This window comes from Haloactinospora alba, assembly GCF_006717075.1.
Lineage (GTDB): Bacteria > Actinomycetota > Actinomycetes > Streptosporangiales > Streptosporangiaceae > Haloactinospora > Haloactinospora alba.
In genome coordinates this window covers 396,783-512,125 of sequence record NZ_VFQC01000002.1, presented here as the reverse complement: position 1 = coordinate 512,125, position 115,343 = coordinate 396,783, and the positions used below count along the sequence as shown (strand labels likewise).

Annotated in this window: 105 protein-coding genes, 3 tRNA genes, 3 rRNA genes, 1 pseudogene and 2 CRISPR repeat arrays (2 of these 114 cut by a window edge); of the genes and pseudogenes, 56 read left to right on the top strand and 56 right to left on the bottom strand. The window is 69.5% G+C overall.

The features are described 5' to 3' along the window. The 4 genes from FHX37_RS19980 to serB form a co-directional block, all read left to right on the top strand. On the top strand, positions 1-229 hold the end of the coding sequence (locus FHX37_RS19980) for a hypothetical protein (RefSeq protein WP_141925734.1). The gene continues 548 nt to the left of window position 1, outside the view; 229 of the gene's 777 nt are visible here — the last part of the coding sequence; its start codon lies beyond the left edge, outside the window; its stop codon occupies positions 227-229. Positions 230-332: 103 nt separating this feature from the next. Continuing rightward, a complete protein-coding gene (locus FHX37_RS19975; protein ID WP_141925733.1) occupies positions 333-965 on the top strand; it encodes a DUF1707 SHOCT-like domain-containing protein in 633 nt (210 codons plus the stop codon). A 21-nt stretch (positions 966-986) separates the two neighbouring features. Further along, positions 987-1,604, top strand: coding sequence for a DUF1707 SHOCT-like domain-containing protein (locus FHX37_RS19970; protein ID WP_141925732.1), 618 nt, complete (start codon positions 987-989; stop codon positions 1,602-1,604). Between the two features lie 216 nt (positions 1,605-1,820). Then, entirely contained in the window at positions 1,821-3,035 is a 1,215-nt protein-coding gene (gene serB / locus FHX37_RS19965) for a phosphoserine phosphatase SerB (protein WP_141925731.1), read from the top strand. Positions 3,036-3,068: 33 nt separating this feature from the next. Here serB and FHX37_RS19960 read toward each other — a convergent pair whose 3' ends face one another. The 3 genes from FHX37_RS19960 to FHX37_RS19950 all read right to left on the bottom strand — a co-directional run bounded on the left by FHX37_RS19960 (position 3,069) and on the right by FHX37_RS19950 (position 5,734). Then, on the bottom strand, positions 3,069-4,349 hold the full coding sequence (locus FHX37_RS19960; RefSeq protein ID WP_246062461.1) for a glycosyltransferase: 1,281 nt from the start codon (positions 4,347-4,349) through the stop codon (positions 3,069-3,071). Between the two features lie 318 nt (positions 4,350-4,667). Then, positions 4,668-5,141: a carboxymuconolactone decarboxylase family protein gene (locus tag FHX37_RS19955; RefSeq protein ID WP_141925729.1), complete on the bottom strand. Its 474-nt coding sequence runs from the start codon at positions 5,139-5,141 to the stop codon at positions 4,668-4,670. Between the two features lie 203 nt (positions 5,142-5,344). Continuing rightward, entirely contained in the window at positions 5,345-5,734 is a 390-nt protein-coding gene (locus tag FHX37_RS19950) for an ArsR/SmtB family transcription factor (RefSeq protein ID WP_246062460.1), read from the bottom strand. An 83-nt stretch (positions 5,735-5,817) separates the two neighbouring features. On the opposite strand from FHX37_RS19950, the gene FHX37_RS19945 reads away from it, so the two are divergent. Further along, positions 5,818-7,074, top strand: a complete 1,257-nt coding sequence (locus FHX37_RS19945) for an MFS transporter (protein WP_211351969.1) — start codon at positions 5,818-5,820, stop codon at positions 7,072-7,074. A gap of 59 nt (positions 7,075-7,133) precedes the next feature. On the opposite strand, the gene rrf is transcribed toward FHX37_RS19945, so the two are convergent. The 5 genes from rrf to FHX37_RS19920 all read right to left on the bottom strand — a co-directional run bounded on the left by rrf (position 7,134) and on the right by FHX37_RS19920 (position 16,111). Next, positions 7,134-7,252 (bottom strand): 5S ribosomal RNA (rrf, locus tag FHX37_RS19940). A gap of 114 nt (positions 7,253-7,366) precedes the next feature. Continuing rightward, positions 7,367-10,447, bottom strand: a 23S ribosomal RNA gene (locus tag FHX37_RS19935). Between the two features lie 438 nt (positions 10,448-10,885). Further along, positions 10,886-12,431 (bottom strand): 16S ribosomal RNA (locus FHX37_RS19930). Together the 16S, 23S and 5S rRNA genes form the textbook arrangement of a ribosomal RNA operon. Before the next feature lie 582 nt (positions 12,432-13,013). After that, complete coding sequence (locus FHX37_RS19925) at positions 13,014-13,490, bottom strand: SixA phosphatase family protein (RefSeq protein ID WP_141925728.1); 477 nt, start codon at positions 13,488-13,490, stop codon at positions 13,014-13,016. A gap of 209 nt (positions 13,491-13,699) precedes the next feature. Then, positions 13,700-16,111, bottom strand: a complete 2,412-nt coding sequence (locus FHX37_RS19920) for a sodium-translocating pyrophosphatase (protein WP_141925727.1) — start codon at positions 16,109-16,111, stop codon at positions 13,700-13,702. 575 nt (positions 16,112-16,686) lie between these two features. Between FHX37_RS19920 and FHX37_RS19915 the strand changes: the two genes are divergently transcribed. After that, positions 16,687-17,115: an ester cyclase gene (locus FHX37_RS19915; protein ID WP_141925726.1), complete on the top strand. Its 429-nt coding sequence runs from the start codon at positions 16,687-16,689 to the stop codon at positions 17,113-17,115. A gap of 187 nt (positions 17,116-17,302) precedes the next feature. On the opposite strand, the gene FHX37_RS19910 is transcribed toward FHX37_RS19915, so the two are convergent. The 4 genes from FHX37_RS19910 to acs all read right to left on the bottom strand — a co-directional run bounded on the left by FHX37_RS19910 (position 17,303) and on the right by acs (position 21,430). Continuing rightward, entirely contained in the window at positions 17,303-17,791 is a 489-nt protein-coding gene (locus FHX37_RS19910) for a DUF309 domain-containing protein (protein WP_141925725.1), read from the bottom strand. Between the two features lie 39 nt (positions 17,792-17,830). Beyond that, complete coding sequence (locus tag FHX37_RS19905; RefSeq protein ID WP_141925724.1) at positions 17,831-18,742, bottom strand: alpha/beta fold hydrolase; 912 nt, start codon at positions 18,740-18,742, stop codon at positions 17,831-17,833. Positions 18,743-18,769: 27 nt separating this feature from the next. Then, positions 18,770-19,204 carry a phage holin family protein gene (locus tag FHX37_RS19900; RefSeq protein ID WP_141925723.1) on the bottom strand — a complete coding sequence of 145 codons (435 nt, stop codon included), beginning with the start codon at positions 19,202-19,204 and terminating at the stop codon, positions 18,770-18,772. Between the two features lie 249 nt (positions 19,205-19,453). Continuing rightward, positions 19,454-21,430: an acetate--CoA ligase gene (acs, locus tag FHX37_RS19895; RefSeq protein ID WP_141925722.1), complete on the bottom strand. Its 1,977-nt coding sequence runs from the start codon at positions 21,428-21,430 to the stop codon at positions 19,454-19,456. Between the two features lie 133 nt (positions 21,431-21,563). On the opposite strand from acs, the gene FHX37_RS19890 reads away from it, so the two are divergent. The 5 genes from FHX37_RS19890 (at position 21,564) to FHX37_RS19870 (ending at position 27,026) form a co-directional block, all read left to right on the top strand. Next, complete coding sequence (locus FHX37_RS19890; protein ID WP_211351967.1) at positions 21,564-22,364, top strand: Fic family protein; 801 nt, start codon at positions 21,564-21,566, stop codon at positions 22,362-22,364. A gap of 836 nt (positions 22,365-23,200) precedes the next feature. Beyond that, positions 23,201-24,292: a septum site-determining protein Ssd gene (gene ssd / locus FHX37_RS23320; RefSeq protein ID WP_141925721.1), complete on the top strand. Its 1,092-nt coding sequence runs from the start codon at positions 23,201-23,203 to the stop codon at positions 24,290-24,292. After that, entirely contained in the window at positions 24,289-25,479 is a 1,191-nt protein-coding gene (locus tag FHX37_RS23315; RefSeq protein ID WP_141925720.1) for a TadA family conjugal transfer-associated ATPase, read from the top strand. The genes ssd and FHX37_RS23315 overlap by 4 nt, the downstream gene beginning before the upstream one ends. Then, positions 25,479-26,279, top strand: a complete 801-nt coding sequence (locus FHX37_RS19875; protein ID WP_141925719.1) for a type II secretion system F family protein — start codon at positions 25,479-25,481, stop codon at positions 26,277-26,279. The genes FHX37_RS23315 and FHX37_RS19875 overlap by 1 nt, the downstream gene beginning before the upstream one ends. A gap of 6 nt (positions 26,280-26,285) precedes the next feature. After that, on the top strand, positions 26,286-27,026 hold the full coding sequence (locus FHX37_RS19870) for a type II secretion system F family protein (RefSeq protein ID WP_141925718.1): 741 nt from the start codon (positions 26,286-26,288) through the stop codon (positions 27,024-27,026). Between the two features lie 3 nt (positions 27,027-27,029). On the opposite strand, the gene FHX37_RS19865 is transcribed toward FHX37_RS19870, so the two are convergent. From FHX37_RS19865 to FHX37_RS19835, 7 genes are all read right to left on the bottom strand, one after another. After that, positions 27,030-27,683, bottom strand: a complete 654-nt coding sequence (locus tag FHX37_RS19865; RefSeq protein WP_141925717.1) for a hypothetical protein — start codon at positions 27,681-27,683, stop codon at positions 27,030-27,032. Between the two features lie 28 nt (positions 27,684-27,711). After that, positions 27,712-28,092: an Rv3654c family TadE-like protein gene (locus tag FHX37_RS19860; RefSeq protein WP_246062459.1), complete on the bottom strand. Its 381-nt coding sequence runs from the start codon at positions 28,090-28,092 to the stop codon at positions 27,712-27,714. A 19-nt stretch (positions 28,093-28,111) separates the two neighbouring features. Next, complete coding sequence (locus FHX37_RS19855) at positions 28,112-28,432, bottom strand: TadE family type IV pilus minor pilin (protein ID WP_246062458.1); 321 nt, start codon at positions 28,430-28,432, stop codon at positions 28,112-28,114. Between the two features lie 7 nt (positions 28,433-28,439). Beyond that, entirely contained in the window at positions 28,440-28,577 is a 138-nt protein-coding gene (locus FHX37_RS19850) for a DUF4244 domain-containing protein (RefSeq protein WP_246062457.1), read from the bottom strand. 296 nt (positions 28,578-28,873) lie between these two features. Next, on the bottom strand, positions 28,874-29,575 hold the full coding sequence (locus tag FHX37_RS19845) for a hypothetical protein (RefSeq protein WP_246062456.1): 702 nt from the start codon (positions 29,573-29,575) through the stop codon (positions 28,874-28,876). Positions 29,576-29,709: 134 nt separating this feature from the next. Then, entirely contained in the window at positions 29,710-29,943 is a 234-nt protein-coding gene (locus tag FHX37_RS19840) for a hypothetical protein (RefSeq protein ID WP_141925714.1), read from the bottom strand. A gap of 434 nt (positions 29,944-30,377) precedes the next feature. After that, positions 30,378-30,957: direct repeats of the CRISPR family, unit length 29 nt; unit sequence GGGTCCATCCCCGCGTGCGCGGGGAGCAT. A 265-nt stretch (positions 30,958-31,222) separates the two neighbouring features. Next, a complete protein-coding gene (locus FHX37_RS19835) occupies positions 31,223-33,442 on the bottom strand; it encodes a DEAD/DEAH box helicase (protein WP_141925713.1) in 2,220 nt (739 codons plus the stop codon). Between the two features lie 275 nt (positions 33,443-33,717). Here FHX37_RS19835 and FHX37_RS19830 point away from each other — a divergent pair, with 275 nt between their 5' ends. Both FHX37_RS19830 and FHX37_RS19825 read left to right on the top strand, forming a co-directional pair. Continuing rightward, positions 33,718-34,065 (top strand): STAS domain-containing protein, encoded by a 348-nt coding sequence (locus FHX37_RS19830; protein WP_141925712.1) that lies wholly within the window; start codon positions 33,718-33,720, stop codon positions 34,063-34,065. Between the two features lie 18 nt (positions 34,066-34,083). Continuing rightward, positions 34,084-34,629: an ATP-binding protein gene (locus FHX37_RS19825; RefSeq protein WP_141925711.1), complete on the top strand. Its 546-nt coding sequence runs from the start codon at positions 34,084-34,086 to the stop codon at positions 34,627-34,629. Positions 34,630-34,823: 194 nt separating this feature from the next. Here the strand turns inward: FHX37_RS19825 and FHX37_RS19820 are convergent, their stop codons facing one another. The 3 genes from FHX37_RS19820 to nth are packed head-to-tail and all read right to left on the bottom strand — an operon-like array spanning position 34,824 to position 37,467. Continuing rightward, entirely contained in the window at positions 34,824-36,014 is a 1,191-nt protein-coding gene (locus FHX37_RS19820) for a MarP family serine protease (protein WP_141925864.1), read from the bottom strand. Positions 36,015-36,019: 5 nt separating this feature from the next. Further along, on the bottom strand, positions 36,020-36,709 hold the full coding sequence (locus FHX37_RS19815) for an NUDIX hydrolase (protein ID WP_246062455.1): 690 nt from the start codon (positions 36,707-36,709) through the stop codon (positions 36,020-36,022). Next, positions 36,706-37,467: an endonuclease III gene (gene nth / locus FHX37_RS19810; protein WP_141925710.1), complete on the bottom strand. Its 762-nt coding sequence runs from the start codon at positions 37,465-37,467 to the stop codon at positions 36,706-36,708. Before nth ends, FHX37_RS19815 begins: the two co-directional genes overlap by 4 nt. Before the next feature lie 267 nt (positions 37,468-37,734). On the opposite strand from nth, the gene FHX37_RS19805 reads away from it, so the two are divergent. Next, entirely contained in the window at positions 37,735-38,418 is a 684-nt protein-coding gene (locus tag FHX37_RS19805; protein WP_141925709.1) for a Crp/Fnr family transcriptional regulator, read from the top strand. A 25-nt stretch (positions 38,419-38,443) separates the two neighbouring features. On the opposite strand, the gene FHX37_RS19800 is transcribed toward FHX37_RS19805, so the two are convergent. The 4 genes from FHX37_RS19800 to FHX37_RS19785 all read right to left on the bottom strand — a co-directional run bounded on the left by FHX37_RS19800 (position 38,444) and on the right by FHX37_RS19785 (position 40,789). Next, positions 38,444-39,244 (bottom strand): MBL fold metallo-hydrolase, encoded by an 801-nt coding sequence (locus FHX37_RS19800; RefSeq protein WP_141925708.1) that lies wholly within the window; start codon positions 39,242-39,244, stop codon positions 38,444-38,446. Between the two features lie 23 nt (positions 39,245-39,267). After that, entirely contained in the window at positions 39,268-40,062 is a 795-nt protein-coding gene (locus FHX37_RS19795) for an NUDIX hydrolase (protein WP_141925707.1), read from the bottom strand. An 81-nt stretch (positions 40,063-40,143) separates the two neighbouring features. Then, entirely contained in the window at positions 40,144-40,614 is a 471-nt protein-coding gene (locus tag FHX37_RS19790) for a RidA family protein (protein WP_141925706.1), read from the bottom strand. Position 40,615: 1 nt separating this feature from the next. Then, the gene (locus FHX37_RS19785; RefSeq protein WP_141925705.1) at positions 40,616-40,789 is read right to left on the bottom strand and encodes a DUF4177 domain-containing protein; all 174 of its coding nucleotides are present in this window, start codon (positions 40,787-40,789) and stop codon (positions 40,616-40,618) included. 68 nt (positions 40,790-40,857) lie between these two features. Here FHX37_RS19785 and FHX37_RS19780 point away from each other — a divergent pair, with 68 nt between their 5' ends. The 4 genes from FHX37_RS19780 (at position 40,858) to FHX37_RS19765 (ending at position 46,235) form a co-directional block, all read left to right on the top strand. Continuing rightward, the gene (locus FHX37_RS19780; RefSeq protein ID WP_246062453.1) at positions 40,858-41,883 is read left to right on the top strand and encodes an ArsA-related P-loop ATPase; all 1,026 of its coding nucleotides are present in this window, start codon (positions 40,858-40,860) and stop codon (positions 41,881-41,883) included. Continuing rightward, a complete protein-coding gene (locus FHX37_RS19775) occupies positions 41,880-43,040 on the top strand; it encodes an ArsA family ATPase (protein WP_246062452.1) in 1,161 nt (386 codons plus the stop codon). Before FHX37_RS19780 ends, FHX37_RS19775 begins: the two co-directional genes overlap by 4 nt. A gap of 227 nt (positions 43,041-43,267) precedes the next feature. Further along, positions 43,268-45,628: a penicillin-binding protein gene (locus FHX37_RS19770; protein ID WP_141925704.1), complete on the top strand. Its 2,361-nt coding sequence runs from the start codon at positions 43,268-43,270 to the stop codon at positions 45,626-45,628. A gap of 232 nt (positions 45,629-45,860) precedes the next feature. Beyond that, a complete protein-coding gene (locus FHX37_RS19765; RefSeq protein WP_141925703.1) occupies positions 45,861-46,235 on the top strand; it encodes a VOC family protein in 375 nt (124 codons plus the stop codon). A 271-nt stretch (positions 46,236-46,506) separates the two neighbouring features. On the opposite strand, the gene FHX37_RS19760 is transcribed toward FHX37_RS19765, so the two are convergent. After that, positions 46,507-46,959, bottom strand: coding sequence for a GatB/YqeY domain-containing protein (locus FHX37_RS19760; protein WP_141925702.1), 453 nt, complete (start codon positions 46,957-46,959; stop codon positions 46,507-46,509). 169 nt (positions 46,960-47,128) lie between these two features. Between FHX37_RS19760 and FHX37_RS19755 the strand changes: the two genes are divergently transcribed. Both FHX37_RS19755 and FHX37_RS19750 read left to right on the top strand, forming a co-directional pair. After that, positions 47,129-48,007, top strand: coding sequence for a metallophosphoesterase (locus tag FHX37_RS19755; protein WP_141925860.1), 879 nt, complete (start codon positions 47,129-47,131; stop codon positions 48,005-48,007). A 100-nt stretch (positions 48,008-48,107) separates the two neighbouring features. Beyond that, positions 48,108-48,791, top strand: a complete 684-nt coding sequence (locus tag FHX37_RS19750) for a helix-turn-helix transcriptional regulator (RefSeq protein ID WP_141925701.1) — start codon at positions 48,108-48,110, stop codon at positions 48,789-48,791. Here the strand turns inward: FHX37_RS19750 and FHX37_RS19745 are convergent. Further along, positions 48,784-49,185, bottom strand: a complete 402-nt coding sequence (locus FHX37_RS19745; RefSeq protein WP_141925700.1) for a VOC family protein — start codon at positions 49,183-49,185, stop codon at positions 48,784-48,786. The genes FHX37_RS19750 and FHX37_RS19745 overlap by 8 nt on opposite strands. A gap of 217 nt (positions 49,186-49,402) precedes the next feature. On the opposite strand from FHX37_RS19745, the gene FHX37_RS19740 reads away from it, so the two are divergent. After that, a complete protein-coding gene (locus FHX37_RS19740) occupies positions 49,403-50,335 on the top strand; it encodes a serine hydrolase (protein WP_170181651.1) in 933 nt (310 codons plus the stop codon). A gap of 191 nt (positions 50,336-50,526) precedes the next feature. On the opposite strand, the gene FHX37_RS19735 is transcribed toward FHX37_RS19740, so the two are convergent. From FHX37_RS19735 to FHX37_RS19725, 3 genes are all read right to left on the bottom strand, one after another. Continuing rightward, positions 50,527-52,242: an ABC-F family ATP-binding cassette domain-containing protein gene (locus tag FHX37_RS19735; RefSeq protein WP_141925698.1), complete on the bottom strand. Its 1,716-nt coding sequence runs from the start codon at positions 52,240-52,242 to the stop codon at positions 50,527-50,529. Positions 52,243-52,578: 336 nt separating this feature from the next. Continuing rightward, on the bottom strand, positions 52,579-53,118 hold the full coding sequence (locus FHX37_RS19730; RefSeq protein WP_141925697.1) for a flavoprotein: 540 nt from the start codon (positions 53,116-53,118) through the stop codon (positions 52,579-52,581). Further along, positions 53,118-54,542 carry a helix-turn-helix domain-containing protein gene (locus FHX37_RS19725; protein WP_141925696.1) on the bottom strand — a complete coding sequence of 475 codons (1,425 nt, stop codon included), beginning with the start codon at positions 54,540-54,542 and terminating at the stop codon, positions 53,118-53,120. Before FHX37_RS19725 ends, FHX37_RS19730 begins: the two co-directional genes overlap by 1 nt. A gap of 183 nt (positions 54,543-54,725) precedes the next feature. Between FHX37_RS19725 and FHX37_RS19720 the strand changes: the two genes are divergently transcribed. The 4 genes from FHX37_RS19720 to FHX37_RS19705 are packed head-to-tail and all read left to right on the top strand — an operon-like array spanning position 54,726 to position 56,066. Further along, positions 54,726-55,232 carry a hypothetical protein gene (locus FHX37_RS19720; RefSeq protein WP_141925695.1) on the top strand — a complete coding sequence of 169 codons (507 nt, stop codon included), beginning with the start codon at positions 54,726-54,728 and terminating at the stop codon, positions 55,230-55,232. Then, entirely contained in the window at positions 55,229-55,444 is a 216-nt protein-coding gene (locus FHX37_RS19715) for a MerR family transcriptional regulator (RefSeq protein WP_170181650.1), read from the top strand. Before FHX37_RS19720 ends, FHX37_RS19715 begins: the two co-directional genes overlap by 4 nt. Further along, positions 55,441-55,677: a hypothetical protein gene (locus tag FHX37_RS19710; RefSeq protein ID WP_141925693.1), complete on the top strand. Its 237-nt coding sequence runs from the start codon at positions 55,441-55,443 to the stop codon at positions 55,675-55,677. The genes FHX37_RS19715 and FHX37_RS19710 overlap by 4 nt, the downstream gene beginning before the upstream one ends. Beyond that, positions 55,665-56,066, top strand: coding sequence for a hypothetical protein (locus FHX37_RS19705; protein WP_141925692.1), 402 nt, complete (start codon positions 55,665-55,667; stop codon positions 56,064-56,066). Before FHX37_RS19710 ends, FHX37_RS19705 begins: the two co-directional genes overlap by 13 nt. Before the next feature lie 747 nt (positions 56,067-56,813). Beyond that, positions 56,814-57,697: direct repeats of the CRISPR family, unit length 29 nt; unit sequence ATGCTCCCCGCGCACGCGGGGATGGACCC. 247 nt (positions 57,698-57,944) lie between these two features. On the opposite strand, the gene FHX37_RS19700 is transcribed toward FHX37_RS19705, so the two are convergent. The 4 genes from FHX37_RS19700 to FHX37_RS19690 form a co-directional block, all read right to left on the bottom strand. Further along, a tRNA-Pro gene (locus FHX37_RS19700) sits at positions 57,945-58,018 on the bottom strand. Positions 58,019-58,100: 82 nt separating this feature from the next. Continuing rightward, positions 58,101-61,154 carry an AfsR/SARP family transcriptional regulator gene (locus tag FHX37_RS19695; protein WP_246062451.1) on the bottom strand — a complete coding sequence of 1,018 codons (3,054 nt, stop codon included), beginning with the start codon at positions 61,152-61,154 and terminating at the stop codon, positions 58,101-58,103. A gap of 109 nt (positions 61,155-61,263) precedes the next feature. Continuing rightward, a complete protein-coding gene (locus tag FHX37_RS23025; RefSeq protein ID WP_170181649.1) occupies positions 61,264-61,422 on the bottom strand; it encodes a hypothetical protein in 159 nt (52 codons plus the stop codon). A gap of 58 nt (positions 61,423-61,480) precedes the next feature. Continuing rightward, a complete protein-coding gene (locus tag FHX37_RS19690; RefSeq protein WP_141925691.1) occupies positions 61,481-61,672 on the bottom strand; it encodes a hypothetical protein in 192 nt (63 codons plus the stop codon). A 309-nt stretch (positions 61,673-61,981) separates the two neighbouring features. Between FHX37_RS19690 and FHX37_RS19685 the strand changes: the two genes are divergently transcribed. From FHX37_RS19685 to FHX37_RS19675, 3 genes are all read left to right on the top strand, one after another. Then, complete coding sequence (locus FHX37_RS19685) at positions 61,982-62,599, top strand: hypothetical protein (protein ID WP_141925690.1); 618 nt, start codon at positions 61,982-61,984, stop codon at positions 62,597-62,599. Positions 62,600-62,604: 5 nt separating this feature from the next. After that, positions 62,605-63,207 carry a hypothetical protein gene (locus FHX37_RS19680; RefSeq protein ID WP_141925689.1) on the top strand — a complete coding sequence of 201 codons (603 nt, stop codon included), beginning with the start codon at positions 62,605-62,607 and terminating at the stop codon, positions 63,205-63,207. Between the two features lie 287 nt (positions 63,208-63,494). Next, complete coding sequence (locus FHX37_RS19675) at positions 63,495-64,034, top strand: hypothetical protein (protein ID WP_394344525.1); 540 nt, start codon at positions 63,495-63,497, stop codon at positions 64,032-64,034. Positions 64,035-64,100: 66 nt separating this feature from the next. Here the strand turns inward: FHX37_RS19675 and FHX37_RS19670 are convergent, their stop codons facing one another. Continuing rightward, on the bottom strand, positions 64,101-65,348 hold the full coding sequence (locus tag FHX37_RS19670; RefSeq protein WP_246062450.1) for a hypothetical protein: 1,248 nt from the start codon (positions 65,346-65,348) through the stop codon (positions 64,101-64,103). Between the two features lie 152 nt (positions 65,349-65,500). Here FHX37_RS19670 and FHX37_RS19665 point away from each other — a divergent pair, with 152 nt between their 5' ends. The 4 genes from FHX37_RS19665 to FHX37_RS19650 all read left to right on the top strand — a co-directional run bounded on the left by FHX37_RS19665 (position 65,501) and on the right by FHX37_RS19650 (position 68,839). After that, positions 65,501-66,358 carry an NUDIX hydrolase gene (locus FHX37_RS19665; protein ID WP_141925686.1) on the top strand — a complete coding sequence of 286 codons (858 nt, stop codon included), beginning with the start codon at positions 65,501-65,503 and terminating at the stop codon, positions 66,356-66,358. Between the two features lie 254 nt (positions 66,359-66,612). After that, positions 66,613-67,071: a hypothetical protein gene (locus tag FHX37_RS19660; protein WP_141925685.1), complete on the top strand. Its 459-nt coding sequence runs from the start codon at positions 66,613-66,615 to the stop codon at positions 67,069-67,071. A gap of 250 nt (positions 67,072-67,321) precedes the next feature. Beyond that, positions 67,322-68,164 (top strand): DUF2786 domain-containing protein, encoded by an 843-nt coding sequence (locus tag FHX37_RS19655; protein ID WP_141925684.1) that lies wholly within the window; start codon positions 67,322-67,324, stop codon positions 68,162-68,164. 252 nt (positions 68,165-68,416) lie between these two features. Next, positions 68,417-68,839 carry a PPOX class F420-dependent oxidoreductase gene (locus FHX37_RS19650; RefSeq protein WP_141925683.1) on the top strand — a complete coding sequence of 141 codons (423 nt, stop codon included), beginning with the start codon at positions 68,417-68,419 and terminating at the stop codon, positions 68,837-68,839. A 143-nt stretch (positions 68,840-68,982) separates the two neighbouring features. Here the strand turns inward: FHX37_RS19650 and dnaN are convergent, their stop codons facing one another. From dnaN to FHX37_RS19630, 4 genes are all read right to left on the bottom strand, one after another. Continuing rightward, positions 68,983-70,137, bottom strand: a complete 1,155-nt coding sequence (dnaN, locus tag FHX37_RS19645; protein ID WP_141925682.1) for a DNA polymerase III subunit beta — start codon at positions 70,135-70,137, stop codon at positions 68,983-68,985. A 135-nt stretch (positions 70,138-70,272) separates the two neighbouring features. Next, positions 70,273-70,740: a DUF4442 domain-containing protein gene (locus tag FHX37_RS19640; protein ID WP_141925681.1), complete on the bottom strand. Its 468-nt coding sequence runs from the start codon at positions 70,738-70,740 to the stop codon at positions 70,273-70,275. A gap of 269 nt (positions 70,741-71,009) precedes the next feature. After that, on the bottom strand, positions 71,010-72,230 hold the full coding sequence (locus FHX37_RS19635; protein ID WP_141925680.1) for a hypothetical protein: 1,221 nt from the start codon (positions 72,228-72,230) through the stop codon (positions 71,010-71,012). 320 nt (positions 72,231-72,550) lie between these two features. Further along, a complete protein-coding gene (locus FHX37_RS19630; RefSeq protein ID WP_141925679.1) occupies positions 72,551-73,762 on the bottom strand; it encodes a hypothetical protein in 1,212 nt (403 codons plus the stop codon). A 278-nt stretch (positions 73,763-74,040) separates the two neighbouring features. On the opposite strand from FHX37_RS19630, the gene FHX37_RS19625 reads away from it, so the two are divergent. Both FHX37_RS19625 and alc read left to right on the top strand, forming a co-directional pair. Then, positions 74,041-74,955, top strand: a complete 915-nt coding sequence (locus FHX37_RS19625; RefSeq protein WP_141925678.1) for a LysR family transcriptional regulator — start codon at positions 74,041-74,043, stop codon at positions 74,953-74,955. Between the two features lie 92 nt (positions 74,956-75,047). Further along, on the top strand, positions 75,048-76,187 hold the full coding sequence (gene alc, locus FHX37_RS19620) for an allantoicase (RefSeq protein WP_141925677.1): 1,140 nt from the start codon (positions 75,048-75,050) through the stop codon (positions 76,185-76,187). A gap of 119 nt (positions 76,188-76,306) precedes the next feature. Here alc and FHX37_RS19615 read toward each other — a convergent pair. Next, positions 76,307-76,392 (bottom strand) — tRNA-Ser (locus FHX37_RS19615). Positions 76,393-76,526: 134 nt separating this feature from the next. Then, positions 76,527-77,432 (bottom strand): annotated as a pseudogene (locus FHX37_RS24245) (nucleotide-binding protein); the annotation flags it as partial. Positions 77,433-79,703: 2,271 nt separating this feature from the next. Between FHX37_RS24245 and FHX37_RS19605 the strand changes: the two are divergent. Further along, positions 79,704-80,696, top strand: coding sequence for an NAD(P)H-quinone oxidoreductase (locus FHX37_RS19605; protein WP_141925676.1), 993 nt, complete (start codon positions 79,704-79,706; stop codon positions 80,694-80,696). Between the two features lie 29 nt (positions 80,697-80,725). Next, positions 80,726-81,247 (top strand): bacterial proteasome activator family protein, encoded by a 522-nt coding sequence (locus tag FHX37_RS19600; protein WP_141925675.1) that lies wholly within the window; start codon positions 80,726-80,728, stop codon positions 81,245-81,247. 36 nt (positions 81,248-81,283) lie between these two features. Here FHX37_RS19600 and serS read toward each other — a convergent pair whose 3' ends face one another. The 7 genes from serS to FHX37_RS19565 form a co-directional block, all read right to left on the bottom strand. Continuing rightward, complete coding sequence (gene serS / locus FHX37_RS19595) at positions 81,284-82,555, bottom strand: serine--tRNA ligase (RefSeq protein ID WP_141925674.1); 1,272 nt, start codon at positions 82,553-82,555, stop codon at positions 81,284-81,286. A gap of 30 nt (positions 82,556-82,585) precedes the next feature. Further along, positions 82,586-83,521 carry a prephenate dehydratase gene (pheA, locus tag FHX37_RS19590; protein WP_141925673.1) on the bottom strand — a complete coding sequence of 312 codons (936 nt, stop codon included), beginning with the start codon at positions 83,519-83,521 and terminating at the stop codon, positions 82,586-82,588. A 213-nt stretch (positions 83,522-83,734) separates the two neighbouring features. Beyond that, positions 83,735-84,196 (bottom strand): DUF4446 family protein, encoded by a 462-nt coding sequence (locus FHX37_RS19585; RefSeq protein ID WP_211351988.1) that lies wholly within the window; start codon positions 84,194-84,196, stop codon positions 83,735-83,737. Between the two features lie 176 nt (positions 84,197-84,372). After that, entirely contained in the window at positions 84,373-84,729 is a 357-nt protein-coding gene (locus FHX37_RS19580) for an STAS domain-containing protein (protein ID WP_141925672.1), read from the bottom strand. Positions 84,730-84,870: 141 nt separating this feature from the next. Beyond that, entirely contained in the window at positions 84,871-85,404 is a 534-nt protein-coding gene (locus FHX37_RS19575) for an ATP-binding protein (RefSeq protein WP_394344521.1), read from the bottom strand. Positions 85,405-85,567: 163 nt separating this feature from the next. Beyond that, positions 85,568-87,088, bottom strand: a complete 1,521-nt coding sequence (locus tag FHX37_RS19570) for a sensor histidine kinase (RefSeq protein WP_246062449.1) — start codon at positions 87,086-87,088, stop codon at positions 85,568-85,570. A 201-nt stretch (positions 87,089-87,289) separates the two neighbouring features. Then, positions 87,290-87,622, bottom strand: coding sequence for a rhodanese-like domain-containing protein (locus tag FHX37_RS19565; protein WP_141925671.1), 333 nt, complete (start codon positions 87,620-87,622; stop codon positions 87,290-87,292). Between the two features lie 83 nt (positions 87,623-87,705). Between FHX37_RS19565 and FHX37_RS19560 the strand changes: the two genes are divergently transcribed. Then, entirely contained in the window at positions 87,706-88,260 is a 555-nt protein-coding gene (locus FHX37_RS19560; protein WP_141925670.1) for an SSI family serine proteinase inhibitor, read from the top strand. 203 nt (positions 88,261-88,463) lie between these two features. Continuing rightward, complete coding sequence (locus FHX37_RS19555) at positions 88,464-89,696, top strand: MFS transporter (protein WP_141925669.1); 1,233 nt, start codon at positions 88,464-88,466, stop codon at positions 89,694-89,696. A gap of 31 nt (positions 89,697-89,727) precedes the next feature. On the opposite strand, the gene FHX37_RS19550 is transcribed toward FHX37_RS19555, so the two are convergent. Next, a complete protein-coding gene (locus FHX37_RS19550; protein ID WP_141925668.1) occupies positions 89,728-90,336 on the bottom strand; it encodes a TenA family protein in 609 nt (202 codons plus the stop codon). A gap of 134 nt (positions 90,337-90,470) precedes the next feature. Continuing rightward, positions 90,471-90,553: transfer RNA gene (locus tag FHX37_RS19545), tRNA-Leu, on the bottom strand. A gap of 268 nt (positions 90,554-90,821) precedes the next feature. Here FHX37_RS19545 and FHX37_RS19540 point away from each other — a divergent pair. The 8 genes from FHX37_RS19540 (at position 90,822) to FHX37_RS19505 (ending at position 100,428) form a co-directional block, all read left to right on the top strand. After that, the gene (locus FHX37_RS19540) at positions 90,822-91,583 is read left to right on the top strand and encodes an FhaA domain-containing protein (protein ID WP_246062448.1); all 762 of its coding nucleotides are present in this window, start codon (positions 90,822-90,824) and stop codon (positions 91,581-91,583) included. A 248-nt stretch (positions 91,584-91,831) separates the two neighbouring features. Then, on the top strand, positions 91,832-92,317 hold the full coding sequence (locus FHX37_RS19535; RefSeq protein WP_141925667.1) for an FHA domain-containing protein FhaB/FipA: 486 nt from the start codon (positions 91,832-91,834) through the stop codon (positions 92,315-92,317). Continuing rightward, positions 92,314-93,705 (top strand): Stp1/IreP family PP2C-type Ser/Thr phosphatase, encoded by a 1,392-nt coding sequence (locus FHX37_RS19530; RefSeq protein WP_141925666.1) that lies wholly within the window; start codon positions 92,314-92,316, stop codon positions 93,703-93,705. Before FHX37_RS19535 ends, FHX37_RS19530 begins: the two co-directional genes overlap by 4 nt. After that, on the top strand, positions 93,702-95,102 hold the full coding sequence (locus FHX37_RS19525) for an FtsW/RodA/SpoVE family cell cycle protein (protein ID WP_141925665.1): 1,401 nt from the start codon (positions 93,702-93,704) through the stop codon (positions 95,100-95,102). Before FHX37_RS19530 ends, FHX37_RS19525 begins: the two co-directional genes overlap by 4 nt. After that, positions 95,099-96,535, top strand: coding sequence for a peptidoglycan D,D-transpeptidase FtsI family protein (locus FHX37_RS19520; RefSeq protein WP_141925664.1), 1,437 nt, complete (start codon positions 95,099-95,101; stop codon positions 96,533-96,535). Before FHX37_RS19525 ends, FHX37_RS19520 begins: the two co-directional genes overlap by 4 nt. Next, complete coding sequence (locus FHX37_RS19515) at positions 96,532-98,115, top strand: serine/threonine-protein kinase (protein WP_246062447.1); 1,584 nt, start codon at positions 96,532-96,534, stop codon at positions 98,113-98,115. Before FHX37_RS19520 ends, FHX37_RS19515 begins: the two co-directional genes overlap by 4 nt. Positions 98,116-98,222: 107 nt before the next feature. Continuing rightward, positions 98,223-100,031 (top strand): Stk1 family PASTA domain-containing Ser/Thr kinase, encoded by a 1,809-nt coding sequence (pknB, locus tag FHX37_RS19510; RefSeq protein ID WP_141925663.1) that lies wholly within the window; start codon positions 98,223-98,225, stop codon positions 100,029-100,031. Between the two features lie 142 nt (positions 100,032-100,173). Continuing rightward, positions 100,174-100,428, top strand: a complete 255-nt coding sequence (locus FHX37_RS19505; protein WP_141925662.1) for a cell division protein CrgA — start codon at positions 100,174-100,176, stop codon at positions 100,426-100,428. Positions 100,429-100,516: 88 nt separating this feature from the next. Here FHX37_RS19505 and FHX37_RS19500 read toward each other — a convergent pair whose 3' ends face one another. Then, on the bottom strand, positions 100,517-101,419 hold the full coding sequence (locus FHX37_RS19500; protein ID WP_211351964.1) for a rhomboid family intramembrane serine protease: 903 nt from the start codon (positions 101,417-101,419) through the stop codon (positions 100,517-100,519). Between the two features lie 11 nt (positions 101,420-101,430). After that, complete coding sequence (locus FHX37_RS19495; protein WP_141925661.1) at positions 101,431-101,958, bottom strand: peptidylprolyl isomerase; 528 nt, start codon at positions 101,956-101,958, stop codon at positions 101,431-101,433. Positions 101,959-102,217: 259 nt separating this feature from the next. Between FHX37_RS19495 and FHX37_RS19490 the strand changes: the two genes are divergently transcribed. After that, entirely contained in the window at positions 102,218-102,790 is a 573-nt protein-coding gene (locus FHX37_RS19490; protein WP_141925660.1) for a hypothetical protein, read from the top strand. Positions 102,791-102,835: 45 nt separating this feature from the next. On the opposite strand, the gene FHX37_RS19485 is transcribed toward FHX37_RS19490, so the two are convergent. Both FHX37_RS19485 and FHX37_RS19480 read right to left on the bottom strand, forming a co-directional pair. Beyond that, positions 102,836-103,465 carry a DUF1707 and DUF4870 domain-containing protein gene (locus FHX37_RS19485; protein WP_141925659.1) on the bottom strand — a complete coding sequence of 210 codons (630 nt, stop codon included), beginning with the start codon at positions 103,463-103,465 and terminating at the stop codon, positions 102,836-102,838. 166 nt (positions 103,466-103,631) lie between these two features. Continuing rightward, positions 103,632-104,372 carry an SDR family NAD(P)-dependent oxidoreductase gene (locus FHX37_RS19480; protein WP_141925658.1) on the bottom strand — a complete coding sequence of 247 codons (741 nt, stop codon included), beginning with the start codon at positions 104,370-104,372 and terminating at the stop codon, positions 103,632-103,634. A gap of 93 nt (positions 104,373-104,465) precedes the next feature. On the opposite strand from FHX37_RS19480, the gene FHX37_RS19475 reads away from it, so the two are divergent. The 9 genes from FHX37_RS19475 to cmr1 all read left to right on the top strand — a co-directional run bounded on the left by FHX37_RS19475 (position 104,466) and on the right by cmr1 (position 114,847). Then, a complete protein-coding gene (locus tag FHX37_RS19475; RefSeq protein WP_141925657.1) occupies positions 104,466-105,125 on the top strand; it encodes a TetR/AcrR family transcriptional regulator in 660 nt (219 codons plus the stop codon). A 498-nt stretch (positions 105,126-105,623) separates the two neighbouring features. Next, positions 105,624-107,453, top strand: coding sequence for a Cas10/Cmr2 second palm domain-containing protein (locus FHX37_RS19470; RefSeq protein WP_170181648.1), 1,830 nt, complete (start codon positions 105,624-105,626; stop codon positions 107,451-107,453). Further along, on the top strand, positions 107,450-108,541 hold the full coding sequence (locus FHX37_RS19465) for a type III-B CRISPR module-associated Cmr3 family protein (RefSeq protein ID WP_141925655.1): 1,092 nt from the start codon (positions 107,450-107,452) through the stop codon (positions 108,539-108,541). The genes FHX37_RS19470 and FHX37_RS19465 overlap by 4 nt, the downstream gene beginning before the upstream one ends. Continuing rightward, the gene (gene cmr4, locus FHX37_RS19460) at positions 108,541-109,542 is read left to right on the top strand and encodes a type III-B CRISPR module RAMP protein Cmr4 (RefSeq protein WP_141925654.1); all 1,002 of its coding nucleotides are present in this window, start codon (positions 108,541-108,543) and stop codon (positions 109,540-109,542) included. The genes FHX37_RS19465 and cmr4 overlap by 1 nt, the downstream gene beginning before the upstream one ends. Next, positions 109,542-110,018, top strand: coding sequence for a type III-B CRISPR module-associated protein Cmr5 (locus FHX37_RS19455; protein WP_141925653.1), 477 nt, complete (start codon positions 109,542-109,544; stop codon positions 110,016-110,018). Before cmr4 ends, FHX37_RS19455 begins: the two co-directional genes overlap by 1 nt. Beyond that, a complete protein-coding gene (gene cmr6, locus FHX37_RS19450; protein ID WP_141925652.1) occupies positions 110,008-111,033 on the top strand; it encodes a type III-B CRISPR module RAMP protein Cmr6 in 1,026 nt (341 codons plus the stop codon). The genes FHX37_RS19455 and cmr6 overlap by 11 nt, the downstream gene beginning before the upstream one ends. Then, positions 111,026-112,000, top strand: coding sequence for a hypothetical protein (locus FHX37_RS19445; RefSeq protein WP_141925651.1), 975 nt, complete (start codon positions 111,026-111,028; stop codon positions 111,998-112,000). The genes cmr6 and FHX37_RS19445 overlap by 8 nt, the downstream gene beginning before the upstream one ends. Positions 112,001-112,008: 8 nt before the next feature. Further along, positions 112,009-113,598 (top strand): NnrS family protein, encoded by a 1,590-nt coding sequence (locus FHX37_RS19440; protein WP_141925650.1) that lies wholly within the window; start codon positions 112,009-112,011, stop codon positions 113,596-113,598. Positions 113,599-113,611: 13 nt separating this feature from the next. Beyond that, the gene (gene cmr1 / locus FHX37_RS19435) at positions 113,612-114,847 is read left to right on the top strand and encodes a type III-B CRISPR module RAMP protein Cmr1 (RefSeq protein WP_141925649.1); all 1,236 of its coding nucleotides are present in this window, start codon (positions 113,612-113,614) and stop codon (positions 114,845-114,847) included. 84 nt (positions 114,848-114,931) lie between these two features. Here the strand turns inward: cmr1 and FHX37_RS19430 are convergent, their stop codons facing one another. Further along, positions 114,932-115,343: the 3' portion of a VOC family protein gene (locus FHX37_RS19430; RefSeq protein ID WP_141925648.1), read on the bottom strand. 380 nt of this gene lie beyond the right edge of the window; only the last 412 of its 792 coding nucleotides appear in the window; the start codon falls outside the window, past its right edge; the stop codon is at positions 114,932-114,934.

Sequence of the window (115,343 nt, the reverse complement as noted above, 5' to 3'; positions counted from 1 at the left end):
GAAAAGCACACCGGAGGCGAGCCTGGCCCCCGGCCACCCGCAGCGGGCGCACCGGCTCGCGGCCCAGGCCGACCGCCTGGCCGCCGTCGTACAGCTCGCCAGCGACGGCACGGGGCGCGGCCTCTCCTCCGCCCAGATGCACACCAGGAACGACGCGCTGCGTGTCCTGGACAGCGCCGTACGCCGCGCCCGCGTCGCCGCCTACGGGGCCGCGGCGGCACCCCGCTGACCCGGGCGGGGTGCGCCGCCTCAGGGAAGCGGGTCCGCGACTCAGGGGAAAACGGGGGAACGTCCCGATCCGCGTACCCGCCCGTACCGGCATACTGGCAGGCATGGCCGAGACACCGATCCCGCCGCCGGACATGCGCGTCTCCGACGCGCAGCGCGACCACACCGTAGGGCTTCTCAGCCGCGCCTACGAGTGGGGCTGCCTCACCCGCGCGGAGCACCACCAGCGGGTGGAAGCCGTCCGTACGGCCCGCAGGGCCCACGACCTCGCCCTGCTCACCCGGGACCTGCCCGACAGCGGAGCCGGTGGGGCCGGTGCGGACGCGGCCAGTACGACACCCGACAACACCGCCTCCGGAACGGAACGCATCACGGCGGTACTGGCGAGCGCCGAGTACACGGGCCGGTGGCTGGTCGAACCCAGCACCAGCGCCACCGCCGTCCTCGGCACGGTGCGGCTGGACCTGCGGGAGGCCGTCCTCGCCCAACGCGACGTCGCCATACGCTGCGTGGCCGTGCTCGGCCGGGTGGAACTGCTCGTCCCCCCGGGCACCACGATCGTGCACCGCCTCGCCGGCGGCACTGCCGCCTCCCGCACGCTCGGCGACCAGGCGGACCCGCCCGCCGCGGCACCGACGGTGACACTCACCGGTTTCCACCTGCTCGGCCGCGTCACCGCACGGCACGTTTCGGGAATGACACGGGACAGCTTTTCCGACCTGGCCGGAACCAGGTAACCGACGAGCCCGGAGGCGAACATGGAATCCGACCACGTGCGCGTGTCCGACGCGGAGCGCGAACGCCTCGCCGAGCAGCTGCGCGAGGCCCACGTGCAGGGGCGGCTCAGCCAGGAGGAGCACGAGCAGCGGCTGTCGGAGCTCTACCTCGCGAAAACCCGGGGCGAGCTGGAACAGCTGCGCCACGACCTTCCCCCGGAGGAGGAAACCGCCGGTCGCGGAACCGGCCAGGAGGAGTTCTCCACGGCGGAGGCCCGACAGCTCGCCTCCGGCAGCAACGGCAGGGAGAACCTCGCCGCGATCCTCGGCGGGATGCAGCGCGGCGGGCGGTGGCTGGTCGAACCCAACACCACGGTGTCGGTCGTTGCCGGCGGGGCGGAACTGGACCTGCGGGAGGCCGTCCTCGCCCAACGCGAGGTCACCATGCAGTGCGCCGTCATCCTGGGAGGGCTGAACATCACCGTCCCGCCCGGCGTGCGTGTGATAAACAACACGAACGCGTTCCTGGGCGGCACCGAGACGAACAGCACCGACATGATCACCGACCCGGGCGCGCCCACGGTCCGGTTGACCGGAACCTGCCTGCTCGGTGGGATCAGCGTCCGAACCAAGGCACGCGTGGGGACGAAACACGACTAGGGCCTGTTTTCGGGCGCTGTTCGTCGCGAGCGGCGTCTCCGGTGCCGCCCCGGCACGGCCGACCGACGGGAACGCCGCCGGGCGGTGTTCTGGGGCGGCGCGCAGCAGGACAAGCGTCCGAAAAACAGGACCGAGCCCAGCGCACGACGCTGTTACCCCGTGTTCACCGCCCTGCCGGTTCGTCCCGAAAGTCGGCCGAGTACCGTAGTGCTCGCCATGAAACACGAATGTACGCTCCTGGTGACCGTGACCGGACACGACCGGCCGGGCGTCAGCGCACGCCTGCTCACCACCCTCTCCGTATTCCCCGTGACCATCGTCGACCTGGAACAGGTCGTCATCGGCAACCAGCTCGTTCTTGGCGCGCTGGTCACCGTCGATGAGAGCGTCGCGCCGGGAGTCCGCCGGGAACGCGTCTTCGAGGAGGTCCGCGGCGCCGTCGAGAAGACCGCGATCGACCTCGGTATGGACGTGGAGTTCTCCACCGGCAGCGACGACCGGGTCGGCGCTGCCGCCACGGACCGGCTGCACGTGACTCTTCTGGCCGACCCGCTCCGCCCGGGCGCGCTCGGGGCGGTGGCCTCGTGTGTCGCGCGGTCCGGCGCGAACATCGACCGGATAGAACGCCTCGCCCAGTACCCCGTGACCTCGATCGAGCTGGAGATCTCCGGCGCCGAACCGGAACAGCTGCGCGCTGACCTGGCGCTGGAGGCCGCCACCCAGTCCATCGACATCGCCGTTCAGCCCAGTGGACTGCACCGCCGGGCGAAACACCTCGTGACCCTGGATGTGGACTCGACGCTCATCCAGGGGGAGGTGATCGACCTCCTCGCGGAACACGCGGGATGCACCGAGGAGATCGCTCGGGTCACCGAGGAGGCGATGCGCGGCAACCTGGACTTCGAGGAGTCGTTGCGGCGGCGTGTGGCCCTGCTGGAGGGACTGGACGCCTCCGCGCTGGACGCGGTCCGCGACCAGCTCGTTCTCACCCCGGGCGCCCGGACACTGATCCGCACCCTGAAGCGGCTCGGCTACGAGTGCGCGATCGTCAGCGGCGGGTTCACCCAGATCACGGACGCCCTCGTGGAGCGCCTCGACCTGGACTACTCCGCGGCGAACACGCTGGAGGTCGTCGACGGGAAACTCACCGGTGGCCTGGTGGGGCCGGTCGTCGACCGGAAGGGGAAAGCGCTGGCGTTGGAACGTTTCGCCGAGGAGGCCGGGGTCCCGCGCGATCGGACCGTGGCCATCGGCGACGGGGCCAACGACCTCGACATGCTGCAGGCGGCCGGCCTGGGTATCGCCTTCAACGCCAAACCCGTCGTGCGGGAGCAGGCCGACACCACGGTCAATGTTCCCTACCTGGACACGGTCATCTTCCTGTTGGGCATCTCCCGCGAGGAGGTCGAAGCAGCCGACCTCATGGAGTGAGTCCCTCCGTCGCGTCGGCGCCACGGACCGGCGTCAAGCGTCGGGGGCGTGGGACTGCAGAAGTGTGACGGCCCGGGTGAGACCGTGCTCGGATCTCACCCGTTGCGCCAGTTCCTCCGCCCCTCGTGTCCAAACGTGGTCGTTCGCGGCCTTCCGGAGGGTGTCGGCCAACCTGTCGGCGTCGAGGTCCCGCGTCGGTGACGGCTCGGGCGCGGCGCCGAGCGCGTGCATCCGCTGTGCCCAGTAGCGCTGTTCCAGGTGGAAAGGGCAGACGACCTGGGGAAGCCCGGCGACGGCAGCTGCACCGGTGGTGCCCGCTCCGCCGGCGTGGATGACGGCGGCCGACCGGGGGAGCATCCAGTCGTGTGGGACCTGGTCGACGGGGAGCACGTCGTCGGTACTGCCCGCCACCCGCAGGCCACCACCGCCGGAGGCGAGCACCGCGCGTAGTCCGGCGCGCCGCACAGCCCGGACGATGAGCTCTCCGACCCGGTCGGGATCGGTGTTGGGCATGCTGCCGAACCCGACGAAGACAGGCGGCTGCCCGGCCGCGAGGAACTCGGTGAGCTCGCGGGGCGGTGCCCAGTCCTCGCCGCTGTCCAGGAACCAGAACCCCGTGGTGTGCACCCACTCGGGGTAGTCGGCCGGTGGTGGAACGACGTGCCGGCTGAAAGCCTGCAGCAGCGTTGCCGGCGTGCCGTCCGGGCGCCGCAAGGGGTTGTGGCGGTACCGGCGTCGGGGCAGTCCCAGAGTGTCGCGCCGCCAGGTATCGACGACACCGGCGAACGAACGCGACGCGAGGGTGCTGAGCCAGTAGGTCGCGCGGTTGCACACCGCCGGAACACGCACCGGCAGCACCGGGTTCGGAAACGCGCGCGTGGGCACCCAGACCGGCTGCAGCCCGACCGGTACCGCGGGCACACCCAGGTATTCGGCGATATGATGGCCCGGAATACCAGCCTGGTGCACCACGAGATCGGCACCGCCCTCGGCCGCGGAGGCCATGTCGGTCAGTACGCGGGCCATGGCCGGTCTGACCTCGCGCATCATGCGCAGCATCATCACGGTCTGCCGCACGCGGCTGTGGCCGCTCTTGCTATCGAGTAGCGGTTCGAGGCGTTCGGGATCGTCCAGCATCCTGTTCGGGCCGTCATCCAGCGGCATGAAGCGCACGCCGCACCGCTCGACGAAGGGGCCCAGCGCCGCGGGCGCCCCTAACCGCGGCTCGTGCCCCGCGGCGAGCAGGCCCTTCGCCAGCGCGACGAAGGGCTGGACATCACCACGCGTGCCGTGGGTGAGAAGAAGAACTCGCACTCTGGCCCCGTTCCGGCCCTCCGCAGGGCCACGACACCTCATCCTGACACTGGCAACAGCCCGTATCCGTACCCGGGTTCGAGGTCCACTCTCGGGGTCGTCGGTAGGGTCGCGCAACGGGCGGAGCTCGTTTGGCGGACTTCCGGTGAGGGCGTGGGGCCTTGGACATTGGTAACGCCGCCAGCACGGGAAACCCCCGCGCGGACGTTCCCGTCACGGGTACGCGGGCCGGAGCAGTGCCCGAGAGGGGGCCTGTCCACAGTCGTGAGCGGTCGGACCGCGCGGGGCGGGTGGGCGCCACGGCCATGGCGCTTCTCATTACCCGAACTGGCCGGGCTGGTAGTCGCCGCCGGGCTGTCGGACGATGACGTTCACGCGGTTGAAGGCGTTGATGAGGGCGATGAGAGACACCAGGGCGGCGATCTGGTTCTCGTCGTAGAACTTGGTCGCGTTCGTCCAGGCCTCGTTCGTGACACCACCGGCCGCGTCGGCGATGCGGGTGCCCTGCTCCGCCAGCTCCAGAGCAGCGCGCTCGGCGTCGGTGAACACCGTGGCCTCCCGCCACGCCGCGACAAGGTTGAGGCGCGTAGCGGTCTCCCCAGCGTGCGCGGCCTCTTTGGTGTGCATGTCGGTGCAGAAACCGCAGCCGTTGATCTGGCTGGCGCGGAGCTTCACCAGCTCCTGCGTCGCGGCCGGCAGCGTCGACTCCGAGATCGCCCCGCCCGCCGACGCGGCATGCCTCAGGAACGTGGACATGACCGGGTTGCCGAACGGGTTCAAGCGAGCATCCATGGTGCGCTCCTGTGTCATTGTCGGTGCTTACACCTCTTCTGACACCACCGTTCGGCGGGTTGTGACAGGAACGAGTGTGGCATACGCCACTACTGAGGAGTGGCAACTGTTCCCAACGCCCCCGGCCCTGGACCCGCTGGATTGCCGGAGCCAGCGTTCCTGCGAGCGGGCCAACAGGTCGGGTCCTCTCGTCGGTTGCGGCCCTATGCCGGTGCGCTCTGGTCGGCGGACCCCTCAGCGGAGGCCGGTTCGGACGGGGGAGGAGCGTTGAGGACGGCGTCCAACAGGCCCGGGAAACGGCGTTCGAGGTCCGCCCTCCGCAGCCGGCTCGGTTTGGCCGTACCCACCAGCCGGGTGGACACGAGGCCGCTCTCCCGCAGGATGCCCATGTGGTGGGAGACCGTGGACACCTTGACCGGCACGTCCAGGGCGGTGCAGGTGGACTCGCCGTGAACGTCCAGCTCCCGCACGATCCGTAGCCGGACCGGGTCCACCAGCGCCTGCAGGATCACCCGGACGTCCAGGGTGTCCAGGTCGGGCTCCGGGAGCCAGGTCTCCGCCAACTCGGTCCACCCCTCCCCGATGGGACGCACTGTCGTGTCTCACGTTACCCATCGGACCTATATTACGATTATCGTCGTAAATTACGAAAGCTGTCGTAATAAGGTGGTGAGTTGTGAGTAGTGAAGTGACCGCTACGGCTCCGAGCCCCGGGGTGAGGCAGCGTTGGGGAGCACAGGTGGGGCTGTTGGCCGCCGGAACGTTCATCATGGGCACGGACGCCTTCGTGATCGCCGGTGTCCTTCCCGGGATCTCGGCGTCGTTCGACATCAGCACCGGTCAGGCGGGGCAGCTGGTTACCGTGTTCTCCCTCTCCTACGCGGCGCTCGCTCCGGTTCTGGCGGCCCTCACCGGAAGCTGGTCCCGCCGGCGGGTCCTCACCACCGCCCTGGTTGTGTTCGCCGTGGGTAACGCCGTAACAGCTCTGGCTCCCAGCTACGGCCTGGTGTTGGGGTCCCGGGTGGTCGCGGCCGGCGGGGCCGCCCTGTACACAGCGAACGCGAGTGCCACGGCCTCCATGCTCGCGGGGGAGCACCAACGCGGCCGGGCTCTCTCGATCGTCATGCTGGGGTTGACGTCCTCCCTCATCCTGGGAGCCCCGTTGGGAACCGCCCTGGGGTCGGTACTGGACTGGCGGGCGACGATGTGGTTCGTCACCGCCATGGCCGTTCTCGTGGCGCCGCTCATCCTCTGGCGGATACCGAAGCTGCACAGTGGTGGTGCCACGGCGCTACGGCGGAGGTTCGTCCCGTTGTCGGACCGGCGTGTGCTGGCCGTGTTGGCGACGACGGTGGTGGTGTTCACCGGGATCTACGTTCCCTACACCTACATCAGCGCTGTCTACCAACCTGCCACCGGGGACCACGGGGGGCGGTTGGCCGTGCTGCTTCTCGTTTTCGGCACGGCGGGAACCGCGGGGAACCTCATGGCGGGCTACCTGGCCGACCGGGTCGGGCCGATGCGGGTCATCACGGTCGGGACCGTGGCGCTTGCCGCTGTGCTCCTCGGGGTTCCGGTTCTGCGCGAAACGTTCGCCACGGCACTGGTCGCCGTGGTGCTTTGCGGAGTTTTCTCGTTCTCGGTGACGACTCCGCAGCAGCACATGATCATCGCGCTGGCTCCGGGGGAACGGGCCGTCGTCACGTCGCTCTACCAGGCGGCCCTGTACTTCGCGGTTTCCCTGTCTGGGGTCGTGGGAGCGTTCGGGCTCGGTACGAACGTGGTGGGAGCTCGCTATCTGAGCGTTCTGGCGGCCGTGTTCGTTCTCGCCGCGACTGTTCTGACCCGGGTGTCAGTGGCGAAACACACGCAACCGGAAGCAGGAAACGACGGTTGGAACCATGGTGCTGATATGAGGAGTACCGAGACATAAAAATGGGGTGGGTGGAAACAAACCCATAGTCTGTTTCCACCCACCCCATCACAACGAATGTCCGGCGGTGACCTACTCTCCCACCCCGCACCATAGGGGCAGTACCATCGGCGCAAGAAAGCTTAACGACCGGGTTCGGAATGGCACCGGGTGTTTCCCTTCCGCTCTCACCGCCGTAACCCACACCCACACACGCACACGCGCGCGTGGGGGGACACTCATGAGGGACCAACCACCACCCACAGGCAGCAGCAATCCGTGAAATAGTGTGCGCGAACAACCATGTATCCATGGTGGACAAGCCCTCGGCCCATTAGTACCGGTCAGCTCCACCCCTCACAGAGCTTCCACCTCCGGCCTATCAACCCCATCATCTCTGGGCGGCCTTACCCCCACACAGGGGCGGGAGACCTCATCTCCAAGCAAGCTTCCCACTTAGATGCTTTCAGCGGTTATCTCTCCCGAACGTAGCCAACCAGCCATGCTCCTGGCGGAACAACTGGCACACCAGAGGTTCGTCCGTCCCGGTCCTCTCGTACTAGGGACAGCCCTTGCCAAGTCTCCAACGCGCGCAGCGGATAGGGACCGAACTGTCTCACGACGTTCTAAACCCAGCTCGCGTGCCGCTTTAATGGGCGAACAGCCCAACCCTTGGGACCAACTCCAGCCCCAGGATGCGACGAGCCGACATCGAGGTGCCAAACCATCCCGTCGATACGAACTCTCGGGGAAGATGAGCCTGTTATCCCCGGGGTACCTTTTAGCCGTTGAGCGACACCCCTTCCACACGGTGGTGCCGGATCACTAGTCCCTGCTTTCGCACCTGCTCGACACGTCCGTCTCGCAGTCAAGCTCCCTTGTGCACTTACACTCACCACCTGATTACCAACCAGGCCGAGGGAACCATTGGGCGCCTCCGTTACCTTTTAGGAGGCAACCGCCCCAGTTAAACTACCCACCAGACACGGTCCCCCACCCGGATCACGGGCGCGGGTTGAGGTGTACGACATGATCAGAGTGGTATTTCACCAACGCCTCCACCAACACTGGCGTGTCAGCTTCCCAGGCTCCCACCTATCCTACACAAACCATCCCACACACCAATGTCAAGCTGTAGTGAAGGTCCCGGGGTCTTTCCGTCCTGCTGCGCGAAACGAGCATCTTTACTCGTAGTGCAATTTCACCGGGCCCATGGTTGAGACAGCGGGGAAGTCGTTACGCCATTCGTGCAGGTCGGAACTTACCCGACAAGGAATTTCGCTACCTTAGGATGGTTATAGTTACCACCGCCGTTTACCGGCGCTTAGATTCCCAGCCTCACCCCGCAGGGCTCACCAGTCCTCTTAACGTTCCGGCACCGGGCAGGCGTCAGTCCGTATACCGCGTCTTACGACTTCGCACGGACCTGTGTTTTTAATAAACAGTCGCTTCCCCCTGGTATCTGCGACCCAGCGCAGCTCCCACCGCACGGGTGTTCACCACACCGGGCTCCCCTTCTCCCAAAGTTACGGGGACAATTTGCCGAGTTCCTTAACCATGGTTCACCCGACCGCCTCGGTATTCTCTACCTGACCACCTGCGTCGGTTTCGGGTACGGGCCGCACGCACACTCACTAGAGGCTTTTCTCGACAGCACGGGGCCACTCACTTCGCCACACCGGCTCGACATCACGCCTCACCCCACTGCAGCACGGATTTGCCTATACTGCGGGCTACACGCTTATCCCGGGACAACCACCGCCCGGTAGAGCTCCCCCTCTGCGTCACCCCATCGCTGACCCACACATGGTCGGATCCCACGCCACAACACCACCACACCCGCAGGTGCGACAGCATCATGGTGGTGGTTAGCATACCCACATGCCGGTCCGGACGCATACGCACGGGTACGGGAATATCAACCCGTTATCCATCGACTACGCCTGTCGGCCTCGCCTTAGGTCCCGACTCACCCTGGGCGGATTAACCTGCCCCAGGAACCCTGAGTCACTCGGCGCCAGGGTTTCTCACCCTGGTCTCGCTACTCATGCCTGCATTCGCACTCGCTACCGCTCCACCCCCGGTCACCCGAAGACTTCACCGCAGGCAGCGACGCTCCCCTACCAACCCCACCAACGGTGGGGCTCCACAGCTTCGGCGGTGTGCTTCAGCCCCGCTACATTATCGGCGCATAATCACTTGACCAGTGAGCTATTACGCACTCTTTCAAGGATGGCTGCTTCTAAGCCAACCTCCTGGTTGTCTCAGCAACTACACAACCTTTCCCACTCAGCACACGCTTAGGGGCCTTAGCTGGCGATCTGGGCTGTTTCCCTCTCGACCACGGAGCTTGTCCCCCGCAGTCTCACTGCTGCACTCCCACGTGACGGCATTCGGAGTTTAGCTGATCTCAGTAACCAATACGGCCCATCGACCAACCAGTCGCTCTACCTCCGCCACGCACCATGCAACGCTGCACCTAAATGCATTTCGGGGAGAACCAGCTATCACAGAGTTTGATTGGCCTTTCACCCCTACCCACAGCTCATCCCCCAGGTTTTCAACCCTGGTGGGTGCGGGCCTCCACGACGTCTTACCGACGCTTCACCCTGGCCATGGGTAGCTCACTCCGCTTCGGGTCTGCAGCATGCGACTCACGCCCCATTAGAACTCGCTTTCGCTACGGCTCCCCCACACGGGTTAACCTCGCCACACACCACAACTCGCAGGCTCATTCTTCAATAGGCACGCCATCACCACCCCAACAAGGCAGCTCTGACGGCTTGACAGCACACGGTTTCAAGACCTCTTTCACCACCCCTCACCGGGGCACTTTTCACCTTTCCCTCACGGTACTCGTCCACTATCGGTCACCAGGACGTATTTAGGCTTGACAGGTGGTCCTGCCAGATTCACACGGAATTTCACGGGCTCCGCGCTACTCGGGACCATGCCCACCGCAACCAGCGCAACTCCACCTACGGGACTCTCACCCTCTTTGGTTCCGGATCCCACCGGATTCGACTCACCACACTGGCCCCAGCGGAAGCCGGCAGACTCCCACAGGCACATCCCACAACCCCACACACGCAACAGCTGCCGCCTTGACACGCGCATGGTTTAGCCACATCCCCGTTCGCTCACCACTACTAAGGGAATCACCGTTGTTTTCTCTTCCTGCGGGTACTGAGATGTTTCACTTCCCCGCGTTACCACCAACTGCCCTATACATTCAGACAGAGGCAACCCGACACAACTCGGGCTAGGTTCCCCCATTCGGACACCCACGGATCACCGCTTGGTTGACAACTCCCCATGGACTATCGCGGTCTCCCACGTCCTTCATCGGCGCCTGGTACCAAGGCATCCACCGTATGCCACTACTACTTGGCCACCACAGATACACGATGCTCGCGCACACTATCCACAAATCAAACACCCAGCCACACACCCAACCACAACCACAACCAGACCCAGCAGACACCGCACCCGCACCAGCAGAACCAGACACCCAGCTTCCCGACACCAGCCGGAAAACCACAGCATCCAACCTGCCACCACAGGCCCACGGCACCCACCAAGACCAGCACAGTCTTCGTTGGGGTGGCCAGAAGCACCCCGCACACAGCGGTTGCTCCCTCAGACACCCAACAGCGCGCAACCACCCACCACAACCCCACAACAGAGGCCACGGCACATGGTTTCGTTCGTCTTCATGCTCCCGTTTCCCGACCGGGCGCCAACGGCACCCATGCCGGGTCCACAAAACACTGAGCCACCCACCCCAAACAACAACAACAAAAACACCACGGGGCAGGCACCAGCTCCTTAGAAAGGAGGTGATCCAGCCGCACCTTCCGGTACGGCTACCTTGTTACGACTTCGTCCCAATCGCCAGCCCCACCTTCACGCACTCCCCCCACAACCGTGGTTGGGCCACACGTTTCGGGTGTTGCCGACTTTCATGACGTGACGGGCGGTGTGTACAAGGCCCGGGAACGTATTCACCGCGGCATTGCTGATCCGCGATTACTAGCGACTCCACCTTCATAGGGTCGAGTTGCAGACCCCAATCCGAACTGAGACCGGCTTTATGGGATTCGCTCCACCTCACGGTATCGCACGCCCACTGTACCGGCCATTGTAGCATGTTTGCAGCCCAAGGCATCAGGGGCATGATGACTTGACGTCGTCCCCACCTTCCTCCGAGTTGACCCCGGCAGTCTCCCATGAGTCCCCACCACCACGTGCTGGCAACATGGAACAAGGGTTGCGCTCGTTGCGGGACTTAACCCAACATCTCACGACACGAGCTGACGACAGCCATGCACCACCTGTCACCGATCCCCAAAAGGACCCACCATCTCTGATGGATTACCGGCGATGTCAAACCTTGGTAAGGTTCTTCGCGTTGCGTCGAATTAAGCAACATGCTCCGCCGCTTGTGCGGGCCCCCGTCAATTCCTTTGAGTTTTAGCCTTGCGGCCGTACTCCCCAGGCGGGGCGCTTAATGCGTTAGCTACGGCACGGAAACCGTGGAAAGTCCCCACACCTAGCGCCCAACGTTTACAGCATGGACTACCAGGGTATCTAATCCTGTTCGCTACCCACGCTTTCGCTCCTCAGCGTCAGGTCAGGCCCAGAGACCCGCCTTCGCCACCGGTGTTCCTCCTGATATCTGCGCATTTCACCGCTACACCAGGAATTCCAGTCTCCCCTACCTGCCTCAAGCATGCCCGTATCCACTGCCAAACCGGAGTTAAGCCCCGGACTTTCACAGCAGACGCGACACGCCGCCTACGAGCTCTTTACGCCCAATAATTCCGGACAACGCTCGGACCCTACGTATTACCGCGGCTGCTGGCACGTAGTTAGCCGGTCCTTATTCCCCACCTACCGTCAACCACACACCACGTGCATGGCCTGCTTCAGTGGTAAAAGAGGTTTACAACCCAAAGGCCGTCATCCCCCACGCGGCGTCGCTGCGTCAGGCTTTCGCCCATTGCGCAAGATTCCCCACTGCTGCCTCCCGTAGGAGTCTGGGCCGTGTCTCAGTCCCAGTGTGGCCGACCGCCCTCTCAGGCCGGCTACCCGTAATCGCCTTGGTAGGCCCTCACCCCACCAACAAGCTGATAGGCCGCGAGCCCATCCCCAACCAGAAAGACACCTTTCCACCACCAACCCATGCGGGCAGTGGTCATATCCGGTATTAGACCGGGTTTCCCCGGCTTATCCCAGAGTCAGGGGCAGGTTACTCACGTGTTACTCACCCGTTCGCCGCTCACCACCCCACCCGAAAGCAGGATGGCGCGCTCGACTTGCATGTGTTAAGCACGCCGCCAGCGTTCGTCCTGAGCCAGGATCAAACTCTCCATTCAGGTCCAACACCCCCACACACCGTGCAGGGGAAAACCCAGATGGCCGAGATCCCGGCCAACCACCCAACCGGGTGGTCATGACCATTCACTAAAACCCGCCCACACCACGTGTGGGCCAGGGGCCAAAACTATCGAAGCACAAGACAAACAAACGCGCTGTTGAGTTCTCAAGAAACAACCGTCCAACCCACACAAACCCCAACGGGCTCTTCCGGGAAAACGGAGTTTTTAACGTTTTTCTGTGTTCTCCACAGTACCACCCGGTGCGTATCCCGGCCAAATCGGTGTGGCGAACACCGTCCGGCCCGCAATTCCGCCACCGTGTGGCTGTGCAGCTTTTCTGAATTCTAGCACCGTTTTCCCCTGAACCATGCACACATCCGTGCGGTTCTGCGGAGGAAAGTAGCGCCTGAATTCCCGCTTCCCACCAAACACTGCGGGAAACGAACGGCCGCCCGGCCAGCATCCCGGCCCAAAGCGACCCAACCCACTGTAGCGGATCACGCGGAACAAGCAAACCGACCCTGTACGGGGCCAACCCGCCCGTCCACACGCCGTGAGCCGCTGGGTTCGTCCACCACTCTACCCGAGAATCTGGGCGGTTCCCGCCTCAGGAGTGACGTAGAGCCAGTCCTGGTCAACGGTGGCCACGGCCACACTGGCGGGGGCGAACGCCACCGGTCCCCCGTTTCCCGTGAAGGCGGCCACCAACTGTGCCATCGCGGGGTTGTGCCCCACCACGGCCAGGGTCGTCACGTCAGCGGGGACCACGCTGACGAGTTCGAGCACCGTCTCCGGAGCAGCCCCGTACAGCGACGAGTCGTAGTCCACGACAGGTGTCCGTGCCATCTGCGGCAGAGCGAGTTCCAACGTCTGGCGAGCGCGTACGGCGGTCGAGCACAACACGTGGTCACAGACGACTCCGGAACGGGCGAGCAGGCTTCCCGCCGCCTGCGCCTGAGCGCGTCCGTTACCGGTCAGCGCGCGCTCCCGGTCCGCCGTTCTGACACCGCCCGCTTCGGCCTCGCCGTGCCGGACGAACACCAGCTGCCTACTCATGGGGACACCACGGAAGCCAGCGCGGCGACCAGCGCCATGAACCCGAGCATCGTTCCCACCACGACGGCGAGCCCTCGCATCCCGGACACCGGCCGGCACCTCCACTCGTCCTCGGTTCGCGTCCCCAGCCTATGCCGTTACGTGTGGTGGCCGCCCAGGGGGCGGTTCCCCCCGGACGGCCACCACGGTTCACATCCCGCCGGTACGGCTCAACTCTGGGGAGAGCCGTTCGTCAGGTGCTCCTCGTCCTCCACGGCGCTCTCCGAAGCGGCAGTGGTGGAGTCACCGGAGTCGCCGGTGGGCTCACCCGCCGGCGACTCCACCTCCCCAGCCGGGACATCGGGCGCCGCGGCACTGCCGGAACGGCGCTTGGACCACACGATCGCTCCCGCCACCACGACGACAGCGACCGTGGTCACCCCCACGCGCAGTGCCACGTTGTCGGCGTAGAGCACCACGGTGGGCGCGATGATCAGCGCCACGAGGTTCATGACCTTCAGCAGGGGGTTGATCGCGGGACCCGCGGTGTCCTTGAACGGGTCGCCGACCGTGTCCCCGATCACTGTCGCCTCGTGTGCCTCCGAGCCCTTGCCGCCGTGGTAACCGTCCTCCACGAGTTTCTTGGCGTTGTCCCACGCGCCACCGGAGTTGGCGAGGAACACCGCCATCAGCACACCGGCCGCGATGGCACCACCCAGGAAGGCCCCCAGCGGTGCGTACCCGAGCGCGAAACCGACCGCGATCGGGGTGAGCACGGCGAGCAGACCCGGTGTGATGAGCTCCCGCAGCGAGTCGCGGGTGCAGATGTCCACCACCCGGGCGTACTTGGGTTTCTCCGTACCGTCCATGATGCCGGGGTAGGTACGGAACTGGTCCCGTACCTCCACCACCACGCGTCCCGCGGCGCGGCCCACCGACATCACGGCGAGGCCGGTGAAGAGGAACACCACCGAGGCGCCGATGATCACACCGACGAGGACGTTGGGTTCGTCGATGGACAGTCCGAACGTGTCGGTGTCCACTCCCCTCTCCGCCAGAGCGCCCTCGACCGAGGTGCGGAACGCCCCGAACAGCGCCGTCGCCGCCAGCACCGCCGTCGCGATGGCGATGCCCTTCGTGATCGCCTTGGTCGTGTTCCCGACCGCGTCCAGACTGGTCAGGACGTCCGCGCCGCTTCCTTCCACGTCACCGGACATCTCGGCGATGCCCTGGGCGTTGTCGGCCACCGGACCGAACGTGTCCATCGCCACGATCACACCGACGGTGGTGAGCAGCCCCGTGCCGGCCAGTGCCACCGCGAACAGGCTGACGGTGACGTTCTGCCCGCCGATGAGGAAGGCGGCGTAGACCGCGCCCGCCAGCAGCAGGGCGGAGTAGACGGCCGACTCCAGACCGACCGACACACCCGAGAGGATGACCGTGGCGGGTCCCGTCTCGGAGCTCTCCCCGATGTCCCGCACGGGGCGCCGGTTGGTCTCGGTGAAGTAACCGGTGAGCAGCTGGATCGCGGCGGCGAGCACGAGGCCGACCAGTACCGCGCCGATCGCCACGATTCGCGGGTTGCCGTCCAGAGCGGCGATCTCGGCGTCCTCGACCCCGCTCAGCCCGGCGAAGCTGGTGGGCAGGTAGGCCACCGCCGCGCCGGCGACGAGTACGGCGGAGATCAGCGCTGAGAGGAAGAAACCCCGGTTGATGGCGGCCATGCCGCTCTTGTCCCGCGGGCGGGGCGTCACGACGAAGATGCCGATGATGGCGGTGATCACACCGATCATCGGCACCAGGAGCGGGAACACGAGGCCCTCCACGCCGAAGGCCACCCGGCCGAGGATGAGCGAGGCCACCAGGACCACGGCGTAGGACTCGAACAGGTCCGCCGCCATGCCCGCGCAGTCCCCGACGTTGTCCCCGACGTTGTCGGCGATGGTGGCGGCGTTGCGGGGGTCGTCCTCGGGGATGCCCTGTTCGACCTTGCCGACGAGGTCGGCACCGACGTCGGCCGCCTTGGTGAAGATGCCACCGCCGACACGCATGAACATGGCCAGCAGGGCGGCGCCGAAGCCGAAGCCCTCCAGAACCGCGGGAGCGTTCCCCTGGTAGAGGAGGACCACGAGGGCCGCGCCCAGCAGTCCCAGGCCGACAGTGAACATTCCGGCGACGCCGCCGGTGCGGAACGCGATCCGCATCGCCGAGCGTTCACTGTCCGGACCGCCGGCACGCGCCGCGGCGGCGACCCGGGCGTTCCCGCGCACGGCGAGCCACATTCCTATGAAACCGGTGAGCGCGGAGAATACCGCCCCAAGAGCGAAGAACAGGGACCGGCCGTACCTTACGGCCTCCGTGTCCGCGGGTAGCAATAGCAGAAGTAACGGAATAGCGATAACGAAAATGACCAAAGTGCGAAACTGGCGTTTCAGATAAGCAGCCGCACCTTCTTGGACAGCGAGCGAGATGTCACGCATCCGCTCTGTTCCCTGGCCGCCGGCGAGGACCTCCCGCACCAGCCATCCGGCGACGGCGAGCGCGAGCAGCGCCACCGCGGACACCACGATGACCAGTGTGACGTCCATGCCGCCCAGGGTCAGGTCCTGGCCGCCTTCAGCGGCGAGACTGAGCCCAGACAAACCGTCCTCCTTGACGGGAACGTTGTGGAGCCGCGCTCCTGGATCCCGGAAACACCCGAATGGAACATTCTCCCGGAAACCCGTACCGACCGAGCGCGCACTGCCGTTCAGTATTCAACTCTCCGGCCCCACAGGTCGCAGTGGGAACGATGCTCCGGAATTCTACGCACCATTGCGTCGAAAAGCGCGAGGCGGGGATGCGCCTTCCCCCAAGGAGCACGACTCATGCCAACAGCGGAATAACAATAGCGGCATACCGCCACACAAAGGAATAAAATACATAATTCGCAATACTGACTATTGGAATTTTTGAGAAAAAATTCGCTTAACCGTATTTAAACGGCATGAGCCACAGGAGTAACAGCACTCCCAACGCGCTGGGCCGCGTCGCCGCGCAGGCAGCTCGCTCCCGAAAGGCGGGTCCGCCGCGCGGGCCGCCACGAGCCGGACGTTCCCGCCGGACGCGTCCCAGGGTGTGGATCCACCGCGAGTTCCCGTTTCTCCAAGACACCGGGAGCACCGTGCTGGAAAGCTCGGGCGGTGTCGGACCGAGAACCGTGACTCGAGGGGGAACCGTGGACGCCACGGCGACACGCGAACTGTACCGACGCTGGCTCCCCGGGATGTGGAACGCGGCTCCGGAGGAGATGGACAGCCTCGCACGGCGACTGTTCGCTCCCGGGGCCGTCGCGCACTGGGACCAGGGACGCGACCACGTGGGGCCGGAGGAGATCGCCGAACAGGTACGCACGGCGGTGACCATGTTCCGCGACGTCCGGGTCGCGCTGCTGACCGAGCCCATCGTGGACGGCGCGTGGGTGGTCGGGCGCTGGGAGTTCGCGGCGAACTATCCGGGAGGCGTTCCCGGTTTCGACGCTCCGCCGGGCACGAGTGTGCGCTACCGGGGCGTCGACGTGATGCGGGTCGACGGCGACCGGTTCGTGGAGTACTGGCCGCACGGCGACAACCTGGAACTGATGCGCCAGCTACGGGCGCTCGGGTGAGCCCGCCGCGCAGCCGTGGACTCCTCCGGGACCACCGGGCCAGTGCTGCCCCGCGCCCGGCACCACACGGGTAACCGCGGCAACTGCTCACCAGGGGAAACGCGCGGCGGCGCTCCGGGGGCCGAGCCCCGGCCCGGTCGGGGCGGGGAGGGGAACCGTCCCCGGTCCCCTTCCGCCACCCCAGGGGTCAACGGCGCAGCCGCAACGCCGAGGTGTCGATCGGGCCGTCGTCGCCCGCCTCCAACCGCTCGGCGACGCTGTTCCCGTACCGGGCCACGCCCACGGCGTCGACCCCGTCCGGGGCCGCGCTGCCGTACTCGGCGACCCGTTGCGCGCCCCGGCGCAGCAGACGCGCGGCACCGAGGCGGTTGCCCCGCTGGGCGTGGGTGAGCCCGACAGCGAGCTGGGCCAGTCCCCGCCACAGCTCCCTGTCCGGGGCGGACGCGGACTTCCACACCGCTTCCAGAACCTCATGCGCGTGGAAGGCGTAACCACCCTCCAGCAACCGTTGCGCCTCGGTCAGTCCCTCCTCCGGGGTGAACACGGCGTCCTCGGGAATCCGTGGCACCCCCTGTGAACCGTGGGGAAGCGGACGCCCGTACCCGTCCCGGGGGCGCTGGTTCTGCGCGCGCCCCTCCGGATCGCGGTCCCGGGCCGCTGACGTGTTCTCCTGCATGGTTCCTCACTTCGGTTCCGACGGGTTCGGCCTACGGGGTCACATGTCGGGTTCGCTGTCCTCGAGCCAGCTGAGCAGGGAGGCGTTGACTCGTTCGGGACGCTCCTGGTGCGGGAAGTGCCCCGCACCCTCCACCATCCGCCATCGGTAGGGCGCGTCGACGTAGCGCCCCGACCCGCGTGCGGTACCGGCGAGCAGGAACGGATCCAACCCGCCGTGCATGTGCAGGGTGGGAGCACCGATCGGCCGACGCATGCGGCGCATGTACCTGCGGCCGTCCGGGCGGACCTGGGAACGGACCAGCCAGCGGTGGCACTCCACCGAGCAGTGCGCCACACCGGGGATCTGGAACGCGTCCCGGCAGAGACGCTCGGTCGTTTGGTCGGGCCATCCCGGACGGGACCACTCGCGCAGCAGGGTTCCCACCCTGGTCGCGTCCCGGGCCAGCAACCGCCGTTCCGGCAGGACCGGAAGCTGGAACCCCAGAAGCGGCCGCGCCGCCCATCCCTGCTCCGCCGCCAGCATCGCCCACGGCAGCCGGAGCGGATGCGGCATGGCCAGCACCGCCAGCCGTCGCACCACGGACGGGAAGTGGGTGGCCATGGTCCAGCCGAGCAGCCCGCCGGTGGCGTGGCCGACGACGACCGCCTCCGCCTCGCCCAGCGCCCGGATCAGTCCGGCGGCATCCGACGCCAGCGTGACGAGGTCATAGCCACGGGGCGGTTTGTCACTGGCCCCGTACCCGCGCAGGTCCACCGCCACCGCCCGGTAGCCGGCGGCGGCGAGAGCGGGGAGCTGCTCGTGCCACGACCACCAGAACTGGGGAAAACCGTGCAGGAGCAGCACCAGTGGCCCGTCGCCGGCGTCCACCACGTGGAAACGCGTGCCGGCGGCGCTCACCGTCCGGTGGGTCCACGGTCCGTCGATCATGACGGCCGACTCGTCAGTCATCGTTCAACCGACCGTACGGGCCCGTGGTCACGCTTCGTCCGGGTGTTCCCGCCGCAGCACCGCCATCGTGTCCGCCATGGTGGCACTGGTGCGGGACAGGCCCTGGAGCCGTTTGAGTTGGCGCACGCCCACGAACACCAGAACCGCGGCGAGTACCACGTAGAACAGCGTCACGATGAGGAACGCCAGCCACGGGGCGAGGCCGAGAGCCCACAGCCCCAGGCCGATCGTCACCGAGGCCAGGATCAGCACCATGTGCCCGAGTACGGCGGCTACGACGAACAGCCCCGAACCCTTGGCGACGTGCCGGGCGTCTCGCGCGAGTTCCAGCTTCGCCAGTTCCAGTTCCAGGCGTACGAGACGCGATATGTTGCCGCTGGCCTCCGAGGCGAGCTGGCCCAACGAACGCTCGGTGGGGTTGGGCGTTTCGGATTCCTGGCCACCCGACCGGGTCGCAGACATCGAGGTGGCTCCCTTCGTTCGGACGTGTTTCTCTCGAATCCTTGCACACACCCGTTCCCACGCACCGTGGCGCCGCACCCGCACCCGCGGGGCCGGCACCGGGTGGCCGCGCGGCGGCGGGAGAACGGCACCCGGGGACCATTGAGCTGTTGGTGCAGGAGATCAGCATAACGCGCGCCGCCGCGCCCACTGCGGGTTCCACAGGGGTACGGCGGCGCTGGCGGGTGCCGTGGCGGGTGCGGAAGGGTGCTACTCGTCGCTGTTGGCGTTGGGCAGCTTGGCCGAGATCACGTCCATCACCGTGCTGTCGGTGAGGGTGGAGACGTCGCCGAGCTGGCGGTTCTCCGCCACGTCACGCAGCAGCCGACGCATGATCTTTCCGGAGCGCGTCTTCGGCAGCTCCGGAACCACCATGATCTGGCGCGGTTTGGCGATGGGCCCCAGGGAGGCGCCGACGTGGGACCGGAGTTCGCTGACCAGGTCGTCACCGCCGTTGCCGACCTCGCCCCGCAGGATCACGAAGGACACGATCGCCTGCCCGCTCACCGGGTCGGCCGCGCCCACGACCGCCGCCTCGGCGACGGAGGGGTGGGAGACCAGGGCCGACTCCACCTCGGTGGTGGAGATGTTGTGGCCGGAGACGAGCATGACGTCGTCCACCCGGCCGAGCAGCCAGAAGTCGCCGTCCTCGTCGCGTTTCGCTCCGTCCCCGGGGAAGTACAGGCCCTCGAACCGGGACCAGTAGGTCTCCCTGTACCGCTGGGGGTCGCCCCAGATCCCGCGCAGCATGGCGGGCCAGGGCTCGCGCACCACGATGTAGCCGCCCTCCCCGTTGGGGACGGAGGCTCCCGTCTCGTCCACGACGTCGGCCGCGATACCGGGAAGGGGCTGCATGGCGGCCCCGGGTTTGCCCGAGTGCACACCCGGCAGCGGGGAGACCATGATCGCCCCGGTCTCGGTCTGCCACCAGGTGTCCACGACGGGGGTACGGTCGCCGCCGATGTTCTTCCGGTACCACATGTAGGCCTCGGGGTTGATCGGCTCGCCGACCGAACCCAGCACCCGCAGGCGGGACAGGTCGTATCCGGCCGGGATGTCCTCGCCCCACTTCATGAACGTGCGGATCGCCGTGGGGGCCATGTACAGCAGTGAGACCCCGTACTTCTCGGCGATCTCCCAGAAGCGCCCCTTGTGCGGGGTGTCCGGGGTGCCCTCGTACATCACCGAGGTGGCGCCGTTGGAGAGCGGACCGTAGACGATGTAGGAGTGGCCGGTCACCCACCCGATGTCGGCGGCGGTCCAGAAGACGTCGCTCTCGGGTTTGAGGTCGAACACCGCCCAGTGGGTGTAGGAGACCTGGGTCAGGTACCCGCCGGTGGTGTGCAGGATGCCCTTGGGTTTGGCGGTGGTGCCGCTGGTGTACATGATGTACAGCGGGTGCTCGGCGTCGTGCGCCTCGGCGTGGTGGCGGGTGTCCTGGCGGTCGACGATGTCGTGCCACCAGACGTCGCGCCCCTCGGACCAGTCGATCTCCTGGCCGGTGCGCCGTACGACGAGGACGTTCTCCACCGCGGGACGGTCGCGCACCGCCTCGTCGACGGCGGGTTTGAGGGAGCTCGGCGCGCCGCGGCGGTAACCGCCGTCGGCGGTGACGACGAGTTTCGCCTCGCTGTCGTCCAGGCGGGTGCCGAGCGCGTCCACCGAGAAACCACCGAAGACCACCATGTGGATAGCGCCGAGTCGGGCGCACGCCAGCATGGCGACGACCGTCTCCGGGATCATCGGCATGTAGATGGCGACCCGGTCGCCCTTGGACACGCCGAGTTCCGTCATGGCGTTGGCGGCCTGGCACACCATCCCGGTGAGCTGGGCGTAGGTGATGGCCCGGCTGTCGCCGGGTTCACCCTCCCAGTGGATGGCGACCCGGTCCCCCAGTCCCGCCTCGACGTGGCGGTCCAGACAGTTGACCGCGGCGTTGAGCTTGCCGCCGCCGAACCATTCCGCGAACGGCGGGTTCCACTCCAGGACCTTGTCCCAGGACCGTTCCCAGGTCAGGCGACGGGCCTGCTCCTCCCAGAAGCTGAGGGGATCGGCGGACGCAGCCGCGAAGGCGTCGCTCGTGACGTTCGCGTGGGCGGCGAGCTCCGGAGGCGGTGGGAACCGGCGCGTCTCCTGCAGCAGGTTGGACAGCGTCTCGCTGCCCTGTTCCTGGGGGGTCTGAGCCACGGTTACTCCTCCTCGGTCGGTTGTGATGCGCCCGATAGGCACAAGTGGTCCATACCACTTCATCAACCGAACAGTGGTAGCCACAAGTGGGGCCTGGCCACAACCTCTGTTACTGACGCGTAGGCTTTGTGGTGTGAATTCGGTTTCAGATGACCCGCTACAGCGGATAGCGGAGCTTCCCGGTGTTGACGAGGCCGTCCAGGAGACGCGTTCGGTGGTCGACCGCCTGCTGGGCCACCGCATCCTGCGACGGCGCAGTACGGACGTGTCGCTGGAGTCCGCGTTGCGCGGAGCCCGCGCCTCCGCGGCCCTGGAAGGAGCCGAGGCGCCGCTGGAGCACGTGCGCTCGGGCGAGAGTGACGACCCCCGGGTCACGGGTGCGCTGCGCGTCTCCGGTGAGCTGGGGACGCTGGTCGACACATGGTCCAAAGCCCCGCACCAGGTACTGGCACGGTTGCACACCCTCGCGGCGGCCGACAGTGTTCCCACCGGCGCTCTCGGGCGCCCGCGGACGCGCGAGCAGACCTCTGAGGACGTTCTCGGTGTCGGACCCGCTCCGGGCGCCGAACAGGTCCCCGCGCGGCTGAGGGCGTTGAACACGCTGCTCAACACCCCGGGGACGGTCCCCGCGCTCGTGGTCAGCGCCGTCGTCCACGGGGAGCTGGCGACGCTGCGCCCGTTCGGATGGGGGGACGGCCTGGTCGCGCGTGCCGCGGAGCGGCTGACACTGGTCGAACGCGGCCTGGACCCCAAGTCGCTGGTCCCTCCGGAAGTGGGCCACGCGGAGTCGGCCGAGGAGTACGCGAGGGCGCTCCACGACTACACCACGGGCACCCCCGAGGGGATGGCCGCGTGGGTGACGCACTGCTGCCGGGCGGTCGCGGCGGGCGCGCGGGACTCGCTGGCGACCTGTGAGGCGTTGAAGCGCGGGTGAGCTGGCACATTCTTCCCGTGTGAATCCCAGGCAGCGAGAATTTGAATATTGAACCTCGCCGAGCCGTCCGCCCCGTCATTCCGTGCCCCCGAGGGCTTTCCCGCCGGCGGGAATGACGGGAGAGGCTCCGGAAGAGGGGTCACACAGAACGGTGCCCCGCGCGGTCTTTCCGAACCGCTCGAGGCACCGTCAGCAGCACGTGTCACCGGGCTATCATGCGTGCGAGTCATATTATCCCGACCGGGTTCGCCCCTGCTGGCATTGCCCGGATGCGGGCTAGCCCATTACGGCTTGGTAACGCGTGGGTACCCGGATACCGTGTGCGGTGGGCATATCCACCCTCTGGTTTCTTTCTACCCCAGAGACCCGGTGCGGAAAAGGGCGCGGCAGGGCGCCGAAACAGGATTTCACCTTCGCCCGGGCAAGGCTTTATGGTAACATTACGTATCGAATATGTTACTTCCGCTCCGGCGCCTTCGGTGGTCGTTATGACAGCTTCCTTTTCCCCGTTCACCCTCTCCGGATCCGGATAGGGAATGTCCCGCGCGGACGCCCCCGTCCGAATCCCGAGCACGGTTCGGGACACACGTCGCTCCGAGGATGGAGCGTGTTCCGACCTCCCGTACGACGGCCCGGCACACCCACACGATCTTTCCCGGAAAGCGGAACCGGCTCTACCCCCCCGGAGCCGGACCGCGCGACGGCCCCCGCTATCCCCCCGGCGGGGGCCGTCGCCTTTTCCGTGACGTGACCGTCCACAACCAGCGAACCCGGCTTCCCCCAGAGGCCCGAGCCTCCGACCATGGAGACACCGACGCCACGCGCTGGGAGGCTCCATGGACGCACCGCGCCCGCTGCTCGTCACCGACGACGCCGAACTCCTCGACGACCTGCTCCGGTTGGCCGCGACCGCCGCCGTCGACGTCACGGTCGCGCACACGACGCCGCACGCCGCACGCGACTGGACACAGGCCCCGCTCGTCATCGCGGGAACGGACCTCCTGCCCGAGCTCGCCGAGCTCCGCCCCGACCCGCACCCGAACATCATCACCGTCAGCAGGGAAACCGACCACCAACCGCAACACGACCAGGCGCTGGCCAACGCGGCGCTCCGGATCGGGGCCCGCACCCTCCTCGCGCTGCCCGACGACGAGGGCACCCTGGTCGACCTCCTCGCCGACGCCACCCAACCCCGTTCCCGCTCCTCCCTGACGGTGGCGGTCCTCGGCGGCCGCGGCGGAGCGGGAGCGAGCCTGCTCTCGGTCGCCCTGGCCCATGCCGGCCAACGCGCCGGAGCACGCACCGCGCTCATCGACGCCGACCCGCTCGGCGGCGGGCTGGACCTGCTGCTCGGCCACGAGAGGACACCGGGAACGCGCTGGAACGACCTCACGTCCCGGGAGGGTCGGATGAGCTGGCCCGCCCTGCGCGACACCCTTCCCGCTCCTGGCGGCATCACCCTGCTCACGTGGGAGCACGGCCCCGCAACCCCCGTCCCGGTGCCAGCGATGCGCGCCGTCCTCTCCTCGGCCAGCCGGGGCTCGGACCTGGTGGTGCTGGACCTCCCCCGCGACCCGGACGCCGCGGCGGAGGAGGCACTGCGGCGCAGCACCGTCGCACTCCTCGTCGTCCCCGCGGAGCTGCACGCGGTGATGGCAGCGCGGCGCGCCGCGGCGCGGGCGCGGAAGCACGCCCGCGACCTGCGCGTCGCCTGCCGGTCCAGTTCCTGCGACTTCCCCGCGGATACCGTGCGCCACGCCCTCGGACTCCCGTTGGCGGGAGACATACCAGCCGAACCCGGGCTGGCGCGCACTCTGGACCGCGGCGACCCGCCGGCCTGCGGAGGGAGAACCCCGCTCTCCCGGTTCGCCGACACGTTCGTGTCCCGGATACGTGCCGAACACGGCGACAGCGAGGTGCCGCAGTGAACGGGGCCGCTCCTCCCTCCCCCGAACTGCTGGAGGCGGTGCGCGCGCGGCTGGCGCGGGACGGTGCCGAACCGACACCGGCCCGGGTGGCGGCGGCACTGCGCGCCGAGGGGGATGTGCTCGGGGACGCCGAGGTCCTCGCGATCGTCCGCTCGCTGCGCGCCGAACTCGCCGGAACCGGACCGCTCGACCCCCTCCTCGGCGATCCCGGGACCACCGACGTCCTCGTCAACGGTCCCTCGGAGGTGTGGGTCGAGGACGCACACGGACTGCGCCGCAGCGAGGTCAGTTTCCCCGGCGAGGACGCGGTGCGCAGGCTCGCCCAGCGGCTGGCCGCCCAGGCGGGGCGCCGGCTCGACGCCGCGGCCCCGTGGGTGGACGCTCGGCTGCCGTCCGGGGCGCGGTTCCACGCCGTGCTGCCTCCCGTCGCACCGGAGGGGACGTGCCTGTCGCTGCGCCTGGGGCGACGGCGCGTGTTCTCCCTCGCCGAACTCGTGGACGGCGGCGGGCTCCCGGCCAGCGGCGCCCGGTTGTTGCGGGCGCTCGTGGCTTCCCGGTCGGCGTTCCTGATCTGCGGCGGCACCGGGACGGGAAAGAGCACCCTCCTTTCCGCGCTGCTGTCCCTGGTGGACCAGCGCGAACGGATCCTGCTCGTGGAGGACTCCGCGGAGCTGCGCCCGGAACACCCGCACGTCGTCCGGTTGCAGGCGCGACCGCCCAACATCGAGGGAACCGGCGAGGTGAGCATGGGCCAGCTGGTGCGGCAGGCGTTGCGGATGCGCCCCGACCGTCTGGTGGTGGGAGAGGCGCGCGGAGCCGAGGTGTCGGAACTGCTGGGGGCCCTGAACACCGGGCACGAGGGCGGAGCCGGAACGGTGCACGCCAACACGGCCCAGGACCTGCCGGCCCGGGTCGAGGCTCTGGCGTGCGCCGCCGGGCTCAGCCGCACGGCGGCGCACAGCCAGCTCGCCGCCACCCGGGTGCTCGTGGTGCACCTGGTGCGGGATGCCGGTGGTGTCCGGAGGGTAGCCGAGGTGTGCGTCCTGCGGCAGGACGGTTCCGGGATGGTGCGGGTGGTGCCCGCCGTCAGCTTCCATCCCGACGGGGGCGTCACCGAGCGGGAGGGGGCCGAGGAGCTCGCCGCCCGGTTGGGCCGCGCGTGGCACCCGTCCCCCGGGGAGGTGTGATGCCTTTCCCGGACCTCCTTCCCGGGGAGACGCACTGGCTCGCCGCGCGCGCCGGGTGGCTGGTGGCGGTCGGGCTCCTCGGGTGGGCGCTGTCCGGCGCGGTGCCGCCCCCGTCGGTGTGGCGGTTGCGGACACTGGCACCGGGGAGGGGAACGGTGCGGTGGCGCACGGCGGCGCGCCACCGTGCGGGAGAGCTCCGGGAACGCGCCGGCGCGTGGTTCGACGCCGTCTCCGGCCGCGGCCGCGGGCGCCGGCAGCGCGCGGTCGTCGAACTGTGCCGGATCCTCGCCGCCGAGCTGCGCGCCGGCCGTACTCCCGCGGAGGCGCTCGCGTCGAGTGTTTCCCGCATCGACCCGGTGGTGGCCGCCGAGTTCGCGCCGTTGGCCAACGTCGCCTGGCCGGGTGAGGACCTCACCCTGACGCTGGGAACGATGGCGCACCGGTCCGGCAGCGCGGGACTGGGTTACCTGGCCGCCTGTTGGCGGGTCTCCTCCGACACCGGAGCGGGGCTCGCCGGGGTGGTCGAACGGTTGGCCGACAGTCTCGCGCGCGACGAGGCGCAGCGCCGGGAGTTCTCCGCCCAGTTGGCCGGGCCGCGCAGCACCGCTCTGCTGCTGAGTGTGCTGCCCGGCGCCGGGGTCGTGATGGCGGCCCTCGTGGGGGCCTCCCCCGTGGCGTTCCTGTTCACTACCCCGGCGGGGTGGGGGTGCCTCCTCGGTGGGGCCGCCCTGAACGTGGCGGGGGTGTGCTGGATCAACCGGATGGCACGCCGCGCTCTGACCGCTGTCGACCCGGGGTGAGTCCCGATGACCGTGCTGGAGATCGCTGTCGTCGCGCTGGGTACGGCGGCGGTGTGGTTGCTCACCGCCGCCGGTGGGCCTACCGGCCGTGCCCGGCTCGCCGCGCTGTTGGACCGGAGGCGGCCGGGACTACGGCGGTTCCGTTCGGCGGGCACGGTCCGTGTGGTCGTGGCGTGTGTCCCTCCCGTTGCGCTCGCTGTGCTCCTCGGTCCGCTGCCGGGCGCCGTGGCGGGTGCCCTCCCGGGGTTCGTGCTGTGGTGGTGGGCGGGGCGACGGAACCGGGGGAACGGCCGGCGCGGACACGCCCGGATCGCCGCGGGGGTTCCGCTCGTCGTGGACCTGCTCGTCGCGGGGTTGCGGGCGGGCGGGACGACGCTCGGGGTGGTGGCCGCGGTAGGGGAGGCGGTGGAGGGGCCGCTCGGTTCCGCCCTGGAGGGTGTGGCCCGGCGCCTGCGGTTGGGGGAGGAACCGGCCGCGGCGTGGGAACAGGTGGACGGCCCGGCGGAGCTGGCCGCGGTCGGCCGGGCGTTCGCCCGGGCGGCGGAGACGGGGGCTCCGGCCGCCGACGTTCTGGAACGCTACTCCGCGGAGCTGCGCAGCGACGCGCGGACGCGGGCGCACGCCCACACCCAGCGGGTCGGTGTGTGGGTGGTGGCCCCGTTGGGGGTGTGTTTCCTTCCCGCGTTCGTCCTCATCGGTGTCGTCCCGCTCGCCGCGGGTCTGCTGGTCGGGGTCGCGCCGGGGTGAGGGTCACCGTGCGGACCTGCGGCGTCCCCGGTACCGCGGCGGGAAACGCGGCCAGCCGACGCTGAGACGCAACGCCAGGGTCCCCGCCGCCAGCACCGCCAGTACCACCGTCGCCGCGGTTCCCACGGCGCGTTGGGTGGGTGAGGAGGGCCGCCGCGGTTCGGAGCCGCCCGCTTTCCGGGCGTCGGACGCGTGGGAGGGGGAGGGTACCGGAGGTTGTTCCGGTACCTGGGGCCGTGGCGGCGACGGGGCCGCGCCGCCCGAGGCGGAGGCACTCGGGGCGGTGCGGGTAGGGCCCGTCGGGGAGGGCGAGGGGGCGGCGTCGTGGGAGGGAGTGGCGGAGGGTGCTGTTTCCCGTTCCTCCCGTGGCGGTTGGGGAGGAGCCGGCGGCGGGGGTTCCCGTTCCACCAGCGTCCGCACCGGCTCCTCCCCAGGCTGTGGAAGGGGGGCGGGGGGCTCCTGCGGTCCGGTGCCGGGGGAGGTTTGCGGAGCGGGCGTCGGCTCGGACGGAGCGGCAGCGGAGGGGGTGGCCGCGGGCGCGGACGGTTCCGGTCCGGGCGGGACGGTGCCGGCCTCCTGGGGCGCGGCCCGGAGGGCGAGGACAGCGCAGAACACGACGAGGGTGAGGGGGACAGGGGAAAAGCACGGGGTCAGCATCGGCACTCCAACCTCGCGGGGACGCGCGCTACTCCAGTCGGCTGGGACCAGCACGGGAGCGGGCCCGCACCTCGCCCGGCCACACCGGGGTCGGCATGCGGGTTTCCACGGTGACGGTGCGTCCGCGGCGGGTGCACTCCGCCAGTCGGGCACCGTTGGCCTCGGCCGTGTCGCGGGCGGTGGAGCAGACGCCCTGAGGGCCGCCGTCGACGCGGTGGGCGGCCGCCAGCGCCGCCAGGTCGGCCGCGGCAGCGGCCTGGTGCCGGTCGGCGCGGACGCTGGTCACGACCAGCACGGCGGCGGCGCAGCACCAGAGCACGAGGCACAGGGCCAGTACCCACACGGTTCCGGACCCGGAATCCGCTCCGCCGCCGGATGCCGCTGTGGCTCGGTTCAGCGGTCCGGTCACGGGTATCTCCTCCCGGCTCTCACGGTTCGACCCGGGTGGTGGCGGTGTCGCTGACTCTGAGGGGAAGCGCCCCCGCAGGGCCCAACCGGACGGACGCGCGCACGGCCACCCGGACGAACCCGTCGGTTTCGGAGAGCGCGATCCCGGCGTTGTCCGGGGCGGCGTCGGCGGCGACGGCACGGGCCGCACGGTCGCTGTCCCCCCGCGCCAGCGCTCGCGCGCCCAGACGCGCGGCGTCCACGCACGCGATGTGGGTGGAGGCGGCGGTCAAGGCGGCGAGAGCGATACCCAGCACCAGCATCAGGGACGGCAGCGCAACGGCGGTCTCGGCGGTGACCATGGCGCGGTCACTCCGCGGTGCGCAGCGCATCGATGATGATCCGGGTGAGCTCCGCCCGGATGTCGTCGCTGGTCAGGATCGTGAACAGTACGGCGGCGAAGGCGACGGCGGCAGCCGTGCCGACGGCGTACTCGGCGGTGCTCATACCGTCGTCGCGGCGACGGGAAGGGGCGGGCGCACACGGCCCGCCGCGAGCGGGGGTGCGGGGCGGTGTCATGGCAACCTCCGGCGGAGTGGGTGGCGTCGCGTCCCGGTAACCGGGCACTGTGCCCTCAGACTCTCCGCACCGCCCCGGAACCGGAAGAGTCCACCCACACCCTGTGGACGCACCGCACGGCGAGTCCGCCACCACGCCCCTGGCCGGAACGGCCCCGCTGCGTTCCGGAGGCGTGGTGGTTCCGCGCGACGAGCGCACAGCGCTGCGGTACGTCCGGACGCGGACTACACCGGCTCGTCGGAGTTCGCGGCCCGAGGGCCGCGGTGTGTCCGGAACGCCACGGCCACCGTCCCGACGACCACCGCGATCCCCACCGCGGCCAGCAGCGCGTTCGGAAGGCCGTTGGCGACGCTCAGCCAGGGGGTGTCCGCGCGCCGCCGCAGGTCCACCACGGCCGCGGCGGCCAGCACCAGCAGCATCGGCGGACGCCACCGGGCGTGGTAGCCGGCGATGGCAACGAGAACGGCCCCGACCACGGCCGTCGGGAGCATCGGGGACAGAACTATCCACATCGCGGTGTCCAGCATGCTGGGATCGGGAACCGGCGGATCGTCCGGCCCGGGGTAACGAGTCGCCCGCTCCCCGGAATCGAACACCTGCGTGAGGTACTCCCCGAGGGCGTAGACGGTGAGCGCCACCAGCGCGAACGCCGCGCCGATCCCCGCTGCCCCCTTCGCCGAGCGCGCGGACCAGTAGCTCAGCAGGACCGGGACCGTGCACCATCCGAGGTAGGTGTCGACCAGCGTGACCAGCGCGAAGTAGAGCAGGGCGAGCAGCGTATGGTGTTGTGTCCCGGACTCCCGCGCCGTGTACGGAACCCGGTCAGCGCCCACCGACGCCAGGCCGACAGCGGCACCGCCGACGAGCAGAACCAGAGCGACGAGCACCACGCGACGGCGCCCCACGAACACCTCCACGAGGTTCACGACCGGACTGGGCGGGTGCTCACCGTGTCATGCTCTCGGCGGTGCCGAACAGGCCCGGCGACGGCCGTTTCCCGTCAGCGGATCGTTCCGCCCATGGCCGGCCGGAACGATCCGCGGCCGTCGCGCTAAAGAGACTACTGTCCCAGGCTCGTCAGGAGCGCGAGATTGTTGTCGTCAGCTTGGACGCCGAGGACGTTGGTGCTGATGTTGTTGAGCGTGTCATCAACATCAACGAGGTCGTCGTCATTAACCACAACGAGGTCGTTGGGATCGACCACGGCGGCGGCGGGCGCGGCCAGTGGGCCGACCAGGACAGCAGCCCCCAGGGCCACGGTGACGACGGACGCGCGCGTGAGCTCGTTTCGCATGATCTCCCCTTTTCTCGTTCGCCTGCATTTCCGACCCCACCCTGGCCGCGCCACCACACGAACACGGAGCAGACACTCTGAGTAATGGGATGATTTTTATCCAAGGATCACGAAACCGGACATTTCCTGGAAAGAACTACCAGCATTCCTTCAAAACGAAGCACTCGCCAACTACTCTGAGTAGTTATAGTGACGGGATTCCCCGCTGAATCCGCGCGGATACCTTCACTCCCGGCCTGCCTTCGGGGCTGCTGTGGGGACGGCGCGGCGCCCATGCAGCAGGCAGACACACAGCGCCCGAAACAGAGGCGGGCAGCGTGTGTCGGGGGTTTCCCTCGGGGAGGAGCGCGACCATGACGCGATCAGCGGCGGGTGGACACAGCAGGCGCGCGGAAGGGTAGGGAGCCGTAAGCATCCCCGACCTATGGCCAACCCGGATCATCCCCGCGTGCGCGGGGAGCATCGGCGAACTACGCCTACGACAACTGGGCCTGGGGGCCCATCCCCGCGTGCGCGGGGAGTCATGAGGAGGGAGGCAGCGCCGCGAGCGCGCCCCGGGGTCCATCCCCGCGTGCGCGGGGAGCATGGAGTGGGGTTTCACGATGCCGTTGATGGACCGGGTCCATCCCCGCGTGCGCGGGGAGCATCATGAGTACCGTTCCCATGATGGTGGCAAACTCGGGTCCATCCCCGCGTGCGCGGGGAGCATTTGTGCAGGGACCAGTCGGCCGGGTCGCCCCAGGGTCCATCCCCGCGTGCGCGGGGAGCATATGTGGTCGGTGTTGCTCCCGTTCTCGTCAGAGGGTCCATCCCCGCGTGCGCGGGGAGCATGAGGTCGACGCCATGCCGACCTTGGAGGAGCCGGGTCCATCCCCGCGTGCGCGGGGAGCATTCGGTGGAACCATCGCTATCGATTTCGATGGAGGGTCCATCCCCGCGTGCGCGGGGAGCATGCGCTGGGTCGCGCGGTCGCGGCGCTCATGCAGGGTCCATCCCCGCGTGCGCGGGGAGCATCCTCATCGACCTGGGACTTTACTCGACGCGCACCCCTGTGTGTGCAACTTCTTGATATACGGGCATTACGGACAAAACCCTTGACCACACCGCGATAACCCCTCCCACGACATGGCCCGATCCGGACCACCTCCCTCTCCAGCCGGCGCCGCACTCCTCCAGCCTGCCACCCCTCCCCTTCCCAACCGTGTTCCGGAACGAGCGGGACCAGGGCACCCGACCCGGACGGAGACGGCCCGCTCCGCGGCGTTCCGGAAGGCACCGCCTAGCCGAGCAGTGTGTCCAGCAGCCGCAACGCACCGGCCTTGCTCAGCGGTTCGTTGCCGTTCCCGCACTTCGGCGACTGGACGCAGGAGGGGCAGCCCGTGGGGCAGGCGCACTCGGCCACGGCGTCGCGCGTGGCACGCAGCCAGTCCGCCGCGGCGTTGTAGCCACGTTCGGCGAACCCGGCTCCGCCCTGGTGCCCGTCGTAGACGAACACGGTCAGCAGACCGGTGTCCGGGTGCAACGCCGTGGACACCCCGCCGATGTCCCACCGGTCGCACGTGGCGAACAGCGGGAGCAGACCGATCGCGGCGTGCTCGGCCGCGTGCGCCGCCCCCCGAAGCTCCACCCCCTCGGCGCGCAGCCGCTCGGTCGCCTCGGCGTCCAGCGTCCACCACACCGCGCGCGACACCAGGGTGCGCTGGGGCAGGTCGAGGCGCTGCTCGCCCAGCACCGCACCGGTCCGGACATCGCGTTTGAGGAAACCCACCACCTGCCGGGCGACCTCCACATCGCCCACGTGGACCGTGGCGCTGTCCCACCGCTGCTGGTGGCTGGTGCCGCGGATACTGATCTCGGTCGTCTCCCGCGACCAGGTGGTGTACTCGGGAGCCGCCGGGCGCACCAGGGCGACCCCGTCGTCCACGTCGAGGCGGTCCACCACGTAGGTGGCCTCCTGGTGCAGGTAGACCGCGCCGTCGTGCACACTCCCGTGCGCGGCGGCCTCGTCCACCGTCCCGAGGAGCTGTCCGGTGGCGGCGTCCACGATCTGCACCTGCGACCCACCGGTGCCCCGGATATCGGTCATGCCACTGGCGCGTTCGTTGTGTGTCCAGAACCAGCCGCGTGGTCGACGACGGAGCCATTTCCGGTCCACCAGATCCGCGACCACGGTCTCGGCCTGGGGACCGAACAGGGTGAGGTCCGCGTCGGTCAGCGGAAGCTCGGAGGCCGCGGCGCACAGGTGCGGCGCCAGGACGTAGGGGTTGTCCGGGTCGAGTACCGTCGCTTCGACACAACGGCCGAGGGTCGCCTCCGGGTTGTGGACCAGGTAGGTGTCCAGCGGGTCGTCGCGCGCGATGAACACGGCGAGCGCGTCCCCGCCGCCGCGTCCGGCGCGGCCCGCCTGCTGCCACAGGGAGGCCCGGGTTCCGGGCCAGCCGGCGATCAGGACGGCGTCCAGCCCCGTGACGTCCACGCCGAGTTCCAGCGCGCTGGTGGTGGCCAGGCCCACCAGTTCCCCGCTGCGCAGCTCCTCCTCCAGCTCTCGTCGGTCCTCGGCGAGGTATCCGGCCCGGTAGGCGGCCACCTTCCGGGCCGGATCGGCGACGCCGGTGTTGGCCAGGAGACGCTGGGAGGTGCGGGCCGTCACCTCGGCGGACTGGCGCGACCGGACGAAGGCCAGGGTGTGGACACCGTCACCCACCAGCCCGGCGAGGATGTCCGCGGCCTCCGCGGTGGCGGCGCGCCGCAGTGGCGCCCCGTTCTCGCCGGTCTGTCCGGTGAGTTCCGGTTCCACCAGGGCGAAGCTCAGCGCGGGGCGCGGGGAGGTGTCCGCGCTGACAGCGCGCACGGGCAGGCCGACGAGGTCGGCCGCGCTCTCCTCCGGCGTGCCGGTGGTGGCCGAGGCCAGGACGAAGGTGGGTTCGGAGCGGTAGCGCGCGCAGAGTCGGCGCAGCCGTCGGATGATCTGTGCCACGTGGGAGCCGAACACGCCCCGGTAGTAGTGGGCCTCGTCGACCACGACGTAGCTCAGCCGCCGCAGGAACCCCGACCAGCGGGAGTGCTGGGCCAGGAGGGAGTGGTGCAGCATGTCCGGGTTGGTGAGCACGTAGTTGGCGTGCGCGCGTATCCAGGAGCGCTGCTCCGCGGGGGTGTCCCCGTCGTAGGTCGCCGCGCGCATTCCGGGCAGGTCGAGCTCCTCCAGGAACCGCCGCTGGTCGGCCGCCAGGGCCTTGGAGGGGGAGAGATACAGCACGGTCCGCCCGCTGTCGACGGCCTCGGCGGCCGGCAGCAGGAAAGCCAGCGATTTCCCCGACGCCGTGCCGGTGGCTATGATCACATTGTTACCGGAACGCGCGAGGTCCGCTGCGGTGACCTGGTGGGACCACGGGAGCGTGATCCCCAGACCGGCGAGCCGCTCCGGCACGAAGGAGGGCACCCATTCCGGCCAGTTTTCGGTCGTACCGCGGCTGCGGGGAAGCCGTTCGACATGTGTCACTCTCGCGTTCCGGATATGGTCACGCCACGAACGCTGCGGTGTCGAGTCCCACCCGCTCACGCAATGCCCTCCTCATCGGGGGTCGCACAACACAGGAGGCGGCACCTGCCACGGTGCCGGTTTCAGTGTCGCAGGTGGGGGAAGAGACGCTCGGTGGCGTGGTTTCTTGTGTAGGCGGGACGGCACCACGGGCAGACGTGGTTGAATGCCGCCCTGCGGGGTAACGCCCGGCAAAGATCACTCGCGGTTTATCGCGGTACGGCGTTGGAGGACTCGTGGATTTGAAGCTTGACCATTACACCGAAGGCGACACCGAGATCGTCGTCGTTGAGGGCGAGATCGACGTCTATACCGCACCACGGTTGCGCGAGCTCCTGATCGATCTTGTGAACAAAGGCAACTTCCACCTCGTCGTGAACATGGAGAAGGTGGAGTTCCTCGACTCGACGGGTCTCGGGGTGCTCGTTGGCGGTCTGAAGCGCGTCCGCGCGCACGACGGCACCCTCGACCTCGTCTGCACGCAGGAGCGCATTCTGAAGATCTTCAGGATCACCGGGCTGACCAAGGTTTTCGGTATTTACGAGTCGATCCAGGAAGCGATCGACAAGCGGCAGTCCAAATAGCGACGTAACGAGCGAACGATGGCACGTGTCCAGCTCACGATCAGTGCGCTTCCCGCGCACGTACGCACGGCCCGGCTTATGGCCACGGCCGTGGCACGGCGTGCCGGCATCGCCGAATCCATCCTCGACGAAGTCCGGCTGGCGGTTGGTGAGGCGTGTTCGCGTGCGGTGGAGGCACACCGCGCGCACTGCCCCGACCAGTCGATCCGGTTGGAGTTGATCGACAGCGCCGAGTCACGTCCCCCCGAAGCGGACCAGACCAACGGGACGGCGTCGAACAACGGGCAAGCCGCCCAGCGTTTCGAGGTCGTCGTCTCGGACCAGGCGCCGGTCGAGGAGCCGAGTTCGACGGTGCCCCCGCACATCTCCGAAGGCGCCAGTATCTACATGGACGAACAGACGCCCCCGGGCGGCGTGTCAGGCCTCTCCCCCGAGGTGGGGCTCGCTGTGATCGCCGGGTTGGCCGACGACGTCAGCATCGAGCCGAACGAGCACGGCACCGTGGTCCGGATGAGCTGGCCTCTGGGGAACGCCGACGCGGAGGACACCGAACTCGTCGGCTGAGTCTCCCACGCGGGGGCGCCTTCAGGGACGATGGAGGCGCCCCGCAGAAGTCGTGTCCAGGGTCCTCTGCGGCCCGCCCGTCTCCGGTTGGCCCTCCGGGAGCGCCTTCCCGTGTCGGCACCGGTCGTCGCGGACGGCACGGCTCCCCACCTACCGCTCTTCCCGGGCGGCGGCCGTTCGGGTACTCCCGGCGGTCACTCGCACTCCCCCGGGGAGACCGGTTCGGTCGCGTCGGCCCCCTCGGCGGCGTTGTCGGCCACCTCGTCGGCGGTGAGGACGTAGCCGGTCTGGTCCTCGTTGGTCGCCGCCGCGAACACGACCCCGTAGACGGTTCCGTCGGGTGACAGCAGCGGACCTCCCGAGTTCCCGGGGCGCACCTCGGCCCGCACCTGGTAGATCTCCCTGCTGACCTGCTGCGAGTGGTAGAAGTCGGGGCCCTGCGCGGTCTGCTCCGCGCGCACCCGTGCCGGGACCACGGTGAAGCCGTTGTTCCGGGGGAAGCCGGCGACGACGGCGTCGTCGCCCTTGCGGGCCTCGGTGTCGAACTCGAGGGGGTCGAGTTCGAGGTCGGGCACGTTCAGCACGGCGATGTCCTGCTGCGGGTCGAACAGCACGATGTCGGCCGGCAGCTGCTGGCCGGAGCGTGTGGAGACGCGCAGGTTCTGGGTGACCCCGGCCACGACGTGCGCGTTCGTCATGACGTGCCCGTCCTCGTAGACGAAGCCGGTACCTTCCACCCGCCGCTGGCACTCCGGTGCCGTCCCCAGGACCTTGACGATGCTCTGTCCCGCCTCGCGCATCTCGGGGGTGGAGAGGGCGTCCGGGTCGGGCGGGTTGACCTCGGCCGGCTCGCCGGTGCCGAGCCCGCTGAACACCTGCGGGAAGGAGCTCTGGTCGACGATCTTGCGGAAGGTGGAGAACCACATCTCGGCGGAGTCGGGCATCACCCGGTCGACCGCCCGCAGCACCCGCGACTCGTTCACCTGCGGAGTGACGACGGGAAACGCGGAGTTGGCCACGGCGCTCCCGACGAGCCAGCTCACCAGGAGCATGGCGACGACGTTGACCAGCGCGCCGCCCAGCGCGTCGAACACGCGCGCGGAGCTCCACGTGACGCGGTTGCGCAGCATGGCGCCGAGGTAGGAGGTGAGGTACTGTCCCATGGCCGCGCACAGGAAGACGACGGCGATCGCGAGTACCGCCTGGTAGGTGGGATCGGTGACGAACCGTTGGATCACACCCGGCGCGGCGATCGCGGCGAGGACGCCTCCGCCGAGGAAACCGGAGAAGCTCAGTACTCCGACGATGAATCCCTGCCGGTACCCGGAGGCGGCGAACAGCAGCGCCAGGATGACGAGGACCAGGTCCAGTACGAGCCCCTCCATCAGGTTCATGCCCCCCTGTTGTCCGGTGGCCGTTGCGGCAGCACCACGACGGGTTCCGCCCCCTCGGTGCCGTCACGGAGCCGCGGTTGGTCCCACCCGCCCAGTTCGAGGAGCTGGCGCAGGATCGCGGCCGTGAACCCCCACACCAGCATCCCGCGGACGCGGTAGGCGAACCGGATGCCGCCGTCGGGTTCGCGCACCCGCACCTGGTTCGCCGGGGCGGCGAGTTCGCCGACCGGGACGCGGGCGACTCCCGACACCTCGGCGGGGTCGGCGGGACGCACCTCCGACGGGGTGTGCCACCAGGCCAGCACGGGGGTCACCCGGAAGGCGGTGCGTCGGATGTAGAGCTCGGGGAGCCGCCCCAGGACGCGGACGCCGGAGGGGTCCAGTCCGGTCTCCTCGGCGGCCTCCCGCAGGGCGGCGTCCTCCGGCCCGTTGTCGGTGGGCTCCAGCCGGCCGCCGGGGAAGGCGGGTTGTCCGGAGTGCCGCCGCAGCCCGTTCGTGCGTTGGATCAACAGGATGTCGGGGCCGCTGGCGCCCGGTCCGAACAGGATCAGGACCGCGGAGTGGCGCCCGCCCTGGGAGGGCGGGCTGAGGGCGGACGGCACCGGTGCCCGGCGCGCGGCGTCGAGCAGGGACAGTGCCCAGCCGGGCGGTGCGGTTCCGGAGCCGGCCCCTGCCGTCCCGCTCACGAGAACGGTCCGTTCCGGAGGAGGCCGGCGGCCTCGGTCTCGTCGGTGGGCCCCTCACCGTAGGAGGGGCACCAGGGGGCCAGCTCGCAGGCGCCGCAGGCGGGCCGGCGGGAGTGGCAGACGCGCCGCCCGTGCCAGATCAGCCGGTGCGACAGCATGGTCCAGTCCTCCGGCGGGAAGAGCTCCTCGATCTCCCGTTCGACCTTGACCGGGTCGGTCTGCTCGGTCCACCCGAACCGGCGTACGAGCCGCCCGAAGTGCGTGTCGACGGTGAGTCCCGGCACATTGAAGGCGTTGCCCAGGACGACGTTAGCGGTTTTGCGCCCTACGCCTGGTAGTTTTACCAGGTCGTCTAGGTTGTCCGGGACCTCACCGCCGTGTCGCACGCAGAGTTCGTGGCCCAGGGTGATGATGTTGTTGGCTTTGGAGCGGAAGAATCCGGTCGAGCGGATGATTCCCTCCAGTTCCGCCCGGTCGGCGGCCGCGTAGTCCTCGGCCGAGCGGTACCGCGCGAACAGTGCCGGCGTCACCGCGTTCACGCGTTTGTCGGTGCACTGGGCGGAGAGGATCGTAGCGACCAGTAGTTCGAGCGGGTTAGTGAAATCAAGCTCACAGTGCGCCTCGGGATACAACCGGATCAGCTCCTGGTTGATGCGACGGGCGCGTCGCACGAGATCCGTGCGCGACTCGTCCGCCGGGGCGGCGGAACCGTCGTCGTGTGGAGGCGTTGCGGAGGAAGTAGAAAGGTCACCAGACACACTCAAAGACTACGTATTTCCGCGCACCGACCACGAACACGGCGGCCGCTCCACAGGACCGACCGGTTCCCGCACGGCACTGCGAAAACTGTCGGAATTGTCAGGGTCGGCACTCTCCGGTGCGTTGTGGGAACTAGGATCAGGGGTGCTGACGTCGGCTGTGGCGGGTCGGGATCACCCGGACAACAAGCCGAGGTAACGACCTGGTTTCACACTCGGGTGCGATATACGTCACACTGTTGACGATCAGGTTGCAAGGAGGAAGTGGTGGACGAGACCAACGAGGTGCTGCGTAAGGCACCTCTCTTCGAGGCGCTCGACGAGGAGGGCGCCGCAGCGCTGCGCGCCTCAGTGAGCGAGGTACGCCTTGGCCGGGGCCAGACACTCTTCTCCGAGGGGGACGAGGGCGACCGGCTGTTCGTGATCCTCAGCGGCAAGGTCAAGCTGACCCGGACCGCCGTCGACGGCCGGGAGAACCTGCTGAGCGTGATCGGTCCCAGCGAGATGTTCGGTGAGCTCTCCCTGTTCGACCCGCGGCCGCGTACGGCCAGCGCCATCGCCGTCACCGACGTCGTGCTCGCGGGCCTGAGCCACGCCGACCTCCGGCCGTTCATCGCGGCGCAGCCGCAGGTGTCGCTGCAGCTCCTCAAGGCTCTGGCGACCCGTATGCGGCGGACCAACGACGTCATGTCCGACCTGGTCTTCACCGACGTTCCGGGCCGGGTCGCCAAGCAGCTCCTGGACCTCGCCGACCGGTTCGGCAAGGAGGGCGAGGACGGCCTGCACGTGCACCACGACCTCACCCAGGAGGAGCTGGCGCAGCTCGTGGGCGCGTCCCGGGAGACCGTCAACAAGGCCCTCGCGGAGTTCGCACTGCGCGGCTGGATCCGGATCGAGGCCAAGGCCGTAGTCCTGCTCGACATCGAACGGGTGCGCCGCCGGGCCAGGTGAGCGCCCTGCGCACGGCGGCGGGCGGTCAGGTCTCGCCCGCCGCGGCGGGGATGTCGCCGCGCTCGGCCAGGTAGCGCAGCTGGGCTCGCACCGACCACTCGGCCGCGGGACGCGTCTGCGGATCGAGGTCGGTGTAGACGCGTGCGACCACGTCGGCGGGTTCCCGCGCACCAGCGCGCACGGCCTCGGCGACCTGGGAGAGCCGCTCCTCACGGTGTTCGACGTAGGACGTGAGTTTCGCCCACGGTTCGCTGCAGGCCGGCCCGTGCCCCGGAAGCAGCACGCTCACGCCGGCGCTGTCGACGAGGTCGCGCAGCCGGTACAGCGAACGCATGTAGCCCGCCAGGCCGGCGCTGTCGGCGAGGACGGTGGTGCCGCGGCCCAGCACCGTGTCCCCGGTGAGGACGGCGTCGTCCTCGGGCAGGTGGAAACACGCGGAGTCCGAGGTGTGACCGGGGGTGGCCAGTACCCGCAGCCGCAGCCCGCCCACCGGCACCGTCTCACCGTCCCGCAGCACCGCTCCCCCGTCGCAGTGCGCGGCGTCCACGGCCCGCACCGGGGCGCCGGTGAGCTCGCGGAAGTACCGCAGCCCGTCGGTGTGGTCCGGGTGGTGGTGGGTGACCAGGGTCACCGCGAGGCGTTCGCCCGCGGTGCGGGCGACCCGCCGCAGGTGCTCCTCGTCCCGGGGCCCGGGGTCGACCACCGCGGCGTCGCCCGTGTCCGGGTCGCGCACCACCCAGGTGTTGGTGCCGTCCAGCGTCATGGGACCGGGGTTGGGGCACAGCACGCACGTCGCGTGCCGGGTGGCGTACCCGTCGATCTGCATGGCGGACTCTTCCCTCCGGAACCTCAGGGTTCCTCGACACTGTCCGGGAGCGCGGTCCGGCACCGGTCCCCGGTGTCGCGCAGTTCGGGCTCGATCGGCCGAACGTCGCGTCGGGCGTGCAGTATGGCACGCACCGACCCGTGCGCCGCCAGCTCCCCGCACACGGCCACCGTGGGCGGCAGCATGCTCAGTTCCCCGGCGCGCCACCGTTCGACCGCCTCGGCGGGTGGCATCCACGCGACCCGGTCCGCCTCCCCGCCCACGTCCCGGGTGGCGCACCCGGCGGGAAGCGCGGCGGCGAAGAACCGGGTGTCGTAGCGCCGCGGCTCCGTACGCGGCGTGATCCACCGCGCCCACGACCGCAGCAGGTCCCCGCGCACCACCAGCCCGCGGTCGCGCAGGAACCGGGCGAACGACAGGGTTCCCGCGACGAGGGCGTGGCGGTCCTCCTCCCAGTCGGGCCCGCTGGTGTCGGCGACCGGTTCCGCCCCCGGCCGCGCGGCGAGCAGGACCCCCGACTCCTCGAACGTCTCCCGCACCGCGGCGCAGACCAGCCCCTGGGCCATGGGTTCGGTGGCGCCCAGCTCCTCGCTCCAGTGGTGAGTGTCGGGACCGGTCACGGGAATCCCGCGCTCGGTGTCGCGTTCGTCCACCCGCCCGCCCGGAAAGGCGTAGGCGCCCGGCGCGAACGGCATGGAGGCGGCCCGGCGCAGCAGGTAGACCTCCAGCCCGCCGTGTCCGGACGCCTCACCGTCGCGCACCAGCATGACGGTCGCGGCGGCCTTGGCTTCGACCGGTCCGGTACCTGGGTTCGGCACGTCACCTCCTCCAGGGAGCGTCGATCCCGGCGACAGCCAGCCGCCGCGGCACGGGGCCAGGTTACCGGGACCGACGCGGGGTCACTCGGAACGGGCCGCTTCGGCGACCAGCTCCACCTCGACCGGGGCGTCAAGCGGCAGGGCCGCCACCCCGACAGCGCTGCGCGCGTGCACTCCGGCGTCGCCGAAGACCTCACCGACCAGCTCGCTGGCACCGTTGAGGACCTGGGGCTGGTTGTGGAACGACGGGTCGCTCGCCACGAAGCCGACGATCTTGACGATCCGGTTGACGAGCGACAGCTCCCCGACCTCGGCCCTGAGCGCCGCTATGGCGTTGAGGGCGCAGGTCGACGCGAGCTCCTTACCCCGTTCCAGGGTCACCTCGGCACCGAGTTTGCCGGTGCCGGCGAGTTCGCCCGCCACCATCGGCAACTGGCCCGAGACGTAGACGTGGTCCCCGGTGCGCACCGCCGGAACGTAGGCGGCCACCGGCGGCACCACCTCGGGAACGCTCATCCCGAGCGCAGCGATGCGCTCCTCGGGAGTGGCCATGTCACTCCTTCTCCCGCTTCATGTAGGCCACCAGCTGCTGGTTGCGCGGGTCGTTGTCCACGGAGGGCCCGGGGATGACGGAGACCAGCTCCCAGCCATCCTCGCCCCAGTTGTCCAGAATCTGTTTCGTCGCGTGCGACAACAGCGGCACTGTCGCGTACTCCCACTTCGTCATGACCGCCACCCTAATTCTTCGCCAGTCGGTTGGCCGCCGGGGCGGGCGTCGGACATAAACTCCCTCGCGTGGGCGAACGCGATCACGACCGGCAGAACGTGCGGCTGCACGTCGTCACCGGCAAGGGAGGAACCGGTAAGACCACCACGGCTGTCTCCCTGGCGCTGGCACTGGCTTCCGAGGGGAGAAGCGTCCTCGTGGTCGAGGTGGAGGAACGCCAGGGCATCGCCCAGCTCCTGGGGCTCTCCCCCCTGCCGTACGAGGAGCGCAGGATCGCCGCCTCCCCGCACGGGGGCGAGGTGTACGCCCTGGCCGTCGACGCCGAGGCCGCCCTGTTGGAGTACCTGGAACTCTTCTACGGGATGCGCCGGGCCGGCGCGGCCCTCTCCCGGATGGGGGTGGTGGACTTCGCCACCACGATCGCACCCGGCATGCGCGACGTGCTCCTCACCGGGAAAGCCACCGAGGCGCTGCGCCGCACCCGCGGCAGCGGCCGTGACCGGAAGGGGGGAGATCCCGGGCAGGACCCGTTCGCCTACCACGCCGTCGTGCTGGACGCCCCGCCCACGGGCCGGATCAACCGGTTCCTCAACGCCAGCGCGGAGGTGGCGGGCCTCGCCCGGAACGGGCCGATCCGCAACCACGCCGACACGGTCACCGCGACCCTCCGCTCCCCGGCCACCGCGGTGCACGTCGCGACCACCCTGGAGGAGATGCCGGCCCGGGAGGCACTGGACGGGATCGGCGCGCTGGAGAGCGTGGGCCTGAACGCGGGCTCCCTCATAACGACCATGGTCCGCCCTCCCCTGTTCGATCCGGACACGCTGCGCACCGCGGAGACCGACGGCCTGGACCACGACATCCTCTCCCGGGGCCTGGAGGCCGCCGGCCTGGACGACACACAGCGGCTGGCGGACGAGCTGGCGCGGGAGACCGCCCGGCACGCCCGCCACACCCGGGTGGCGGACGGGATACGCCGCCAGCTGCGGGAGTCCGGACGGACGCGTTACGAGCTCCCCCTCGTCGAAGGGGGAATAGACCGGGCGGCCCTGGACCATCTGGCCGACGAACTCCGCAACCAGGGGGCGGTGTGAACCACGGATCCCAGCAGGTGACCCCTCCCACCTTCGACACGGACGCGCTGCTCGACGACCCCCGGACCCGCATAATCGTGTGCTGCGGTTCGGGCGGGGTGGGCAAGACCACCACCGCGGCGGCTCTCGGCGTGCGCGCCGCCGACCGGGGACGGCACGCGGTCGTCATCACCGTGGACCCGGCGCGACGTCTCGCGCAGTCGATGGGGTTGGCCGAGCTCGACAACACGCCGCGGCGCGTGGAGCTGCCGCCCGCCGAGAGCGGGGAACCGGCCGGAACCCTGCACGCCATGACCCTGGACATGAAACGCACGTTCGACGAGGTCGTCCAGACGCACGCCGATCCGGAGCGGGCCCGCCAGATACTGGCGAACCCCTTCTACCAGTCGCTTTCGTCGAGCTTCTCCGGAACCCAGGAGTACATGGCGATGGAGAAGCTGGGACAGCTGCACCAGGCCCAGGACTGGGACCTGATCGTGGTGGACACCCCGCCGAGCCGCTCGGCCCTGGATTTCCTCGACGCCCCGAAACGCCTGGGCCGGTTCCTCGACAGCAAACTCGTCACCCTGCTCAGCGCTCCCGGGAGAAGCGGACCGTTCCGGCTCCTCGGGGCGGGGGTCGGCGCGGTGACCTCCGCCGTCAGCTCGATCGTGGGGGCGCAGCTCCTCAGGGACGTGCAGACGTTCATGACAGCGTTCGACTCCGTCTTCGGAGGGTTCCGGGAGCGGGCCGAACGCACCTACCAGCTGCTGCGCTCCCCGGGCACCGCCTTCCTCGTGGTGACAGCGCCGGAGGACGACACCGTGCGGGAGGCGTCGCACTTCATCGACCGGTTGGGCGAGGACCGGATGCCGCTCGGCGGCCTCGTCGTGAACCGTACGCACCGCACCACGGCGCGGCGGCTTCCGGCGGAGCGCGCCCGGGAGGCCGCGCGGCGGTTGGCGGACAGCGGGGAGCACCCGCTCGCCGAGGCGGCGCTGCGGCTGCACGCCCAGCGCATGGCCGTCCAGGAGCGCGAGACGCGGTTGCGGGAACGCCTCGCGGCCACCCACCCGACGGTGCCGGTGGCGGAGGTTCCGGCGGGTCCCGAGGACGTGCACGACCTCACCGGGTTGCGCGGTATCGGCGCCGACCTCGCCCACCCGCCAACGACATAGTCCGTTATCCTGGACGATCCCCCACGTAGGCGACATGGAGCTACGTTCCGTGTCAACCGCAGCCGTTCCCCCAGTGTCTTCCATGAAAGGATGGAGCGAGCAGGCCGGTCCCGGCGGGTTGGGCAAACCCCGGAAGACGGGCCACACTCGCTCCGCAAGCACGCGTTACTCGCCACTGTCGGCCCACGGGCGGCCGCACGTACTCTGATGGGGTGGGTCAGGGGAGATTGTTACAGAAAATCGGTCAGCTGGTCGGCGTCGCGGCTCTCGCAGGGGTGCTGGTGGCAGCGTTGGCGCTGCCGGCAGTCGGCGGGGTCGGCATCACGGCCCGCAACGTCGCCACGAACTTCCTCAACATGCCGAGCGAGCTGGAAACCCCGCCTCCGCCGCAACGCTCGGTGATCTACGACAACGACGGTGACGTCATAGCCGAGATCTACGACAAGAACCGGGAGCTCGTGGAGCTCGACAGCATGGCGCCGGTGATGCAGGACGCCATCGTCGCCATGGAGGACTCGAGCTTCTACGAACACGGCGGCATCGACATCTCGGGAACGTTCCGGGCGGCCCTGCGCACCCTCAGCGGCGACACCGAGGGCGGATCCTCCATCACGCAGCAGTACGTGAAGAACGTCCTGGTGGAGAGCGCGACCTCCCAGGCGGAGCAGGAGGAGGCCCGCGAGACGTCGATCGCCCGCAAGGTGCGCGAGCTGCGTTACGCCCTCAGCATCGAACAGCGGATGAGCAAGAAGGAGATCCTGGAGGGCTACCTCAACATCGCCTACTTCGGCGACGGCGCCTACGGCGTCGAGTCGGCCGCGAAGCACTTCTTCGACAAGAGCGCCTCCGACCTCTCCCTGGAGGAGGCCGCGACGCTGGCCGGAACCGTCCGCTACCCCTACCTGTACAACCCGGACGCCAACCCGGATGCCGCGACCAACCGGCGCAACGTCGTCCTCGACCGGATGGCGAAGAACGACATGATCTCCTCCGAGAAGGCCGAGAAGGCCAAACAGACGGAGCTGGAGCTGGACGTCACCGAGCCCAGCAACGGGTGTATGCCCAGCGACCAGCCGTTCTTCTGCGACTACGTGGTGCAGGAGATCGAGAAGAACGACCGCTTCGGGGAGAACGAGACCGAACGCGCCCGCTGGCTGCGCACCGCCGGGCTGGAGATCCACACCACCCTCGACGGCGACATGCAGCAGGCGGCCCAGGACGCGGTGGACGAGTGGGTTCCGCGCAAGAACGAGTCCAAGAAGGTCGGCGCGGAGATCCTGATCGAGCCCGGGACGGGCGAGATCCGCGCCATGGCCCAGAGCCGCGACTACGGCCCCGACGAGGGGAAGCTCGGACAGACCTCGGTGAACTTCGCCACGGACGCCTCCCGGGGCGGCAGTAACGGTTTCCAGGCCGGTTCGACGTTCAAGGCGTTCACCCTGGCGGCGGCCCTGGACAAGGGCAAGGGCTTCTCCACCTCGTTCGACTCGCCCGGTCGGACCACCGTCAACGGGCAGCGGAACTGCGAGGGGGGCAAGCTCGCGCCGTGGCCGGTGAAGAACTCCTCGGAGAGCGACGGCGGGCAGCATGACATGATCTCCGGGACCCAGGGGTCGGTGAACACCTACTTCGCGCAGCTGCAGAAGGATGTGGGGCTGTGCAACGTCATCAAGATGGCCGAGAAGCTGGGAGTGCACCGCGCCGACGGCCAGTCGTTCGACAACCCGCAGACCCAGGGGAACAACTCGTTCACCCTCGGCAGTGAGGAGGTGTCGCCGCTGACCGTCGCCAACGCCTACGCCACGTTCGCCTCCGGCGGCACCCGCTGCGAGCCCCAGGCCATCTCGTCGATCACCGACCAGCAGGCCGGGGAGACCATCAAGATCGACAACGAGTGCGAACGCGCCATCGACAAGGACGTCGCCGACGGGGTGAGCCACCTGCTCCAGCAGACGTTCGACGGCGGCACCACCGATGGCATGGAGATCGGCCGCCCCGCGGCCGCCAAGACCGGCACCACCGACGGGGCCGCCAGCGCCTGGTTCGCCGGGTTCACCCCCAACCTCGCCGGCACCGTGTTCGTCGGCGACCCGCGCGGTCCGCAGCAGTACCCCCTGCGCGACGTCACCCTCGGGGGTGAGCACTACAACCAGATCTACGGCGCCACCGTCCCGGGACCGATCTGGCGGGACACGATGGAGAAGGCCACCGAGGAGCTCCCCGAGGAGGACTTCCCGCCCGCTCCGGACAAGTTCACGTCGGCGTCCGCGGACAACCAGGCCAGCCCCACCAGTAACGAGGGCAGCGTGCCCGACGTGGTGGGCCGACCGGAGGAGGACGCCGTCACCGCGCTGGAGGAGGCCGGTTTCGAGGCGAACGTGTCGGGGACACGGATCTCCTCCTCGGAGGAGGAGGGAACCGTGGCCGCGGTCAACCCCGACCCGGGCACCGGGCTACCCGACGGCGCGACCGTCAACGTCTTCCTCAGCGACGGTTCCGGGGACGCCGCCGGCGGTGATCCGCAGCCGGGCCGCACTCCCGGCACCGTGCCCGCGGAGTTCCCCCCGCCCCGCGGCGGGAACCGCTAGAACCTGTTGTGTGGACGCGCAGCGGGACGAGCGCCCACACAACAAGCCCTGGGGTCAGCTGCCCCGCCGCGTGACCCGCGGCCCCGCCTGGCGGCCCGGCCAGGCGGGGCCCGAAACTACCTCGCCCCCGATCGCCTCTCCCGGTACGGTTCCGGGAGTGTCCGCACCGCGGGGAGCCCGCGCGACCCGCTGGCCGCCCCGACGGTTCCCACGCTGAGAGCAGGTGTCGTCAATGGCATGCCGTATCAGTGGGCTCGTGCTCGGTTGCCGTGACCCCGAGGGGATGGCGCGGTTCTGGTGCGAGGTCCTGGACTTCGCAGTGCTCGACCGCGAGGAGGGCGAGATCGAGATAGGGCCGCGCGACGGGGCCGGCGGCCCGCAGCCGACGATCGTCCTCAGCCGCAACGACGGGCAGAACGGGGAACTCCGGCTGCACATCGACGTCAGCGCCACCGACCGCGACCATGGCGCCGAGCTCGAACGCCTCCTGGCCGCCGGGGCCGCCCCCGTCGACACCGGTCGGACCGGGGAGGAGTCCCGGCGCGTCCTCGCCGACCCCGAAGGCAACGAGTTCTGCCTGCTCGAGACCCGCATCGACCCGCCGTGACGGTCCTCGCCGACGGCGAGGACCGCGCCCGGCTGGAGGACACGCAGGCGACGTTCCCGACCCGCGGTGGCGGGAGAAGCGCGGTCCGATCCGGGTGAGCGCGGACACGCGGTTCATCCCGGCGTCGCCGCCGAGCCGGAGCAGCGTCGCACCGGCCGCCGCCGAACGTCGTCTCCGGAGGGCCGGGGCGGCGGCCGGCGCCGCGCTGTAGGCGCCCCGCGGCGGCCGGCCAGGCCCTCACCGGGCTGTCCGGCCGGACCGGCACAACGGTTCAGCCGGACAACTGGCGGCGCACCTCGGCGGCCACCCGCGAGCCATCGGCCTGCCCCGTCGTCCGGGGCGTCACCACCTTCATCACCTGGCCCATGCTCGCCATACCGCTGGCGCCGGTCTCCGCGATGGCGGCGGAGACGACGTCGGTGAGTTCGGCGTCCGTGAGCTGGCGCGGGAGGTACTCCGCGAGCACGTCCGCCTCGGCACGTTCCGCCTCGGCCTTCGCGCCGCCGCCGCCGGCGTCGAAGGCCTCCGCGGCCTCCCGCCGCCGCTTCACCTCACGGGTGAGCAGTGTCACCACCTCGTCGTCGCCGAGTTCCTGGCTCCCCTTGGACGCCTCCTCGGTGGAGACGGCGGACAGCGCCATACGCAACGTACGGACCCGCACCTCGTCCCGCTGCTTCATCGCGGCGGTGAGGTCGGTCTTGAGACGGTCTCTCAGTTCGGCCATGCCGCGATCATACGGCGTGCGCCCCGGCGGAGCCGACCCTTTTCCCGCGCGGACACCGCCGCCCGGGACGCGGTCCGGCAGTGGCGACGCCCGACATCTGGCACCATCGGACCCACGAGAACTGTGGAGGTGACCGGGTTTGGGAAGCACCCTGCGCGCCGCCGGACGTATGGCCGCGCTCACCGGAACGGCCGCGGCGGCGGGGCTCGGGTACGCCTCGCTCGTCGAACGCAACTGGTTCCGACTGCGCCACCACACACTGCCGCTGCTGGCGCCCGGGAGCCCGCGGCTGCGCCTGCTGCACCTTTCCGACACCCACCTGACCCCGAGGCGGCGGGCCCTCGTCGACTGGGTCCGCGGTCTCGACGCCTACGCCCCCGACCTCGTGGTGAACACGGGAGACGCGCTGGGGCACCCGCAAGCGGTCGACACGTTCCTGGAGGGGCTCGGTCCGCTCCTGCGGCGGCCGGGAGCCTTCGTCTACGGCTCCAACGACCTCTTCGCGCCGCGGTTCAAGAACCCCGCACAGTACCTGTGGCGGAACAGCAGCGAGGACTACTCCGAGCGCCCCGAACCCGACCTTCCGTGGCGCGAGCTCGGTTCCCGGCTGCGCGACTCCGGCTGGCTGGACCTGAACAACCACACGGGCCGGATCGCGACGGAGTCCCACAATGTCGCCCTGGCGGGGATCCACGACTCGCACATCGGCCTGGACCGGTACGACGCCGTCGCCGGCCCGGCCGACGCGCGGGCGGACGTGCGCCTGGGAGTGCTGCACTCCCCGGAACCGGCCAACCTGGACCGGTTCGACGCTGACGGCTACCAGCTGCTGCTGGCGGGGCACACCCACGGCGGACAGCTCTGCCTGCCCGGATTCGGGACCCTGGTCACCAACTGCGGGATCGACCGGGGACGCGCCCGGGGCCTGCACCGCTACGGGGACGCCTGGTTGGACGTCTCCGCCGGGCTGGGCACCTCCCCCACAGCCCCCGTACGGTTCTGCTGCCGGCCCGAGGCCAGCCTGATCGACCTCGTCGCCGCCCCGTAACGCGCACCCACCGCCGGCCGGAGCGCTCCCGGAACCCGCGGCCTGCCGCGAAGACGGGCGAGCACGGGACGAACGGCGGGCGGTCGGCGATACTGGAGGCATGTACGAGGAGAGGCCGGCGTGCCTGCCCGGCGCGGTCGTCTGGCACGCCACGGTTCCCGCCGGTGCGCCCCTGCGGGTGCTTCCGGACGGGTGCATGGACCTCGTATGGACCGGTGAGGCGTTCCTCGTCGCCGGCCCGGACACCACGGCGCACCTGGTGGACAGCACCCCGGACACGGGCTACACGGGGGTGCGTTTCCCACCGGGAACAGCGCCCGCCGCGCTGGGCACACCCGCGCACGAGCTACGGGACCAGCGGGTGCGGCTGTCCGACATCTGGTCCGAGGCCCGGGTCCGGTCCCTGACGCAGCGCGCCGCCGATTCCACGGCGCCGGCGGGACTGCTGGACGCTCTCGCCGCGGACCTGCTGCGTGCCAGCGGCCCGACGGACCCGCTGGCCGGGCTCGTCACCAGGGGCGCCCGCGCCGGCCTACCGGTGTCCACTCTGGCGCGGCGGGCCGGGATGAGCGAGCGTCAGCTCCACCGCCGCTGCCTGGCCGCGTTCGGGTACGGCGCGAAGACCCTGGCCCGCATCCTGCGGATGTGCGAGGCGTTGGACATGGCGCGGCGCGGCGTGCCGTGGGTCCGGGTGGCTGCGCTCACGGGCTACTCCGACCAGGCCCATCTGGTGCGGGAGGTCCGCTCCCACAGCGGGCTATCTCCCAGCGCTCTGGTCACGTAGCCGGGAGCGCGGCGAACAGGTCCACACCGTTGCCGTCCGGGTCGTGGACCACGGCGTAGCGCTGTCCCCAGAACGCGTCCCAGGGGTCCTTGCTCCCCTCGTAACCGGCCCCCACGAGCTCGTGGTACACGCGGTCCACCTCTGCCGGGCTGTCGCAGCGGAACGCCAGGCTGGCCCGCGGGCTACCGCCCTTCGGCGGCTCCCAGTCCGGGTCGAAGGAACGGACCGTGTCGACGGTGTCCCACGCGAGCCGCACGCCGGGGGCGAGCTCCGCCTCCACGTGCGGCTGGGTGTCCGCCTCGGGCGGGATACTGAGGCCGAGGCGGCGGTAGAACTCCAGGGAAGCGCCCATGTCGGCCGCGACCAGGCCGACCAGTTCGAACGATGGTGTCATGCCGGCAGGCTACGGCCGGGGCGCGGACGGTGTCTTGAACGGATCGGACACGCCCGGGCGGTACAGGCCGCCGTTGCCGGGAAACCTAGCCGGACCGGACGGTCAGGAACTTTTCCCCGCACACGGAATTGACCATTCGATTGCCGGAAGATGCGGTTTGTTTCCGGATTCGCGGCAATCCTCCGGAAAACGGGGCCGCGATTCCGGAGGAAGAGCCGTGCGCAACGGACGTCGGCGCAACTCCCCGAGCGGCTACGGCCGCCACCCGCGCCGCGCGGTACGGGTGGCGGCGTTCCTCGCCACCACCGCGCTCCTCACCAACGCTGCCGCCTGCGGAGGATCCAGTTCCCCCACCGGCTCCGCGGGCCCGAGCGGTTCCGCGGACCCGGCCGCGCAGCGCGGGCCCGGGCTGGACCGCCAGCAGCACGAACGCGTCACCACCCTCCTGGACCGCCACACGGCGGAACACGAGGGACGCATGTCCGTGGTGGCACGCGAGGCGGACAGCGGTCTCACCTACAGCTACGGGAAGCACCGCGCCTTCCACACCGCCAGCCTGGTCAAACTGGAGATCCTGTTCCTGCTGCTCCTGCGGGCCGAGGAGGAGGACCGCGCGCTGACCGGACGGGAACGCTCCCTGGCCTCGGCCATGATCCGGTCCAGTGACAACGGCGACACCGACGAGCTCTACACCCGTGTCGGCGCCGCCGAGGCGATGGCCGAGGGACACGACCTTCTGGGGCTGGAGCGCAGCGGACCCAGCGGCGACGCCCGGTGGGGCGTCAGGACGACGACGGCCTCGGACCAGATGCGCGTCCTGCGCGCACTGGTCACCGACGACAGTCCCCTGACACAGGCGAGCCAGGACTACGCGCGGGAGTTGCTCGCCGACGTCGCGCCCGGGCAGTCGTGGGGCGTCTCCGCCGCGGCGGGCCCGAGCGAGGAGGTGGAACTCAAGAACGGATGGCTCCCCTGGCGGGCCGACTCGGGGCGCTGGGTCGTCAACAGCGCCGGCCACATCGTGGGTGAGGACCGCGAGTACCTCGTCGTCGTCCTGTCCGGCCACCACCGCGACTACTCCTCCGGGATCGCCCGGGTGGAACACGTCGCCAGCGAGGTCGTCGACGCCCTCGACACCGCCGCGGAGTGAACGCAGGGTCCCGTACGGGGCGCGCGGAGGGATCCCCGGCTTCCGCGCGCCCCGCCCCCGGAATCACACGTGCTCCCCGGACGGGAGGATCGCTCTCCTTCCGACCGGGTGCCCCGCATCGGGGGGCGCAGCCGATGCGCACTCCGACACGTCCCCGCCCCGAACCGGGCGGGGGCGACGGAGCCCTCGGGTCACCCGTTGGACTCTCCGGACGCCGCGGCGACGGCCACGGACGGCCAGGCAGCGAGGTCGGCGAGCATCTGGCGGTCGTGTGTGGCGACGACGACGGCGGCCGGTGTGCCGCGCAGTGCCTCCGTGAGCTTGTCGACGAGCAGCGACGACAGGTGGTTCGTGGGTTCGTCCAGGATCAGCAGGTCGGGCCGCTCGGCCAGGCACAGCGCGAGGTGAAGGCGGCGCTTCTGCCCCTCCGACATCCGCCCGACCGACGTACGCAGCGCCTCGGCGTCCAACAGCCCCGTACCGCCCAGGGACACGACCTCGGACTCGGACACCTCGCCCCGGGAGACGAGCCGCTGGGTGTACGACCGGTGGATCTCGTGCGCCTGGAGGTTCTCCTCCCAGGACGGGACCTCCTGGGACAGGTACGCGATCCGGGCGCCGCCGGCCCTGCGCACCAAACCGGTCGTCGGGGTGACCTCGCCGGCCAGGACCCCGAGCAGCGTCGATTTCCCCGCCCCGTTCGGCCCCGTGACGAGCAGGCGGTCACCGCCCGTGAGTTCCAGGGAGACCGGTGCGTGCAGGCGCTCCGCGACGCTCACCCCGTCGCACCCCAGCAGGGGCGTTCCGTTCTTGGTGGGCAGGGTCGGCCACCGCAACGACATCGGTGGCCGGGGGACCGTGATCCGGTGCGCCTCCAGGGCCTCCTGTTTGCGCCTGAGCTGCTGGACCACTCCGGGAGCGTGCGACTGGCGCTGGTGCTTTCCGGTCCCCTTGTCCGGCCGCCAGCCGGTGGAGAGCCGGTTCCGCGCCTCCTGCGCCGCCTGTGCCAGCCTGGCGTGCTCGGCCCGCTGGGCCTCGTACTCGTGGGTCCACCGTTCGCGTTCGCGCCGGCGTCCCTCCTGCCATCCCTCGTACCCGCCGGGGAACAACCGGGGGCGTCCGTCCATGCTCGGGTCCAGGTCGAGGGTCTCGTCGATGACCTCGCGCAGGAGGGCGCGGTCGTGGGTGACGAGCGCCAGACCGCCGGGGTGCGACCGCAGTCGCGCGGCGAGGAACTCCTGCGCGCCGGAGTCGAGATGGTTGGTCGGCTCGTCCAGCAGCAGGATGTCGTGGTTGGCGCCCAATACGCACGCCAGCCGCACCCGGTAACGCTGGCCGACGGACAGGGTGGCGAGTTCCCGGTCCCGGTCGGTGCACGCTCCGAGACCTTCCAGGGCGACGTCGATCCGGCGTTCGGCGTCCCAGGCGTCGAGCCGCGTGGCGGCGTCGAGCGCCTCCGCGTACAGGGCGTCCGCGCCCTCGTCCCCGTTCTCCAGCCCTTCCGTGGCGCGGTCCAGCGCCCGAAGGGCCATGTGGGACAGGCGCACCGACGCGGCCGCCAGGGTTCCGACGGTCTCACCGTCGCCGGAGGCGAGCGACTGGTGGACGACGCCCACCGTGCCCGCACGTTCCACCCGGCCGTCGTCGGGTGCGAGGTCTCCGGAGAGGACGCGCAGCAGCGTCGTCTTGCCACGACCGTTCTCACCCGCCAGCGCGATCCGCGACCGGTGGGAGATCGTGGCGTCGACGTCGGACAGGACGGGGCTGCCGCCGAGGACGACCCGGATACCGCGAGCGCGGATGTGGGCGCTCGCACCGGCCGGGAGTCGCCCCGCCGTTCTCAGTTCGGAGAGAAGTTCGTGTGTTGGGCGGCCGGACAGCCGGCCGCGGGAGGGAAGTGCTTCCATGGTGTGCTCCACGTGTCGCGGCGGAGCCGGACAGCACGAACGCGCCGCCCGGCATGACTACCGGGACGGCGGACACACGAGGGAAAGGCTCAGTGCCGCGCCGTCAGGCGCGGGGACGGAGCCTCAAGGAAGCGGTAAACACGCGGGACAGCTTATCCACCGGAGCCGACGGCCGGAAAGGGAATTAGTGCAAGCCCCGCGCAGCGGACGGAGCGGGGATTGCCGGACTCGTCCCGAACACCCACGCGCCCTCCGGAGAACGGCGCTACGCACGTGCCGCTCGGATGCGGACAACGACAGGCCGAGGCCGCGGTTCCGCGTCTCGGCTGCTAACCGTCACACGTCGGGACCGCATCGGTCGTCCAGCGTGTCCAGGGCGTGCTTCCACGGGAACCGGCTGCGTGCTTCCGTCCCTCCGCCCGGTTCGTGGGGTTCGAACCCGCCCGGGCCGAGGAGGACCGAGACGCCCTCGGCGCGTAGCTCCGCAACGCTGTTCAGCAACGGCGCGCGTCTGGCGTAGGCGGCATTGACGAACGGCAGGACCACCAGCGGGATACCCAGACCGATCGCCTCGTTGACGACATCCAACGCGTAGGTGTCGGCGATCCCGCAAGCAAGCTTGTTGATGGTGTTGAAACTGGCCGGGGCGATGATGATCGCGTCGGCCCTGGGTGAGCGGGGGCCACCGTGGGCGCTGCGTACCACGCGACCGGTCTGCTCGTGCAGGGCATCGGTATTGATGAAGGCGAGCGCTTGCGGGGTCGCGATGACCTGGACGGTCCATCCGCGCTGGTGGGCCTGGTTGATGAGCGTTGCGACGTCATCGGCAGGGCCCGCTGCGCAGACCACCACGTACAGCGTCTTGCCCTCCCGCATCAGTTCAGTCCAGCTCTGTGGGCGAGGCCGGTGATGTTGCTGCTCAGGTGCCCGGAGGCCCGCGTTCCGATGTCGTTGATGAGGTCATGGACATCGGGGCGGACGCTGAGTTCCTCGCTGGCGAACTGTTCCGCCGCCGCCAGCGACTCGTAAGCCTTGTCGAGCTTGCCCCACTGGCTGTAGGCACGGGCCGCATCGACGAACAGAGTGACCTTGCGTTCCATGACATCGATGGTGTCAGGGTGGATACGACGCGCGTAGTCGATTGCGCTTCCCGCATCGCCAAGCGTGACGGCGGCATTGACCCGATGGAGCAGGACATTTGTCGGCCCGAAGGCGGTCCAGTGGTGGTTGTGGTCGCCTCCCAGGCGCCGACCGACCGTTTCCGCTTCGTCGAGCAGCGCGTAGGCTTGTCTCCGGTCTTCGTGCTGTGCTGCGGCGATGGATCCGCTGAGCAACAGTGCCCCGTATACCGAGAGTGATCCAGACGAAGGATTGTCGGTTTCCTGCTCGACCCGTTCGGCCGTCGTGGTGGCCAGTTCCGTGGCTGTCCTATAGCAGCGATCCTTCGTCAAGGCACGGATAATGACCCGGGCGCTAGCTCCGATGGTTGCGAGGCTCGCGCTACGCTCGGCCATTCGCATACTCCGGTCGGCAGCCAGCCATGCAAGGCCGCGTTCCTCGGACTTCAGTAGGACGCTGGCGGCGGTGTGGTACGCCTCGGCCTGGAGCGCGCGCACACGCATTAGCGAATCGCCGTCATAGTTGCTGACCGCAGCTTCCAGTCGGCCCAGCAGTTCTGGTAGCCGTGCGACTACGTTGGAGTGTCGGCATGCCTGGTAGTCGGATTTCGCCGTATGCACAGCAGTTACGAGCGACCGAAGGTCGATGCGTTCGGTGGTGTGCGGTGAAGACGTGGAGGAGGCACAGGTATAGCGGGTCAGCGTCCTAGCGATGGCGTCAATACCGGTCGGTGGTCTCGTTGCTGCTTGGACGGCGGCCGAACCGGCAAGGCCGACAAAGTCGCGTCGTCGCACACGGTCCTCCTCTGCGAAGATCTCCACACTCGGCTGAACGGGCGTGGACATATCGGTAGGGGTGGAGGCGTTTTCCCCAGTACGAATTTCCGGGTTCTGCGGAGCTAGACCGAGCAGCATTCGTTCCGGGTCCGGCATGTCCAGTCCATCGGCGACGCGCTCAATGACGCCGAAGGCGGTCATGTTCTTGTGACCGTTCATGATCTCGCTCACCCGCCCCTGCGCGATTCCAGTCACCGTAGCAAGTTTGGTCTGGCTGGCACCGCCGTACTTCTGGGCGAACCGCAGGAGACCAGCCATATCGCGGTCTCGCAGGATACGACGTGTCTCTTCCCGCTTCCATGCCCATGACGGGATCGTGATGGGCTCGAACGCTTTTCCCGCCATTGGTGAATCCTCGCTCCCATAAACCGTTGCGACCACCCTCATTATCTCTAACTGAGATATCCCGCAGGGATGGGTTACGCCCTACCCGCAGCGGCACCGTGGTTGGGGAATTCAAAGAAAGACCTCCGCGAGAGTGGGAGCTCCCCGGAGGTATGGCCACCGACTGATGAGGAGTCGATGACAGTGCCCCAGTTTATTCGCACCCTCGCGTCCCTGTGGACGCTGCTTCTGATGCTGGCTGTCGCCCTGTTCCCGCCCACGCGGTATCGGGATCGCTACCAGCGCCTGGAACCGCGCGTCGCGGTGCCGCTTGCGCCTCGCCGTCGGGCGGCAGCACGCCGCTTCACCGTGCCACCGCCCCGGGGTGGAACCCACGACCAGGCCGGGATCCCCTGCCGGGACATGGACAGCGGCATGGTCCCTTCAGCCGCGTTTCCCGAGCCCGAGCTGCTCGACCCTGAGGAGCACAGCCCCGTGCGGCCTTATGTGACCGAGTTCGAGCGTCACCGCCAACGGCGGGAGGAAGAGGGGGCCTGTCCGGCCTGTGGCGCTGCCGTCCCCGCGCCGGAACCTTCCGCCCCACCGGCCCACGAGGACGGGCTGGACGACGTGCGCGCGGAACTCTCCCCGCTGGTGCGGCAATGGCTATCCCAGCGCGAGCAGAAGAGCACGGTGGGGGTGGTCCGGTGAGTACCCCCGCACCCTGGCCCGCCCCGTTGCTGCGTCCGGGTGATGTGGCCGAGGCCTTCGGCGTGACCACCTCCACCGTCAACACCTGGGTACGCGAGGGCCGCCTGGCCCCGGTACTGGTTACCCCGGGCGGGCACCGCCGGTTCGCGCCCGGTCAGGTTCAGGACCTGATGTCCGCCACCAACCAGGACCAGGGAGGTGGCCAGGCGTGAATCTCACCCCGCAGGAGCGCCGGGAGTTGCGTGACCTGGTGGAGCAGCTCGTCCAAGCTACCGAGGGTCACGCGTTCTGGCTCAACCAGGTCCGCGCGACCATCCTCGCGCTGCGCGACCGATTGGACGCCTGGCTCGGCGAGGAGGACCACGACACCGACAGAAGTGACGAGGACACGGGGGCGATCTCTCACCAGCGCGAGGCTGGGGGTGGTGGCCCGTGCGAGGAGTAGAGCCCGGGTGGGAACCCGGCATGTGGGTGCGGTTCTGCGGGGAGCCCGACGGCATCACCCCGTGGGATGTCGTCACACAGCAGGCTGACGGGATGCTACGGATCGCTCCCAGCGACAGGATCGGCGATGTCCACACGGTCACCGTCCACCCGGACACGGTGGAGCGCCTTTCCGGTGGGGATATGTCGTATCTGCAGTGCCGCTGGCCCGTGGGACTGCGGGTGCGGCTGCACGCGGCCGGTTCCACCGTGCACGTGGTTACCGGCCACACACCCCAGCCCGGCACGGCTCAGGGTGACGTCCTCGTACGGCCCGTCAGAGGTGGGCCGGTGCGGCATGCCAACCCGCGCATCCTGACCGACTGGATCCCGGTCGAACTCCAGGAATAGAACCATCACGGAACGCGTACCTTTTCTCGACCGGGCGCGCAACGGGGGGGGGGTGTGCGTGGCGGCGCACACCCCCACATCCCCCGGGGTGCTTCTGTCTTCCCCTCGGCATCCGAGAGTGGTCGGTTTTCCGTGGTCTCATGGGGATGTGTCGATAGCAGCGGAACGGTACGGTCAGATCCTGACCGCATTCACCGGAACACCGGCCATGTGGGGTTGCAAAAGAATAACGCCACGCATTGTTGCAGGTGGCGAAGGGTGAGCCCCACGCACGTGGGGATGGACCCGGAGTCTGCGCGCTGGTGGAGTTCGAGGACGGGTGAGCCCCACGCACGTGGGGATGGACCTGGAGGCCGCCCCCCATGGGTGAGGAGATCTACGTGAGCCCCACGCACGTGGGGATGGACCCGGTCCCGCGCAACCGGCCCGGCACTGGTGCGGCGTGAGCCCCACGCATGTAGGGATGGGGCCGGGTGAGGTCATCTGTGAGCTGTGCTGGCAGCGGGTACACACACGGGCGGGAGTATGGTCGCGTTCTCAGCCTCGATGTCCCAACGGGATCGCGCTGGGGCGTAGTCGGCAGGGTGTGCGTCGTGAGGACGGATGTGGTCTCCTGGCCTCGTCGCGGTGGTGGATGCCGCGCCGCCTAGCAGTGGTCCGTTTGTGAGGGGTGTGCGTGCTATGTCCGAATATCCAGAAGTTGCACACACGGGCATGCGCGCGACCTAGAAGACCAGGTCAGAGAGGATGCTCCCCGCGCACGCGGGGATGGACCCACGGCCGGACGAACACCCTCAACACTCGCCTCATGCTCCCCGCGCACGCGGGGATGGACCCGGTTGGGCTTGCATTTTGGACGTGCCGAGCTCATGCTCCCCGCGCACGCGGGGATGGACCCCGCGCGGTCTCCGGCGAGATCTTGTACGCCTTATGCTCCCCGCGCACGCGGGGATGGACCCGCCGCCCGGGTCTGGACGGGCTGGCCGCCCTCATGCTCCCCGCGCACGCGGGGATGGACCCTGCTGTGCGGCACGGAGGGCACTGCAAATTGCATGCTCCCCGCGCACGCGGGGATGGACCCCCAGCCGCGCGTACGATACAAACGGTGAACGAATGCTCCCCGCGCACGCGGGGATGGACCCGACCGGAGTCCACAATCGAGCTCGGCCAAACCATGCTCCCCGCGCACGCGGGGATGGACCCGACTACCGGTCCGCCCGCGGTGAGGACGGCCCATGCTCCCCGCGCACGCGGGGATGGACCCGCGTTGAGGAAGCTCACCGGAGCGCCCCACGCATGCTCCCCGCGCACGCGGGGATGGACCCAGTACGCGACGTTTTCGCGCTTCTCCCTTTCAGATGCTCCCCGCACACGCGGGGATGGACCCAACGCCTACCGGTCGAAACGGCGCATCGCTGAATGCTCCCCGCGCACGCGGGGATGGACCCCCGGCCGTGGCCGCCCACCAGGAGCAGCTGCGATGCTCCCCGCGCACGCGGGGATGGACCCTGGTGTGTGGTGTAAGCACCGCGGCCGAACCAATGCTCCCCGCGCACGCGGGGATGGACCCCGGCTGGGTCCGCGGGCGGTGGAGCTGCCCTCATGCTCCCTGCGCACGCGGGGATGGACCCGCCTACAAGACTCTCTTCCTTGATGGCGGTACATGCTCCCCACGCATGTGGGATACAGGCCGTCCACCCACGGGTGCCTCCGCCTCCGCATCTCGACGCCCGAGGGCGGGCCGGTCCGCCGCGTCACGGAAGCGGCGTGGCCGGACACACGTGTGACGCGCGAACACGAAAAAGGGCCACCGTCTGGGAAGTCCTGCTTCCCAGACGGTGGCCCTTTCACCAGCGAGGTTCTCTCGCCAATGCTCTGTCGGGGTGGGGAGATTCGAACTCCCGGCCTCTTCGTCCCGAACGAAGCGCGCTGCCAAGCTGCGCTACACCCCGAAGCAACGTCGGCCAGTGTAGCGGACGTGGCGACTGCTCGCACACGCGGCGGACCAGCACGCGCCACCGGCCGGTCCCACCGTCAACCGCGCAGCCTCCGCAGCGCCTCTCTCGCCCGCTGGGCCTCGGGCACACCGAGGTCGTCGAAGATCTCGGCCGCCGCTGTGACGTGGGCGAGGGCGTCGTCGGCCGGGACGCTCTCCTCCGGAAGGGAACCGATCCCCAGCAGGGCCCGCCCCTCGATGTGGCGTTCGTTGCGTTCCCGCGCGAGCCGCAACCCCTGCGCGTGGGCCTCGTACGCCTCGGTGTGGCGGTGCGCGCGCGTGTAGGTGTCGCCGAGGTCCACCCGGACCTCCGCCTCGGCGCTGCGCTGCTCGGTCTCCTCGCCCAGCTCCAGGGCGCGCAGGTGGGACTCTATGGCGGAGTCGAGCGCACCCGACTCCCGCAGGGCGACAGCCCTGCTGTTGTGGATGTAGATCTCCCGCGTCTGGACACCCAGGAACTGGGCCAGCTGCAGCCCCTCGTCCAGCTGCGCGAGCGCCTGGTCGTAGTGCCCGCGGGTGGTGTTGATCTCACCGAGGATGCGCAGGGCACCGGAACGGGTCGTGGTGTGCTCCTCCTCGGAGCTGGTCTGCAGCGCCTCCTCGGCGAACCGCGCGGCCCGCTCGCACTCCCCCAGGGTGTGGTAGACCACGCTTATGTTGAGCCGCTGCAGGGTTTCCAGGTGGCGGTCCCCGACGGAGACGGCGTACTCGAGGACCGTCCATAAGCACGACAGGGCGTCGTGGAACCTCCCCATCCGCTCGTAGACCAGCACCAGGTTCCCGTAGGCGCGCACCTCACCCTCCCGGTCCCCGAGCGAACTGAGGATGTCGCGCGCCTCGACCAGCAGCCGGAGGGAGACGTCGAACCTCCCCGCCAGGCAGTGCGCTATCCCCAAGCCGATGAGCGTGACCGCGCTGCCCCGCTGGTTCCCCTGGGAGCGGTTGGCGGAGAGCGCTTTCTCGTGCGTGGACAGCAGCAGCTCCGTCTCGCCGTGCGAGGCGTAGAACCGCCACAGCGAGTCCGCGAGCTTCCAGGCCTTCTCCCCCTCCTCCGAGACAGCGTAGAAATCGACGGCCGAGGCCAGGTTCTCCTGGTGGCGTTCGAACCAGGAGATCGCCTCGGCGACGCTGGAGATCTCGCTCCGGTACCGGGAGGCGTTGATCCTCTCGGTGTCGTACTCGTGCGCGCGCGGCCCCAGCCACGCCGCCGCCCGGTTCGCCATGTCGAGGTAGTGGTCCGCGAGCCGCAGCCGCGCGTTCTCCAGCTCGAAGCCGGGAAGCTCCTGCAGCGCCTTGTGGCGCGCGTAGGTCCCGATGAGGTCGTGGAACCGGTAGAGGTCCACCCCCAGCTCGTCCAGGAGGCACACGCTGACGAGTTCCTGCAGCAGGTCGTCCGACTCCGGCAGGTCGCGGTCCAGCAGCACCGCCGCCCCGTACAGGTCGATACTGCCCCCGAGCATCGCTCCGAGCGTGAGGAAGGCGTTGCGGTGCGGAATGTCCAGGCTCTGGTAAGAGAGTTCGAACACCGCCTCGACGCTCTGCCCGTCGACCCGCAGCTCGCGGAAGCGGCGCTGGTGTTCGCTCAGCCGCTTCTCGACGTGTTCGAACGTCCACCGCGGCCGGCTCAGCATCCGGCCCGCGATGATCCGCAACGCGAGCGGGAGGCCACCGCACAGCCGTGCCACCGCCAGCGCGCGTTCGTACTCGCCCTCCACGCGGTGCGCCCCCAGGACGGTGGAGAACAACCGCAGCGAGGCGTCCTCGCCCAGCATCCCGAGGGAGAGGTACTGCACCCCGCTGAGGCCGGGCAGTTCCTGGCGCGTCGTCACCACGGTCAACGACCCCGCGGCCGCCGGGAGGAGCGGTGACACCTGGGCGAAACTCGCCGCGTTGTCCAGGACGACGAGGCACTTCCTGCCGGCGAGCATCGCCCGCCACAACGCGGAACGCTCCTCCACGGACTCGGGGATGGCGTCCGGTTCGACACCGACAGCCCGCAGCAGGCTCCCCAGCGCCGACGACACCGTCAGCGGGTCCTGGTCGACGTTGTAACCGTACAGGTCGATGAAGAACTGCCCGTCCGGGAACTCCGCGTCCAACCGGTGGGCGGCGTGCACGGCCAGGGTGGTCTTCCCGGCGCCGCCGGGCCCGGTGACCACCGCGACCTCGGCCCGCTCCTTGCGTTTCCGGCCGAGGTCCAGCAGGTTCTTCAGATCCCCCTCCCGGCCGGTGAAGTCGGGGATGTCGCGCGGCAGGTCGTTGCGGGAGACGAACTCCGGCGCGGCCTCGGCCTCCGGGTCGGAGGGAGGGGCGGCGGGTTCCACACGCAGCGGCACCGTGTCCACCGTGGCCGGGGACGGCGCCGCCACGGCTTCGGTGTCCTTCAGGATCCGCTGGTGCAGTTCCATGACCTCCGAGCTCGGGTCGACCCCCAGCTCCTCGGACAGATGCTGCTGGGTCTCGTGGAACACGGTGAGCGCGGACGCCCGCTGCCCGCTCTGGTACAGGGAGGCGATCAGCAGGTACTGCAGCCGTTCCCGCAGCGGGTCCTCGCGCACGAGGGGAGTGAGCCGGGTGACGACGTCCGTGTAGTGCCCCAGGGAGAACGCGCACTCGGCCCAGGAGGTCAGCGCCACCCAGCGTTCCTCCAGCAGCGGCTGGCACACGGTGTACCAGACCGTCTCCGAACCGGTCCCGGAGAAGGGGTGGCCCCGCCAGCAGGCGAGTGCGTCCTCCCAGAGCGCCAGCGCCTCCTCGGAGCCCGACGCCGCCTGCGCGCGCGTGGTCAGCTGCCGGAAACGGTGCAGGTCGACGCGCGCGGGATCGACCCGCGCCAGGTAGCCCCCCGCCGTCGTCTGGATCATGTCCGGGAACGCCCGGCGCAGGTGCGAGATCTGCACCTGGACGACCGAACGGGCGGTCCGCGGCGGGTCGTCGTCCCACAGGAAGTCGATCAGCCGCTCTACTGTCACCTCCCTGCCCAGGTCGACCAGCAACGCGCCCAGGACACACCGCTGACGCGGACCGCCCACGCGGACCGCGTCGCCTTCCTCGGACCACGCCGAAATAGGGCCGAGCACGCCGAATTGCACGGATGGCACTGTAGCAAGGCCCTTTATTTCCGGTACGGGAGAAGAAAGAACTCACCCCGCCACCGTCGGACTGTTTTTCCAGGTGGCGGAGGTGAGCTGACGGTTTCCCTCAGGATTGGCCGTCCTCTTTCTCGTTTTCCGTTTCCTCCTCGGGGGATGTTTCCGTCCTACGGTCCGGAACCGGCTCGCCGTACGGGTCGAGCTTGGCCACTGCCGGCTCGCCGACCCTGGTTCTGTTCTCCGCGGGGGCAACAACCGTCGCGGTCATATCCGCACTCCTCACACTGGGTTTCCCATGGGCTGTGCGGGATTCGGCTACCGGAACATCACGGCCAGTCGATCTCCTCGATCTCCTCGGTGTCCTCCTCGGCCGGTTCCCTCTCCTCGACAGGACGCGGGTCGTCGCTGATCGGGTCCAGTTTGGCGTGTACCGGTGGGAGGAGCCCCTCCCCCTCGAGATCCGCGATGATCTCCAAGAACTCTTCCCCCGGCGTGGAGGTCAGCTCGGCAGTCGACATCTCTCGTTCCCATCCGCACGTGTGGTGAAGGACGGGGGTGTGGGACCGTCCTATCCGTAACGACCGGGCCGGGCGCCCGCGAGGTACTCACGCGGACACCGCTCCCGCTGAACACCGTTCACGCTAGAGAGAGCGCCTTGTGGCCAAGTTTCAGTCCGCTTACACCCGGGAATCGGGGAGAGTCCCGCCGGCGCCAGCCGCGGGACCGCGTCCTTGTTGTCTTCCCGGAAACCCCCTCGTCCACACCGGAGCGGCCGGACGCGTACTCCGGAAGCCACGCCCGGACGGTTGCGCATACACTTCGTTCCCGTGGCACACCACGCACCCACCCCCAACGACGATCCGGGGCACATCCTGCCCCGCAGCACCGCCGCGCGGGTCGTCCTCGTCACGGTATCCGGTGTCCTCGCCGGCGCCGTCACGCTGGCCACGTGGGCCATGGGTGGCCTCGCCCGCGCGTCCGACGCGGACCGGGTGCTCCAACCCGGCTCCCCCATGAAGAACACGATGTTCACCCTCACCCCGCACGAGGCGGTCAGCTCCGCTGGGGCCGGCCCCGAGGGAACCCCGGGCGTGGAGGTACGAGCCGAGCTCACGTCCCACGACGACGAGCCCTTCCGCCTCAGCGAACTGCGGTCGACCATCGAGGCCGACCTGTCCCCCGGCGGAACACCTCCCGACGAGTTCTCCCTGGTGTTCGAGCGCGCCCCCGAGCTGCCCGTCACCAGCATCCAGCCGCACATGCCGGAGACGGTTCTCATGCGCTGGCCGCTGCCCTCCGGTGGTTCCGTCCCGGAGGAGTTGGAGGAGATCACGGTCGCCGTCAGCGAGGCCGAGCACAAGCCGGGGTTCGCCGACCGGAGCTCCCGCTGGTTCGCGACCAGCGACACCGCCGCTGAGGTCACCCTTCCCGTCACTCAGGAGTGAAGGCCATGTCCCGGTTCGTCCACTGGACCCTCACCACCGTCATCAGCGCCACTCTGATCGCGGCGATCATGGGCGCGCACCGGATGATCCCCTCCGCCGAGGAGCTGACCGAACCGGTCACGTACTCCGGCACCGCCGGAACGGCGGTGGACGCCGAGCGGTTCACGCTCACCGTGGACAAGGTGCAGCTCGCCCGCAGCGCGGCGGACGCCGACAGCACCGGAGGCCCGCAGCCGATCGAGGCCAACGGGGTCTGGGTGATCGTCTGGGCGACGGTGGAGTCCACCCGGACGACCCTGACCTCCGTCCACCCGGAGCTGGACACCGGCACGGGCGCCACCTACAGCGGCAGTTCCTGGTTGAACAACACGCTCAGCGGTACAGCCGCGCGCTTCGACCCCGGTATACCGCGTTACGGCGCGTTCGCCTTCGAGGTGCCCGAGGACCAGCTCGCCGACCCCGCACTGCGCGTCGCCCTCTCCGAGTCCGCGGAGACACGGCTGGCCGCCCAGGCCGAGGCCGACCTGGAACTGGAAGGTGAGGAACTCACCCGAAGGATCGACACGGCGGACGAATCCGTCTCACTCCCACCGACCGAAACCCGCTAGGTGGTGCGCCGGACATGTCACACCCCGATCCCCGCAACCACGGTCACCCTCCTCCCGCTCCACCGCCGCACCCCGGAGCGTGGGGTACCCCACCGGCACCGCCGGGAACACAGCCTCCCCGGCCGCCGACACCGCCCCCTGGCCCACCACCACCCGGGCCGGGCGGCGGCGCTCCCCCGCCGCACCAACCACCGTCCGGCCCGCCGCGCACTCCCGCCCCCGCGGGTCCGAGGCGGGCCGCGCCCCTGTGGAAACGCCTCCACCTGCCCTACGTCCTGGCGTTGCTCGTGCTTCTGCCCGTCACCCTGGGGGTGCCGTGGTGGCTGGAGCGCCGGTCCGTGCTCGCCTCCGGGTTGATGCCGCCGTCAGCGGCCCCTGTCGACGGGACCACTACCGAGCTCGCCGGGAGCCAGTGGGAGATCAAGGGCGTGGTTCTCGACGCGACCGGTGAGTTCCTCGACGCTCCGTCCGACGGTCAGCGGCTCGTCGACGCGGTCTTCACCGCCACCCCGGAAAGCGCCGAGGCGGGGGAACGCCTGGAGGCCTCCTGCCGGTTCCGCGCCGTGGACGACCGGGGACGTTCCTGGACCCCCACGACCGAGTACACGTCCCGCAGCCTCCCGGACGGGGCGGTCTCGGGTCTGAACGGGTGCCGGGGCCTGGAACTTCCCGAGCTCGAGGCCGGAACCGAACGAGGCGTCGTGGTGAGTTACCTGGTCCCCGAGGACGCCGTGGACTCACTGCGGTTCGAGGTCCGGGTGGACACGCGCGACGACGCATCCGAGCCCGAACCCGAGGCGGCCCTGTTCGACCAGCCGCCGGAGTAGGCACTGTTCGGCGGACGCCTGTCCTGCCGCGCGGCAGGACAGGCGTCCGCCGGTCAGGGGCCGGGCTCACTCGGCGCGGACCGGCCGTCTGGCGCGCCGCCCGGTGCTGCTGGCGCTGATCCGGCGCAGGATCAGCTCGAACGTGGCCGCGAGCAGGCACACCCGCAGCAGCTCGTGCAGCGCGTCCACACCGATGGTGACCGGCTCCAGCCACTGCCACCACCAGCCGAGGAAGTCCGCGGGGCCGACGAGGACGTAGATCCCCCGTTCCAGCCACCCGGCGCCCAGCTCCATGAGTGTGTAGTACAGGCAGAACGCCAGGTAGAACACCGGGCTGACCCGCAGGATGAGCCGGAAGGAGTTGAGGAACGGGGTGTACTTGTCGTGCAGGTCGCGTCCCGCGAACTTCCCGATCCCACGCACCATTCCGGGGGTTCGGCCGACCGCCTTCTCCAGCCGCTCCCCTCGGGACCCCTTGCGGAACAGCGACTCGTGTTTGTCCAGCTCGGCCCCGAAGACGACCGCGGCGATCGTCAACCACAACAGCGGCCCCAGCAGCCCCTCCTTCAGGTCGCTCCAGACCGCGGCGGCCACCGCCAGCGCGGCGGGATAGCTCACCTCGAAGGGCAGGGGGAATGCGTCGTTCACCCACCGCAGGAAGTCCTGGAGGCCGTGCTGCATCCCCTCCCACACGACACGGTCGGCGAGCCACGCCTGGCCGCGGTCGATCAGCTGCGCCACGGAGAACACCATCAGGAACATCCAGTTGGCCTCGAAGACCGCCGTCAGCAGCCCGAGCACGGTGTTCCCGGTGCTGTTGTAGTAGCGTTCGACCACGAGGCGCAGGCACCAACAGGCCAGCGCGAACGCGAGGGGAAGGCCGAACGCGCTGAGTTCGGCCGTTTCCACGTAGCCGGTGATCCCGCGCTCGTTGACCAGGTTCTGGCTGTAGGTCCGGAACTCCTCGGCGTACATCCCCCAGGCGCTGTAGAACACCAGGAACGGCAGGATCGCCATCGCGACGGCGTCCACCACGACGCGTTCCCCGCGGGACTTGACCGGGCGGGCGCCGACGAGCTCGGTGTCCACCACCGGAAGTCCCGGACGCAGCATGTGGAACATGAGGATGGTGGTCGCCAGGGTCACCAGGGTCGCCAGGCCGAGCCCGAGCAGACCCACGACAGCGTTGATGTCGGAGATCCACACCATGCCGCGCAGCAGCATCCCGTGCAGGAAGGTGCCAGCGGTGTACACGCACAGCAGGGGTGCCCAGTACCGCCTCACCAGGTCGAGGGTGTATACCGGGATTCTCACGGCATCCATCGTCACTCTGGCCATCGAGGGAATAGTAACCAGAGGGCGCAAGGCTTCCGCCGCGGCGCGAAGCGGGGAAAGACCGTGATGGTTGCCGACGTTGTACGGCACGGCGACCGGGACGGGACGGAGCCGGAAAGGAGACGGACGGCGTGAGCGCAGGTGACGGGGACGGTTGGGTGTTCCTGCCCGACGGAACGCGGCGGTGGGGGCGGTACGGAGCCTCCGGGCTGTTGCTGTGCGGACGGGACGTGGCCGGAATCGGCCACATCCTGTTGCAGCACCGTTCGTGGTGGAGCCACCACGGCAACACCTGGGGACTGCCCGGCGGGGCGCTGGACAGCGGCGAGTCCCCGGTCCAGGGGGCGCTGCGGGAGTTCCGCGAGGAGGTCGCCGGGGAACTGGGCGAGATCACCGTGACCGGCATCCACCGTCAGGAGCACACGGTCTGGCGCTACGACACGGTCCTGGCGCAGGCTGCGGAAAAGCGGGCGTTCTCCCCGGGGAGCGCGGAGAGCGCGGACATCCGGTGGGTCCGGGCCGACCGGGTCGAGAGCCTGCCGCTGCTGCCCGCCTTCCGTCGGATCTGGCCGGAGGCGCGCGCGGCGCTCGAACGGCACCCGGTCCTGGTTGTGGACGCGCACACCGCCAGCGCGCGGCTGGGTGGCGCGCGGGAGTTGCGCGCTTCGCTCGCCGCCCTCGCCCGGCACGGTGTTCCGGGTAGGGCCGTCCCCCAGCACCTGCCGCAGGCACCGTTGCACCGGTGGTTCCCGCGGGTGCTGCTCGCTGTGGACGGCGCCGCGCCGACCGCGCCTCCCGAAGCCGGGGTGGAGGTCGTGACCGGGTACGGCACCAGCTCAGCGGTGGAGAACGCCCTGAACAGCGGCGGTTCCCCGGCGTTGGTGGTCACACGGGATGAGGCCGCCGTGGGCGGCGAGCAGAACGGCGTCCGGGTGCTCCCCCCGGAGTGGCTGCGGGAACTCTCCGTTTCGGACTCCCAGGGCACGTGACCGCACCACGCTGTCCGCCGCGCCCTCGCCACGGGATCGGCTCGCCGGGCACGTGAGAGCGGCGCCAGTCGTTGACCCTGGGAAAGCAATCCCCAATCATGTGGAAAACGAGCGCGTGAGGTGCCGAGCGACGACGTCAGGGGTACATCAGGGGTGTGCCCTGATGCGCTGGTAGCCGCCACCCGGGCACGCTGGTATGACCGGCCCGCCTACCGGACCGGGCTGAGCACCGCTCACGGAATCGAGGAGCAGACATGACGCTGGAGCGCGGCAACGCATTCACTCCCGTCGCCTCGGCGACGATGATCTGGCCCTGGGGGACGGCCACGGCAGCCGGAGCTGTCACCGGTGTCGGGTCCTTCCTGCTGAACCTGTCGCCGAACGTCCTGGAGGCCCTGCTGAACGGGGCGAGCACGGGAATCTTCTTCTTCGCGCTGGTCGGCGGTGCCGTGGCACTGTTCAGCAGCAAGGGCGACCGGCGCGCCCGCCGCTACGCCAGCCAGTACCCGTGGCGGACCGCGATGCCTCCCGCCCTGCTGGGCGCCGCGGGAACGGGCGTCTTCTCCTACGTCTCCACGATCCTCAGCGGACCGCTGCTCACCAGTATCCTGCTGGGATGGATCCCGGCGGCGTTCGTCGGACTGCTGGCCGGCGGGGCGATCTGGGCCATTCTCGGGGTGATCGGGATGGTGGCCGGCGGCCGGAGCCGGTAACTGCCGCGAAGCCACCACCAGACTCTGTGAGCAGGAAGGACGTGGGAACGCCCCACGTGTGAATCCTCACGCCGCGCGGCTGTCCCGGCCCGCGACACTCCGCCTGTTCACGACCCCCGGGTAGGTATCCGCCCCGTAATCTGTGCCATGCTCGACAACGGCGTGGAGGCCGCGCGGAACAACCGCACCCGGCCCGGGTGTTCTAGGCGGCTGCGAACCGAACTCATCACGGGGGACACTCAACCTACCCATGACAGCCAAAGATCGTCAGAAGATGATCGAGCGGGTCCGAGGTCTCCTTCGCATGGCGGAGGACACCTCGGTTACTGATGCCGAGAGCCAGGCATTCACCGCCAAAGCAGCCGAACTCATGACCCGCCACGCCATCGCGGAGGCCGAGGCGCGTGCGCAGCGTGGTGAGGATCCCGAATCCGTCACCCGGATGGACTTCCCCGTCTCCGGCGTGGGCGGACACGGCAAGGCGCGGGTCAAGGCGCTGGCAGGCATCGCCGCGGCGTACGGCTGCCAGTCGGCGGTGCGCGGCAACACCTCCGCCAACACCGAACGTACGCTGATCATCGTGGGCACCGCCACAGCCCTCGACGCGCTGCGGGTGTTGCTCCCCTCGATCACGATGCAGATGGAAGCGTCCGCGAAGTTCACGACACGCAACCACGTGGCGGACCTACGGGAGATGCGCAACTACGACCGGTCGACACTAACCACGGAGCGTAACCGGTTCTACCGTTCGTTCATCCGGGCCTACGGGTACGCGGTGGCGGAGCGCATCCGCGAGTTCCGCAGCCGGCTGCGCGAGGATCCGTCCCAGGCCGGCGCCGACTCCGAGGAGGGCGGCGAGGCCGGCCAGGAGGAGTCGAAACAGGGCGCGGAGGTCGTGTTGCGCACGGATGTGGACCGAGTGCGCGAGGACTTCCAACGGCGGTTCCCGGAACTACCGCAAACCCGGCCGGAGCGTACACACCATCGCGGCGGCGCGCGGGCTGGCTACATCCGCGGACGCCGGGCCGAGTTGGGCTCGGCGGGCACCGCGGTCGGCCAGGGCGGCAATTCCGAACTGTCCGATGGTGAGTGACCTGCCCCAACACACACCTTGTGGATAACTATGTGGACAGGCTGGGGAAATCCGGTGGATAACTTCGCTTTCCCCGGCCACACTTGTGGATAACTGCGGTTCTCACGCTCATTCCGGACCGCTCCGCCCCAGGTACGGCCAGCCCGATTCCGCTACGCTGCCACCCGTATCCACACTGGAATCGCGGAGAGTGGCACACGTCACCAGTGGGAAGGACTGTGGACGTAACGCCTTTCCGCAGGGAGACCCACGATGTCCACAGCCACTCCCCTCACCTCGTTCCGCGGCCAGAGAACAGCGCTACTGAGCACGTACGGCGAGGACGGCACGTCCGTCGACACACCCGTCAACATCGCCCTGGACAACGGCCGCGTCCTCTTCTGCGCCTGGGAGGACTCGGACCGGGCCCAACGGCTGCGCCGGAACCCGGTCGCCGACCTGCGTCCCTGCACCTCGCGCGGACGCCCCTCCGGGAACCCCGTCCACGGCCGGGCGCGGCAGCTGGAGGGTGCCGAGGCCCAACGCGCCGCCCGGATACTCCGACGCCGCCACCCCATGTCACAACGGTGGTCCGCGCCGATCTCCGAACGGCTGCTGCGGTACCGCATGCTGTACTACGCGTTGGCCCCGGACCACGACGAGGAGGTCCAGAGCGTCGAGGGCTGGCCCGACTGAGCGGACCTCCCCGCCCCGGTCCCCCAGCGGCCCGGGGCGGGGAGGTCCGCTCCGGGCACACGGTCGCCGTCGCCGAGGACGGGGCGCCGGTACTCGTACGGCGGGTACGGGAACTCCCGCGCTCCCCGAGAGCGTGTCCGCCCTCACGCCACGCGTAGCGGCATCACCAGGTACCGGAACCGCGAGCGTTCCTCCCCGGCAGCCGGCGGCTCGGAGATCACGGCCGGCTTGGTCGGGGTCGTGAGGTCCAGTCGCACACTGTCGGTGGTGACCGCGCCGAGACCGTCGAGCACGTACTCGGGGTTGAACGCGACCCGCATGGGCTCACCGTCGTAGGTGACCGGTACCGCCTCCCGCGCCTGCGCGTCCTCCCCGGACCCCGCCTCCAGCACGACCTCCTCCGGGGAGAACGACATGCGCAGTGGCGTGCTCCGGTCCGCCACCAGTGCCACCCGCTTCACCCCCTCGGCCAACGACGCGGTGCGCGCCTCGGCACAGGCCGCGATGTCGGTGGGGAAACGGGACGCGTAGGAGACGAACTCGCTGTCGAGCAACCGGCTGGTGGTGTGCCAGCCGCCGTCGGCGAAGCCGATCATTCCCGATCCGCGGGACCGCGTGTCCTCCGCACCACCGCCGCCCGACAGCGCGACGGCGACCGAGGAGTCGGACGACAACGAGCGGACGGCCTCCTGCAGCGAACGGGCGGGAACCAGCGCCGACCCCGTGGACCAGGGGGCCGCGGGACTCCAGGTGAGCTCCCGCATCGCGAGGCGGTAACGGTCGGTGGCGGCCAGGGACAGTTCCTCTCCCGACCAGGAGAGGTGTACGCCGGTGAGCATCGCGAGCGTGTCGTCCCTGCTCGCCGCCGGACGCACCTGGCCCACGGCAGTGGCGAACCCCCCGCCCGTCACGTGCCCCGTAGCGGGCGGCAGCTCCGGCAGCGAGGGATAGTCCGTCACCGGAAGCGTGAGCATCGTGAACTGCGCCCCGCCGGAGGCGAACGTGACCCGGTCGCTCTCGTGGCGCGCGGTCACCGGTCCGGGCGGCACGTTGCGGAGGATGTCCACCAGCAGTTTCCCGGGGACGAGCACCGTACCGCCGCTCTGCGCCTCGACCGTCGCGGTGGCCTGTGCGGACAGGTCGAAGTCGAACGCCGAGGCCCGCAGCTGCGCCGTTCCCGTCCCGGGCAGTTCCAGCTTCATCCCGGCGAGAACCGGCATGGCCGGCCGGCTCGGAAGCGCCCGGGCCGCCCACGAGACCGCCGCCGCCAGTTCGTCCCGGTCCACACGGAATTCCACGTCGCCTCCCCGAGCGCTCGGTACCGATTGCCGGTGTGGCGGTTACCGTACCCAGCGGCTCGGACATTTCAGCTGACGACGCGGCACCGGAGAGGAGATCCCCGGTGCCGCGCGGGGGACGTCGTCGGTTGGCGGCTACTTCTGGTTGGGGCGCAGGGTCCACACCACGGTCATCGATCCGGTCGTGGTCCCGTCCTCCGTCCGGAGGTCGATGTCGACGCCGAACTCGGGCCGCTGACCCGCGTCCAGTTCCGCGACGATGTCCGCGGCAGAGCGGGTCAGCCGGGCTTCGGCGGTGATGTCGCCCATCGCGAGCTTGTGGTAGTGGATCTCGGCTTTCACCGCCAGCGGCACGGCCCGGTCGAGCTGGTCGTTGAACGCGCCGATCACGATCGCGCCGGAGGCGGACTCGGCCAGGGTGAACATCGCGCCGGCGTGCGGCCCGGAAAGGTGGTTGTGGTGCTGCGGGGTGTCCGGAAGGCGCAGCACAGCGCGGTCGTGGTCCAGTTCCACGAACTCCACACCCAGGGTCCGCGCGAACGGGACCGCCGCGAGGAACCCGGACTTCACTGCTTCCGCCGTTTCGGCGTCCATGGTTGCCATGGCCCCACATTACTCACGAGTAACAAAAAATTCCAGGCATCCGGTGGTGGAGGGCACGTCGCCGACGAACACGCCGGAGACGCCCACCACGGCTTCCGGAGGGGGCCGGGTCCTGTTTTTCGGACGCTTGTCCTGCTGCGCGCCGCTCCAGCACACTGCCCCGCAGCGTTCCCGCCGGTCGACGGAGGATCCGCTCCGCCTTCCTTGTCGGCCGTGCCGGGCGGCACCGGAGACGCCGCTCGCGACGAACAGCGTCCAGAAAACAGAGCCTAGTTCCCTTTCCTCCCCAGGACCCGGTTGCGGACACGGCGGCCCTTGCGGACACCACGCGTGAACAGCTCCCCCGCCAACTGGCGGCCCGTGACATCCCGCAACTGCTGGTCCTGGGGGGCGACCTTCTTGGAACCGGCCTTGCCGGTCTTGGTGGACTTCCCGGAAGCGGCGGCGTTCTGCCTCCGTACCGCACCGAGAGCACCCAGGACGGCCTGGGCGGCGGCCTCCGGGGAGAGGGACACGTCGGGATCGGGTGTCCCGGCCCGGTTGCTGGGGTAGTCGCTCAACCGCTCCAGGTCGCCGATGACGTTCACCCCCAGCGCCGAGATCCGCTCCGCCGAGTCCGCACCGAGCTTCGCCGCGCGCTCCAGCGCCCACTCCGGCGTCAGGATCTCCGAGCCCTTCGGCGGCTGGTACGCCACCTTCATCCGCTTCACCGCCCCGTGCCGGATGTAGGTGGAATAGAACGAACCGGGCATCCGCTGGTCCTTGAACTCGCGGTTGAAGCTCCGCAGCATCTCCACCTCCCCGTAGGAGAGGGAGCGGTTGGCCTGCCGGTCGTCGGGCACGAGGAACTCCTCCGGCAGATCCAGCAGGCCCTCGAAGACGCGCAGCAGCATCCCCCGGTCGGAGTCGTCCACGGGGATCACCGTCATGTTCTGCGGCCCGACGGCCTCGGCCCAGCGCTCCACGATGTCGCCCTGCTGGTGGCGCCGCCAGAACATGGAGTTGGGGCGCTCGTGCGGGCGGTTGAACATGATGTCCAACCACTCCTCGTAGGAGGTGCGCAGTCCGTTCTGCACGTACTGCTGCCACTGCGCCGGCAGCACCTTGCCCAGCGGCCGCAGCGTGACCACCACGTGCACCTGCGAGCCGCCGAGATCCTCCACGATGCGGGGAACGTTCTCCGGGGGAGCGTCGGCGAAGAACTCGCTGCTGATGAGGGCACGCTGGTCACCCGCTGCGGTGACCTCGTCCACCAGCCCCTGCCAGTCCTCCTCGTTGGGGGTCGGACCGCCCAGCATCGGAGGGCGCCCCGTCACCGCCTGCACCGGCTTCACCGGAGTGCGCCCCTGGCCGATGTAGGAGACACCCTGTTCCGCCAGACGGGAACGTGCCAGGTTGGCCGCGCCCTGCAGCGCGGTGGTTCCGCTCTTGTGCGGGCCGATGTGCAGGAGCCGCACGTTTCCAGGGAGCGGCGTGATGCCTGACACCATGCGTTTCCTCCGATTGGTTATGGCTTTCGGGAAAAATAATCGAGCACTCACGGATCGACAAACACCGCACTGATATGTAACACAACAATAAAAATTGTTTACGAAGAATAGTGTTGTGTTTTGTCCCCTTCCGCGCTCGTTCCGAGGATACCGGTGTTCGGGAGTGCGTAAGCTGCGACTTCTCCACGCGACGCAGCGTCCTCCCTGGCCACTGGTGGGTCCCTGACCCGTTGTGGTGGGCGGTAGCGACACGGGTCGTGCGGAGCCCGGGGAAGCACCGCCGGGGAGGCGGTCCGGACGGGAGATCCCGCACCGCACGGTCAGGACGAGGCACTCCGCCCTCTTCCCAGGAGCCTCCCGCCCACGCGGCGGGCCCTGCGGAGGCCGCGGGAGAACAGCTCCCGGGCCAGCTCCCGGGCCGGGGTCTCACGCAACCTCCGGTCCCGGCCGGCCCCCGGGCCCGGTCGGGACGGGGCGGGGTCCGGAACGCCGCCTCTCCTGATCGCCCCGACGGCACCCACCAGCGCCTGGGCGGCGGCCTCCGGGGGAACAGCGACGCCGGAGGCCGGCGTTCCGGCCCGGTTGCTGGGGTAGTCGCTCAACCGCTCCAGGTCGCCGATGACGTTCACCCCCAGCGCCGAGATCCGCTCCGCCGAGTCCGCACCGAGCTTCGCCGCGCGCTCCAGCGCCCACTCCGGCGTCAGGATCTCCGAGCCCTTCGGCGGCTGGTACGCCACCTTCATCCGCTTCACCGCCCCGTGCCGGATGTAGGTGGAATAGAACGAAGCCGGCAATCTCCGGGCTTTGAACCCCTTGTTCAGGCCACGCAGCGTCTCCGCCTCCCCGTAGGAGAGGGAGCGGTTGGCATGCCGGTCGTCGGGCACGAGGAAACCCTCCGGCAGGTCCAGCAGGCCCTCGAAGACCCGCAGCAGCATCCCCCGGTCGGAGTCGTCCACGGGGATCACCGTCAGGTTGTCCGCCCCGACGACACCGGCCCAGCGCTCCACGAAGTCCCCCTGCTGGTGACGCTGCCAGAAGTTGGAGTTGGGGCGCTCGTGCGGGCGGTTGAACATGACGTCCAACCACTCCTCGTAGGAAGCGCGGATGCCGTTCTGCACGTACTGCTGCCACTGCGCCGGCAGCACCTTGCCCAGCGGCCGCAGCGTGACCACCACGTGCACTCGTGAACCGCCGAGATCCTCCACGATGCGGGGAATGGTCCCCTCGGTGGCGGCCGCGAAGAACTCGCTGCTGATGAGGGCACGCTGGTCACCCGTCGCTGCGACCTCGTCCACCAGCCCCTGCCAGTCCTCCTCATGGGGCGTCGGACCGCCCAGCATCGGAGGGCGCCCCGTCACCGCCTGCACCGGCCTCGCGGGGTTGCGTCCCTTACCGACGTGAGTGATGCCCTGTTCCGCCAACCGGGGACGCGCCAGGTGGAACGCGCCCTGCAGCGCGGTGGTTCCGCTCTTGTGCGGGCCAACGTGCAGGATCCGCGCGTCCCCGGGGAGCGGAGTGACACCCGACACCATGCGTTTCCTCCGACCAGGTTTCGGATTCGAGAAAAACGATCGAATGTTCATGATCTGTCAGACGTCGCCCTGGCGTAAGGCGCAACACTCCTGTTGTCGTCACACAAAGAAATCGAATGCCACTTTTTGCTTTTCCCCTACCCGCGGGGGTCGACGGAACACGGTTGCCCACCGCCTCCCCGGGGCACGCGCCTCCCACGGCACCGGGGAGAGGACTCCGCCGTCGCGGTACCGGAGAGCCACGCACGCGTCCACCGAACACGACCTAAGCTGCGTGCATGAACGATTGGGACCTGCGCAAACTGCAGGTGCTCCGTGCGCTGGACGAGCACAAGACCGTGCGGGCGGCGGCGGAGTCCCTCCGGATGACCCCCTCGGCCGTCTCGCAGCAGCTCTCCACGCTCGCCCGGCAGACCGGGGTGGACCTGCTGGAGGCCCACGGGCGCCGGGTCCGGCTCACCGAGGCCGCACGGGTACTGCTGCGCCACGCGGACGCCGTCTTCGCCCACCTGGAGCGGGCCGAGGCCGAACTGGCCGGATTCGCCCGGGGGGAGGCCGGAGACGTGCACGTGGGGGCGTTCGCCACGGCGATCCCGAACCTCGTGGTTCCCGCCGCCGCCGAGCTGCACCGCACACACCCCCAGCTGCGGGTCCGCGTCCGCGAGGCGGAGGCCGCCGACGTGTACGACCTGCTGGCCTCCGGTGACGTGGACCTCGCCCTGTCACTGGCCGCGGACACCCCTCCCCCGCGGGACGGGAAGTTCGAACGGATCCCGTTGCTCGCCGATCCCCTGCACGTCGCGCTGCCCGTCAACCACCGGCTCGCGGCGGTGCCCGAGCTGCGGCTCGCCGACCTCGCCGAGGAGCCCTGGATCTTCGGCAGCGACGGCCCGTGGCGGGACATCACCATGACCGCCTGCGTCAACGCCGGGTTCGTACCAGAACAGCGTCACATCGCCACGGACTGGCCCGCGATCCTCTCCCTCGTCGAAGCCGGGATGGGGGTCGCGCTGGTGCCGCGGCTCGTCACGGCGGAACCCGCCCCCGGGGTGGCCGTGCGCGTCCTACGCGCCGACCATCCGCGCCGCCATGTGGTGGCTGCCGTACGCGCCGGAGCGCGGGAACGGCCGCAACTCGCAGAGGTCCTGCGCGCCCTGGAAACCGTCGCGCACCAGAAGAGTAAGTACAACTGAACAGACCACGAAGGAACTTTCGATAGACGTGACGTGTTGGCGGGTGTCACAGTGAAAACCGCAAGCGACAACGCCGAGCACGGAAGCGAGCCATGACCGACCAGTCGAGTGACCCGCACGCCAACGACGCCCAGCCCTACAGCGGCGGCGATCCCTACGCCGACTACCGCGGTGCCGACACCGACTTCACCGCCATGGTGGAGCTGTCCGACCGGCGCCTCGGGGCGGGTGTCGTCGCCGCCAACGACGAGTTCTTCGCCGAACGGGAGAACCTGCTCAACCCGCACGCGCCCGTCTTCGACCCCGAGGCGTTCGGGCACAAGGGCAAGATCATGGACGGCTGGGAGACGCGGCGGCGCCGCGGCCCCAGCGCGGCGGAACCGCACTCGACCCGCGCGGACCACGACTGGGCACTGGTGCGGCTCGGCCTTCCCGGGGTCGTGCGCGGCATCGTCGTGGACACGGCCCACTTCCGCGGCAACTATCCCCAGCAGGTCAGTGTGGAGGCCGCCCACGTCGAGGGGACCCCGTCCCCCGAGGAGCTCCTCAGCGACGAGACCGTCTGGGAGGAGATCGTCAGCCGCACACCCGTGCAGGGGCACGCCGCCAACACCTTCACCGTCACCACCGAGCGGCGGTGGACCCACCTGCGCCTGAAGCAGTACCCCGACGGCGGCATCGCCCGGCTGCGGGTGTACGGGGACGTCATCTGCGACCCCGAGTGGCTCACGCTGCTGGGCACCTTCGACCTGGCCGCCCTGGAGAACGGTGGAGCCACCGAGGCCGCCTCCGACTCGTTCTTCTCCCCCACGAACAACATGATCCTGCCGGGGCGCTCCCGCAAGATGGACGACGGCTGGGAGACGCGGCGGCGCCGCGACACCGGCAACGACTGGGTGCGGCTGCGGCTGACCGACCACAGCCAGCCCCGCGCGATCGAGATCGACACCAGCTACTTCAAGGGCAACGCCGCCGGCTGGATCACCGTCTCCACCTGTGACGCCACCACGGCCGACCCCGAGGACCCCTCCTCCTGGACCGAGATCATCGGCCGCACCCCGCTGCAGCCCGACGCGACCCACCGGTTCCGGGTGGACAACGCCCCAGCCGCCACCCACGCCCGGGTGGACACCTTCCCCGACGGCGGTATCGCCCGGCTGCGTTTCCACGGCAGCCTCACCGACACCGGTGAGCGAAACGTGCGCGAGCGCTGGAACCAGCTGCGGGCGTGACACGACGGGGAGGCCCGGCGGTGCCGCGACGGTCTGCTACGAGACGCCGACCGGCACAACACGGGGCTGCCGGTGCGCGACGCGCGTGGGCGCGCCGGCAGCCCCGCGCCGGGAACGAGCGGAGGGTGTGGGATTCGAACCCACGAAGCCCGATGGACTTGGTGCTTTTCAAGAGCACTGCACTCGGCCGCTGTGCGAACCCTCCTCAGACGGGGCGGGAATCACCCGTCCCCTTCCGGCCCTCATGCTAGCTGACGATTCGCGCCCGTACGGAACGGCGGCGTTCCCGCGGCGGTGCCGCGGCACCGCCGCCGCACCGGGGAGGCGGACAGTCCGCGGTCACTGCGGCCAGGCGAACGCCTCCCCCACGGTGGCGGCGAGCTGCAGGTAGGCGTCCCGCGCTCCGGGGGTCAGCCGTTCCAGGTCGACTTCGGCGCCCTCTTCCAGGTGCTGGTCCCACGGGACCCGGATCACGGAACGGCACCGGCCGGTGAAGTGCTGTTCCAACCGGTCCAGGTCCACGCTGCCCTTGCCGTCGGAACGCACCATGGACAGCACCACGACCGCTCCCCGCACCAGGTAGCCGTACTCGTGGGCCTCCAGCCAGTCCAGCGTGGCGCTGGCACTGCGCGCCCCGTCAACCGACCCCGAACTCACCAGTACCACCTGGTCGGCCAGTCCCAGCACCCCGCGCATCGCCGAGTGCAGCAGGCCGGTCCCGCAGTCGGTCAGGCAGATCGAGTAGAACCGCTCGAGGATGCGCGTGACCTCCCGGTAGTCGTTCTCACTGAACGCTTCGGACACCGCGGGGTCCCGGTCCGAGGCCAGGATCTCCAGCCGGCTCGCGGACTGGGAGGTGAAGCCGCGCATCTCGGCGTAACGCGAGATGACCTCCCGTTCGTTGAGCAGGTCGCGGATGGTGGCGGTCGTCTCCAACCGCACCTTGTCCGACAGGGTGCCCCGGTCGGGGTTGGCGTCCACGGCCAGCACGCGGTCGCCCCGTAGCGAAGCCAGCGTGTTGCCCAGGGCGACCGTGGTGGTGGTCTTGCCCACTCCTCCCTTGAGACTGAGTACCGCCACCCGGTGGTGGCCTCCGACCACGTTCGTCCGCGCGCGTCCGGCCAGGTCCCTGCGGCGGCGCTCGGTGGCCGACTCCCCCGGTGTCACCATCCCCAGGGAAAGCGTGTGCACCGCCTTGCGCCAGCCGCCGCCGGGCTGTTCCCGCTTGCCGCGCACCAGCGAGTCGGGGTCCAGCGCCTCCGCGTTCTCGGCCGGCGCTCCCTGCCCGTGCTGGGCGGGTTGCTGCGCCGCAGGCATGTGGGCCTGGTACTGGAACGGCTGCCCGGGTGCCTGCGGGGGTTGCGGTTGTTGGGGTTGTTCGGGCGGGGCGGGGGGCGGTGGTAGCCCGTCCGGCCCCGGTTGTCTCTGCTGTTGGGAGTAGGGGTTCTGCGGCGGTTGTTGCGGACCAGCCTGCGGAACGTTCCCCCGCGGCGGTTGGGGAGGATGGGGAGGCTGCTGCGGTTGGGACTGGGGGGTCTGCGGAGGCTGCGGCGGCTGCGACTGCGGAGGCTGCTGTGGTTGCGGCGGCTGGGGTTGGGGTTGTTGCGGCTGCGGCGGTTGCTGCGGAGCAGCCTGCGGAACGTTCCCCCACGGCGGTTGGGGAGGATGGGGAGGCTGCTGCGGTTGGGACTGGGGGTTCTGCGGAGGCTGCGGAGCTTGCGGCGGCTGCGACTGCGGAGGCTGCTGTCCGCCCGTAGCCGGATAGGGGTGTTCCGGTGGCGTGTGCGGCGCTCCGCCCCGCGGCCGACCGTGCGACGGTGGCTGGGCCTGGCCACCGCCGGCCGGGTTGGCGTTCCCCGCCGAGTCTGGGGGCGGCTGCTGCCCACTGGCGGGGCGCTGCGCACCGCTGGCGGGGCGTTGAGCGCCACTGGCCGGACGACGCGTACCGCTGTTCCCTCCGCCGTGCCACAGCGCGGCCGGAGGCGTCGCCGGCTGGGCCGGACGCGCCTGCGAGGCACCGGAGGTGTTGTCCATTGGCGGCAGCTGCTCGGGTTCGGGTACGTCACCCTCGTCGCCCGGCTCCTGGGGTCCGCCGTGTCCGGCCTCTCCCGCCGGGAAACGCGCGTCCGGCCGCTGCCCGGCGGAGGCGGAGGGGTCAAAGCCGCGCTCCAGTTGGACCGTCGTTTCCTGGGGCGAGGACACGTCCGGTTGGTCACTCCCGGCGCTCCCGCCGGTGGGCTCCGGGGCGGCGTCCGCTTCGGGGGTGCCCTGCTGCTGTTCCACCTGGGGCTCCGGGGGCCGCGACTGCGGCCACGGCGGCGGAGCAGCCACGGGAGAGTGCTCCACCCCGGACTGGTCAGCGTCCTCGGACGACGGAACGGACGGGACGGAACCAGGGCCCTCATCGGCGGGAACCGGACCGGCGTCCGCTTCGGGAGTACCCTGCTGCTGTTCCACCTGGGGCTCCGGGGGCCGCGACTGCGGCCACGACGGCGGAGCAGCGACAGGAGAGTGCTCCACCCCGGGCGGCGGAGCGGAACCGGCGTCACTCGCCGGTTGCGCGTACGGCGGAGGAGGGGGGATGGCACCGTAGCCGAGCAACGGATCGGCCGACGCCCCCGCATCCTCCCACTCCTGGGCGGCCCCCACGTGCCCGTCCTCGGGAGCGGGTTCCGGCTCCCCCGGAGGCGGGCCGTTGTATGCGGAACCGTCGTGCTCTGTGTGTGCCACCGCGGTTCTCCTCACGACGCGTCGAAGATGTGTGACTTCCTCCCCTCCTCAACGGGAGGGGTTCCCACCCGTTGCGGGGCGGGTTTCTTCCTGCTGCGTTGCCGGTTGCGGACGGGAGAACCCGTACCGGTCTCTCTCACTCCCCGCAGCCGCTGCGCGAGGGTGCCCGTGATCGCGTGGTGAGTGTCCCACCGCCGTACCCCGACCCGTCGCCGGAATGGTCGTCACCGTTCCGTAAGACCGGCCACGCGGGAGGCGTGAGGCCGCCCGCATCCCAACCCGTTCGGATAACCGCAGCTCGCGCGGCAGGGGGGTGCAGCTGGGGTGCGTCGTGGTGGAGGAACGGAAGCGGTGGAACACGACCCACCGCACCGGATCCGGGGAGGACACAGTACCCGCCCGCGCCCCCGGAGCTGTTGCGACCACGGGGCGGTGGGCGCGACGCTGGTGGTGCGACACCGCGAGCCGCAACGGGCGCGCACCTGCGAACGTGCGGTCCGACACCGCCCGCCGCCCGGATACCGGGCGGGCCCGACACATGCACGCAGTCCGCATACCCACCATTCTGCAAGGTGGAGCGAGGGGACGTAAAAACACCGTTCCCCCCAGCGGGATGTCCAGGGGACTTCTGGTGGCGCACCGGAGAACGCCGCCGTTCCCGGCGTGGAGCGGAGCGCCGCCTCGGGGGACCGGGGAACCAGTCCCCGCACGGACACCCCGCCGCCGACGGACCCAGCCGCGCGGCACCACACACCTCGCCCCGCCAACAGCGGTAGCGTTCTTCCCATGCGCGCAATCGTCATCAACGAACCCGGTGATCCCGACGTCCTCGTCCCGACCGACGTCCCCGACCCCGTACCCGGCCCCGGGGAGATCCTCGTCGACGTCGCGGCCACGGCGGTCAACCGGGCCGACCTCAACCAACGCCAGGGCAACTACCCGCCCCCGCCGGGAGCCTCCGAGTACCCCGGTCTGGAATGCTCCGGAAGGATCTCGGCGCTCGGCCCCGGAACCCAGGACTACGGCTGGTCGGTGGGGGACGCGGTGTGCGCACTGCTCAGCGGCGGGGGATACGCCCAGCGCGTCGCGGTTCCCGCCGGACAGCTCCTGCCGATCCCCGAGGGTGTCGGTATGGTCGAGGCGGCGACGCTACCGGAGGTCTCCTGCACCGTGTGGTCCACCGTGTTCCAGGCGGGCGGGCTCTCCTCCGGCGAGACCCTCCTCGTGCACGGGGGCGGGAGCGGAATCGGCACCTTCACCATCCAGCTCGCCCGCGCCCGCGGCGCGCACGTCATCGCGACCGCCGGCAGCGCGGAGAAGCTCGCGCGGTGCCGCGAGCTGGGCGCCGACGTCGGCATCAACTACCGTGAGGAGGACTTCCCCAGCCGCGTCAGAGAAGAGACCGACGGGCGGGGTGCCGACGTCGTCCTGGACATCATGGGTGGCTCGTACCTGGACGCCAACCTCCGCTCACTCGCCACCGGCGGCAGGCTGACCATCATCGGACTGATGGGCGGCCGCAGCGCGGAACTGGACCTCGGGCGCATGCTGGTCAAGCGGCTGTCCGTCCAGGCCACCTCGCTGAGGTCCCGCCCGGTCGACGAGAAGGAACGTATCGTCTCCGGGGTGGTCGCCAACGTGTGGCCACTGGTGGAGGACGGCACGCTGCGTCCCGTGGTGGACCGCACGTTCCCCCTCACCGAGGCGGCCGCCGCGCACCATGCCATGGAGTCGAGCGGGCACGTCGGGAAGATCGCACTCACCGTGGCGTCCCGGTAGGGACCCCGGGAACCGTAGGTAGGAGACCGTTGAGCAACGAACCCAGCACGGGGGAACAGCCGCTTCTGATCGTGGGTTCCGGCGACGAGCAGGAAACCCCGGAACAGCACGAGACCCCGCTCAGCGACATGGTGGAGCAGCCCGCCAAGGTCATGCGTATCGGCAGCATGATCCGCCAGCTCCTCGAGGAGGTGAAGGCGGCCCCGCTGGACGAGGCCGGCCGCGCGCGGCTCCGGGAGATCCACAGCAACTCGGTCCGGGAACTCGAGGACGGGCTGGCACCCGAGCTCGTCGAGGAGCTGGAACGGCTCGCCCTGCCGCTCACGGACGAGTCCACCCCGACCGAGCCGGAGCTGCGGGTGGCCCAGGCCCAGCTGGTGGGGTGGCTGGAAGGGTTGTTCCACGGCATCCAGACGACGCTCTACGCCCAGCAGATGGCGGCCCAGGCCCAGCTGGAGAACGTACGCAACGCCCTGCCCTCCGGGGTGCCGGATCCGCAGGAGGGCCAGGGAACGACGGGTTACACCTCGGGGTCGGGCCCGTACCTGTGACCGCGGCGGGGCCGGGTGTCCGGCGGCGTCGCGCCGTCAGCCCGCGGCGGCGCCCGGGGAGAGCACCTCACGGCCGACGTAGGGACGCAGCGCTTCCGGCACCACGACCGAACCGTCGGCCTGCTGGTGGTTCTCCAGGATGGCGACGATCCAGCGCGTGGTGGCCAGTGTCCCGTTCAGCGTCGCGGCGAACCTCGGCTTGTCCTCCTCGGCGCGGTAACGGATGTTCAGTCTGCGGGCCTGGAAGTCGGTGCAGTTGGACGTGGAGGTCAGCTCCCGGTAGCGCCCCTGCGTCGGGATCCAGGCCTCGCAGTCGTACTTGCGCGCGGCACTCGTTCCGAGGTCGGCGCCCGGGATGTCCACCACCCGGTAGGGAAGCTCGAGCTTGTCCAGCATCGCCCGCTCCCACGCCAGCAGCCGCAGGTGCTCCTCGGCCGCGTGGTCGGGGTGGGCGTAGACGAACATCTCGACCTTGTTGAACTGGTGCACCCGGATGATCCCCCGGGTGTCCTTGCCATAGGAGCCGGCCTCCCTGCGGAAGCACGACGACCAGCCCGAGTAGCGTTTCGGTAGGTCCTCCGGGGCGAGGATCTCCCCCGAGTGGTATCCGGCGAGCGGAACCTCGGACGTGCCCACCAGGTACAGCTCGTCGTCCGGAAGGTGGTACACCTCGTCGGAGTGGGCGCCGAGGAAACCGGTGCCCTCCATGGCCTCCGGTTTCACCAGCACGGGCGGGACCATCGGGGTGAAGCCGCTGGCGGTGGCCTGCTGCATGGCCATGTTCAGCAGCCCCAGCTCCAGCATGGCGCCGACCCCGGTGAGGAAGTAGAACCGCGCACCGGAGACCTTGGCGCCGCGATCCGTATCGATGGCGCCCAGCGCCTCGCCCAGTTCCAGGTGGTCGCGCGGGGTGAAGTCGAACTCGCGCGGCGTCCCGACCTGGTCCATGACGACGACGTCGTCCACACCGCCCTCCGGGACCCCCTCGGCGACGAGGTTGGGGACGGTGGCCAGGAGCTCGTCCAGCTCGGCCCTGAGGCGCTGCTCGTCGGCTTCGGCCGTTTTCACCTCATCGGAGAGGCTCTTGGCCCGCGCCAGCAGCTCGTCCCGCTCCTCCGGGGAGGCGCGGGAGACCTCCTTGCCGACGTTCTTCTGTTCCGCGCGTTTCGTCTCGAAGAGCGACAGCGCGCTACGGCGGCGGGAGTCGACGTCCAGCAGCCGGTCGATGACGGTTTCATCCTCGCCGCGGATCCGCTGCGACGCGCGGAACCGTTCCGGGTTGTCTCGCAGAGCACGAAGGTCGATCACGCTTCGCAGGTTACCGGTGTTGGATACCCGTCAGGCCACCTCGCCGGAACGTATCCGTTCCAACCAGCGTTCCGCCGCCGGGAAGTCGGGGGCGGTGGTACCGCGCAGCGGGGTCACGGCGGGACTTCCGGAGCGGGGGAAGCTCCCCAGGAAACGGACGTCCGCGCAGATCCGGCGCAGCCCCATCAGCGCCTCGCCGACATGGGGGTCGGACACGTGCCCGTCCGCGTCGATGCAGAAACAGTAGCGTCCCAACCCGTCGCCGGTCGGGCGGGACTCCAACCGGGTGAGATTCACGCCCCGCACCGCGAACTGGTTGAGCAGCTCCATGAGGGCGCCGGGACGGTCGTCGTGGGGGAACGCCACCAGGGAGGTGCAGTCGTGGCCGGTCGGCGCGGGAAGCGGCCCCGGCCTGGTGATGCGAACGAACCGGGTGGCGGCGTCCGAGCGGTCCGCTATGCCCTCGGCCAGCGGGGACAGGCCGTAGCGTTCCCCGGCGATACCGGCGGCGATCGCCGCGTCGTAGGCGGACCCCGGTTCCGCGACGGCCTGCGCGGCGGCCGCGGTCGAGGCGAGGGCGCACGCTTCCGCGTCGGGGAGGTTGCGCGTCATCCAGCCGCGGCACTGCGCCAGCGCGTGCGGATGCGTGGCGACCCGTTTCACGTCGGAAAGGCTCGTACCGGGTCGCGCGAACAGGGTGAACGCCACCGGGATCGCCGTCTCCGCGGTGACCAGCAACGGCTCCCCGTTGATGAGCTCGGCCAGGGTGGCGGTCACCCCGCCCTCGACGGAGTTCTCCAGCGGCACGACCCCGCCGTCCACCCCAGCGCTGCGCACCTCCGCGAAGACCGCGTCCACACCGGAGCACGGGACGAGCGCCTCCGCCGGCGCGTCCGGTTCCAGAGTCCGGAGCGCGGCTTCGGTGAACGTCCCCGCCGGGCCGAGGTAGGCGTAACGGTTAGGCATACAACCCCAGGCTATACCCACCGCCGGGACCGTTCCCGTCACGGCGGCACCGTGCGCTGCGACGGATTCCGTGTTGCCGTACGGCTCGGGGCGCCAGGGCCTGTCCGATGGGCGCTGTTCGTCACGAGCTCCGCTCCAGGGCCGCTTGGTACGACCGAGGAGGGAGGCAGAGCGGATCCTCCGCCGAGGAGGACGGGAACGCGGCCAGGCGGGTCACTCGCTCCCGAAGGACGCGCTGTCCTGGGTGTTCGTGTCCTCGGGCTCCGTTACCGGCTCGGTGAGGCAGCTCTCCCCCGGCCCGTGTCCCAGGCGCGCGTTCCGGATGGCCCGGTACTCCTCCGGGGAGAGGCTCTCCTGCGCACGGCCCCGTTCGATGGTCTTGGCATAGCTGCGGGAGTCGGCCCTCCCGTTGATGGCGGTGACAACGACACCGTCCCCCACCGCGTTGAGCAACGCCAGGGAGAAGGACCGGGCCCCGGACAACTCCGCCAGGGCGTCGTAGCGCACCACGGCGACGTCGCGGATGGCCCGGGTGTCGATGCCGCCGTTCTCCGGCAGTGTCTGGTCCGTCAGGGCGCACGACTCGGCGGTGGCCCTACGGCACCGGTGGAGTGCGTACCCACCGAGGGCCAGACCTCCCGCTCCCGCCAGCGCGCCGAGCACGGCCACGATCATAGTCAGCACACGTCGAGCCTAGTAATCACACTGCGCTCACGTCTCGCGACACTCGGCATGGTGCCGTGAGAAAGGTGCTCTGTTCCGGCGAAATACCGACATCCCGCCATGGTGGGGTCGAGCCGCCGTGCCGGGGCCTCTGCTCCGGACGGAGAGCCGCCAGGCGCGGCCGCGGGTCAGGCCGAGGTGGGTGAGCCCGCTGTTCCGGTGCGTTCCGCGACCGAGTCGACGATGGTGAAGACGGCGTTGAGTCCCGTCACATCCACGACCTTTCGCACCGCCGGGGTGAGTGCCGCGAGTTCGAGGTCCCCACCGTTCTCCCGTGCGCGTTTCATAGCCGACAGCAGCGTGCTCATTCCGGTGGAGTCGCAGAATTCCACCCGTGACATGTCCACGACGAGACGGTGGGTTCCGTCGCTGAGCGCGTCCGTGAGCTCGCTGTGTAGCTGCGGTGCCGTATAGAGGTCAATCTCCCCGCGAATTGTGACTATTGATTCACCCGCGTGAGACTGATTTGATATCTTCAACTCCACACCTGCGACTTTAGCTGTTGTGCACCACAACAAGCCACCGCGACAGGGGCATTTTCCAGGAACAGACCCGTGGGCCCCTCCGCGCGGGGCGAGCGCTGCTGCGCCCGCGACGGACGAGCTCCGGCGCCGCGGAGGGGAAGCTCACCCCGACCCGGTGCCGGACCGCGCGGCGGAAAGGACCGCCCGCTCCGCGTCGGCGCCGCCCCCGGCGGGCGCAGCAGCGTGCGCCCCGTCCGCTCCCGCGGTCGCCATCTCCAGTGCCGCCCAGACCGTGGTGGTCCCGTGGTCGGTCTCCGTCCCCCACTTGGTCGCGACACTGCGCACGATTCCCAGCCCGCGGCCGTGCACGGCCGCGCTCGCGGGATGGCCGACCCCGGGCAGGGTCGCGCCCTTGCCGTCCCGCACCGAGATCTCCACACCGGGAACCGCCGTGCCCCCCGGGCCGCCGGCGGTGCGCACCGACCACGCGACATGGACGGAGTCGGCGGGGAACGGAGCGGGAAGAGGGAACGCGTGCCGCAACGCGTTGCTCAGCAGTTCGCTGAGCACGAGCAGGGCGTCATCCACACTCTCCCTGGTGAAACCGGAAGCGCACAGGTCGGAACGGAGGCGCTGGCGCGCGCTGGTGACGCTGGACAGCGCGTACGGCAGCAGTACATCCCTGGACACTCGCATCTCCGTTCCCCGGAAGCCGGTTTCCCTACCCGTCGGCGGACCTCCGAGCATGGGAATCCGCCAGGTCCGGAATGCCCGGAGCGTGTGGCCGAGAAACACCCTCTGACACAAAAATGTCAGTTTTGTCCAATTTGGCCGGATGTGGCCACGTCGCACACCTTTGTCACATGGTTGAGGGCTCCGCCGCGCGCCGCAGCACGAACCGCATCAACGTCCCCGGCTCCCGCGAGTGGGCCGTCACCTCGCCCCCCTGGGCCCGTGCGAGCTGACGCACGATGTAGAGCCCCAGCCCGATACCGCCGAACCGGCGCCGATCCCCGGCCTCCCCCTGCACGAACCGGCCGAAGACACGCTCCTCGTCCCCGGCCGGGATCCCGATCCCCTCGTCCTCGACCGTGACCGCGACGTGCTCCTCCTCCGCAACGGCACGTACGGCCACCTGCCCCCCTCCGGGGGAGTACTTGAACGCGTTCTCCAGCAGCTGGCCCAGCACGACATCGGTAGCCACGGGGTCCCCCACCACCCACGGCAACCGTTCCGGAACCTCCAGCCAGGGGTTGTCGTCCCTACCGGACCACTGGAACGCCCCCGCCGTCTCCCGCAGCTGCCGCCCCAGGTCGAACGGCCCGACACTGGCCGCCAGACCGCGGATACCGGCGTCCGACCCCAGCAACAGGTTCTCCACCAGGTGGGACAGTGTCGCCGAGCGCTCCGCGATCGTCGCGACCGCCGAACGCCTCCCCTGCTCCCCCAGCTGCTCCCAACGCTGCATCAACGTGCTCGCGAACCCCTGGACAGCGGTGATGGGAGTGCGCAACTCGTGGCCGACCGTGGTGAGGAACAGGTCCTTCTCCTCCTCCAGCGCCTTGGCGTCCGAGACGTCCCGGAAATCCACCACGTGCTCGCCCGTCTCCGCGACGGCCGTGCAGAGGATCTCCAGCCAGCGCCCGGAACCGATCCGGTGCCGGATGTGCTGCCCCTGCCGCGCCGGGAGCGGGAACGGTGCCGGCCGCCCGACGACGTCGGCGGCCAGGTAGCCCGTCAGCTCGGCCGCCGACTGGTTCCACTTCCGGATCCGCCCCGCGGCGTCCACGACAGCGATACCGTCGGCGCTGGAGTCGACCACGACGTGTTCGTGCGCCCGCTGGCGGACGATCTCCTGGTAGGCCATCGCGTTACCGAGCGCCACCCCGGCGTGCGCGGCGAGCAGTTCCAACAGCTCCAGCTCGAGGTGGTCGACGGTACGGCTGCTGTAGAGGGCGTACAACGCGCCGTAGGGGCGCCCCCGCACGTTGGACACCCCCAGCGCGATGGTGTGCAGTCCCTGCAGCTCCGCCCAGATCAGGTCGTCGAGGCTCCGCGTCTCGTCGGTCGCGAGCAGGACCGTCCTCCCGCTGCGCAGCAGCTCCCCGAAGAGGCTGGACTCCAGCGGCGCGCTGTAGCCCCGCAGGTGGTCGGAGAGGCGCGTGATACTGACCAGCCGCAGCCGGTCGTCCTCGATGAGCACGAACCCCCCGGCGTCCGCGCCCGTCAGTTCGGTCAGGCTGCCCGTGATCCGGTCCAGGACCGCCTGCAGGTCGAAATCCGCGTTGATGTCGGCGACAACCTCGGTGAGCCGACGCACCAGTCGTGCACGCTCCGTCATCCGGCCCTGGACCTCCGCCTCCTCATCGGCGTACAGCACGCTCGCTCGACCGGCGGTCGCACCGGCAGCGCCCGGCGGACACCCGCGTGTCGTCCCCGGCACCCGCGGCCTCCAGCCATCGCCCGTTTCGATGCCCGTCCGGGCCGCAACGTTCCGCGACGCTGCCGCTTCCCGCGACACCGCCGGCGCCGTCCCGCCAACGCGCGCTTCGCGTGATCCGGGGCGGAAACGTCCCGCCGCTCAGATGACCCGCGGCTCGGAACCGCTCTCGCTGACCATGTCGTATCCGGCGACGTTCCACGCCTGCATACCGCCGGAAACGTTCACCGCCTGCCACCCCGCCTCGTTGAGCGCCTGCACCGCCTGGGCCGAACGGCCGCCGGAGCGGCACACGACATAGACCTGCCGGTCGGAGGGGACCTCACCCGCGCGCTGCCTGAGCTCGTGCAACGGCATGTGCACGGCCCGCGGCGCGTGACCGGCCGTCCACTCGTCCTGTTCCCGGACATCGAGCAGGTACGCCTCCGACGGAACCGCGCTGACCTCGACAGCCGGCGCACTCTCAGCAAACAATCGAAAACCTCTCAGCGTGACGTCGCGTGCCGTTGTCGTCATCCCTCGGGAACCCACAAGCCGTTTCCCGCGTCAAACAGGGTATGCGCACGCGCACTTCAGCGACGGTACTGACCCGCATGGCACCACTCGCTCTGGCGCTGTCCGCCACCGCGGCCTGCGCCGGCGGCGAACCCGCGTCCCCCGCATCCGACGACAGCGTCTCACCGACACACAGCACCACCGAGCCGTCCCCCTCCACCAGCGACTCCCCGACAGCACCGGCGCCCACCGACGACACCACCTCATCCGCCGGCGACGGAACACCGCCCACGGACGCCCCCGACGATCCCGAAACGCGGTTGACCATCACCGTTACCGGCGGCGACCGCTCCGGGGCCGAGTGGACACTCACGTGCGGGCCCGCCGGCGGCGACCACCCCGACAGCGCGGCCGCCTGCGAGGAACTGGCCGAGTTGTCCCCTGAGGCGTTCGCGGAGGTACCGGAGGACCAGCCCTGCACGCACATCCACGGCGGCCCCGAGGCCGCGGAGGTGAGCGGCACGATGGACGGAACCGAGATCGACACCGAATTCAACAAGTCCGGCGGTTGTGAGATGGAGCGCTACGAGAACCTCGGTCCGGTCCTGGAGCCGTGAGGCCGCACGTCCGCCGGTGTCCGCCGGCGGACGTGAGCGACGCCACGGACCCCCGCGTCCCGCAGTGCCAGGCGGCCGAGCACGGGGAGAGGCGTTTCACACCAACAAGGACGGTCGCGCGGAATGACACCGGCCGCCCCATCGCGTTGTCGGTGGCTGTTGTCCGCCCTTTGGGGTTCTGTACGACCGTCTTTGGAGCGTTGTTGCCCCTTGCTTTGCTCGCCCTGGCGATCGGCGCTTTCAGCATCGGCACCACCGAGTTCGTCGCGATGGGAATCCTGCCCGACGTAGCCCGGACGTTCGGTGTGTCCATCCCGGCCGCCGGGCACATGATCTCTGGTTACGCCATCGGGGTCGTGATCGGTGTACCGCTGCTCACCGCGGTGGGAACCCGGCTCGACCGCAAACGGATGCTTCTCGCGCTGACAGCGGTGTTCACCGTGGGCAACCTCGCCTCGGCCCTCGCACCGTCCTTCGAGTTCCTACTGGCCTCCCGCGTCCTCACCGCCCTGCCGCACGGCGCGTTCTTCGGGACCGGAGCCATCGTGGCCGCCTCGCTCGTTCCCGTCACCAAACGGGCCCGGGCCATCTCGCTGATGCTGGTCGGACTCAGCGTCGCCAACGTCGTCGGCGTCCCGGCCGCCACGTTCGCCGCCCAAGCACTGGGATGGCGCAGCACCTTCCTGCTCATCGCCGGATTCGGCGCGTTGACGCTGTTCGCCCTCGCGCGGCTGGTCCCGGACCAGCAGACACGGGCGGAATCCTCGATGCGTTCGGAACTGGGCGCGCTCGCCCGGGGCCAGGTGTGGCTCGCCCTGGCGATCGGCGCCGTCGGCTGCGGAGGGATGTTCGCCACCTACAGCTACATCTCCCCGATCATGACCGACGTCACCGGATTCAGCGCGGCCGCGGTACCGGTGATGCTGGCCGTCTACGGAGCCGGCATGACCGCGGGAATGCTGGTCGGCGGGCGCGCCGCCGACCGGGCGCTCCTTCCCAGCATCTACCTCGGTCTGGGAACCATCGCGCTGACCCTGCTCGCGGTGTTCGCGCTGGTGCAGTTCAAGCTCGCCGCCGTGGTGCTGATGTTCCTGCTGGGTTTCGCGAGCAACGCGCTGGTCCCGGCGTTGCAGATGCGGCTGATGAACGCCGCGGCCGACGCTCCCTCGCTGGCGGCCGGCCTGAACCACGCGGCGTTGAACGTCGCCAACGCGGCGGGTGCCTGGCTCGGCGGCGCGGTCATCGCGGCCGGCTACGGGCTGACCGCACCGAGTCTCACGGGCGCGGGCCTCGCCGTCGTGGGGCTGGGGCTGGCGGGCGCCTCGGGCGTGCTCGAACGCCGCGGCCGCCCGGTCCAGGCGGCGGTGGAAACTCCACAGCCCGGATCCGAGGTACCAGCCGAACACGAGGAGCCGGCCCCCGTGGCGGCCGCCTGACCGCGGTCGGCCGCCACGGGCACGGCCCGTCCTAGCCGGGCACGGTCCAGAACGCCAGTTCGTGCCGCATGCCCTGCAGGAACAGCTCCCGCGCCCGTTCCTCCGGCGGGCCGGCCTCGTCGAGCATCCGCGCGCACCGGCGGGTCAGTTCCGCGAACCCCGCGTCCGCGTAGGTCGCGATCCACTTCCGGTACCGCGGGTCGGGAGGGGAGTACTCGGCGAGTTCGGATCCCAGCGTGGAGTAGCCCCACATACAGGGGTACATGGCCGCCAGCCCCTCGCCGTAGTCGGCCGCCGCGTCCAGGAGCCACGAGGTGTAGGCGGCGCAGGCGGGGCCCTTCACCGCCCCCTCGAGGTCGGCGCCGAACTCCGCGGCCAGGGAGCGGTGCAGTTCCAGTTCCTCGTGCAGGGTGGAATGGGCGAGGTCGACGAGCTCTCCCACGTGGTGCTCCGGCGCCTGCCACGCCAACCGGGAGAAGACGCGGACGTAGTCGCGCAGGTAGAGGTAGTCCTGTTCCAGCCAGGAACGGAACACGCCCTCGTCCAGTCGCCCCGAGGCGATTCCGGCCACGGTGGGGTGGGCGAGCTGTTCGCGTACCAGCGGCCAGCCGGCCTCGTGCAGGTGTTCACTCAGTTTCACCCCACCACCGTGGCAGATGTCACACCACGCACCGCAGGGGGTGCCCCTCGGGGAGCGCACACGAAAAAACTCCCGCCCCGGACGGGGGCGGGAGTTCACATCCGCCGGGAACCGGCCGAAACCGGTCCTCTGTGTGGGCGAGGAGGGATTTGAACCCTCATGTCCTTGCGGACACACGGACCTGAACCGTGCGCGTCTACCTTTCCGCCACCCGCCCGAGTGACATGCGCCTCAGTCGTCCGAAGCGACGAACCGGTGCCGGTACGCTGTTCCCGGCCCTTCCGCCCGGCGACACACACAACAGTAACACGCATGCGGACCCGTTCGCGCACCGTTTCGGTTGCCACCCCCACCCGAGCGGCGACCGACACGGAGGGCCGAGGCGGCACCGACCGGACCCTCGATGGAGGCGTACATGAAACCACGGGTGCTACGACGCGGTTACGATCGGCTGTACACCAGAGTGGACGCAAGGGAGGTACCTCGTGGGAGTGCTCCAACGCTTCGAGCGACGGCTTGAAGGCATCATCGAAGGCACCTTCGCGCGGGCCTTCAAATCGGAGCTTCAGCCCGTCGAGGTCGCGAGCGCTGTCCAGCGGGAGATGGACGAACGCGCGGCGATCGTCGCACAGGGGCGGACACTGGTCCCCAACGACTTCGTTGTGGAGCTCTCCGGGGAGGACCGGGAACGACTGGAGGTCTACGCGGACAGCCTCGGGCAGGAGCTGTCCAAGCTCGCCCGGGACTACGCGACGGAGCAGGGGTACTCGTTCGTGGGCCCGGTCCGCGTCCACTTCCAGGCCGAGGAGGGTCTGCAGACCGGGCGGTTCCGTATCCGTTCGGGGGTCATCCGCGGCTCCACGGTGGAGAGCGGCGAGATCAGGCAACCCGTGAGCGACCAGCCGCGCGGTGAGCAGAGCGTCCCGGGCCAGCCGCGACTGCTGATCTCGCCCGGGGGAGCGACGACGGAGGGCGCCACCGCGAGCCACGGCCAGCAGCAGGCGTTCGAGCTCAACACCCAGGTGACGCTGCTGGGACGCGGCACCGACTGCGACCTGCGGCTCGTGGACAACGGGGTCTCCCGCCACCACGCCGAGATCCGGGTGGAGGACAACGATGCCTCCCTGGTCGACCTCGGCTCCACCAACGGCACCTTCGTCAACGGCGAGCAGGTCCAGCGGGTGCGCCTGGTGGACGGGACCAGGATCAGCCTCGGACGGACCACGATGACGTTCCGACGTGACTGACGCGGCCATGCAACCGGTGGCACCTCGCGTACGTCCCAGAGAGGGCCGCGGGGTTTCCGGAGAGGCCCCAGCCGCTTGTGGACGCGGCGGCCGGACCCTCGCGAAGAGCCCACCGATGGGGCAGAATGATCGCCCCAACAGGGTGTATTGGGCTTTTCCGGCGTGATCCCCTAGGTTCGACGCCAACACGACGCCGCGGCGACGACGACCACCCGACCGGAGCACGACAGGGGACGAAGAACAGTTCGATGTCCGACTTGACCATCATGCTGATCAAGATCGCGTTTCTCGCGGTGCTGTGGTTGTTCGTGCTCATGACGGTCGGAGTTATCCGCACCGACCTCTTCGGGCCCTCCCCGGACAAGAAGAAGAACAAGAGCTCCAAACCCAAACCCGCCCCGCGCGAACAGTCCGCTCCGCGAGCCTCCCGGAGCAAACGGAACGAACCCAGCTCCCTCGCTGTCACCAAGGGCCCCCTCGCCGGCACCACCCTCAACCTCACCTCCCAGCCGATCACCATCGGCCGGGCCAAGGATTCGACGCTGGTCATCAACGACGACTACGCGTCCGGTCGGCACGCGCGCATCTACTCGGATAACGGTCGCTGGGTCGTGGAGGACCTCGGCTCGACGAACGGTACGTATCTCGGCCAGCAGCGCCTGACCGGCCCCCAGGCCGTTTCGGTGGGACAGCCCATCCGCATCGGCAAAACCGTCCTGGAATTGCGCAAATGACAATCGCTCTGAGATACGCGGCGCACTCCGACGTGGGATGCCTCCGCGAAGGCAACGAGGACTCTGCCTACGCCGGACCGCACCTCCTCGCGGTCGCCGACGGGATGGGCGGACACGCGGGCGGCGAGATCGCCAGCGCCATCGCGATCTCCGCCCTGCGGCCGCTCGACGAGGACGTGCCGCACGCCGAGGACGTCTCCACCTCCCTCCAACAGGCCGTCGAACAGGCCAACAGCACACTGGCCCAGCGAGTCAGGGACGAGCCCTGGCTGGAGAACATGGGCACCACGCTGACCGCCCTCCTGTGGACCGGGTCGCGGATGGTCATGATCCACATCGGCGACTCCCGGGCCTACCTCCTGCGGGAGGGTGAGTTCAGCCAGATCACCCACGACCACACCCTGGTGCAGACCCTCGTGGACGAGGGCAAGATCACCGAGGAGGAGGTCGCGACCCACCCGCAGCGCTCCCTGCTGCTGCGCGCGCTGGACGGACGCAGCGAGGTCGACCCCGACATCTCCGTCAGCGAGGCCAAGGTCGGGGACCGTTTCCTCCTGTGCTCCGACGGGCTCTCCGGCGTCGTGAGCGAGAGCACCATACACGAGACGCTGGCGACCGAGACCAACGTGGAGGCCACCGCACGGCGCCTCATCGACCTGGCCAACCGCGGCGGCGGTCCGGACAACATCACCGCCGTCGTCGCCGACATCGTCGACACCACCAACGAGCCTCCCCCCGAGAACGAGGCCGCCGTCGCGGGCGCCGCCGACCAGCGTGACGAACCCGCCATGACGCCCGACACTCCGGCCGGCCGCGCGCAGGGCCTCAACCGCGGCAGCGGCGACACCGCCGAGATGCAGCGTATGCCCAGCGACGACCCGCCGGAGAGTTCCGAGGACTCCAAGGACAGCACCCAGCCGCGCACCCGCCGGTGGTGGCCGATGGTGGTGACGTTCCTGGCCGCGGCCGTGGTCCTCGTCGGCGCGGGCTACTACTTCGGTACGCGCTACCTCGACAGCCAGTACTTCATCGGCCCCTCCGAGGACGGCGAGAACGTCGCCATCCACCAGGGGATCGACTCCGACGTCGCGGGTTACAGCCTGTCGGAGCAGGTCGAGGACACCGGCGTCGCCCTGGACATGCTCCCGGAGAACGAGCGCAAGTCGGTCGACGAGACCATTCCCGCCGACAGCGAGGAGAACGCGTCCGAACGGGTCGAGGAACTGCGCGCGAAAGCCGAGGAGTGCGAACGGGACCCCGAGTCCTGCGGCCGGGGCGAGCAGGACGCTGACCGCAACGAGCCGTCCGCGGACGGCGAGGAGCAGTCCCCCGCCGACGAGCACGAACCCCGCTCGCTTCCCGCCGACAGCGCAGGAGGACGGCCATGAGCGAGGCATCCACCGCGCTCCCACCGGTCAAACGGCGCAACGCCGAACTGATGATGACGTTGTTCGCCGTCGCGGTCACGGTGGCCGCGATGATCGCGACGAGCCTGATCCGCAACGGCGAGATGCCGCCCAGCCTCCTCTTCTACACGCTGGTGTTCGGCGGCTCCGCGGTGCTGGTGCACTTCTTCATCCGGTTCTTCGCCCCCTGGTCCGACCCGCTGATGCTGCCGCTGGCCACACTGCTCAACGGTCTGGGCATCGTCATGCTGTGGCGGCTCTTCGAGGCGGCGGACCGCACCGACGAGGGCAGCGCCATGCCCCAGCTGCTCCTGACCGCCGTCAGCATGGGCGCGTTCGCGGCCATCGTCTACTTCCTCAAGGAACCGCGCACCCTGCAGCGCTACCCCTACATCATGGCGGTGGGCGCCGTCGTGCTGTTCCTCCTCCCCCTGGTTCCGGGGCTCGGACAGACCGTCAACGGCGCGCGGCAGTGGATCAACATCGGCATCACCACCCTGCAGCCGTCCGAGTTCGCCAAGATCGCCCTGGTGGTCTTCCTGTCCGGCTACATGGTGATCAAACGCGACGTGCTGTCGCTGGCCAGCAAACAGGTCAAGGTCGGGCCGGTGAAGGTCATCGACCTGCCGCGGATGCGCGACACCGCCCCCATGGCGGTGATGTGGGGCTTCTCCATCCTGGTGATGGTGCTGCTGATGAACGACCTGGGAACGTCGCTGATGCTGTTCGGGACGTTCCTCGCGATGATCTACGTCGCCACCCAGCGCTCCTCCTGGGTCATCATCGGCGTCACCGCCTTCCTCGGCGCCTGCTTCCTGCTCTACCCGCTGGTGCACCACTTCTCGGTGCGGGTGGACAGCTGGCTGCACCCGTTCTCCGAGGAGATGCTCAACGGCGAGGTCGGCGCGAACAGCCAGCAGCTGGTCCGCGGCCTGTTCGCCATGGCCGAGGGCGGTATCACCGGTGCCGGCCTCGGCGGCGGGCAACCGGCCCGCGTCTTCGAGGTGCAGAACGACTTCATCTTCGCGGGCTTCGCCGAGGAGCTCGGACTCACCGGCGTCATGGTGATGCTGCTGTGCCTGGCGCTGCTGGTGGAGCGCGGTATGCGGGTGGCGCTGGCCGCCAAGGAGCTCTTCATCAAGATGTTCGCCTCCGGCATCTCGTTCCTGATGGCGTTCCAGACGTTCGTGGTCATCGGCGGCGTCACCCGGGTCATCCCGATGACGGGTGCGACCATCCCGTTCGTCGCCAAGGGCGGGTCGGCCCTCCTGTCGAGCTGGATCATGCTCGCGCTGCTGATGCGGATGAGCAACAACGCGCGTAAACCCGCCCCGCAATCCATCCAAGACGAAGGCGCTACCCAGGTGATCTCACGATGAACAAGCCCATCCGCCGACTCGCGATCTTCGCCCTCGCGCTCTTCGGCGTGCTGCTGGTCAACGTCACCTGGATCCAGGCGTTCGCCGCGCAGGGGCTCCGGGAGCACCCGGAGAACACGCGGCGCGCCGTCGACCGGCTCAACCAGCAGCGCGGACCGATCATCGCGGGCGGTGAGGAGATCGCGTATTCGGAACCGCTCAGCGAGGAGAGCGACAACTACCAGCGCAAGTACGAGGACGGCGAACTCTACTCGCACGTGGTCGGCACGTTCCGGCCCTCCGGTGAGACCGGGATCGAGGAGTACGAGAACTCGCTGCTGAACGGCTCCGACGACCGGCTGGCGGTCTCCAACTTCATGGACACCATCACCGGCAAGGAGAAGAAGGGCGCCAGCGTCGATCTGACCATCGACCCCAAGGTGCAGCAGGCCGCTCTGGACGGCCTGCGGGCCACCGGCAAGAACGGGGCGGCGCTCGCCCTCGACCCGGAGACCGGCGCGGTGCTCGCCTCCGTCTCCGTGCCGACCTTCGATCCGAACAGCGTCGTCGGCCTGGACGACACGGAGGCCGCCGCCGAGAACTGGGAGGAGCTGTCCGCCGACGAGAAGCAACCGCTGCTCAACCGCGGGCTGAACCAGCGCTACCCCCCGGGCTCCACCTTCAAGGTGGTCACCGCCGCCACGGCCCTGGAGAACGGCGCATCCCCGGACTCCACCATGGACGCGCCCGCCAACATCGACCTGGGCGGCGACCTGCCCAACGCGTGGGATGGTCCCTGCAACGACGGCGACCCCGACACGCTGGGCCACTCCATAGAAATCTCCTGCAACACCTCGATGGCGAACTGGGCCATGGAGATGGGCACGGACAAGATGACCGAGCAGGCGGAGGCGTTCGGGTTCAACCAGGAGGAGTTCAACACCCCGCTGCCGGTGACGCCGAGCAAGTACCCGCGGGAGGAGGACCGCAACTTCCTGGGCCGCTCCGGCATCGGCCAGGCCCACGTGGAGGCGACCCCGCTGCAGATGGCCATGGTCGCCAGCGGCGTCGCCAACGGTGGGGACGTGATGAAGCCCTACATGGTGGACAAGGTCCAGGACTCCGACCTGACCACGATCGAGGAGGCCGCCCCGGAGGTCTACAGCAACGCCGTGAGCTCCTCGACCGCCGACGACCTCACCCAGATGATGATCCGCGTCACCGAGGGCGAGGACGCCTCCGGCCCCAAGGGCGCCATTCCCGGCATGCAGGTGGCCGGCAAGACCGGGACCGCGGAGAACAGCGGGGACTCACACAACTGGTTCATCTCGTTCGCCCCGGCCGACGACCCCCAGATCGCCACCGCGGTCGCGGTGGAGCACGGAGGTGTCAGCGGCGGTGAGGTCGCCGCTCCGATCGCGCGGGACATGATGGAGGCAGTGATCGACGAGTGAGCGAGAACGGCGCGGACGCTCCGGGCCCCACCGGTCCCGGCGACGACCTCACCGGCACCCTGCTCAGCGGCCGGTACCGGCTGGACGAGCAGATCGGGTCCGGTGGCATGGGCACGGTGTGGCGGGCGACCGACACCCTGCTCAGCCGGTCGGTCGCGGTGAAACTCCTGCACCCGGACAAGATGGCCGAGCCCACCTCCCGGGAGCGTTTCCGTACCGAGGGCCGCATCACCGCCGGGCTGTCCCACCCCGGGATCGCCCAGGTGTACGACTACGGTGAGCAGGACGAACGCGCCTTTCTCATCATGGAGCTCGTCTCCGGCGAACCGTTGTCCTCCATTCTGGGCCGCAAGGACAGGCTTCCCCCCGGCGCTACCCTGGACATCGTCGGCCAGGCCGCCCAGGCGCTGGCCGCGGCGCACGCGCGCGGCGTCATCCACCGGGACATGAAGCCGGGGAACCTGCTGGTCACCGACGACGGCACGGTGAAGCTCACCGATTTCGGCATCGCCCGGGGCGACCAGTCCGTCACCCTGACCCAGACCGGCATGGTCATGGGCACAGCCCAGTACATCTCCCCGGAACAGGCCTCCGGTGGTTCGGCGACGTTCTCCTCCGACATCTACGCGCTCGGGGTGGTGGCCTACGAGTGCCTGGCCGGCCGCCCCCCGTTCACCGCGGACACCCCCCTGGCGCTGGCGCTCGCCCACGCCCGGGAGGCCCCGCCGCCGCTGCCCCCCGATATTCCCGAACACCTCGGGAACCTCGTGGAACGGTCGTTGGCGAAGTCACCGGAGGACCGTCCGGCTTCCGCCGGTGAGGTGGCCCAGCTGGCCCAGCAGATCCGCGGCGCCGGCGGTTTCGCCTCCGCCGCGGCGACGAGCGCCCTGGAGGCCGCCGCATCCGGCCCGGCAACGGACGCGACCATGGTGACCGACGCCGAGGACGGCGGCCCGGCCACCCACCCCCACGCGGCCACCGCGACCGGCATGGGGACAGCCGCGGAGAACAGGGACGCCTCGTCCGGTAGGCTCGCCCAACGGTCCGATTCCCACCGCCGGACGAGGTTGCCGCTCATCCTGGCGGCGCTCGCGGTGACGGCGCTCGTCGCTCTCGGGGCGGTGTGGGCGGGCCGGACGTGGGGCGGATCAGACGGAGGGGAGAGCCCCGCGGGAGGGGGCGGATCGGCACCCTCCTCCGAGACGTCCGCACCGGAGAGCCCATCCGGGGAATCGCCGGCGGAAACGGACCAGCCGCAGTACGACGACGGTGGGAACGACCGTCCGGACGCGGAACCGCCGGCGGAACCGGACAACAACAACGACTCCCCGCCGGCGGACGACGAGTCGTCCTCCCCGGACTCCACCGACGAAGCGTCGGACCCCCCTCCCGACCAGGGGGACTCGGACGATACCGGGGGCCCTGGTGATGGCACCGGGGAGGAGAACGGCGACAATGGCGGCAGCGACAACAGCGACGGCGGCACCGGTGACACCGACGACGGCGGTGGTGACGGCGGCGGCAGTGACGACACCGACGGCGGCGGCGACGGTGGTGACGGTAGCGGTAGCGGCGCATGAAAGATAGGACGGGGGAGGGCGGGGCCTAGAACAGTACGCACCCGACACTCGCCAGGTGGCCCGACCCCACCCCGGGCACCACGAAGATACGAGGAACAGTTCACGACATGTCTCAGCCCCGGCTTCTCGGTGGCCGCTACGAGCTCGACGGACTCATCGGGCGCGGCGGCATGGCCGAGGTCTACCACGCGCGTGACCTGCGTCTTGACCGCTCGGTCGCCGTCAAGATGCTCCGCCAGGACCTGGCCCGCGACCACACGTTCCAAACGCGGTTCCGGCGCGAGGCGCAGTCGGCCGCGTCGCTGAACCACCCCTCGATCATCGCGGTGTACGACACGGGCGAGGACACCCTCGACGAGGTGGACATCCCGTTCATCGTCATGGAGCACGTGGAGGGCCGCACCCTCAAGGAACTCCTCGACGACGACCGGCGCCTCCTCCCGGAACGCTGCGCGGAGATCATCGACGGTGTCCTGCGGGCCCTGGAGTACAGCCACCGCAACGGCATCGTCCACCGCGACATCAAACCGGCCAACGTCATGCTGACCCAGCAGGCCGAGGCCAAGGTGATGGACTTCGGTATCGCGCGTGCAACGGACGACAACCAGGCGACGATGACCCAGACGTCGCAGGTCATCGGAACCGCCCAGTACCTGTCCCCGGAGCAGGCGCGCGGCGAGCGGGTGGACGCGCGCAGCGACATCTACTCCACCGGGTGCGTGCTGTACGAGCTCCTCACCGGCCATCCCCCGTTCTCCGGGGACTCCCCCGTGTCCATCGCCTACCAGCACGTGCGTGAGGACCCGGTCCCGCCCGGCGAGGAGGACCCGGAGATCCCGGAGTGGCTGGACGAGGTGGTGCTGCGGTCCATGACCAAGGACCGGGACCAGCGCTACCAGAGCGCCGACGAGATGCGGGAGGACATCCAGCGCGGGTTGCAGGGCATGCAGACCGCGGCGAGCACGATGGCGGTTCCCGCCGCCGCGGGGGAGACCAGCACCCTCCCCCCTGCCGACGGCGGGGACGAGGGGCCGCCCCGCCGGGACCGCGGCGGCCGCCGCGGGTTCCACGCCGTGCTGTGGGTCATTCTGGCCCTGGCGGTCCTGGGCGCGCTCGTTTTCGCGGGATGGATGCTCAACCAGGATCCCCCACAGGGAACGGAGGTTCCCGACGTCGTCGGCATGGCGGAGGACCGGGCCGAGGACAGCCTTCGGGACGAGGGTTTCTCCGACATCGAGTCCCAGAGCGAGAACCACGACGACGTCGACGAGGGTGACGTCATCCGGACCGACCCCGAGGGGGGCGAGGAGGTCCAGGAGAGCGAGACCATCACGCTCGTCGTCTCCGAGGGGCCCGGCGAGGCGCAGGTTCCCGACGTCCAGGGGATGTCCCGCGACGAGGCCGTCCGGGAACTGCAGGAGCAGGGCTTCCAGATCGGTTCGTCGTCCAGGGAGCCCTCCGACTCCGTGGCCGAGGGAAACGTGGTCCGCACCGACCCCGAGGGGGGATCGTCGGCGGATCCCGGCACCCGGGTGGACCTGTGGATGTCCGACGGCCCCGAGCAGGTGTCGGTCCCCGACCTCTCCGAGATGACGCGCGAGGAGGCCGAGTCCGAACTCTCCGACGCTGGGCTGAGCGCCGACTTCCAGGAGGAGGAGAACGGCGACGTGGAACCGGACCGGGTGCTGGGCCAGGACCCGGAGCCCGGCTCGGAGGTCGACCCGGGAAGCACCGTCACCGTGCGGGTGGCCACCCAGCCCGACGAGAACACCCAGAGCCCGACCGACCAGCCGCCGGAGAGTCCCACCGACGACGGGGGCAACGGTGACGACTCCGGGTTCGATCCCACCGACCCGTTCCCCGACAACGGAAACGGAAACGGGAACGGGGAGGAACGCAACCGGGTCTTCCCCTGAGAGGTGGCAGTTCCGTCATCCCGCCGGCGGTATGGTCCCACGAGGCGGTAGCATCCCGCCGGCGGACCGCGAACGCGCGAGTGACACGTAAACTGGGAACCGTGTAGACGAGTTCCGGCCGATTCGTTTTGGAGCAGCGACCGTGCCCAAGTCCCGCAACGATCGCAAGAAGAAGGCCGTATACACCCCGCCGCCGTCGTCGGAGAAACCGAAGGTCAGCCCTCGGTGGCTGGCGCCGACGATGCTCACCTTCGGCATACTCGGCATCTTGTGGATCGCGGTGTACTACATCGCCGGTACACAGATCCCCTACATGAGTGACCTGGGCAACTGGAACCTGCTCGTCGGCTTCGGCGGCATCATCATCTGCGTCATCCTGTCCACCCGCTGGCACTGACCGAAGACCGCGCCGCACAACCGCCGGGCTCTGTGCGGCGGCCCTCCGGCCGCGCCCGCCGGCGTTCCGGGAGTGCGCGGTGGTCGGGTCAGATCTGCCAGACGACGGTGGCGGACGCGATCGCGACCACCACGAGCAGTACCGCGTACGCCGCGGTCGCCGCCGCGTGCAGGCGGGTCCGCCGGGCTGTCTGCTCGCCCAACCGCCCGGTCGACCACGGCAGGTAGGCGTAGGCGGCGCCCAGGACCAGGCCGGAGACGAGACCCCCGATGTGGCCGGTCCAGGAGATCTGGGGGACGGCGAACGTCAGCAGCAGGTTGATGCCCAGCAGGACCAGCACGAACCTGATGTCGACGCGCATCCGCCTGCCGAGCACGAACAGCGCGCCGAACAGCCCGAAGACGGCCCCCGAGGCGCCGATGGACAGTTGTGCGGGTGTCACCGCCAGGGACAGGACGGAACCGCCCAGGGCGCTCAGCAGCCACAGGCAGGCGAACCGGCCGTGTCCGAGCCACCGCTCCAACTGCGGCCCCAGAATGTAGGTGGCATAGCCGTTGAACAGGATGTGCCAGACACTGCCGTGCAGGAACGCCGCCGTGAGCAGCCGGTACCACTGGTCGGCGCCGACGATGCCCACCCCCCACATGCCCAGTGTCCGCACCAGCGGACTCTGGGCGGCGGCCAGCGGGGTGGACGCGCTTGTCAGCTGCGCGACGAACCCCGCCGCCATGAGGGCGAGCACGGTCCACGTGACGTAGGGACCGCGGACGGGTTTGCCGCCGAACGTGGTACGCGCTCCCCGCGCGCTCTTCTGCCCCTCGGCAACGCAGGAGACGCAGTGGAACCCCACCGGGGCTTCCCGCATGCAGTCCGGGCAGATGCGCCGCTCGCAGCGGTTGCACCGGACGTAGGCTTCCCGGTCGGGGTGCCGGAAACAGGTGGGAACCGACTCCGTCCCGGAGTCGGACTCGGCGCGCGGGGAGTCGTTCATCGTCGCCGCCCCTACGAGCGTTCGATCTCGACGGACGAGAGGACGATGTCCTCCACCGGGCGGTCCTGGGGCGTGGTCTGGACCTTGGAGATCCGGTCGACCACGTCCGTTCCCTCGACGACCTCGCCGAAGATAGTGTGCTTGCCGTTGAGCCAGTCAGGGGTTCCCACGGTGATGAAGAACTGCGAACCGTTGGTGCCCGGGCCCGCGTTCGCCATCGCCAGCAGGTAGGGGCGGTCGAACCTGAGCGAGTCGTCGAACTCGTCCTTGAAGGTGTAGCCGGGACCACCGCGGCCGTTGCCCAGCGGGTCCCCGCCCTGGACCATGAAGTTCTCGATGACGCGGTGGAGGATCGTGCCGTCGTACAGCTTCGCGTTGGTGGGCTGGCCCGTGCGGGGGTCCATCCACTGTCTCGTTCCCTCGGCCAGGCCGATGAAGTTGTCCACGGTTTCGGGGGCCTGCTCCGGGAAGAACGTGACCACGATCGTTCCCATGGTGGTGTTCAGCCGAGCGCGAGGCTGGCCGGTGGCGTCGGACACCTGGGGACCTTTCCGTTGTGACTACTGACGGGTCCACGATACCCGTCACCGCCAGCACAACCGCGCTCGTGACCTCGTGGGAGGCCGACCTCGCCGCCCCCGGGCCGTGGCGTGTCGATCCCCCGCCTATCGGACGGACAGGACGTATGCTGAGATAACGTACGGATAACTCCTTCGCGTCGCACTACCCGCCCTGATGCGTAGGACACGCACCAATGGGCAGGGTGCAGCCTGGATCCTGAGAGAAACGGAGGTCACCGTGCCCATAACACGGAAATGCCGTACACGCAGTGCCCAGCCCGAGGCGGCACTGTCCCGCCTTGGTGCTGTTGCCCGTGACAAGACCGAGAACCTCGGCCCTTACGCCGACCAGGCCAGGGAGACCGCGAGCCAGCGGATCCACCAGGCGCGGGACTGGACCGCGCCGCGTCTGGAGATGGCCGCGTACCGCGTCGAGGACACCGTGGCTCCCCGTGTGGCTGACTTCCTCTCCTCCACCGCGCAACGAGTGGAACCGAGGCGGACACGGCGCGGGATCATCGCGGCCCGGAAGACCCGGCGCCGCGTTCCGCGTGCCGCCGTCATCGCCGGCGTGGCGGTGGTCGGAGCGGCCGCCTGCTACGGCGCGCTGAAGCTGCGCCAGGCGTCCCAGGACGCGGAGTGGCAGGCCAACCTCAACCAGGCCAGGGAGCAGGTGCGCGAAACCCGCGAACAGCTCGCCGCCAAGGCCAGGGATGCCAAGGAGCGCGTCGCCGGCGACGGAGGAGCCGGCGACGGGGACGGCCGCGGCCCCTCGGAGGCAGGGAACCTCAACGGGCAGGCCACCACGTGACACGACGCCGGCCCCCGTTCGGAACCACGTGTCCGGGGGTCGGCGTCAGTCGTTCTGCACGGGTCGCCAGGTGAACGGGTATTTCCACTTCCCGCCGGCGAGGCTGGCCACCCCCGCCACCACGGGGAGGAAGATCCAGCCGAGGAACAGGAACAGCCACGCCAGCAGCGGCAGGATCAACCAGGACAGCCCCAGCAGCACGATCGAGGCGACGACGAAGGTGAGCTGGTAGTTCAGCGCTTCGGTCGCGTGGCGGCGGACGAAGGTGGAACTCCTGTCACTCACGAGCAGCACCAGCAGCGGCCCCAGTGCGGAGAGAAAATAGCCGGACACGTGGCTCCCCGCTGCCGCGAGCCGTTCGTTCCCGCTGCGCGGGCCCGCGTCGGCGGGGGCGGGTGACGGGAAGGTCTGTTGCGGGGCGGGAGCTATGTCGCCGAGAAGCGGTTCCAGGTCGGCGTGGACTTTCGCCGCCATCGCGAGGTCGAGCCGTTCCTCGAACTCCGCCTCGTCCAGCTTGCCCTCGGTGTAGGCCGTCTTGATCTGTTCCGCGGCCTCGTCCCGCTGTGCGTGGGTCAACCGCAGGTAGGCGCTGCCGGAGGTTCCGGAACGGTAGGGCGCCGCTGAGCTTCCGGGGGCGTTCGGTCCCAGGGGGGACCTCGGATCGTGCGCTGCCACGTTCACTCCTTGCCGCTTGCCGCGTCGCCGCTGGCGCGGCCCCGGTCGGATGTACTTCCCCTTCCATCATGCGCCCTACCGTCCGGTTACGACATCGGGGATCATCCCTGAGCCAACCCTGGCCCGACCGTGCCCCTTTCCCATCAGGCACGGCCGGTGACCCGGTTCAGGCGGTGGCCCCGCCGTCCACGGTGATCTCGGTGCCGGTGATCTGGGCACCCCCGGGGCCCGCCAGGTGGGCGACCGTAGCAGCGATGTCCCCGGGCTCGCCGTAGCGCCCGAGGGCGGTCAGTGCCCGCTGCCCGTCGGCGGCACCGCCGTCGGCGGGGTTCATGTCGGTGTCGGTGGAGCCCGGGTGCACCACGTTCGCGGTGATCCCCCGCGGCCCCACGTCCCGGGACAGCCCCTTGGTGAAGCCGACCAGGGCGGACTTGCTCATGGAGTAGAGGCTGAGGCCGGCGAACGACGCCCGCTCCGCCAGGTTGCTCCCGATGTTGATGATCCGGCCTCCCGACTCCATGTGCCGCACCGCGGCCTGGGTCGCGACGAAAACGGCGCGGTTGTGCACGGCCATAGTGGTGTCGTAGTCCGCGAGGGTGAGTTCGTCGATCTGACCCAGCAGGAAGATGCCGGCGTTGTTCACGAGGATGTCGATCCGTCCCAGCTCGGCGACGGTCCGCTCGACAGCGGCCGTGACGTCCTCGGCGGCGGAGGCGTCCGCCTTGAGGATGCTCCCCCGACGGCCGGCCTGCTCCACCCGGGCGAGCACCTCCTTCGCCTGGTCAGCCGAGGAGTTGTAGGTCAGCGCGACATCGGCGCCGTCCCGTGCGAGGCGTTCCGCGACCGCCGCGCCGATCCCCCTGCTTCCACCGGTGACGAGTGCGACCTTGCCCTGGATCGGGTTCATGCTCTACCTCCACCCACATTTATGTATCGGTCGATACATAATTGGTAGCATGGGAGTACACCGACGTCAACGGGAGCAGCTCACGGGGGTGCCATGCCGGGACGGGGACGCCCGCGCCAGTTCGACAGGACCGCGGCGCTACGAACCGCGATGGAGCTGTTCTGGACACACGGCTACGCGGGCACGTCGGTCAGCCTGCTGAGCAACGCCATCGGCATCACGTCGACGAGCCTCTACGCGGCGTTCGGGAGCAAGGAAGCGATATTCCGCGAGGCGGTCGAGCTGTACAACGCCAGCGGGACGACCTCCCCCACGGACAACGCCCTCACCGCGCCGAGCGCGCGCCAGGCTGTCGAATCCATGCTGCGGGACAACGCCGAGGCCTATCTGCACCCCAGCACACCGCCGGGGTGCATGGTGGTCCTGTCCGGACTCAACCTCCCCCCGGGTGAGGAGCGCATCAGCCACCACCTCACCGAGTGCCGGGGTGAGGTGTACGACAAGGTGCTCCACCGGCTGGAGCAGGGGGTGGCCGACGGCGACCTGCCCCCGGAGGCGGACACCACCACCATGGCCTCCTACTACGTGACGGTGCTGCACGGACTGTCGATCCAGGCCCGGGACGGGTGCACCCGCGCGACGGCGCACGCCGTCATCGACGGCGCCATGCTGGCCTGGGAGGGGCTGGCGCACGGCCGCCACGACGTCGGGGACGGGGAACACGTCCCCCGCACCGACCAGGGAACGGCCTGAGGAGGTACTCAGGCCTTTACCCCACCGGCCCGGTGTGGCCTACACACACCCCTTCGCCCCTGCCAGGGCGAGCAACCCGGCGCACGCTCCGCGCACGGGAAACGAAGACACAACGACGAAAGAAACAACGCCCACGGAACCGGCCGAACCGGTTCCGTCCACACTGGCGTCCGAAATGTGAAGATGCGGCGATTTCCCAAACAAAAACGAGGATGGCAGTGTAAGATTACATAATATTCCCACGGGAGCGGCACTCCCGGAACAGCCGCCATTCCAGCAAGTCAAGGAAATACCCCCCGATCCTGACCTGGGAGTCCACACCGAAACACCCCTCCGCCGAAGCGCGCTGTTTTCCGAGGAAACGGAACCCACTCGCGCCCCCTTCAACGTGTTCGGGACGGCTCCACCAGGGCACGCGGTTCGACAGCACGCATGGTTTCCCCGGACAGCGGCGCATTCGGACACCAGGAAAGGCCACCCCCCACTGGAGCGCCGCGCATGGACGAACGCGATCTCGTACTGCTGAACCTCTCCGGAGTGCAACGGTTCATCACCGAGTCCCGCACCACCGCCGATCTGTACTCCGGAAGTCGGATCGTCATGTCGCTCGCCGGAAAAGCGGCCGAGGAATTCCGTGGCTCCCCCCGTAACGAGCTGATTTTCCCCTCCCCGCCTTCCGACGGCAGCCCTGTCGTGATGGACGGCATGTCCAACCGTGTCGTCGCACTCGTTCCGGCAGGGGAAGGCGCGTCGATCGCGGCAGCCGCCGCGCATAGCACCGACCAGCTCTGGAGAGCGTGGGTACGCGAAGTCTTCGGAGAGCGCGAGCTCGGCTCGGTCCCGGAATGGCCGAGGCTCTCCTGGGTCTGCGTCCCACCTCAGCCCGGTGGCTATCCCCGACAGTGGGAAATCGCCCAGCAGAGGCTGGCCGGACGCAAGAACGTCAACGACTTCTCCCCGTTCCAGGCCAAACGGCAGGGGGTGTGCGCTCTCAGTCCGCACTGGCCCGCCTCCCCGCACATGCCTCGGCACCGAACCGTGGAGGCCGACCAGCTCAGTGTCCCCAACTGGGTGAAACGCTGCTGGCCGCGTCTGGAGGGAGGGAAACTCGGTTTCCCTCCGACCAACGCGTTCTCCTCCTCCAGATTCCGCGCGGAGGTACTGCGGCGCTGGGACGACTCCCGGGTGCGCGAGGCTGTGCGCGAGCTGCGTGACGCGGCGCGGAAGGTCGACCCTGACCCCTCCAACGACACCCCCGTACCGGGGATACCGGAACCGGACACCGACCAGGGGCGTACGGCAGGGACGTGGTTGCGCAGTCAGGCCGGAATCTGGGTGTACCCGGAAACCTGGCACCTGCACGGACTTCGGCGCAAACACGGCGAGAAGCACGGCAACCCGCTGGACGACGGTTTCACCGACGCGGTACAGCAGGGTCGGGCCGCCGCCGCACACCTCACCGAGCTCCTGGGGCACCACAGGAAGGGAGGATCAGGCGAAACCCTCCCCCCGTCCCCTCCCTGCGCCTACCTCGCGGTGCTCGTCCAGGACCTGGACTCCATGGGTCGCTACCTGTCCGGCCATCCCCTCGACCCGAGCATGGACCGCCCGCAGGTGAGCGCAGCCCAGCACCGGCTCGTCTCCCAACGTCTACAGGCACTCGCCGCCAGGCAGCGAGCGGCCGTCGAGGACCCGGACGTGCGTGGGCGGGTCGTCTACGCGGGGGGAGACGACCTCCTCGCGCTCCTCCCCGCCGACACGGCGCTACACGCGGCCCGACGGTGCCACGACGAGGTTCCCGGCGACCTGCCCACCCCCAGCACGGCCCTGCTGTTCTTCCACCACGCCGTCCCGCTGCAGTTGGCACTGCGCCGGGCCCGCGAGGGGCTCACCGCGGCCAAGGACGCGAGGGAACTCAAGCACGGCCTGTCCGTGGAGTACCTGCGCAGCTCCAGCGCTTCCGACCGGCACGTCGGGCGGTGGGAGGACGGTCCGACCTCCTCCCTGGAGGTGTTCCTCCCCCGAGCCGGCGAGCGGCCGATGGAACTCTCCCCCACCCTGGTACACGAGCTGGAACGCAGCGCAGGACAGCTCCACGGCCTGCTGAGAAGCGGGGAACCGCACGCGGGGAGCACCGCCCGCCGGGAGATACGGCGGCTGATCGAACGTCACGTGTACTCCGACGGCACAGCGGGAGCGGAACACGTCCGACAGTTCGCGAGCGAGGCGGACGAGGCGCTGTGGAACCTGCGGGAAGCCCGGGGCAGGGACGAGGTCCCGGTGCGTGCCGCCCGGATAGCGGTGTTCCTGAAGCAGGAGGTGCGATGAGCGGGTCCGCCCAGGAAACCGTATGGGTAGGAATACGGCCGCACGACACGGTGCACGTTCGGGACGGGCGCCCCTTCCAGGGCGGCACCGGCGGCCGCGCCGAGACCGTGCGTCCCACTCCCTCAACCGTGGCGGGTGCTGTAGGAGCCGCGTGCGGCGACGCCTACGGCGCGCGCAGCGAGCCGGGCGCCGTGCGCGGCCCCGTACTGGTGGGATACCGGAGCACGAAGGGATGGGAGCCGTACTTTCCCGCCCCCAGGGATCTGGTCTCCGAGAGCCGCGACCGTGATGAGGCCCACCGGATGCGTCCGGACGAGTCCCGGCCCGAGGTGTCTACCGACCTCGACCACGCGGCCGGACCGGAAGGGCCACGGCTGCGCCCCTTACTCCCTCCGGCGGAGCTGTCCGGCGCGGAACCGATCGACGAGTGGGTGTCCGGACCGGCGCTCGAGGGCTATCTGCATGGCTCCCAGGAGCCCTCCCGTCGGGCGCACCTCGACGTCCCGCCCTCTCCCCCCATGCACCAGGAGGTCCGCACCGGCCTGGCGCTGACCCCGGAGAAGACCGCGCGGCACGGGATGCTGTACGAGTCGGTGCACTGGCGGCTCGGCGAGGGGTGGATGTTCGCCGCCGAGTGCGCGGACCTTCCGGGGGATCCGGCGAAGCTGCCGTCCCTCGTCCAGTTCGGCGGGATGCGCCGTCTGGCCGACCTGCTCACTCCGGAGGGAATCGCGTGGCCGTCCCCGCCCCCGGCGTTCCCCGGCGGCCGGGTGCTGGTGTACGTCGCCACTCCCGCCGTCTGGGAGCAGGGATGGCTTCCACCACTGGAGCCACACGCCGAGGTGGTCGCGGCGGCGCTCGGCCCGCCGCAGCCCATCACCACCGGCTCGCCCGGTCACGGCAAGTTCGAGGACACGACGACCCTGTTCCCCGCCGTCCCCGCCGGCTCGGTCTACCTGCTGCGGTTCCCGGACGAGGCCGCGGCCGGCGAGTGGGCGCACCGCAGGCACGGACGGACGCTGCGGCAGGACGACCAGACGCGTCTGGACACGGCGGGTTTCGGGGTCATTCTGACGGGAGTGTGGTAATGACGAGTTTCCTGGTGTACTTCTACGCCGAGTCCCCGCTGCACGCGGGCGCGTCGGAGAGCGGGGACGGGCTGGACCTGCCGATCCAGCGAGAGGCCGGAACCGGCTACCCGGTGATCTGGGGCCAGAGCCTCAAAGGCGCCCTGCGCCAGCTGGCCCGGGACCAGGGATTGGGCCCCGGCCACGATGAGAGTCCGCAGCGCAGCTATCTGGAACACGCCTTCGGCCCCGACCTCACCGGGGACGGCAGGCGCGAGACCGATCCGGCGGCCGGTGTCGTCACTGTCGGCGACGCGCAGCTCGTTGCCATGCCGGTTCCGACGCTGCAGCACACGTTCGCCTGGGCCACCTCCGGACTGGCCCTGGGCCGACTGGCGCGCAAGTACCAGCGTATCGGCAGGGCCGCCGACCTCCCATCCGTACCCGACGAACCGTACCCGGGCACGGGGTACGCAACCTGCGACAGCTGGACCACGTCCGGAGGGGCGGAGCATGTACTCGGTCCCTGTGTGGTACCGCTGACGCAGCCAGAGGGGACGGACGGGACGAACCCGCTGGCACGATGGGCGTCCCTGCTGCGCGGCGACGCGCTGGGAGCCCCCGACGTGAACGGCACCACCGGGAGCAGCGAAACTCCGGCGGGTCACGCACCGATGCACTTCTTCGGGAAGAAGATGTCCACAGACCTGCTCCTGCTGCACTCCGACGTGATGGACCAGGTGCTGCGGGAAAGCACGGAGCAGTCCGTGCAGGTGCAGCTCTCCCCGGAGACCAAAACCGTGCGGCACGGCCCGTTCACCAGCGAGTACCTGCCCGCCGAGAGCCTACTCGCCAGCGTGGTCACGTTCCGGGAGGAGCGGGGACAGCTCGACCCCGAATCTTACAAGGCCCTGCAGGACATCTTCCGGGAACTGCTCAACGGCAGGGTTCTCCAGCTCGGCGGGCACGAAACCACCGGCAAGGGGCTGGTGTGGGCGCACACGGTCGGTGGTGAGGACTGATGGCGGAGAACCATGTCCGGCGGCTCGACCGGGGGATGGCCGAGAAGGCGCTGCGGGTCCTGCGCGCGAGTCTCGACGAGAACGCACCAGAGGACGCGGAACCCCGGGTCGGGGACACACTGCGCACCCGGATGCGGGCGCTTCCGCAACGGCTGCACGGCGGCGGGTTCGCCGCCACGTACGCCTTCCTCGTCGCTAAGAGCAACGGGAACGACAAGGTCGCGCGCGCCTACCGCCAGCTCAGCGTCGTGATCGCCGAACACGTTCGGCAGGAAAAGCTACTGCCGGACAGCAAGGGCCCGGAGAAGCACGGCGATCCCGCGTGGCTGCTGCGAGAACTCGCCACCAACCGGGTGACCCCCAGCCAGTACGCCCGGCTCTCGGCGGAGGTCCTCCAGCTGGCGACATGGCTCCGGCGGCTCGCGGACGCGCTGTACGAACCGGACACGGACGGAGGCGGCCAGGATGGGGAGTAGGCGGCAGAGGCCCAGCGATGTGCACGGCCCGTTCGGAAAAGTCGTGGACCTGGCCGACAACGGACTGACCTACAACGGTTCCCCTCTCCGCGACGACACGAACTCCCTCGTCGTGACCCGTCGCCTCGCGTTCGACACGGAGGAAGGGAAGGACGGCTCCCGGACCGGCCAAACGCCGCCGGAGAGCCGCGTCCGGAAGTGGGCGAGCGTCTCCGCGCTCGGAGCGAGAGGGAGGATGACCTCCGACAAATCCCTCCTGCTGAGTCGGCTGCACGAGCGCCGCGCGGCGTTCCTCGACACCTGGAAGCGCCCTCCCGCCACGGCACCGAACGGCGCCTCCCCCGCTCCCCGGACGTTCGCCCGGTACCGGCTTGTGGCGGAGTGGCGGATAGCGATCGGGCTGGGACTGGAGTACGGACCGTGGGAGACGGGACTGGCGCTGCACGGCACCTACGGTTTCCCGATACTGCCCGGTTCCGCGCTGAAAGGCGTAGCCGCCGCGGCCGCACGGGAGGCGGCGGAACCGGCGGAGGGCTCACCAGCGGACACCACACAGGCCACCGTCGGGCGGGAAGAGCCTTCCGCCCCCGAGCTGATCCGCACGGTGTTCGGAACGCCACGCCCCGACGACCAGCACGTGGGTGCCCAACAAGGGAGTGTCCGGTTCCTCGACGCCCTCCCGGATCCCGGGAACGTCTATGTCCACGAGGACGTGATCACACCGCACCAGAAAAGCTACTACCAGCGGACTCCCGGAGCGCATCCCGACGGGCTGGGTATCGCGGACGGCAGTGGTGTCGCGCTCGTCCCTCCCGCCGAACACCACCAACCGGAACCCGCGCCGTTCCTCTCCGTGTCCGGGAGCTTTCGGATCGACCTGCTCGGCCGCAGCGAAGAGCACACGCGGTACGCGATCGACTGCCTCCAGTACGCGGGCGAGCACCTGGGGCTCGGGGGCCGCACGACGGCCGGGTACGGGTACTTCTGCATTTGCGAGGAGCAGAGAGATGGCTGAGACGAGAATCCACGTCATCCCTGTCGGGGTGAGCCTGTGGAACAACGTGAGGAATGAACCGTCGAGACTCACCGACGAGGGAGGAGTAAGATGGAGTGAATTTAAGAGATTCTCTGAGCAGCTTTCACTCTCCCACAATTCTCCTACGGAGGACCGAGAGAGCGAGCAGACCACAGAGGGACGCATAAACGACTTCCTCGAAAAAAAAGAAACCGAGAACACAAAGAGTCTGGAAAAACTGAACGACTTCCTTCCGCCGAACCGCCTCAAAACGGATGCAACAGCGGAGCTCTCCACATTCCGAAGCGTCACCGGTGGAATCCGGCTGAAGGACCGGGACACCGTTCTGTTTCTGGTCAGCGACTCTGCCAGCGCCAAGTACGCCGCCCTGTGGAGCGCGTTGGCACTCACGGGCGGGGAAAGGGGAAGAGTCCGTTACCTGACCAATCCCGCGGAGAACCTTCCCGAGCTGAAACACCACGTGACAATAGCGCGGATACCAGAGTTGGACATCGCGGCAACGGAGCAGTTCCGCCGCGCGATGCGCCAACTCGGCAGGGTGGGAAAGGGGCTGTTGGAGATGCTCGCGCATCGCCCCGAAAGGAACGCCGTGCTCACCTTCCACCTCTCCGGCGGGTTCAAGGCCTACATCCCCCACTTCCAGGGACTCGCCGAAGCCCTGCGCACGGCGACAAGCCCGAACAACGTCGAAGCCTACATGCTGCACGAGCACTCGGAGCGAGGCGGGCCGATCCCGATCCCGCTGCGCTCGGTCAACCGCGAGGCGATGTTCGAAGAGATAGGCCAAGTCACGGACGGATTCCTTGCGAGAAAACCGAACTCACAAAAACGAAGCTTCGAAGGGTTCGCATACGAGAGGCATGAGAGCACCGGCCCATCGGGTAAACCAACGGAAACATACCGGCTCACCCCCTTCGGAGAGGCGATAATGGAGATAACGAGATAAAGAATAAATTGACACCTTACCTCCGCTCGCTCCTCCAGGACCTGGAGGGCGGAATAAGGTTCCCTGACCCGGAACAGCGGGAACCGGGGAACGGGATCGAGGAGAACAGCGAGAAAAGCATCGGGGAGCTGGCTAGGGACCGCGGAAGAGTCAAGGACTCCATCCTGGAGATGACGCAGGAGATAGACTGCGGACAGCAAAGGGCGCCGCAGACCTTTCCGGCGACGAGGGATTCACTACGCCGGACCCTGCTGGGGGACAAGGACCTCGTCTGGTGGAGCACCCAACGCCCGGCCTTCCTGCTCCGCGAGATCGCGACAGCGAGAGGACGCAGTCCGGAGGATGCCGTGGGCCTGGAGGACAAGGACCAAGAGGTCTGGCGGATCCTCGCTGTCTTCCTGGACACGGTGTGGGAGGTCACCAGCTCGGGAGAGTCCGGAAGCGAGTACGGCTACCTCGCGCCGCTGGCAGCCCGCAACCGCTTCCTCGTCCTCTCCCACCCCATCCGGTTTCGGCAGCAAGAACCGGAACAGTCCCCCACCACCTCCGGGAGCCGGGACACCTCCAACGAACCGACCGAGGAATCGGGAGTGTTCGGGTACAACACGTGGGAGACGGCGGTCTCCCGGGCACGTGAGGCGCGAGCCATCTGGCTGTCCTACCTCGACTCCCACCAGGAGTACCCCATCCTCGCCCGTGTGCCAGCGGGCCAGCTGGAGAGGGAGCTCCGCACCGTCGCCTTCCGCAACGGCAGATCCGGGGAGGGACCCCTCTCCCTCCCCCGTTCCGTTCTCCGCGGCAACGGTCGCACGGAGATGGGGAACCATCCCACCACCGCCGACAGCATGGTGTTCGCGGACGTGCTGGAACGCCACTTCCTGCCCAGGTTCGCGCTGGGAACGGTTCTGGGAGGGCTGCGCGCTGCCCGAGGAGCGCACCTCGGGCAGGCCTGCGCGATACTCGGCGCGGTCCTGGTCCCGGCCGCCACCTTCACGACGCTGGCCCTGTTCCCGAACGGATGGTCCTGGGTGCCTCCGCTCGTCGGCTACGCCGCTGTGGGGACCGGCGTCCTCCTCCTCGGCCACACCTGGGCGCTGGCGTGGCTCCTACGCATCCCGGCGGCCGCCGCGCTCGGGCTGATCCCCCTCATCGCGCTCAACCCGTGGTGGTGGCAGCAGGCGGCAGAGTCGTGGCGGTTCGTCCTTCCCGCCGTGGCCGCTCTGGGAACGGCCACCGTCGGCTACCTCCTCGTGCAGGGACGCAACCACAACGTCTCCGCGGGTAGCCGAGGTACGTGGCGGGAGGCGCGCCACGCCACCATCCTCGGACGCGTCGCCGGTGTCAGCCTCGTCGCCCTGCTGCACTCCTCCCTCGTGGCCGTGATCGGCATGAGCGCCGTCGCTCCCGCCTTCGCCGAGAACGGCGACGAACTGCTGCGTGTCTGGAACGGCACGGACGGGGCCTCGCACGGCATGTGGCGGGTACTGCTGCTGGCGACCGCCGGATGCTTCGCCTCCGGCGTGTTCTCCCAGATCCTGTGGGACGACCGGCCGATCACCGCCCCGCTCACCCACGTCCGCTGGCGTGGCGGGCGTTAGAAAGGCACTTGCCATGGACTGGACGACGTTTCGCCTTACCACCACGACACCGGTACTCAACGGCGACGACCTGCACGCGGCGTTCCGCGTCTCCTCGCTGCGCGGCGCGATGCGTTTCTGGTTCCGCGCCCTGGCCGGACACCGGGTGGGTGCGAACCTCACAACGTTGCGCGCGCTCGAGGACAGGGTCTTCGGGACCACAGGGTGCCCGAGCCCGGTCCGGATGCGCGTCGTACCGGAGAACAAGAGCAACGACAACGGGAACTACACCTGGGACACCGGAACGGCGGAGAGAGCGCGCTGGATCGCCTACCTCTGGGGACAACAGAGCAACACCGCCGGGAAAAGAGGGGTGTCCCTCCACAACGTGTCGCTTCGCCCGGGCGAGACCACCACTCTGAAAGTCAAGCTCAGCGGCGACGACACGATCGACACCCTGGTTATCGCCTCCCTGTGGCTCGTGTGCGCCTACGGTGGTGTGGGGGGCCGTGTCCGGCGGGGTTTCGGCGGGCTGCGCGCCGCCCACAAGTCCGGTCCCCTTCCCGGGATATGGCGGGACAGGGCGGCGGAGACCTTCGGTCCGAACCTCGACCACTACGTCAAGGTCGCCGAAACCGGCTCCCTCTCCCCACACGGAGTCATCGCGGAGTCCCTCGACAGCCTGGACGCCCTCATCGACCGGTTCCACGGTGCCACCGGTTCCGCTCCCGATGAGTCAACTGCTCCCCCACGGTACCCGACACTGAGCAGCAAACACACCCGTGCCGGGATAAGCGCCCACACCGCCGACGATCTCACGGGGATCGCCGCGTACACCGGGGAGCAGTTCCGTCGCGCTCGCGCCCCTGTGGACAACCGCAGTTCCCACAGTGACTACCAGCCCAAGATCAAAACGGCAGAGTACCGGGACGTCGTACAGGAGGGTAAGAACAACGACTTCCCACTCGCGGCGTTCGGACTCCCGGTCCAGTTCAAAAAAACGATGACAGCGACGGCGTACAAGGGATCCGCTCCCCTTCGCCGCGCCTCCCCCTTGTGGTTGCGTTTCGTCTGCGACCGGGAGAACGACCAGTGGAAGGTCTTCTCCTTCGCGTTCCACAACGAGTACCTCGCGGGGGAGGACGACATAGCGATCATGCTCGACAGAGGCGGTAGAAAACAGCCCCTCAACGTCACCCACCACCACGTCGTGGAACGGACCACTGAGTGGATCGACCGCATGAGCTCCGAAGAGTCCCCCTATTCATAGGAGGGACCGCGATACCGCCCCGTCGTTTCCGAGGGCGGGGCCACAGTGTCGGCCTCCGGCTCCTCCGTCCGCCAGCCCAGCTGGCTACTCCCCGGCCGAGGTCAGGACGACGAACTCCGCGCCGGAACCGTCGAGGCAGACCGCCAGCCGGCCGACGCCCTCCGCGTCCTCGGGGCCCATCCGGACCTTGCCGCCGTTATCCGTCACCCGGGCGATGGTGGCGTCGCAGTCGGCCACCTCGAACACGGGGTGCCAGTAGGGGCCGCCCTCCTCCCGCATGCTGTCGGCGTCGAGCTGCACCATCCCGCCCTGGGCCTGCCCAACGTTGCCGTCCTGCGGGATGATCAGGCTGTACACCCCGCCACCCCCCGGAAGCGGCACATCGCTCGTGGTCCACCCGAACAGCGCCCTGTAGAACTCGACCAAGGCGGCCACGTCGCTGGTGCACAGTTCTATCCACGTCAGGCTCCCCGGATCCCCCGTCCGCTCCAGCCCC

Coding starts and splice junctions, on each gene's coding strand:
- FHX37_RS19970 (WP_141925732.1), top strand. CDS start 987: ATGGAATCCGACCACGTGCGCGTGTCCGACGCGGAGCGCGAACGCCTC.
- FHX37_RS19745 (WP_141925700.1), bottom strand. CDS start 49,185: ATGACACCATCGTTCGAACTGGTCGGCCTGGTCGCGGCCGACATGGGC.
- FHX37_RS19905 (WP_141925724.1), bottom strand. CDS start 18,742: ATGACTGACGAGTCGGCCGTCATGATCGACGGACCGTGGACCCACCGG.
- FHX37_RS19910 (WP_141925725.1), bottom strand. CDS start 17,791: ATGCAGGAGAACACGTCAGCGGCCCGGGACCGCGATCCGGAGGGGCGC.
- FHX37_RS19650 (WP_141925683.1), top strand. CDS start 68,417: ATGTCCACAGCCACTCCCCTCACCTCGTTCCGCGGCCAGAGAACAGCG.
- FHX37_RS19690 (WP_141925691.1), bottom strand. CDS start 61,672: ATGTCGACTGCCGAGCTGACCTCCACGCCGGGGGAAGAGTTCTTGGAG.
- FHX37_RS19825 (WP_141925711.1), top strand. CDS start 34,084: ATGGCACGTGTCCAGCTCACGATCAGTGCGCTTCCCGCGCACGTACGC.
- FHX37_RS19955 (WP_141925729.1), bottom strand. CDS start 5,141: ATGGATGCTCGCTTGAACCCGTTCGGCAACCCGGTCATGTCCACGTTC.
- alc (WP_141925677.1), top strand. CDS start 75,048: ATGACCGACCAGTCGAGTGACCCGCACGCCAACGACGCCCAGCCCTAC.
- FHX37_RS19750 (WP_141925701.1), top strand. CDS start 48,108: ATGTACGAGGAGAGGCCGGCGTGCCTGCCCGGCGCGGTCGTCTGGCAC.
- FHX37_RS19840 (WP_141925714.1), bottom strand. CDS start 29,943: ATGCGAAACGAGCTCACGCGCGCGTCCGTCGTCACCGTGGCCCTGGGG.
- FHX37_RS19465 (WP_141925655.1), top strand. CDS start 107,450: ATGAGCGGGTCCGCCCAGGAAACCGTATGGGTAGGAATACGGCCGCAC.
- cmr6 (WP_141925652.1), top strand. CDS start 110,008: ATGGGGAGTAGGCGGCAGAGGCCCAGCGATGTGCACGGCCCGTTCGGA.
- FHX37_RS19530 (WP_141925666.1), top strand. CDS start 92,314: ATGACAATCGCTCTGAGATACGCGGCGCACTCCGACGTGGGATGCCTC.
- FHX37_RS19725 (WP_141925696.1), bottom strand. CDS start 54,542: ATGGCGGGAAAAGCGTTCGAGCCCATCACGATCCCGTCATGGGCATGG.
- FHX37_RS19635 (WP_141925680.1), bottom strand. CDS start 72,230: ATGGTGTCAGGCATCACGCCGCTCCCTGGAAACGTGCGGCTCCTGCAC.
- FHX37_RS19680 (WP_141925689.1), top strand. CDS start 62,605: ATGTCCCGGTTCGTCCACTGGACCCTCACCACCGTCATCAGCGCCACT.
- ssd (WP_141925721.1), top strand. CDS start 23,201: ATGGACGCACCGCGCCCGCTGCTCGTCACCGACGACGCCGAACTCCTC.
- FHX37_RS19925 (WP_141925728.1), bottom strand. CDS start 13,490: ATGAGTAGGCAGCTGGTGTTCGTCCGGCACGGCGAGGCCGAAGCGGGC.
- FHX37_RS19640 (WP_141925681.1), bottom strand. CDS start 70,740: ATGGCAACCATGGACGCCGAAACGGCGGAAGCAGTGAAGTCCGGGTTC.
- FHX37_RS19605 (WP_141925676.1), top strand. CDS start 79,704: ATGCGCGCAATCGTCATCAACGAACCCGGTGATCCCGACGTCCTCGTC.
- FHX37_RS19975 (WP_141925733.1), top strand. CDS start 333: ATGGCCGAGACACCGATCCCGCCGCCGGACATGCGCGTCTCCGACGCG.
- FHX37_RS19445 (WP_141925651.1), top strand. CDS start 111,026: ATGGCTGAGACGAGAATCCACGTCATCCCTGTCGGGGTGAGCCTGTGG.
- FHX37_RS19475 (WP_141925657.1), top strand. CDS start 104,466: ATGCCGGGACGGGGACGCCCGCGCCAGTTCGACAGGACCGCGGCGCTA.
- cmr1 (WP_141925649.1), top strand. CDS start 113,612: ATGGACTGGACGACGTTTCGCCTTACCACCACGACACCGGTACTCAAC.
- FHX37_RS19855 (WP_246062458.1), bottom strand. CDS start 28,432: ATGGTCACCGCCGAGACCGCCGTTGCGCTGCCGTCCCTGATGCTGGTG.
- FHX37_RS19875 (WP_141925719.1), top strand. CDS start 25,479: ATGCCTTTCCCGGACCTCCTTCCCGGGGAGACGCACTGGCTCGCCGCG.
- FHX37_RS19785 (WP_141925705.1), bottom strand. CDS start 40,789: ATGACGAAGTGGGAGTACGCGACAGTGCCGCTGTTGTCGCACGCGACG.
- FHX37_RS19655 (WP_141925684.1), top strand. CDS start 67,322: ATGACAGCCAAAGATCGTCAGAAGATGATCGAGCGGGTCCGAGGTCTC.
- pheA (WP_141925673.1), bottom strand. CDS start 83,521: ATGCCTAACCGTTACGCCTACCTCGGCCCGGCGGGGACGTTCACCGAA.
- FHX37_RS19525 (WP_141925665.1), top strand. CDS start 93,702: ATGAGCGAGGCATCCACCGCGCTCCCACCGGTCAAACGGCGCAACGCC.
- FHX37_RS19520 (WP_141925664.1), top strand. CDS start 95,099: ATGAACAAGCCCATCCGCCGACTCGCGATCTTCGCCCTCGCGCTCTTC.
- FHX37_RS19625 (WP_141925678.1), top strand. CDS start 74,041: ATGAACGATTGGGACCTGCGCAAACTGCAGGTGCTCCGTGCGCTGGAC.
- FHX37_RS19900 (WP_141925723.1), bottom strand. CDS start 19,204: ATGTCTGCGACCCGGTCGGGTGGCCAGGAATCCGAAACGCCCAACCCC.
- FHX37_RS19535 (WP_141925667.1), top strand. CDS start 91,832: ATGTCCGACTTGACCATCATGCTGATCAAGATCGCGTTTCTCGCGGTG.
- FHX37_RS19470 (WP_170181648.1), top strand. CDS start 105,624: ATGGACGAACGCGATCTCGTACTGCTGAACCTCTCCGGAGTGCAACGG.
- FHX37_RS19480 (WP_141925658.1), bottom strand. CDS start 104,372: ATGAACCCGATCCAGGGCAAGGTCGCACTCGTCACCGGTGGAAGCAGG.
- FHX37_RS19760 (WP_141925702.1), bottom strand. CDS start 46,959: ATGGCCGAACTGAGAGACCGTCTCAAGACCGACCTCACCGCCGCGATG.
- pknB (WP_141925663.1), top strand. CDS start 98,223: ATGTCTCAGCCCCGGCTTCTCGGTGGCCGCTACGAGCTCGACGGACTC.
- serB (WP_141925731.1), top strand. CDS start 1,821: ATGAAACACGAATGTACGCTCCTGGTGACCGTGACCGGACACGACCGG.
- FHX37_RS19755 (WP_141925860.1), top strand. CDS start 47,129: ATGGCCGCGCTCACCGGAACGGCCGCGGCGGCGGGGCTCGGGTACGCC.
- FHX37_RS19660 (WP_141925685.1), top strand. CDS start 66,613: ATGACGCTGGAGCGCGGCAACGCATTCACTCCCGTCGCCTCGGCGACG.
- FHX37_RS19850 (WP_246062457.1), bottom strand. CDS start 28,577: ATGAGCACCGCCGAGTACGCCGTCGGCACGGCTGCCGCCGTCGCCTTC.
- FHX37_RS19575 (WP_394344521.1), bottom strand. CDS start 85,404: ATGCGAGTGTCCAGGGATGTACTGCTGCCGTACGCGCTGTCCAGCGTC.
- FHX37_RS23025 (WP_170181649.1), bottom strand. CDS start 61,422: ATGACCGCGACGGTTGTTGCCCCCGCGGAGAACAGAACCAGGGTCGGC.
- FHX37_RS19865 (WP_141925717.1), bottom strand. CDS start 27,683: ATGCTGACCCCGTGCTTTTCCCCTGTCCCCCTCACCCTCGTCGTGTTC.
- cmr4 (WP_141925654.1), top strand. CDS start 108,541: ATGACGAGTTTCCTGGTGTACTTCTACGCCGAGTCCCCGCTGCACGCG.
- FHX37_RS19800 (WP_141925708.1), bottom strand. CDS start 39,244: ATGCAGATCGACGGGTACGCCACCCGGCACGCGACGTGCGTGCTGTGC.
- FHX37_RS19870 (WP_141925718.1), top strand. CDS start 26,286: ATGACCGTGCTGGAGATCGCTGTCGTCGCGCTGGGTACGGCGGCGGTG.
- FHX37_RS19790 (WP_141925706.1), bottom strand. CDS start 40,614: ATGGCCACTCCCGAGGAGCGCATCGCTGCGCTCGGGATGAGCGTTCCC.
- FHX37_RS19630 (WP_141925679.1), bottom strand. CDS start 73,762: ATGGTGTCGGGTGTCACTCCGCTCCCCGGGGACGCGCGGATCCTGCAC.
- FHX37_RS19730 (WP_141925697.1), bottom strand. CDS start 53,118: ATGCGGGAGGGCAAGACGCTGTACGTGGTGGTCTGCGCAGCGGGCCCT.
- FHX37_RS19765 (WP_141925703.1), top strand. CDS start 45,861: ATGGCATGCCGTATCAGTGGGCTCGTGCTCGGTTGCCGTGACCCCGAG.
- FHX37_RS19735 (WP_141925698.1), bottom strand. CDS start 52,242: ATGGAAGCACTTCCCTCCCGCGGCCGGCTGTCCGGCCGCCCAACACAC.
- FHX37_RS19820 (WP_141925864.1), bottom strand. CDS start 36,014: ATGGAGGGGCTCGTACTGGACCTGGTCCTCGTCATCCTGGCGCTGCTG.
- FHX37_RS19585 (WP_211351988.1), bottom strand. CDS start 84,196: ATGATCGTGGCCGTGCTCGGCGCGCTGGCGGGAGCGGGAGGTCTGGCC.
- FHX37_RS19560 (WP_141925670.1), top strand. CDS start 87,706: ATGCGCACGCGCACTTCAGCGACGGTACTGACCCGCATGGCACCACTC.
- FHX37_RS19500 (WP_211351964.1), bottom strand. CDS start 101,419: ATGAACGACTCCCCGCGCGCCGAGTCCGACTCCGGGACGGAGTCGGTT.
- FHX37_RS19455 (WP_141925653.1), top strand. CDS start 109,542: ATGGCGGAGAACCATGTCCGGCGGCTCGACCGGGGGATGGCCGAGAAG.